The sequence below is a fragment of the Corallococcus macrosporus genome (genome assembly GCF_017302985.1).
In the GTDB taxonomy this organism is placed as follows: Bacteria; Myxococcota; Myxococcia; order Myxococcales; family Myxococcaceae; genus Corallococcus; species Corallococcus macrosporus_A.
In genome coordinates this window covers 1-115,343 of sequence record NZ_JAFIMU010000013.1, presented here as the reverse complement: position 1 = coordinate 115,343, position 115,343 = coordinate 1, and the positions used below count along the sequence as shown (strand labels likewise).

Here is a 115,343-nt window from a genome sequence, read left to right as displayed (position 1 = left end):
GCTCAACCGGATGCGACAGGCCCGGGAGGTCCCGGCTCTCGAAGGAGTCGAGGTCCCGGAGCCTGCGACGCGCGCCGAGCCGCGCGCGACGCGTGAGGCCGCGGGAACGCTGCTCTCGCAACTCTCACCGCAGGAGCGAGCCGCGGTCGTGCTCAAGGACGCCTTCGGGATGTCACTGGAGGAGACCGCGGAAGCGCTCTCCACCACGACCGGGGCCATCAAGGCCGCGCTGCACCGGGGGAGGGCGAAGCTGGTGACGCCGGAACCGGCTGAGCCGGCTCCGGTGGCGCCCGCCGTCCTCAACGCCTTCTGCGACGCCTTCAACGCGCGTGACCTGGATCGTCTCACGGCGCTCCTGCTCGATACGGCGACCCTGGAATACCCGGGCTTCAAGATCGAGTCCGGGGCCCAGGCGGTCCGCGACGGCTCGCTCCAGGGAACGCTCTTCGGCTGTCCCGAGGGGGGCTACGTGCTCGTGGATCCGCCGCGTTGCGAACTCCGCGCGCACCGCGGCGAATCGCTCTTCCTGTGGTGGTCCGGAGACGAAGTGCATGCCGTCGTGCGGGTCGAGCTGGACGGCGACCGCATCACGCGGCTGCGGAGCTACTACCACTCGCCCGAGGTCCTGACGGAGATCTGCCGCGAGCTCGACGTCCCCTTTCGCACGCACGGCTACCAGCCTGCTGCCCAGCACTGAAGGAACTGCCATGACAACCCAGACAGTCAGGTCCGCTGACGGAACGTCCATCGCGTTCGAGACCACCGGCAAGGGTTCACCGCTCATCCTGGTGGGTGGCTCGTTCTGTGACCGCACGGCGCCGACCTCGGGAACCCCGCTGGCGGCCCTGCTGGCCCATCGCTTCACCGTGTTCAGCTACGACCGGCGCGGCCGAGGAGACAGCGGGGACACACCGTCCCATGCGCTCGAGAGGGAGGTGGAGGACCTCGCGGCGCTCATCACCGCCGCTGGCGGATCCGCCGCCGTGTTTGGCAATTCGTCCGGCGGCCTCCTGGCCCTGGATGCGGCGGCGCGAGGACTCCTGATCTCGAAGCTGGTCGTCTATGAGCCGCCCGTCATCAGGGAGTGGCTGCGGAGCTGGTGGGCTGGGGCCACAGCGTCGGGGCGTCGACGCCCTGGACGCGCACCAGACTCTTCTGCGTCTGGCTGTCGAACACCTGGGCCGTGCGGCCCGCTTCGCTCAGGGACACGATGAGCACCATCGCGCCCCGCGCTTGAAGCATGAGGCGCTCTCCCTGCTGAGCCGCCAGTGGCTCCGGCGGCACCAGAGCACCGTCCCGTTCCCAGCGCAGGGGCAGGCTCGCGAAGTTCGAATCATCCTCAGGGTCCTTCGCGACTCGGTAATGCAGGACAGCTCCCGGTGTCGGCAAGGTCCGCCAGGCCTCCTCGTCGGTCGGGTCCTCGATCAGGGTGGTCTCCAACGTGTGGGCCATGGCCTTGTCCGAAGGCTTTCCTGGCAGCGCGTCGGCCGACGACACCGTTTGATCAAGCATCTTCTTCGCGGCATCGAGTTCGCTGACGTCGGGAGCATCCTGCGAGCCGAAGCTGCTCACCTTGGTCTCGATGCGCTTCCACGCTGCCCCCTCCATCCGGTAGGCGAACGCGAGCCCCGGAGCGTTCTCGGCATTGGAACTTCCATCCGCGACCGGGTAGCGCTGCCCTTCAAACGCAAGGAATTGCCTGCCGCCTTCTCCAGATTCCGGTGTGCGCTGAACGTAGACGTCCGCAACAAGTGCCTGGGGCCGGCCCTGTGTATCGAACCCCAGCTGCACCAGCGACGGCCCCTCCTTGCCCTCGACGGGGGCTCCCCCAGGCAGTGAGGAGAGCTCCAGCTTCTTGATGCTCTTGGTCGTGAAGTCCACGCGCCAGGCAAGGGGCGCGGTCCGCTCGCCCATGGCGGCGCTGAACGCAATTCCCTCGGTCGCCGCGGGGTTCCAGGACAACCCGGTCTCGTCGCATGCCGCGTCAAAGGCGAAGCGCTGGGGCTCCCCCGTGGGGAGTGGCTGTCGCACCCATTCACAGCGCTGGGGTCCCACGGATACAAGGTATGACAAGGCTGGACCCAGCTCCGCTTTGTTCGCGGGCGCGGGAGCGGAGGCCTTGGCAGGCGCGGGAGCGTTCGCGTCCGCCGTGGAGGGTGGGTTGGATTTGCATCCGGACACGGCAAATGTGAAGGCAACCAACATGTGAGACCAGCGATTCAAAGACATGGATTTCCTCCATCCAGAAAGCGCTTCCGCGTCTGGCCAGGGATTGCGAATTGATGTTATGCTAGCAAAAATTCAGCGAGGGCGTTGTATGACTCTACTCAATACGTCCATATCACTGTTCCTGCTGGCCGCCGCGCCCGCCATGGCGGACTCTTCGTCCCCAGGTCTACGGCTGCACGAGGGCCATCCCGCGGGCTTCAAGGTGGACGGCGCGCTCAGTGAGTGGAAGGCGTTGCCTCCTTCGCTGTCCCTCGGGGGGGAGCAGCGGGTGGCAGGAACCTCCCAGGTCACCTCGCCGCAGGATCTTTCCGCCCAGTTGTGGGTGGCGGTGGGGCCTGAAGGACTCGCCATGGCGGGCGAGGTACGCGATGACCGCGTGTTCCTGTCCGCCACGCCCGAGCAGATCCACCATGACCATCTGGAACTGTGGCTGGCGCTGCCCCAGCCCGAAATGCCGCCGCTTGCCTTCGTCAACCAGTTTGGTGAGCACCCGCTCGCGACCGCTGACGCCTGCGATGATGCGGAGGTCGTGACCTCGGGCGACCCCGCGGCGTGCCGCGCGTGGTGGAAGAAGCAGACGGAGCGCCGCAAGCAGTTGGTGCGCCCCTTCATCGCCCAGTATGGGCTGATGTCCGGAGGGGTGGTGCAATTCGGAAAGAAGGGGACGGTAGGCCCTATTCGCTACGAGTTGATGGACGGCGGCTACCGCTTCGAGGCGCTCATTCCCGCGAGCGCCTTTCCCCGCTCGGCCGAGGCCCCGCTGCGCAACCTCAAGGTCCTGGTGAGCCTGGTCGATAACGACGAGAACAAGAACAAGCTCGAAACATTCTTGTCGTCTGTCGCGGGCCAGCGCTTCGGCGATCCCAGCACGTTCCAGGCGGTGAAGCTTGCCCAGCCACTGCGTTTCGGGGCCTGGCCGGAGTTGTTCGAGCGGGCGTTGAAGGCCAACGAGCGCGGTTCCTATCAACCGGGACCGGACGTGCGAACGTTCGAGGTCTGGCTCAACCCCGCCAGGGGCTATCAATACTCGCCAGAGGCCCCGAGCCCCGAGGTGGTGAGCGTTGACCTCTCCAAGATGGAGCCCCAGGCCTCGCTCAATGACATCGAGGTCCTGACGGTGCCCGCGCAGGTGGAACCCACCGGGAGCCTGGGCCACTGGCTGGTGTCCCGCCGCGACAAGGCCTTGCTGGACACGCGATACAGTGGCACGCGAACCGTGCTCAACACGCGACGGCCGCCCGGACTGCACCTGCTGCTGGTGACCGAAGGGACTCAATCCCTGCTGGGGACCGGGACATGTGGTGCCTGCCCCATGGTGTCCTTCGAGGTCGTGCCCATGGACGAGCGCGGCAAGTTCGCGCAATCCATGTCGCTGGAGGGCGCCGCGAGCCAGGGGGACAAGGTGGAATGGGATGCGTCGGTGGACCTGTCGCGCATTGACGCCTTCATCGTGCCAGCGGAAGGCAAGTCCAGGCAGCTCGACGCTCGCTATACGTGGAACGCCAAGACGGGCCGCTACGACGAGAAGCGCTTCGCGCCGCCTGCCACGCCGTAGCGCGTCCGGAAGTTTGGAAGTTCCGACGGAAGTCATGCAGCAATACAAGGGAGGGGACTGCAGTGACCTATAGGATCGCGAACTCGCTCGACCAGCTGCGAAACGAATTGAACCGGTGTGCGCCCTCACGCGGAAAATCATGTGATGGCTGGATTGGCGATGCTGCCCATGCAGCTCGCGAGAGTGACCACAACCCCTGGGTGAAGGATGGTGCCACGGGGATCGTCACCGCGTGTGACTTCACACACGATCCCGCGGGCGGAGCGAACATGGACCACTTCGTGGCGCAACTGGTCGAGCGCCGCGATCCCCGCATCAAGTACATCATCTGGAACGAGAAGATCTGGCGCTCCTATGCCAGGCGTGGCGTGTCCGCATGGGCCCCGCAGCGCTACACAGGGGAGAACCGCCACACGAAGCACGCTCACGTCTCCGTGAGTGAGAAGAAGGCACTGTACGATTTGACCACGTCCTGGGGCATCACGCGGCTGTCGAAGATCGAGGGCACCCAGAGCGTTGCCCTCCCGCTTCAGCCACAGCCCTCGTCGACTGCGCGGCCGGCCACGGCGCATACATTCGAGGCGTATCGCGAGGGCATGACCCTGGGCGCGCGAACGCTGAAGGAGGGGCTCGCGGGCAACGATGTCAAATGGCTCCAGGCGAAGCTGGGGGTCCGCGCTGATGGTCTCTTCGGGCCCGTCACGGATGATTCCGTCCACGAGTGGCAACGCACACATGGCTTGGTGGCGGACGGGCTCGTGGGACCCCTGACCTGGAAGGCGCTCCTGAGCGGTCAGTCACGGTTCGCGAGCAGCCCCCCGAGTCAGGATCCCAAGACTCGCCCGCTGCAACAGATCACGCCGCCGGATGTCGCGGCTCCGGTGGGGCGCGCGGTCGCGGGCAGGGACTTCACCAAGAACGGCCGTCACTTTCCCAGCCGTGATGGATACCCGCTCTTTGCCCAGGGATACAACAGCGCCACGAGGAAGAACGAAACCTGGAGCGCCATCGTCATCGCGAGCAAGAGTGAGAAGAGTGTCGCCCAGATTGGCTGCGCCATGACCGCGGTCACCATGGCGGTCAGTGGCATCACCGGGCAAATGTATACACCGGACGACATGGCCCACTTCATGCTCAAGAACCATGGCTTCAACTCAGGTGGAAGCATCGTCGACTGGGACAAGTTGGGCCGGATCGCGAATCCAGAGGTGGACCTCAAGCGTCTGACGGGTTTCAAGGCCCCGGAGATAGACCGCGAACTGGCCGCGGGACGGCCCGTGGTGGTCCATGTGGACTATTACACTCGAAGCGGTGGAAAGAACCCTGGCAGGTACGATGGCGAAGGAGATCACTGGATCCTCATCACCAGCCGAACCTCGGCCAATTGCTACCAGGCCAGCGATCCCGCCGGTGGCAAGTTCCTCACGTTGCATGCGATGAAGGATGGCCGGCTGGAAGGCGACGGCCTCACCAAACACGGCACCCGCTACCGCACCGTCGGCAACGCCGTCACGTTCAGCCGGGGCCCGGCCCGAGGGAGGGTCGTCCCGGCGACGGTCGCGGCCGCCGTGGCAGTCGCGGCCGCCGTGGGGCGCGCGGCCGGGCAGTTCAAGCCCAAGGTCAAGGCTTCAGTCGCCCGGCAGCCCGCATCCCCCCTGGTCCGCCCTGCCACGTCCAAGGTCGCCCTGCCTTCGTTCCAGGGGGCGGACCGCGCGGGGACTGTCCGGGCCATCCGGGAGGAGTGCCTCCGCCAGGGAGTAAGGCTTCCGACCCAGATTGCCTATGTGCTCGCCACGGTGGAGCACGAGACGGGCGACACCTTCAAGCCCATCGAAGAGGCCAGCTACATGACCACGAAGGAGGCCGCCGCGTACCTTCGGGGCAAGAAATACCATCCCTATCACGGGCGCGGATACGTGCAGTTGACGTGGAAGCGCAACTACCAGAAGTACAGTGACCTCCTCGGCCTGGACCTGGTCCGTCACCCGGAACTGCTCCTGCAGCCCAATGTGTCGCTCTTTATCCTGGTGCATGGGATGAAGACGGGGGCTTTCACCTCGAAGAAGCTGTCGGACTACCTCACGGCGTCCCACGCCAACCTGCACGACGCCTTCCGCCGTGCACGCGCCATCATCAATGGCACGGACAGGGCGTCCGCCATCGCGGATCACGCCATGGTCTGGATGAAGTCCAATGAGCTCAAGAGAGTGGCGTAGGGCACCACGCCTGTTCACCGAGGCCTGGAGAGCACCTCGCGCATGTCCGTCGGCGCGCGACCGAGCAGCGTCCGCAGGGTGGAATTGGCCGTCGTGAAGTCACCCGTGCGGCTCGCTCGATAGCGCCCCGAAGGCATCTTCACCGCAGGCACGGAACCGACGAGGGGAAGGAGTTCGTGCGTGTCGTGGAGGTTCGCGAGTACGAGCGCCGCCGTGTGCTCGGGGCCGCGGAGGGGCAGGCGCCCGGAGGAGGTTGGGGAGAACGACAGCGCACCTGGGGTGCGTCGTCGTTCCTTGGATGGGAGCCTCGCCGGTGACAGCGATTCATGGCAGGAATCATGTCGAAGAGGTGGATTCGCCGGCCGGGCTCGCGTCCAGGGAGGACGCCCCCCGTCCTCGGCTGACGTCAGGGGCCCTCTTCCTGCGAGCGCTGTTTGCCCTGCAACGTCGCAGGGCGCGCGGCGGTGAGCGGCCGCGCGCCCGTGCTCGCGGGACGCGCTCAGGGCGTCCGGTGCTGCTTCGCCCACGCGGCGACTTCCGGCGTGCGCGTCTCCACCCACTGGCGGAACTCGTCCTCCGGGGACAGCTGCCCCTGGCTCGCGCCCGCGGAGGGCGGATGGCCGAAGAACCGGGTGTGGACCTCGGCCGCGAGCGTGCCGACCTCCACGCCGTGGGCCTTCGCCAGCCGCTCCAGGAATGCCGGGTAGTCCGCGCCCTTCATCCCCATGGCGTTGGCGCCCTGGCTCAGGCTGTCGAAGTGCAGGGGGGCCCGCGCGAGCTCCGGGTGGTCGGTGATGAACCGCTGCACCTGCTCCGGCGACATGCGTGCCTCCTGCCGCAGCCGCTTGTCGAGGAGGTCGGGGCCCAGGTCGATGAGGTTCTGCGCCAGCTTCGCGTCCATGCCGCTCTCGGTGAGCAGGCGCACCTGGGCGCCGCGCGTGGCGTACTGGTCCGGGTCCAGGTACTTCACCGTGAGCCCGCCCAGGAACAGCGCGGCGCCGATGAGCTGTCCGCCGGGGATCCACTCGGTCGCGGCGCCTCCTGCCATGAGGAGGGCGCCCAGCGCCTGGGCGCCGGATGCGCTCGCCTTCCAGTACTTGCCCTCCTGCACGGCCTGGAAGGTCTGGATGCCGTCGCCCACCGCGCCCAGCAGCGTGCCCACGCCGGACGCCTTGTCGAACACCTTGGAGAGGACCGGCGCCGCCTTGCCGAGCGCATCGAGGACGAACGTCGCGCCGTCCCCGCCGACGCTGAGCCCGTCGCCGACGATCTTCAGCTTCGCGGCGAAGTCCGCCTGGTTCCAGCCCGCGGCGTCCCCCACGGCCGCTGACGCGGTGACGAGGACGCCCAGCCCGCGCAGCGCCTGGCCCCGAGGGGAATCCGGGCTGCCCGGCAGTCCCGTCTCCTGCTCCTTCAGGAGGCCCCTGAGGGACTGGGTGATGCCCTGGACCTGCTCCTGCGTGGAGTCCGGCTTGATGCCGCGCAGCAGCTTGACGTACTGCTGCATGTCCTTCGGAGCCATCCCGAAGAGGTGGGCGTTCTTCGCGAGCCCGTTGAAGATGGCCTCGGCGCCTCCCTTCGACTTGAAGCCGGCCGCGAGGATGGCGCCTGAGCCCGCGCTCTTCACGAGCGCGACGGCGAGCTTCTCATCGAAGTCCTTGAGGTCCTTCAGCTTGCCGAGGGTGTCGAGGAACGTGGGGCGGTTCTCGCCCTGGGCGGTGAGCTGGGAGGCGAGGTACTCGGCGCCGGACTGCGTCGCCGCCATGCGCGGCAGCTCGCGGGCCAGCGCCACCACCTCCGGACCCTGCTTGCCCGAGGGCGGGCCATCCGGGGCCGCGCGGGCCAACAGCTTGCTGTATCGCTCGAACTCCGCGAGGTCATGCTTGCGCGCGGGGTCGTTCAGGTAGGTGGCGGTGAAGGCCTGCTGCTGCTCCGGGGTGAGGATCTTCGCCGGGCCGCTGAGCAGCTCCGTGAGCTGCTTCTGGTGCTCCTCCGCCTTGTCCGCGACCGCCGCGAACGGGGCTCGCAGCCCTTCGATGGCGCTCCACAGCGTCTGGTGGATGGCCTTGGCATCCAGGGCGCGGGTGGGCCCCTTGAAGCCGGGCGGGAGGGCCTCGCTCACGTTCAGCGCGCGCTCCATGTCGAACGCGAGGCGCGAGCCGATGCCCGTGTTGACGGCGGTCCGGATGGCGTGGCTCAGCGAGAGCTTGGCGAAGCCCGGAGGCGTGTCCCGCGTGAAGGCCCGGCCCACGAGGCCCGCGGTCGGCTCCCCCAGCCGCTCCGTGGCCCGCGCCAGGCTGAGGTACGTCTTCTGCTCGATGTCGGTCTCCGCCTTCGCCAGCTTGTCGAGCAGCGGCTGGTCACGCTGGAGGTCGGGGGCGCGCAGCGGCGGACGCGGGTGCAGCTGGCGGTCCGTCTCCGGTGACACGCCGGCGAAGAGCTGGCCCATCTTCGCGAGCGACGGCTCCGCGGCGCGGACGAACGCCTCCTGGTAGGCGGGATCCGGGTTGCTGGCGATGAGCTGCTCGAACTGCGCGGCCCCCTGTTCCAGGCTGTTCTGGAGCGTGCCCGCCAGGGCCTTCGCGTCCTGCTGCGCGCGCGTCTTGACGTCCGCGCCCGTCGCGCCCGCCCCGGTGACGTTGGCGACCCCCACGCCCATCGCGGGCAGCGTGAAGGGCTCCGGCTGGAACGGCGGGAAGCGCGCGGCGGCCTCGTCCAACAGGCGCGCGGTGGTGGTGCCCGCGCTGGCTCCCGCGCTGGCTCCGGCCTCCGCGGCCCCGGCGCCTCTCGAGGCCCCTTGAAGGGCGTTGAAGGACGGCTGGCCTCCGGTGGGGGAGAAGAAGACGCTGAGCTGCTGGCGCGTCATCGCCACCGGGCCCCCGGTGTGGAGCGGATCCGCGACGAGGTACTTCCCGTCCGGAGTCTTCGCGAGGATGGCGTTGAGGTGAGCGACGTCGCCCCGGCCCATGCGCTCGGGGAACTGCGAGCGCCAGGCCGCGTTGGTGGCGCCATTGGCGATGACGGGGTTGCCCGCCGCGAGCTGCTGATCCAGCGACTCCCAGCCCTGCCCGTAGCGAGACGTGAGGCCCGCACCCTTGATGCCGTCGGCCACCATGGTGCCGCCCGTGAACTCATGGTCCCGGTCCAGCAGCGGCACCCGCGTGCCGTCCGACGCGTTCACGAAGGTGAACTCCGACGTGCGGCGCGGGCACATCAGCGCGCGCGCATGGTCCACCTGCTGCTCCTTCGTGAGGCCCGGGGGCATGTGGCCCGTGTACGCCAGGGACATGGCGAGGCTGGCGGGGCCGCAGTTGGTGCTGCCGGACGGACCGTGCGGGTTGTACTCGGAGGTGAACTGGGTGATGAACGCGGCCTCGGCGGACATGGCGGGGCCTTGCGTCTTGCCGGCCGTCTGCGCGGAGCGCGCGAGCGACTTCGACAGCGCCTCGCGGGTGGCGGCCTCGTAGCGGCCATTCGCGGGGACGCCGTTGTCCTTCTGGAACTTCTGCAGCGCGGCCTCCGTCTGCGGACCGAACTGGCCCGGCCCGGTGGCGACCTGCTCGCGCGTGAGATAGCCCAGCTCCACCAGTGAGTCCTGGAGCTGCTTCACGTCCACGCCGGTGTCGCCGCGCTTGAGGTTCTTCTCCGGCACGGGCCGGGGCTCCGGCTCCGGCTCGGGAGGAAGCGGCGGCGGCGGGGGCGTCAGGCGCTCCCGGTGTGCCGGGGGCGCGTCCTCGAAGCGGGAGGCTGAATCCGGGCCTTGCGCACCGGGAGCGCCTTCCTCCCGGAGGACGTTGGCCTCGGAGCCCTCACGGGCCTCGGCCTTGCCATTTTCTGAGGAAGAGATTGTCTGGGTTGGATACGACGGACCATCGACTCGCATGACGTGCTGCCCCCCTCTGATACATCCGAGATTCTTCTCTTTGGATTGTCCGCGGGGGTGACGGGAAGTTGCCCCGCCGCACCTCTCGTGAAGACGACCCGGACCGGCGCTGGGGGTACGCAACCAGCGCGAATCGATTGCGGCGGGGCTCCTCGCGGGACGCCTCTCCCCTCAACAGGGCCCCCATGCCTCTTGTGCGTCTCGTCGGATTCTCCTGCGCATCAGAAGAGCGTGGGGCCCGGAGCGCGCTACGTCTTCACGGCGCTGCACCGGGACGAAGCGGACTTTGAGAAGGACAAGACGTCGAGTTGGCAGCAGGGGACCGAGATCGCCATCAATCAGTTCGTGGAGCACGTGCTGGCGATGAAAGAGTCCGGGACGACTTGCCTACGTCGCCGGGTACAGCACCTCTCGCCCCCGTACCACCGCGAAGGCCGTGAGCCGGTGCGGCTCCGTGCGGGTGGGGCTCGTGATGTGCGTCACCAGGACGCCCCTCGCCCAGAGCGCATCCGCCACCAGCGAGCGATGGCAGCGCCAGCGCAGCGCCTCCGCGCACATCACGGCCACCGGCCCCCGCAGTGCCACCCCGCGCAGCGACTCCAGCCCCTGCGCGAAGTCCTTCGTCAGCATGTAGTCCGCGTAGCCGCGAAAGCTCAGGTTGCGCCAGGCCGCGTTGGGCGAGTCCTTGCGCGGACGCCGCAGCCCGCCGAGCGCTGCCAGGTGCAGGTGCTCGACGCCCACCTGGGCCAGCGTCTTTCCCAGCACGTCCACGTTGAACTGCGGGTTCTTGCGGGAGCGCGGCACCGTGCGGATGTCCACCAGCGTCCGCACGCCGTTCGCCCACAGCATCTCCACCAGCTCCTCGATGGGGCGCGTGGAGTGGCCCAGCGCGAACACCTGGACGCCGCTCCACCCCCTCGCTCGCCTGGGCATCTCCATCATCGTTCTAACGAAGCGCCGCGAGGGCCGCGCTGACCTTCGCCGCCGTCACCGACACGGGCGTCGTCACCTCCGGAGCAAAGATGGCTACGCGGAGCTCCTCGAAGGTCCACCGCAGCTCCTGCGCCGCGTCCTGGTCACGCACGCTGGCTCGCCTGGCGAGGAAGGACTCCCACAGGGGCGTGAAGGGGGCGGCCTTCGCTGCGTCCTTGGCGGGGTTCGCCACCGCGCGCGCCAGCCGTGCCTGGGCCGCACGGAGGTAGCGCGAGTAGTTCAGCAGGCGCGTGAGGGGAATCCACTCGATGAGCTTCGCGGGGAACAGGTGCCCGAGCTGCGCGCGGATGTCCCTCACGGCCGCCGCGCCGCTCGGCCCCTTGGAGGCGGCCTTGAGCGCGGCGAGCGTCTCGGCGAGATCCCCGGAAGTGGCGACGACGACGTTCGCCCAGTCCCGGGCCGCCTGCTCGATGCGCGGGGAGCCCTCTCGGAGCAGCGTCTCGAAGGCTGCCTTCGTGCGGGGCAGCGGCGCACCCGGTGCGAGCTTGAACGCATCATCGACGCTGCGGGCGAGGACGAGCGCCTTGAAGGCGTCCGCCTGGCCGCGCGCGGGCGGCGCGCCGTCCAGGGAAGGGAAGGGCATCGGCATGCGCGCGGCGCTGACGGCCACGTGTCCGCGCGCGGCGAGCATCAGGAGCCGGCGGATTCCCGTGCGCGAGGCCGCTTCGGCGGCGGCGGCGGTCTCCAGCAGCACCAGGTCCACGGTCGCGCCCCGGTCGACGAGCGCGGGATAGCTGCGGACCTCGAGCCCGCCGACCCGCCGGGTGACCACGGCCGGCAGCTCGCCGAAGGTCCAGGCGGTCAGCCCCTTGCGCTCCCAGTCCGAGGTCGGTGCCACGCTGCGCAGCGCCGCCCGTGCATGTCCCCCGTGCTGCTCGAGCAGCGCGTCGGCGTCGCGGCTGCGCGCGATCTCCTTGCCCCGCTCGTCGAGCACCCGGAGCGTGGTGCGCAGGTACGGCGGCACGGCATCCGCGCGGAACGACTCCTCGGGCAGGTCCAGGCCGCACAGCCGGGACACCGCACGCGTGAGCGCTGGAATCATCGGCCCGCGGAAGGGCGTGAGTTCCTTCTCGAGACGGTCGACCAGCTCCGGCACCGGCCCCAGCTGCTTGCGCTGGGCGCGGGGGACCTGCTCGAGCAGGGCGGTGAGCTTCTCCCGCTGCCACCCGGGGATGGTCCAGTCGAGCTCACCCGGGACCAGCTGGGCGAGCAGCAGCAGCGGCACGCTCACGGTGATGCCGTCGTCCTCGGCCGAGGGGTCGAAGGTGTACGTCACCGGCACGGACGCGCCATGCAGCGAGATGGCATCCGGGTAGTGCGCCGGGGACAGGCCCGGGTCGTGCGAGAGGGCATCCTCCATGGAGAGGACGAGCACGTCGGGGTCGTCCGCCTCGGCCTTGCGGCGCCAGACCTCGAAGGCCGCTCCGTCCGTCACGTCCTCCGGGACGCGGTGGTCGAAGAACGTCAGCAGCGCCTCGCTGTCGAGCAGCTCGCTGCGCCGGGCCTTGTCCCGAAGGCGCGCCACGCGCTCGAGCACCTGGCGGTTCTTCTCCTGGAACGCCCCCCGGGTGCGGTACTCGCCGCGCACCAGGGCATGCTCGAGGAACATCAGCCGTGCCTCGGTGGGGTCCGTGTTGGCCAGCGGCACGGGGCGCTCCTTGAAGACCTGGAGCCCGAACAGGGTCGCGTTCTCCTTCACGATGGCGCGCGCGGACTTCTCCGACCAGTGCGGATCGGAGTAGCTGCGCTTGAGCAGGTGGGGGGCCGCCGACGCGAGCCACTCCGGGTCGAGCTTCGCCACGGTGCGCGCGAACAGTTGGGACGTCTCCACGAGCTCGAAGGCCATCACCCAGGCAGGCGGCTTCTTCGCGAGCGCCGACGAGGGGTGCACCATGAAGCGCGTCTGCTTCGCGCCCGTGAAGAAGCGCTGCTCCGGATTCCACTGGCCGATGCGGGACAGCAGCCCCGTGAGGAGCGCCTGGTGCAGCACGTCTCCACGTGCCGGCGCACCCCGGCCCTTGCGCGGCAGGCGCAGCTCGCGGACGGTCTCCTCGAGCTGGCGCTGGACGTCGCGCCACTCACGCACGCGCAGGAAGGACAGGAAGTTGTCCCGGCACACGCGCCGCAGATGGGACGTGCCCCGGCCCTCGGCCTCGCGCACGAAGGCCCACAGCTTGAGCAGCCCCGCGAAGTCCGAGTGCTCGTCACGGAAGCGCGCGTGCGACTCGTCCGCCTTCTGCGCGAGCTCCCGTGGCCGCTCGCGCGGGTCCTGAAGGTTGAGCGCCGCGGCGACGACGAGCACCTCCTCCAGGCACCCGTACTCGGCGCCGGCGAGGATCATCCGAGCGATGCGCGGGTCCACCGGGAAGCGCGCGAGCTGGTGCCCGAGCTGCGTCAAGGTGCGCTCCTTGCCCTCGATGGCCCCCAGCTCCTCGAGCACCCGCCAGCCCTCGGCGATGGCCTTCGGCTGGGGCGGGTCGAGGAAGGGGAAGTCCTCGACGTCACCGAGGCCGAGGGACTTCATGCGCAGGATGACCCCCGCGAGCCCGGTGCGCTTGATCTCCGGGTCGGTGAAGGCGGGCCGCGAGGTGAAGCCCTCCTCGTCGTAGAGGCGCACGCAGATGCCCTCGCGCACGCGGCCGCAGCGCCCCTTGCGCTGGTCGGCGCTGGCCTGCGAGACCGGCTCGATGTGCAGGCGCGTGGTGCCCGAGCGCGGGTCGTAGCGCGACAGGCGCGCCACCCCCGTGTCCACGACGTACACGATGCCGGGGATGGTGACCGACGTCTCCGCGACGTTGGTGGCGAGGATGACGCGGCGCTGGGGGATGGTGGCGAAGACGCGCGACTGCTCCGCGGCGGACAGGCGCGCATACAGCGGCTGCACCACCGTGCCGCGCAGCTCGCGCGCGTTCAGGGCGTTCTCGGCCTCGCGGATCTCCCGCTCTCCGGGGAGGAACACGAGGACGTCCCCGTCCGGGTCGAGCGAGATGACGTTCGCCACCGAATCGGCGACGGCGTCCGCGAGCTCGGCGTCCTCGGGGGGCGGCTCGTAGAGCACGTCCACCGGGAAGGTCCGGCCCTCCACCTGGATGACCGGAGCCCCGCCGAAGAACTGGGAGAAGCGCTCGGTCTCGATGGTGGCCGAGCTCACCACCACCTTGAGGTCGGGGCGCCTGGGGAGGATGCGCTTGAGCCACCCGAGCAGGAAGTCGATGGTGAGGCTGCGCTCGTGGGCCTCGTCGAGCACGATGGTGTCGTAGCGGCTCAGCAGCGGATCGCTGTGGATCTGCGCGAGCAGGACGCCGTCGGTCATGAACTTCACGGCCGTCCGCTTGGACGAGCGATCCTCGAAGCGGATCTGATAGCCGACGTCCGTGCCCAGCTCCGTGCCGAGCTCGCGAGCCACGCGCGCCGCCACGCTCGTCGCGGCGATCCGCCGGGGCTGGGTGACGCCAATCTGGCGCGGGCGGCCGCGCCCCATGGCGAGCAGGACCTTCGGAAGCTGCGTCGTCTTCCCAGAGCCGGTGGCCCCCGCGACGATGACCACCTGATGGGCGGAGATGGCGGCGGTGATGTCCTCCACCCGGCTCGAGATGGGGAGCTCGGGGGGGAAGCGCAGGGTGGGCACGCCGCCGGGGGTCGTAGGGGAGGGTGAGTCGCCGGACATGGTCCCATGGACTAGCACTGATGCGTGCGCTTCGCCCCTAGTGCGCGCCGGGGCGTCCACGCCCAGGAGTCAGAGAAAGCGTTGAAGTCTCGTTAAGTGAACGTTGCGGAGAGTGCGTGGTTGGCGCGAGCATGCGGTCCTCACCCTCAAGGAGTGTTCGCCCATGCGAAGCCCCCGGACTTCCAGCCGTAGGACGCTGCTCGGAACGCTGCTGTGTACCCTGTCCCTCGTGGCCTGTGGTCCGGCCCCGGAGGCCGAGCCCACCGACACCACTCCCCTGGGCACGGAAAAGCAGCCCGTCGTCTACGGGACCGACAACCGCACGGACGTGTACGCGCACGCGAACGCCACGCTGCGCGCCCGTGCTCAGCAGTCCACCGTCGCGCTGATGAACCCTTCGGACTTCAACGCGACCAACATCAACAACGTCACCTTCAACGCCTCCACGCTGCGCTCCGCGTACAACCTCTGCACCTCCGAGCGCTTCCTGGACGACCCGACTCCGGCCTTCTGCTCCGGCACGCTCATCGACGATGACCTGGTGCTCACGGCGGGCCACTGCATCACCAGCGCGTCGGCCTGCACCAGCACGCGCTTCGTCTTCAACTTCTACCGCACCGCCGCCGGCACCCTGCAGACGGTGACGACCGCGGACATCTTCTCCTGCAAGGAGATCGTCGCGCGCCAGCAGGGCACGGTGGGCGGCCGCAACCTGGACTTCGCCGTCGTCCGGCTGGACCGGCCGGCCACCCCGCGCTTCACGCCCGCCCCCATTCGCGCGGGCAATGCCGCGCTGCCCGTGGGCACCAACGTGACGGTCATCGGCTCGGGCAGCGGCATCCCCTTCAAGATCGATTCGGGCGGCTCGGTGCGTGACGCGCGCGCGGGCACGCTGGACTACTTCGTGGGCACCACGGACACGTTCGGCGGCAACTCGGGCTCGGGCGTGTATGAGAACAACGGCTACACGGTGGCCGGCATCCTGGTGCGCGGCGAAACCGACTACAAGGCCAGCGGGAGCTGCAACGTCGTCAACACCTGCACGGAGACGGGCTGCCGCGGCGAGGACATCACCTACGTCCGGCCGGCCATCGACGAGTACTGCGGCGTGGCGACCAGCACGCGCCTGTGCGCGGGCTACCCGCCGCCCCCGACGCCGGTGACGTTCACCTTCACTGCCACCAACACCAACAGCGCCAACCAGAACACCGTCAACCGGAACGTCACCCTGGCCGCCGGGCAGACCCTCAAGTTCGGCACCTGCTCGGTGGCGGGCGCCTCCGGCACGGGTGACACGTACCTGCGCCTGTACAACGGCTCCACCCAGGTGGCCTTCAACGACGACGCCTGCGGCACGCTGTCCTTCGCGAGCTTCAAGGCCACGACGGCGGGCACGTACCAGATCCGCGCCGGCTGCTACAACACCGGGAGCTGCAGCGGCACGGTGGCGTACACCGTCCAGTAGTCCCTGAAGGATCGAAGCGGGCGGTGGCGTCCGTCACCGCCCGCGCCGGGCTCCACAGGCGCCGCCGTCACTCACCTCCCGAGTTCGGTCGCGAGCAGATCGAACACCCGCCGGATGCGCTTGCTGGTGTTCAGCTCGCGGTGGGTCGTCAGCCAGATGGGAAGGAGCAACGGGGTGAGGCTGGGGAGGGCCCGCCGGACCCGCGGCTCGGTGTCGCCCACGCGCTCGGGAGCGACGCCCACGCCGATGCCCCGCTTGACCATCTCCCAGTGCACGAGGTGGTTCCCCGTCAGCACCGGGAAGTTCCGTTGCGTCAGGCTCAAGCCCAGCCCGTTCAGCCCGTGGAGCATGGCGTCCGTTCCGCCAAGCCCGATGAAGTCGGCGCGGCTCAGTGCCTTCGGCGTCCGTGGGTTGCCGATGCTCGCAAGGTAGCCGGTCGCGGCATACAGCCGCATCGGGTCGTCCCTGAGCCTCGTGGCGATGAGGTCGGGCTGGGTGGGGCGGAAGTTCCGGAGGGCGATGTCCGCCTCCCGCCTGCGCAGATCGACCGCGGTGTTGGTTGCGACAAGCTCGATTTCGACGCCCGGCGCTTCACGCCGGAGCTTCTCCACGATGGGTGGCAGCAGGAACGCCGAGTAGATCTCGTTGGCCGAGATGCGGACCAGCCCGGTGATGCTCTGCGACTGTCCGCCGGCCACGAGCGAGACGCGTCCCGCGGCGTCGCCCATGGCTCGAACGTGGTCGAGCAGCTCGCGCCCGCTCGGCGTCAGAGAGAGGCTCCGTCCCACACGCTCGAACAGGACCACGCCCAGCTCGTCCTCGAGCGCGCTCACCTGACGCCCGAGTGTCGGCTGCGCCATTCCGAGCGCACGCGCCGCCGCCGTGAGCGAGCCCTCCTCCGCGGTGACCAGAAAAGCCCGCGCTCGATTCCAGTCGAACTTGACCGACCGCCAATCCATGCATTTGTGCATATCAGTAGAAGGAACTCAGTCAATTACGACAGGGGCACAGAGGGCTATCTGTTCGCCCATGACCTCTACCCCCAAGGCCGAGCGGCTCGTGTCCGCTGCGCTGGTCGCGCTCTCGCTCGTACCCATCCTGGCCGGCGCCGGCCGTCTGACCGAGCTGGCGGGCGGCGCTGAGCTCACGCCGCACAATGCGCGGTTCTTCGCATCGCCCCTGCCGGTGGTGCTGCACGTCCTCTGCGCCAGCGTGTATTGCGTGCTGGGTGCCTTCCAGTTCGCCCCGGACTTCCGCCGTCGGCGGCCCGGCTGGCACCGCGTCGCCGGGCGGCTCCTGGTCGCGTGCGGCCTCGTGGCCGGGCTCTCGGGCTTGTGGATGACGCTGTTCTATCCGCGCGCCGAAGGTGACGGTGAGCTCCTCGACGGCCTGCGGCTCCTGTTCGGCTCGGCGATGGTCCTGTCCCTTGTCCTGGGGCTGACCGCGCTCCGGCGGCGGGACGTTGTGGGCCACCGGGCCTGGATGATTCGAGGCTACGCTGTCGGTGTGGGCGCGGGCACGCAGGTGCTGGTCACCGTGCCCTGGTTCCTCATCGCCGGAACGCCCGGCGAGCTCGCCAGGGCGCTGCTGCTGGGCGCCGGCTGGGTCATCAACCTCGCCGTCGCCGAGCGGGTCATTCGTCTCCAACCCCCAGGAGGGACAAGCCCATGGCCATCGAGACACTCTCCTCGAAGGAGGTCTACCGGAACCGCTGGATGACCGTGCGCGAGGACGTCATCCGCATCTGGAGTTCTCCAGGGAACCTGGGAGGACCCTGGTGAATCCCGCCGAATAGGCGATGGAGTCGACCTTGGACTTGTCGTTACCAGCTGCACACCGCGCGATGCCGTACTATCGGCGCATGACGACGCAGCGCACGCTCACGGACCTGATGGCGGAAGTGCATCGCCGCGCCCACGAATGGGCATCGCCGCAGGACCTCGGCGTCGAACGCCCTACGGTCACGGCCGCCTGGCTGACGAGCGACGATCCGGTCGCGATGCTGCTCCTGCTCGCGGCGGTTCATCCCCGACGCGAAGAGGCGATGTGCATCGAGCTGGCGACCCGGATGTCGTTCTTCGAGCCCATGCGGTACGAAGCACACCTGATGAGTCGCCGCCGCAGCGGCATGAACTTCAATGGTCGGTCTCCGTTCTACTTCATCGCGCTCTACCAGCGGATGCGCAGTGCCCTGCAGCCGTTCGACGACACCGAGCGGTCGCAGCTCGGGCCCAAGCTCGCCGAGGCGATCCGTGGCGTCGTCCCCGATCCGTTCACGCTCGCCAGCCCCGCCATCTAGGGCCCGGTAGCAGGCGGGCTCGTCCCGCTTGGGTTTTCCGCATGACTTTCCTGGTCCCCGGCTCCTGGACTGGAGGGGGAGGGTCATGGCCCCCTTTCAGGACCTAACGGGGGCGACATGCGGTGGATTGTCGGATGGATGGTGGTGCTGGCCCTGGGCTGTGCCGCGAGAATGCCTGCGGAAGGGGGGCAGCAAGAGGCACGGCTGAGCGAGGCTCGGAAGGCCTATGTCCGGATGCTGGAGCTCTACGGCGCGGGCAGGTACGCGGAGGCCCTGGCGCAGGGCGAACATGCACTCGTGCTGCAAGAGGCGGTGCTCGGGAGCATGCATCCCGAAGTCGCCGACTGTTTGAACCGGCTCGGCGTGTTCTACCAACTCCAGGGAGACTTCGGCCGGGCGGAGCCCCTGCTACGACGCGGGCTTGCCATTCGAGAAGCGACCCTTCTGGAAACCGCTGGCTCGCGCTACGCCCTCGGCCACTCCACGGCCCTGGAGTCATACAGCCGGGCCCCGCAGCTCCACGCGAATGAGTCCAGGTTCGAGGTCGCGGCCATTCACACTGGCGGGATGACCGAATCAATCCAGTTCGAGCAGTCCCTGATTGCTCCTTTCGGGAACCAACAACTGTCCAGCACTGTCGAATTCTACCAGGAGCCGGGGTTCGCTCCTCAGGACAAGGTCCTTGGCAGGAACCGGACTGCCGTCGCCGAGTCCCTCGACAATCTCGCCAATCTCTATCAAGAGCAGGGATTGTACAGTCGGGCGGAACCGCTCTACGTGCGCGCGCTCGGTCTCTGGGAGGAGACGTTCGGCAAGGACCACCCCGCCTTCGCGGATTCTCTCAACAATCTGGCGCTGCTCTACCGGCAGCAGGGATTGTACGGCCAGGCGGAGCCGCTGTATGTGCGCGCGCTGGCCCTCCGGGAAGCGGCCCTCGGTGGGAGCCACCCGCACGTCGCGGCATCGCTCAGCAACCTGGCCACCCTCTACCAGGACCAGGGCTTGTACGGTCAGGCGGAGCCACTGTACGTGCGCGCGCTTGCCATTCGGGAGACGACGCTTGGCAGGAACCATCCCAGCGTCGCGGCATCGCTCAGCAACCTGGCCACCCTCTACCAGGACCAGGGCTTGTACGGCCGGGCGGAGCCGCTGTTCGTGCGCGCGCTGGCCATACGGGAAGCGGCCCCTGGCAAGAGCCCTCTCGAACTCGCCGCACTGCTCAACAACCTCGCCAGCCTCTACCTCGCCCAGGGGAGGCATGGCCAGGCGGAGCCGCTGTACGTGCGCGCGCTGGCCATCTGCGAGGGGACACTCGGCAAGCGGCATCCCCATATCGCGGCCTTGCTGAACAACCTGGCCACCCTCCATCGGAACCAGGGACAGGACGACCCGGCGGAGCGGCTCTACCTGCGAGCCCTCTCGATTTGGGAGGACGCCTTCGGCCCCCATCATCCCGATGTCGCCGGTTCGCTGAACAACCTGGCCACCCTCTACCGGGACCAGGGGCGGTACAGCCGGGCCGAGCCGCTCTACCGACGCGCGCTTGCCATCCGGGAGTCGGTGCTCGGCAAGAACCATCCGGACCTCGCCGCTTCGCTCAACAGCCTGGCCGTCCTCCAGCTGGCTCAACACCGCCTGGACGCGGCCGTTCCGTTGTTCACGCGCGCCTTCGTCGTGTCCGAGCAGCGCCTTCGCAAGGAGGCGCTGGATTTCTCCGAAGCGCGGCTCGCCAGCTTCCTCCAGTTGCTGCGCACCGACGAGGAGCGCCTCTATGCACTGCTGCGCGCGCACCCGGAGTCCGCCGACGTCCGGCGCCTGGCCCTGAGCGCCGCGCTGCTCCTCAAGGGGCGCTCCGTCGAGGAGACCGCCGACATCTCCCGCGCGGTCTACCGGAGCCTGGGCGCGGAGGAGCGCGGCACCTTCAAGCAGTTGCGCGGACTGCGTACCCAACTGGCGAGCCTCTCACTGCACGGGCCCGGCACGCTCTCCCTGAGGGCGTATCAGCAGCAGCTTCAGGCCCTCGCGGAGCAGGGGGATGCTCTCGAAGCCACCCTCGCCCGGCGCTCGGCTCCGCTGCGCACGCTGGCCGCGCTGCCCGCTCCCGCCGACATCGTCGACCGCGTCGCCGCGGCCCTCCCTGGGGACGGCGCCCTGGTGGAGTTCCTCACCTACGAGGACCGCCCCCTCGTGCCAGGGGCCGGTGCTCCCGGTTCCCAGCTGCGGTGCCTGGCGCTGGTGCTCCTGCCCGACGCGAGCCTTCGCGCCGTCGACCTGGGCCCCGCCGGCCCCCTCGAAGCAGCCGCCTCACGGCTGCGGGACGCCCTGGCCAGCCGGGATGCCGCCTTCCAGTCCCACGCCCAGGCGCTCTACCGGCTCGCGTTCCAGCCGCTGCTTGCGTTGTTGGGGAAGGCCCACCGTCTCTTCCTTTCACCGGATGGGCAGCTGTCCCTGGTCCCCTTCGCCGCCCTGCACGACGGCGAGCGGTTCCTCGTGGACGCCTATGACTTCACCTATCTCACCTCCGGCAAGGATCTGCTGTCCCGGCTCCAGCAGCTCCAGCCGGCTTCTTCCGTGGTCGTCCTGGCGGACCCTGCATTCAACACGCCGCTCCCGGTGCCTGCCGCGGTCGCGGTGGGGATTCCGGAGCGAGCCGAGCGCTCCTTCTCGTCGCGGAGTCAGGAACTGGCGAGCCGGGACTGGAACCTCGTCCCCTTGCCAGGATCCCGGCAGGAGGCGGAGGCCATCCAGCGCCTGTTCCCGCAGGCCCAGCTCTTCCTGGGGCCGGAGGCGACCAAGGAGCGGCTGCTGCACCTGACCCGTCCCGGCATCCTCCACCTGGCCACTCACGGCTTCTTCCTGGATGACGACGTCGCTGCCGTCGGCTCCCGCGCCGTCGCCCACTTCGGCGCGCTGGGGGAGAACGCGCTCGCTTCCCGCGCGCCGGATCCCCTGCTGCGGGCGGGCCTGCTCTTCGCGGGCGCGAATGCGCGGACGCCCGCCATGGCAAGTACCTCGGGGGCTCCACCTGATAGCGCGCTGGTGACGGCGCTGGAGTTGGCGGGGCTGGACCTGTGGGGCACACAGTTGGTGGTCCTCTCCGCCTGCGACACCGGCCGGGGCGACGTCCGCCGGGGGCAGGGCGTGTATGGGCTGCGGCGGGCCTTCCTCGTGGCCGGCGCCGAGACCGTGGTCACCAGCCTGTGGAAGGTGGATGACCAGACGACGAGCGCATTGATGGAGGCCTACTACCGTAACCTGCTGGCGGGGCAGGGGAGGGCCGCCGCGCTGCGCGAGGCCATGCGCAAGCTCCGGGCCGCCCGGCCCCATCCGCACTACTGGGCCCCCTTCCTCGTGCTGGGCAGGGAGGCCCCTTTGCGTTGGCTCACATCCGAACTCCATTCAGTTCGATGAAATGAATACATGGCCCAAGAGGCCACATGGCCGTCTCGTTACCCCGCCGTCCCCGTGCTCCACAGCACCTGCCCCTGCGGCGAGGCGATGACATGGAGCCGGCATCGTAGGGCGTGACGGCGAGCCAGAATCCGCCGAAGTCGTCGGCGCACGTGCCGGTCCGGACGAACTCGTGAACGAAGCCGAGCGTATGCCCCAGCTCGTGCGCCAGGAGGCCTGACAGCAGGGGCCAGCCAGTGCCGCTGACGAACGCCATGTTCGAGATGTAGAGCGTGCGCCGATCGCGAGCACTGCGGGGTACGAAGGCCGACGCGAGGGTGGTCGTGCTGGTGAAGGGGGCGACGTTGAAGACGACGTTCCCATTCGTGTTGGTGCAGTTCGCGTCCTGATCCGGGCGATAGACGAACTGGATGGACGCCTGCGCGCCCCACGCGCCGCGTCTGGCGTGTCGCCGCAGCCTCCGCAGACCAAGGTCAGTGCAAGCGCGCCGCGTACCAGGGGCATGGAATTCTTCGTCAAGTGATTCCTCCGCTTCAGTTTGCCTGGGGAGAAGTCCACGACAGGGAAAACGATGCAGGGTTGCCTTCACTGGCCCTCCAGCAGCAGCTTCCCGGTCGCTGGGTCTGGGTTTTACCCGGGTGATATTGACGGGGCATTTATACCCGGATAGAAATGGCGTCATTCTGATTCCTGCCCGGGCAGGGGCACTCACAGGAGTGATGTCATGACCGCATTCGATTTGAGCCGTGGCGCGGGCGCTCCGGTTGCCGACGAGATCGACTTCGTCGAACTGCGTGTCACGGGGGACCTCCCGCGCGGACTCGACGGAACGCTGCTGCGCAACGGGCCGAACCCCCTGCGCGGCCGCTTCGAGGGCAACGACGTGCTGGCGTGGTGGCCGGAAGCGGCGATGCTGCACGCGATCTCATTCGAGGACGGCCGCGCGGCCCGCTACCGGAACCGCTGGGCGCGCACGCGCCGGTGGGCTGACGTGTACGCGCCCGAGCAGGCGCCGCATCTGACTGACACCAACCCGAACGTGAACGTGGTGCTGCACGCGGGCGAATTGCTGGCGTTGGCGGAGGGTGGGGCGCCGCTCGCGATTACCGCCGAGCTCGATTCGCTCGGCGTACCCCGACGGCACGCAGGGGGCGGTGGCGGGATGACCGCGCATCCGAAGGTCGATCCGCTGACGGGCGAGCTCATCTCGTTTCGCGCGGACTGGCGCGCACCGTGGCTGCGCTATGGCGTCGCGGACGCGCAGGGCGTGCAGCGCGTCGACGTCGTCGTCGACGTGCCGGCGCCGTCAATGATGCACGACCTCGCGATCACCGCGACCCGCAGCCTGCTGCTCGACCTGAACGTCGGGTACGACTTCTCGATGCTGAAGCAGGGCCACCGGATGCCGTTGCGCTGGTACGACGACCGGCCGGCGCGCATCGGCGTGATTCCGAGGCACGGCGGCGACGTGCGCTGGTTTGGCATCGAGCCTTGCTTCATCCTGCACGTCGTCAACGCGTATGACCGCGACGAAGCGTGTGTCGTGCTCGATGCGATCCGCTACCCGTGGTACCTGCGGCTCGACGCGAGCACGGGCAGGCTCGCCGACAATCCTGTCGCCATGCTGTGGCGCTACGTGATCGATACGGCGAACGGCCGGGTCGACGAAGGGCCGCTCACCGATGGCGGACTCGAACTGCCGCGCATCAACGAGAGCCGTACCGGGCGCCGGTACCGTTACCTGTATGCGACCGAGCAGCCGACCTCCGCTGAAATGCGCGGTGTGGTCCGCTTCGATGTCGAGCGGGGCGCGACGACGCGCTACGCGGTGCCGGCCGGTGACCAGAACAGCGAGCCCGTTTTCGTGCCGCGCCCGGGAGGCGTCGACGAGGACGACGGCTGGCTGATGGTGATGGTGTATCGCGCGGCGACGGACTCCAGCGACCTCGTCATCCTCGACGCGCGCGCGATCCACGAGGAGCCCGTCGCGACCGTTCACCTGCCGCGTCGGGTGCCAGCCGGCTTTCACGGCGCGTGGGTTCCGAGGGCACGCTGAGCGCTCTGTTCGACCCGTGGCCTGTCCGGAGCGTTCAGTGCTCCGAACTCGGCTGAAGGCCTCCGGCGTGGGTTCTCTTCAGGCCGGGTCTACGTGCAGGCGTCGCCCACCCCGTCCTGGTCTGTGTCGGTCTGGTCGGGATTGGGCACGGCGGGGCAGTTGTCGACGTCGTCCGCGACGCCATCACCATCCGAATCCACGACGGCGGGCAGGTCGGAGCCGTCGCAATCCTGGTCGATGCCGTCTCCCGGCGTCTCGGTGGCTCCCGGGTGGATGCTGGCGTCGTTGTCGTTGCAGTCGTCGCCGCCGTAGCTGGTCGACACATACCCATCCAGGTCGGAGTCACCGGTCAGGGGGGTGCACTGCTTCACGTTGCTGTAGGAGCCCGCGTCATAGCGATCGTAGAGGGCCACCCGGTACTGGTACGTGCTGCCGGGGGCACGGCCGGGGTCCGGGTTGTAGTTCGGTCGGTCGGGGAGGCAGTGACCACGCCGTGTAGAGCATGGTCGTCCGGTCCGGATGGTCCGGGTAGCAGTAGGTCAGCGTGGGCGCGGGCGGCGCCTGGTTGGCGATGGGCAGGGCATAGGCCGCGCCCGGGTTGTAGGACGTCACGCCCAGCGTGGAGACGAACCAGTTCCCCGTGCCCGTGAACTTGAGGCCCGAGATGACCGTGGTCGTGGTGGGGGTCGTGTCCGGGTACCGGACCTCGAAGCGGTAGATGCCCTGGAAACCGCTCCACACGTAGAGGCCGCTGAACTGGACCGTGAACGTCTGCCCCGGGCCTACGGTCGTCGTGGGCCCGTACAGGGTCTTGTCGTAGGAGTGGAAGTCCGCGTCCGCATAGACATACACCTGATCAGACGGGCCAAACTTCCCCACGCCGGTGTTCTTGAACAGCACGGTGACCGTGCCGGTGGTCGCGGCCTCGGCGGACGTCGCGCCTCCCGCCACGGCGAGGAGAAGCGAAAGGGAAGACAGGGCTTGCAAACGATTGCGGAACATCCTGGCGCTCCTGGACAGGGCATTGCCAAACGCGTTGGCTTGCCCTGACTGACATGGAGCTTCACCGTCTGTATTGCCCGCCCCGTCTATTCCCATCCAGAAAGAGTTTGGCGCCTCGCCCAAAGCTACTCGATGGTCGGGGCCTGGTTCATGTTGGCCGTGGGATCCGCGCTACCCTGGCCGAGCGCGCCGCCCAGCAGCGAGCTGCCCGCGGTGCCAACGGCGCCGACGACACCCGTCACGCCCTGGGCCACGCCCTGCACGCCCTGGCTGACGGCCTGCACGCCCTGGGTCGCGGCCTGCACCAGCTCGGTGAGGCTGCTGATGACCGAGACGACGCCCTCCAGCAGCTTGCCGAGGCTCTCGGTCTTGCTGCCACCGGCCGGCGAGAAGCCGTCCGTCTGGAGCGACTGCATCAGGGGCGAGGAGGCCGTGGAGCCAGGCAGCTGGGCGCCGCCAGGCAGCGAGGGCGAGAAGGGCATGGCGCCCGGCAGCTGGCCGGCGCCGGCCTGGAAGGACGAGGCAAGGTCCGACACCTGGCCGGCGCCGGCCAGGAAGGGCGAGGCGAGGTCCGGCAACGCGGTGGCGGCGTCGAGCAGCGAGGACTTGGAGAACCTGGAGTCAGGCTTCTGGGGCGCGTTCGGAGCGTTCGGCGTGGAGGGCTTGGTGGCGTCCGGCTTCTGGGTGGCGTTCGGCGCGTTGGGCGTGGACGGCTTGGTGGCGTCCGGCTTCTGGGAGGCGTTGGGGGTGCTCGGCTTGGAAGACGGGAGGTCCTGCGCGGGGGGACGGCGGATGGCGTTGGTGGAGGAGCCGCGGGAGGAGATCTTCATGGGGGAGCTCGTTTCGGAGGAAGAGGGTGGGAGCCGCGTTCTGCGTTGAGTCCACCCATAGCAGCGGGCGTGCCACCCCCACCGAAGCCCCATTGCATGCCCAACCCATTGATTTTCTTGGACTCGCTTGTGACCTGGCCTCCGTTCCCGGGGCTGGACCTGGTGACTGCCGTCACGGGCTGATGAGTCCGGTCATCAGGGGGGCGGGCCACGCGCCGCCACCCTCCCCGGATAGATTCGTGATTTCACCGCGAGGGGCACTGACAGATGAAATCGCAAAAGCATGCAGGCATCCGTGGATGGGTCGCAGGGTTGATGGTCGCCACGCTGCTCGGTTGTGGAGACGAGCGGGGCGTCCCTCGCGAAACCGAGCCCCAAACACAGGCGGAAACGAATTGCAGGAATGTCGATTTGACCGAACCCGAGGTCGCGCGAAGTCTTGAGGGCGCGAGATTGACGCCCTTGGGTCCGATCACGGTGCGGAATGTGGACGGGAAGCGGATTTCGTCCCGGCGATTCCAGGTGGAGGCCACAGCCGCGGCGCAAGTGATTGTTGAATGTACGGGAAGCTGTACGGGTGACTCCACTTGTGAACCGCCGCAGGGCTGCGAACTCTTCGGCAACGGTTGCACCCAGCTCAGGTGCCGGGGGAATGACTGCAAAGGGACCTGCACGAAGAAGTCGGTGCGCGAGCCTGACGCGGGGACGCCGGACGCGGGCACCGCGGATGCCGGTGTCGCGGATGCGGGCGCCGACGACGCGGGCGCTGCCGCCTTCTGAGTCCGGAAGCTTCCTGGAAAACCACCGAGAGGCGAGCCCCCGCGTGGGGGAGCTCGCCGCTCGCGCGGGTGACGGCTCAGTCCTTCAGTTCGTAGACGCGGACATGGTCGAAGTTGGCGACGAAGCCAGCTCCCGCCTGGGACACCAGGCCGATGCGCGCCCCTGTTCCCAGCTTGTGCGCCCACGTCCCCGCGCGGCTCCAGTGGCTGCCGTCCCGGCTGGAGTACGCGGTGAAGGACTCCTCCTGCCCCACGATGCGCCGGGCCACCCGCAGCCACAGCGTCTCATCGGCCGGGCCTCCCGCGGTCTCGCCGTAGCGCGGGTAGCGCGCGGGCACGCCCGGGCCCACTTCCTTCGCGAAGGCGACCTGGCGCGTATCCCAGTACGAGAACTGAACGAGCTTCACGTAGTTGTCCTCGTCGCTGTGGAGGACGAGGCCCGCCTGGACGTAGTTGTGGCAGCAGCCCTCCGGAGGCAGGTTCATCTTGAGCTTCGTCTCGACCAGGTAGTTTCCGGCGGGGGCCTGCTCCCAGAGGATGGAGGCGTTGTCGACATCCTCGAAGAGGTCGGCCGCCTGGGTGTTGAAGCGGAAGGTGCCATCCTCCAGCGCGAAGTCGGACGGAGGAGGCGGGCGCACCCAGGTCCACTGCCCGCCGAGCACCGTGCCGGTGAACTCATCCGAGGCCGCGGGGATGAGCGCGCCGGGCTCGTCCTGCTTCGCCGGCACCATCGTGTAGCGGCTCTTCGTGTTCTCCGCCTCGCCCGCTGGCGCGGGCTGCTCGGTGTCCGAGGGCCCCTGGCCGCCGCGCGCCACGGGCCATTCGTCCACCCAGTCCAGCGCATCCATCAACACCGGGCGCCTGGGGAGCAGATCGCCATTCTCTGTCGGAGCCATGTAGGGATTCGCGGTGTCAATGGCGTGATAGAGAATCCAGTCCTGGCCGCCCAGGTCCGTGAGGAACGTGTTGTGGCCCGGGCCCACCCAGCGGTTGCCATTGAGGCTGAGCACCGGGGTGCCACCCACGCGGCCCGCGGTCAGCGGGACACCCTCGCGATCCACGAAGGGACCCAGCGGACTCAGGGAGCGCCCGGCGAACACGCTGTAGCCGCTGAGCGGCCCGTTGCAGCAGTTCGTCGAGGAGCCAAGCAGATAATAGTAGTCCCCGTGCTTGATGACGTTGGCGGCCTCGTAACGGTTGGGGATGGTGACCTCCACCTGCGAGGCGGCAACCGAAGTCAGGCCATCCTCCGAGAGCTGGCGCACGGAGATGCCGCCGAAATAGCTCCCGTAATAGATATACCTGGCACCGTCGGCGGCGATGATCACCTCGGGATCGAACACCCACCGGCGCTCGCCCTTGCAGCAGGGCGCGTCATGGGGCTCCACGGTGGCCTGGTCGGCATGGGTCCAGGGCCCCATCGGGCTGGCGCTCGTGGCCACGCCAATGGCGCTGCCGCCGGCCCGCGTGTCCACCACCGTGTAATACAGATAGTATTTACCGCCGAAGAAGGTGATTTCAGGCGCCCAGAGCGCCGTCTCCGGCTTTGCCCAGGCCGGAGGCGCGGAGAACGCGTCTCCGACGTAGGTCCAGCTCACCAGGTCATAGGATTGGAGGGTGGGGATCAGGTGCCTTCTGTAGCGGCCCGCCGAGTCCTTGTCCTGATCGTTGAGGGGGTCGGTCGTACAGTACATGTACCAGCCCGCGTCGCCCTGCTGCTGACCGCGGATGATCGTGGGGTCCGCGCACGTCTCGACACGCCCACCCTCGGGGGCCGCGATCCGCAAGGGATTGGTGAAGCTCTTCGTGACGGGCCCGGGCGGCGGGGGCGGTGGGGGAGGGGGCGGCGGAGGAGGGGGCGGCGGCGGTTCTTCCACCACCGGCTCGCCTGGCGGCTTCACCGGGTCGTTCTTGCACGCCGTGGCACTCAGCACTGCGAGCATCAGGAGCATTGCGCTCCTCTGGCTCCAACTTCGGAATGAAGACGGCCTGCCACGCATGTTTTCTACCCTTCTGGGTGGGTGTCGCTGGTTGTGATTCTGTCTTTGCTTCAACGCCTTGGCAGCTCGATGTCGTCATCCGTCGGGCCGAGCACCCGCGGACCTTCCGGCGTCCACACGATGGGGTCGATGCACATCCGCCGTGCCGTCTGGCCCACGTCCCACGCGTGGTAGACCATCACGTCCTGGCCGTCTGGCCCGACGACGACGCTGTTGTGCCCGGGCCCGATGACGCGACCGGGGACCGTGCGCAGCAGCGGCGGTACGCCCTTGGGCTCCGTCCACGGGCCGAGCGGGTGGTCGGCGACGGCATACGCGACGCCATACGACGGAGTGAGCCAGGAGCCTCCCGAGTAGAAGCACCAGTACCGCCCGTGCCGTTTCACGACGGACGGCCCCTCCAGCGTGTGCCAGTCGTAGACCTGGCCGTACATCGGGCGCTGACGCTGGTAGATCTGCCAGTCATCCGACGGCGTGAGCATCGTGCGCGGTCCCCCGCGCAGGGCCGTCATCCCGTCGAGCACGTCGACCGCGAGCATCGTTCCGACGCGTGCTCCCTCCAGCACGTCCCGGGCGTGGAAGAGGTACCAGGTCCCGTCGTCATCCCGGAACGGCGAGGCGTCGATGGCGAACCGCTCGTTCGGGGTCAGGTTGACGCCCTGGTCCCGGAAAGGGCCCGTGGGCGTGTCCGCGACCGCGACGCGCAGGTGATGGCCCCGGTCCTCGAACCCCACCGAGTAATACATCCACCAGCGCCCCTCGTGCTCCGCGACCTCCGGCGCCCAGTAGTCCGTGCCCTGCTCGGGCGGCAGCGGCTCGAGTGCGCCGCCCACCGAGGTCCAGTGCACGAGGTCAGGGGAGGTGAGCACCTCGAAGGGGCGTCCATCGACGACCTTCCCGGTGCCATAGGCGACGTATCCACTCCCCGTGCGCAACACGAACGGGTCCGCGAAATAGGTGGGATGAACAGGATTGCGATAACGGATCGACATGGGACGGTTGGATATCACGGCGTGACTCCACGACCGTGGTGACGACTGCTACCCTTCCAGCGGATGACTTTCAGTCCGCGCCCACCCCGGGCGAGGGCGTCAGGAGACCTTCCTTGTCCGGCATCGGTAGCGCATCGTTTCGCGGCCTTCTCACCGCGGCCCTGGTCCTGAATGGCTGTGCCACGAAGAGCGAGACGCCCCCACGGGCCGACGTCCCCTTCGCGCCCGTGTTCCGGGCCAACTTCCCGGACCCGTTCATCCTCGAGCACGACGGGCGCTATCTGGCCTATGCGACGAATGACGGCGCCAACGTGCAGATGGCGGCCTCCACCGACCTGATGAACTGGCGGCTGCTCACGGAGGAGGGCGCGTCCGGGCGCAAGCACGACGCCATGCCGGTCCTGCCCCCCTGGGCGAAGGAAGGCTTCACCTGGGCCCCCGAGGTGCTGAAGACCGACGCCGGCTTCGTGCTCTATTTCACCGCGCGCCACGCGGCCAGCGGCCTGCAGTGCATTGGCGCCGCGACCAGCCAGGATCCGCTCGGGCCCTTCACGTCGGAGGCGACAGAGCCCCTCGTCTGTCAGCAGGCGCTCGGTGGCACCATCGACGCGAGCCCCTTCCGGGCCCCGGACGGGCAGCTCTACCTGTACTTCAAGAATGACGGGAACCACTCCGCCTTCAACAAGCCGACGGAGCTCTTCGCCCAGCGGCTGTCCCCTGACGGACTCAGCCTCGTAGGCGAGCCCGTGTCGCTCGTGCGCAATGACAAACCCTGGGAGCGGCACGTGGTGGAGGCGCCCACCATGGTGGAGCGGGGCGGCGCCTACGTGCTGTTCTTCTCCGCCGGTGACTATGGCTGGCAGGACTCCGAGCGCGTGTCGAGCTATGCCATCGGCTACGCCACCTGCGAGGGACCGCTGGGCCCCTGCGTGGATGCGCCCACCAATCCGTTCCTCGCCAGCACGTCCCAGCCCTGCCTCAGCGGGCCCGGTCATCAGACCGTGTTCCAGGCCGGCGGCCAGGACCTGATCGCCTTCCACTCCTGGTCGGCGACCCCGTCGTGCGCTCCCGCGAAGCAGGGCCGCTTCATGCACATCGCCCAGCTGACGTGGCAGGACAGCGTGCCCCGCATCACCCCGCTCGCGCCGCGCTGAGGCTCCAGAGGCCCCAGCGCGGCCCCGCCTGCGCTAGATGCGGAAGCGCAGGCCCAGCGCGAAGATGCTCTCCTCGTAGCGCACGTCGCGAGGGTAGGTGTCACCCTCGGGCGTGAACTGCCGGAAGCTCCGGTAGGGATTGCCGAGGATGTTGGACGCGTCGAACGTGAAGGAGAGGCCGTCCAGCGGCTTCGACGTCCAGGGCGCGTAGCTCGCCGAGAAGTCGAGCCGCGCGACGCCGTCCACGTACTCGCCGGTGAAGCCGTCGCCGTCGGGGTTCTGGACGTAGCTGGTGATCCACCGCGAGCGGCGGTTGTACGCCAGCCGCGCGGAGAGCCCGTCGCGCTCGTACATGGCGACGAGGTTGTAGGACCACTTGGACACGCCGGGGATGCGGCCCGTCTCGCCCAGCGCCAGGTTGAAGCCCGTGGGGAAGGCCTGCTCGTCGTCCAGGTACGTGAGGTTGGCGTAGGCGCCGAAGCCCTTCAGCCAGCCCTCCGGGAGGAAGTCGAAGAAGGTGCCGAGCGACGCCTCGAAGCCCTGGAGGCTGCCCTCGCCGCCGTTCACCGGGATGTTCACGCGCACCCGGCCCTCGCCGTAGGTGGGGTCGTCCCGCGTCACGTCCAGGTTCGTGATGAAGCCCTTGATGTCACGGTGGAACAGGGCGAGTGACGCCATGCCGGTCTGCAGGAAGTAGTACTCCAGCGACGCGTCGAAGTTGTTCGAGCGCACGGGCTTGAGGTCCGGGTTGCCGCCGCTGCCGGTGATCTGACAGCCCGGCGGCGGGTTCGGCTCGGACAGACAGGGCGGGGGCGAGCCGAGCGTCTCGGGGCGCAGTTGGTCGAAGCCCGGCCGCGTGCGGGTCTGGTTGGCGGACAGACGCAGGTGCAGGTCCGGGATGAAGCGGACGCGCGCGGTGGCGTTGGGGAGCAGGTCGGTGTAGCTGCCGCTGCCCTTCTGGAGGGCACCGCCCACCGGCGTGATGCTGACCTCGGTCTGCGTGTTCACGATGCGGGCGCCGACGACGCCGTCCACCCGCACGCTGCCGACCTTGAAGTCGTAGCGGCCCTGTCCGTACCCCGCGTAGGTCTGCTCGCTCGCATCGAAGATGCGCAGCCGCTCGGGGTCGCCCGGGTTGAAGCCCTGGATGGCGCGCAGCTGCTCCACGTTGTTGCGGAGGCTGTCATAGGTGGGCACCACCCAGGTGCGCTGGCCCTGGATGTCGCCGCCGCCGCGGAAGCCGGGGCGGAACACATGCAGGTCCACCGGCATCTCGGACAGCGGCGTCCCGGCCGCCAGGCCGCAGGGCGCGCCGGGGTTGCCGCCGTCATCGTCGGCGCAGTAGCGCTGCCCGTTCTCCTGGTAGGCGTCGCGCGTCGTGGCCCGGAGGCCGAACTCCAGCTTGGGGATGACGGAGAGGCCCGTCTTCAGGTCGGCGTCCGCACGGGCCTGCCAGTCGTCACCCGCCGCGACGTAGGAGCGGTCGAAGAAGCCGACGTAGCGGTAGTTGGCGGGATCCGTCAGGTCGAAGTCCCGCACCGCGAACTCCATGCCCCCGGGCCCGCGCGGCACGTCGAAGTTGACGTCGAAGGTGGGGGAGGTGGCGAACTCCTGGTCGAAGCTGTAGAGCGACAGGTCGAACCGGCTGTTCGTCCGCGCGACGTCGGCGGAGACGCGCAGCGGCCCCGCTTCGTAGATGCCACCGACGGCGAGCTGGATGGTGTCCGTCTCGCGGGTGGTGGCGCCCTGGAACATGAACGGCCGGGCGGCGTTCTCCACCGTCATGCTCTGCGCCTGATCCGTCGTGCCCGGACGCAGCGTCACGTTGGTGTAGCGGTGGCCATCACCCCACAGCCGCATCTCCAGCTGGCGGTCCGACACCCGGTCGCGGTACCCCTGCCAGAGTCCGTCGACATAGAACTCGAGCTTGTCGTTCGGCTTCCACTGCACCGAGCCGTTGATGGACGGCCGCTCGCGCTGGCCTCCGCCGTAGAAGATGCCGACGACGTCCGGAGAGACGAACTGCTGGCCCGTGACCGCGTCCACGCCGGGATTGATGAAGCCCGTGTTCCAGCGCGCGGAGTCCAGGTAGTTGAGGCGGGTGTAGGAGAAGTTGACCAGCGCGCCGAACTCGCCCGCACCGGTCTTGAAGCGGTCGGTGATGAGCAGGTTGGCGTTCGGATCATACCGGCCGGACTGGTTGGCGTAGCTGCCCCGCACGGAGCCGGAGACCTCGAAGCCGTCGAAGTCGAACGGCCGGCGCGAGCGCACGTCGATGAGGCCGGCGAGGCCCCCCTCGACCTGCTCGGCGGTCGTGGTCTTGTAGACCTCCAGCGCCGCGATGCCTCCCGACGGGAAGTCCGCGAGCGCGACGCTGCGCGTCTCGGCGGTGAAGATCTCACGGCCGTTGTAGGTCGTCGTGAGGTCGGGCAGGCCGCGCACCAGCACCTGGCCGTTCGCCTCGCCGCGGGCGCGGTCCACCTGGACGCCAGGGATGCGCGCCGCCGTCTCGGAGACCGTCACGTCCGGCAGCTTGCCGATGTCCTGCGCCACCACCGTGTCGACAATCTGGTCGGACTCGCGCTTGATGGTCTGCGCCTGCTGCATGCTGCGCTGCAGGCCGACGACGACGACCTCCTCGTAGAACTCGTCAGCGCCAACGTCGTAGGGCTCGGTGGCTTCGGCGTACGTGCCCGCGTCCGCCTGCTGCGGAGGGGCCTGCACCACCGTCCCGGCGTCCGGTGCCGTCCCCGCGTCAGGAGCGGGCGGCGTGTCCTCCGCGGTCCGCAGGGGCGCATCCGCCTGGGCGGCCAGGGCTCCAGACGGGGCGGTGGAGAGCATCAGTAGCGCGAGGGAGGTCGGACAAAGAAGAAGCTTCTTCAAGCGCATCCAGTGCTCTCCTAAAATTTCATGCATTCCAGCTTTGTTCGGTTGGCATCTGCCTTATGGGACTGGAGGGTGTCAAGACGAGTTATCAGTGTTTCGCCGCGCACAGTTCCCGAGGGGCGCGTAAGACTTCCTGCGTCAAATGGGCGCGGTTGTACCCAGGTCCACTTGTTTGTGATTCAAGGCGCGGAGGCTCGCGCACTGACATAGGCTCGCGCGCCCATCTTCATTGCAGGAGGCCGCGTGGAGCGGAGTTCCTTCGGTACGGCCCCGGGCGGGCAGCCCGTTGATGTCTACACCCTCACCAACCGGCAGGGGATGGAGGCCCGCGTCACCAACTACGGCGGCATCATCCTCAGCCTGCGTGTGCCGGACCGGGATGGCCGCTTCGACGACGTGGTGCTGGGCTACGACGCGCTGGCGGACTACGTGGCGGAGTCCCCGTACTTCGGCGCGCTCGTGGGCCGCTATGGCAACCGCATCGCGCGGGGCCGCTTCACGCTCGATGGCCGGCAGTACACGCTGGCGACGAACAACGGGGTGAACCACCTGCACGGCGGGCTCAAGGGCTTCGACAAGGTGGTGTGGACGGCGGCGCCCTTCGAGAACGACCAGGGCATGGGACTGGTCCTCACCTACGTCAGCCCTGACGGCGAGGAGGGCTATCCGGGGACGCTGACGGCGCGGGTGACCTACACGCTGACCGCCGACAACGCGCTCGTCTTCGACTACCACGGCACCACGGACAAGCCCACGCCGGTCAACCTCACGCAGCACAGCTACTTCAACCTCGCGGGCGACGGGCGGCGCGACGTCCTGGGCCATGTCGTCACGTTCAACGCGGACCGCTTCGTCCCGATTGACGCGACGTCCATCCCGCTGGGCATGCTGCGCGACGTTGCGGGCACGCCGTTCGACTTCCGGCGGCCCACGGCCATTGGCGCGCGCATCCAGCAGGACGACGAGCAGCTGCGCAACGGCATTGGCTATGACCACAGCCTCGTGCTCGACAAGGGGGGCCAGCCCGGCGCGCTGACGCTGGCCGCGCACGTGCTGGAGCCTGGCACCGGCCGGGTGATGGAGGTCCACACCACCGAGCCGGGCATGCAGTTCTATTCCGGCAACTTCCTCGACGGCACGCTGAAGGGGAAGCGGGGCGCCGTCTACCACCACCGCTTCGGCCTCGCGCTGGAGACCCAGCACCTGCCGGATTCGCCGAACCAGCCGGCCTTCCCCTCCACCATCCTGCGCCCTGGCGAAGAGTACCGCTCGCGCACCGTCTACCGCTTCTCCGTCTCCGGAGCGTGAGCTCCGCCGCGCCCCCACCCTGGTAAACACATCGATGACGCTTCGCGAACAGGTCGAGCAGGACTTCCACCGGCGCTTCGGCGCGGCCCCCACCGCCGTCGTGCGGGCCCCGGGCCGCGTCAACCTCATCGGTGAGCACACCGACTACAACGACGGCTTCGTGCTCCCCATCGCCATCGACCGCGAGGTGTGGATCGCCTTGCGTCCGCGCGAGGACGGCCGCGTCGTCGTCCACTCGCTCGACTACAGCGCGTCCCTGTCCTTTGAGATCGGGCCGCTGTCGCGCGTCGGCACGGAGTGGGGGGAATACCTCAAGGGTGTCGCCTGGGTGCTGCGGGAGGCCGGCCACACGCTGAAGGGCTGGGAAGGGGTGATGGGCGGGAACGTGCCGCGCGGTGCGGGGCTCTCCTCGTCCGCCGCCGTGGAGCTGGCCACCGAGCGCGCCTTCGCCACGGTGAGCGGCTTGGCGTGGCAGCCCGCCACCATGGCGCTGCTCGGCCAGCGCGTGGAGAACCAGTGGATGGGCCTCCACACCGGCATCATGGACCAGATGATCGTCGCGGGCGGACGCGAGGGCCACGCGCTGCTCATCGACTGCCGCGACCTGTCGCTCCAGCCCGTGCCCCTTCCCGCGGGCGCCGTGGTCGTCGTGCTCGACACGGGGACGCGCCGGGGGCTGGTGGACTCCGCCTACAACGAGCGCCGGAGCCAGTGCGAGGCCGCCGCGCGCTTCTTCGGCGTCAAGGCGCTGCGGGACGTGGACGTGCAGACCTTCACGAAGCGGGAGCAGGAGCTGGACCCGCTGGTGCGCCGCCGCGCGCGGCACGTCATCACGGAGAACGACCGCACCCTGCGGGCCGCCGACGCAATGCGCGCCGGAGACCTCCAGCAACTGGGCCGGTTGATGGACGCAAGCCATGACAGCCTGCGCGACGACTTCGAGGTCACCAACGAAGCGCTCAACACCATCGTCCTGCTGGCGCGGGCGGAGCCGGGCTGCTTCGGAGCCCGGATGACGGGCGCGGGCTTCGGCGGCTGCGCGGTGGCGCTCGTCGCCCCCGGCCAGGCGGAAGCGTTCGTCCAGAGCGTCCACGCGAAGTACACGCAGGCCACGGGGAACACCCCGCAGTGCTACGTGTGCCAGGCCGCGGAGGGGACGAGCGTCGTGTGACGCGTCCCCGCGTGGTGTCCTGAATCCTTCTTGTCAGTCCAGCCGTGAAGGGGCGTTTGCCGCCCCCAGGAATGTGAACGATGGCGGATGTGCTGCTTCGGGATGTGCGGAAGCAATATGGCTCGCAGGCGGTGATTCATGGTGTCTCGCTCGAGCTGCGACACCGCGAGTTCATCGTCTTCGTCGGCCCCTCGGGGTGCGGCAAGTCCACGCTGCTGCGGATGATCGCCGGCCTGGAGCAGGTGAGCGGCGGAGAGATTTCCATTGGCGGGCGCCGGGTCAACGACACGCCGGCGGGGGACCGCGGCATCGCCATGGTCTTCCAGAACTACGCCCTCTATCCGCACATGACGGCGGCCGACAACATGGCCTTCGGCCTGCGCAACGTCGGCACGCCGCGCGCTGAAATCGACGCGCGCGTGGCGGCCGCCGCGAAGACGCTGCAGATCGAACACCTGCTCAACCGCCGTCCGTCGCAGATGTCCGGCGGCCAGCGCCAGAGAATCGCCATCGGCCGCGCCATCGTCCGCCGGCCCGACGTCTTCCTCTTCGACGAGCCGCTCTCCAACCTGGACGCGGCGCTGCGGGTGCAGATGCGCGTGGAGTTGGTGCAGCTCCACCAGCGGCTGGAGGCCACCTCCATCTACGTCACCCACGACCAGGTCGAGGCGATGACGATGGCGGACCGCATCGTCGTCTTCCGCGACGGGCGCATCGAACAGGTGGGCACGCCGCTGGAGATCTACCGCTCGCCCGCGAACACCTTCGTCGCCGGCTTCATGGGCGCCCCCAAGATGAACCTCCTCGATGCGCGGGTGGCGGCCGTCAGCCCTGGCCAGGTGGAGGTCGCCCTGCCGGGCGGCCAGGCCCGGATCGCGGCGGATGGCCGCGCGCTGACGGCGGGCGCGTCCGTCACCTTCGGCGTCCGCCCCGAGCACGTCCGGCCGACGTCGGGGGAGGGCGTCTTCCGGGGACAGGCGCGGGCCATTGAACGGCTGGGGCGCGAAACGCTGCTGCACGTGGTGGGGGCGGATGGGGCCACGCTCATCGCCACCGACGCGGGCGACAGCGCCGTGCGCCTCGGCGACACGGTGACGCTGGCGATCGAACCCGGCCATGGCCGGCTTTTTGGCGCGGATGGAATGGCCCTGCCGTCCACCGCCGCGAGCGCCGCATGAGTGCCCAGGCTCCGAGCGCCAACCGCCGCAACGCCGTCGCCGGCTACGCCTTCCTGGCGCCCTTCCTCCTCTTCTACGGCGTCTTCCTGCTCTATCCCTTCGCGCTGGGCCTGTGGATGAGCCTGCACGACTGGGAGATCGTCGGGGACTATCGCGAGTACATCGGCTTCTTGAACTACGCGGAGCTGTGGGACGACCCGTACTTCTGGGAGGCCCTCAAGCGCACCCTGCAGTTCGCCGCCATGACGGCCCCGGCCGCGACGTTGCTGGGCCTGGTGCTGGCCCTGGCGCTCCAGAAGCCGCTGCGCATCTACGCCGCGCTGCGGGCCGTCTTCTTCGCGTCCAACATCTTCTCCGTCACCGTCGTCACCCTGGTGTGGGCCATGGTGCTCAACCCCGACCGGGGCCTCATCGCCAACGGCCTGCGCGCGGTGGGCCTCCAGCCCATCGCCTTCCTGGCCGACAAGGACTGGGCCATGCCGGCGCTGATGGTGACCTCCCTGTGGTGGACCGCTGGCCTCCCGATGGCGCTCTTCCTCGCCGGTCTCCAGCAGATTCCTCCGGAGGTCTACGAGGCGGCCCGGCTGGACAAGGCCTCGCGGTGGGCGGTGCTGCGGCACATCACGCTCCCGGCGCTCGCGCGCACCACGCTGCTCGTGGTGGTGCTCCAGACGGTGATGCACCTCCAGGTGTTCGGCCAGCCGCTGCTGATGACGCGCGGCGGGCCCGCCAACTCCACCCGGCCGCTGGTGCAGCTCATCTACGAGACGAGCTTCCGCGACTGGCGCTCCGGCTACGCCTCCGCCGTCTCCACGGTGTTGTTCGTCCTGATGTTCGGTGTGGCGCTGCTGCAGTTCCGCTTGTCGCGGCAGGAAGGGGAGTGACGCGATGAACCGGACCCTGACGGACCGCTTCATCCTCGCCCTGGTGGTGGCCGCCGCCTTCGTGTGGATGATGCCGATGCTGTGGGTGCTGACCCTGTCGCTCAAGCCCAACGAGGAGCTGGTGCGCTCCACGAATGGCATCATCCCCTGGCCGCGAACCCTGGAGCACTTCGCCACGCTGCTGCGGGTGTCGCTGACGCCGCGCTGGCTGCTCAACAGCGTGGTGGTCGCCGTGGGCATGACGGTGTCCACGCTGCTGCTGTCGTCGCTCGCCGGCTACGCGTTCGCCCGCATCGACTTTCCCGGGCGGCGCGCCGTCTTCCTGCTGGTGATGGCCGGGCTCATGGTGCCCGAGCAGGCCATCCTCGTGCCCCTGCACGCCATGTTCGCGGACTGGGAGCTGCACAACACGTACTTCTCCCTCATCGCTCCGCGCCTGGCGGGGCCCATGGGCGTGTTCCTGATGACACAGTTCTTCAAGGCGGTTCCCCGCGAGCTGGAGGAGGCCGCGGAGCTCGACAACGCGGGCCGCTTCAAGATCTTCTGGTCGGTGATGTTGCCGCTGTCGCGCCCCGCGCTGACGACGTTGGGCATCTTTACCTTCCTGTTCGCGTGGAACGACTTCCTCTGGCCCGTCGTCACCGCGACACAGCCGGAGATGTACACGCTCAGCGTCGGACTGGGCTCGCTGCAGGGCAACTTCGCGATGTCGGAGGGGCTGGGCTTCCTGATGGCGTCCGCCGTGTTCGCCAGCGCCCCCATGCTCCTCCTCTACGTCGTGTTCCAACGCTACATCGTGCAAGGCATTGCCATCACCGGCGGCAAGTAGCCCCCTGGAGCCGCTCCCATGAAGATGAAGACGCTACTGCCGGCACTGCTGCTGGCCGCGATGTTCGGCGCCACTGCCGCGCGGGCCGGGACGGAGATCACCCTGTTCCGCTTCTTTGGCGGGTGCAGCGACGCGTACGCCAACGTCACGGACGTGGCGAAGGCGGTGGGCGAGTGCGGCATCGTCCAGGTGCTGACCAACAAGTTCAACGCGGAGAACACGGACGGCATCACGGTCAAGACGCAGTCGGTGGAGTGGGGCGTCTACTACGACCGGCTGAGCGCCAACGTCGCGGGCCGCACCCCGCCGGACATCGCCGTCATGCACCGCAGCGTCCTGCCGAACTACCAGGTGCGCAACCTCCTGCTGCCGCTGGGCAAGGACTTCGCGGCGGTGGGCATCGACGTCGCGGACTTCGTGCCGGCGGCGCGCGAGGGCGTCACCGCGAACGGTGAAGTCTGGGCCCTGCCGTTCGACCTCCATGCCCTGCTGTGGCACGTCAACGCCGACCTGTTCATCAAGGCGGGGCTCGTGGACGACAAGGGCCAGCCGAAGATGCCCCGCAGCCCCGCCGAGCTGATGCAACACGCCGCGACGATGAAGGCGAAGACGGGCAAGGCCTACTTCGCCATCCCCTCCGGCGCGGATCCGATGCCCTCCTGGCAGTACCTCACCTGGGTCTGGCAGCAGGGCGGCAACATCGTGGACGCACAGAAGAAGGAGGCGCTGCTGGAGTCGAAGGAGAGCCGCGAGGCGCTGCGCCTGCTCGACGCGCTCTACGCGTCAGGCGCCGCCAATCCGCAACACGACTACGCGGCCGCGCAGCAGGCCTTCCTCGCCGGAGAGGCAGCGGTGCTGGTGAACGGCACCTGGGGCGTGGACACGTACGCGGCCCAGGCCGCGACAGGGAAGTCCGGCCTCAAGAACTACGTCGTGCGGGACATGCCCACCCTCTATGGCAAGGACGCCGTCTGGTCCGACAGCCACACGTGGGTCATGCCGAAGCAGTCGAGGCCGGACCCCGCGAAGCAGAAGGCGGCGCTCACCTTCCTGAAGTTCCTCAACGACAACAGCCTCCAGTGGGCCCGCACGGGGCATCTGCCGGTGCGCGCCTCGGTGCTCCAGAGCGCGCGGATGCAGGCCCTGCCGCACCGGGCGGAGTACACGCGCACCGCTACCATCGCCACGGCGCTGCCGCCCATCCAGTACCAGCGCGCCCTGGGCGACCTGCTGGTCAACGAGCTGAACTCCACCTGGCTGGTCCAGAAGGATCCGGACAAGGCCCTGGCGGATTCCCAACGGGCGGCAGCGAGCATCCTGCGCCGCTCCCGACGCCGATAGCCGCCCTCCATGCTCCCTTGCCTCTACTCGCATCACGCGCCCCTATGACTTCTTCCGTTCTTCCGCCGGACGCGACGCTCACGCTCGGCGACATCGTCGCGAACCTGCCGCGGGTTCCCGAGCCGCTCCTCGACGAGACGATGGCGGACCCCTTCGTGCTGCGCTTGACGGCGGCGAGCCCCGGAGGCGCGCGCACCGCGGGCCTCTGGATGGTGGCCACCACCAATGACCAGCCGTTCGCCTTCCGGCTGTATCGCTTCGACGGCGGCCGCTGGGTGCCGCACCTGAGAGATGGCAGGCATTGCGCCATCTTCCCCGAAGGGCGGCTCCCCGCGTGGTGGAACGCCGGCGAGCTGGATCCGCTCTCGCCGGGCCTGCCCCGGGACCTCGTCGTGGCCCGCTGGGCCCCTGAAATCGACGTGCGCCACGGGATGCTCACGCTGCACTACACCGCGCGCGACCGCGCCGGCATCCTGCGCTCCGCCTACGCCACGGCTACCGCCATCGACGGTGAGTGGACGGACCATGGCTTCCTGGACATCAACGTCCGCGTGAAGGACCTGGCGCCCGGCTATCCGGGCGGGCCCGCCGGCGGGAACCCGGTGGTCGGGATGATTGACGGCCACGTGGCCACGGCTGTCGACGCGCAGGGGAGGGAGCGGACGTTCCTGCTCACCAAGGTGGACGGCAACGGGCTGCAGTGGACGGACCCGGTGACGGGGCAGCGCCACAAGGCGCCCACGCCCATCCTGTCGCACGAGTTCCATCAGGGGGCCGACGGCCGTATCACGCTCCTGGGCCCGGCGAAGGTCCTGCTCACCAATGGCCCGCATCACGACGGCCTGGTTGAAGGCCAGTTCGTGGTGCACGAGGACGGTCAGTCCTACCTCGTCTACAGCGCGGGCTTCTTCGGCAACGCCGAGTACCGCACGTACATCGCGAAGCTGGACCTGCTGGCGCACAAGGTCTGGGACGAGCGGCTCCTCATCGACAGCCAGAGCCCGGCGCTCGGCGGGCAATGGAATGGCCCGGGGCACCCCTCGTTCGTCCGGGTGGGCGAGGGCCTCTACGCGATGTACCTGCACGTGTGGCGCAACGGCACCGACTACTCCAAGGACGGAGACCAGCGCAGGGCCATCCAGTGCCATGTCGCCTTCCGGGACCTGGAGGGCCGCCCGTGTGCGCCGTTCGTCGTGGAAGCGCGTTACTCCACCCCGGCCTGACGGAGCATCGGATGCCACTGCTGCCGCTGCTGATCCTCGGCGCCGGACTGACGGCCGCGACCTACACCAACCCCGTCTTCGACGAGGACTTCCCGGACCCCACCGTCCTCGACGCGGGCGGTGGGTGGTACTACGCCTACGCGACGCAGGGCACCGTCGCCGGCAAGGTGCAGAACGTCCAGGTGGCTCGCACGCGCGACCTCGTGAAGTGGGAGCGCATGGGCGACGCGATGCCCGTGAAGCCCACGTGGGCCTCGACGACGCAGATGTTCTGGGCGCCGGACGTCCACCGTCGCGAGCGCGGCTTCTTCCTGTACTTCTCCGCCACCCTGGACGCCGAGCGTGCGGCGAGCTTCAAGAAGGAACGGGGCGCGGTGGACAGCCCGGAAGAGGTCTTCTGCCTGGGCGTCGCCACGTCGTCCAAGCCCGAGGGCCCGTTCCGCGACAGCGGGCGTCCGCTCGTGTGCGGGCTGTCCTTCGTGAACATCGACCCGATGGCCTTCGATGACGCGCGCACGGGGCGCAAGTACCTCTACTGGGGGTCGGGCTTCCAACCCATCCGCGTGCAGGAGCTGGCGGCGGACGGGCTCTCCTTCAAGAAGGGGAGCGCTCCCACGGAGCTGGTGCGCGCGGACAAGGGCGTCCCGTTCCAGGCCCTGGTCGAAGGCGCGTGGGTCGTCCAGCGCGGCGGCTACTACTACCTCTTCTATTCGGGGGAGAACTGCTGCCACGGCCCGCTGCAGGACGTGAAGTACGCCGCCCTGGTGGCGCGCTCGCGCACGCCCACCGGGCCCTTCGAGACGCTGGCACAGGCGACGGGCGCACCCGACAGCGCCGTGCTGCGCCGGAGCGAGGCGTGGATCGCACCGGGCCACAACTCCGTCTTCACCGACCGCAAGGGACAGGACTGGATTGCCTATCACGCCATCGACGTGCGGCGTCCCTACGTCGAGGAGGTCATCGGCAAGGACCGCTCGGTGCGCCGCCCGATGCTGATGGACCGGCTCACGTGGAAGGACGGATGGCCGCGCGTCGAGGGCGGGACACCCTCGGCGGGCCCTGTGGCCGCGCCGGCGCTGACTGGCAAGTGAGCGAGGAAAGATGACCACCGTGCACGCACTACAGGAAACCCACGAACCGGCCGACCTGCTGCGCGGCCTCTACGGCGACGGCATCATCGGGCTCAAGGGCGCCTTCCCACGCGACTGGGTGGTGCGGATGCGCGAGGACATCGAGACGCTCTTCGCCGAGGCCCAGCAGGTCCCTGGCGGGGCGCTGCCTCGCGGGCCGCAGCGCTGGTACGTGGAGGTGCACCCGGAGCGCATCCGGGGCTTTGTCGACATCGCCACCCACCCGTGGTTCGTCGCCGTCTGCGAGGCGGTGCTCGGGCCCGACTACCGCATCGTCGAGGTGGGCTTCGACGTTCCCTTCCCGGGCGCGGCTGACCAGCCCTGGCACCGCGACTTCGCCGCGCCGGAGGCCACGACGAAGGGCCGTCGCCTCAACTCGTTGGCCTTCAACCTGACCGCCGTGGACACCCTCCCGGAGATGGGGCCATTCGAGGTCGCGCCCGGGACCCAGTGGGACGTGTTCGAAGGCTGCGCCAGGGGCATGTTCCCGCCTCGCGAGCTCTGGCCGCGCTACATCTCCCGCGCGGTCCCAAAGCTGCCGCGCATGGGCGACATCTCCGCCCGCTCCGCCCTGACCATCCACCGGGGCACGGCCAACCGCTCGGATCAGTCGCGTCCGGTGCTGGTGGTGGGCGTGGATGCGCCGGACGCGACGAACGCCAACCACCATGACCTGCAGGTGACGCGGCGCTACCTGGAGTCCCTGCCACCCCGCGTCAGGGACCACCTCACCTGCCGGGTGGTGGATGCGCTCACGACGGTGGTCCAGCATCACACCATCGAAGGGCTGCTGAAGCCCGCGTACTGACCCTGGCTGTCTGGCCCATGCGTTTCGGTGAAGGGCGCTCTATCCTCCCGTGCGTGAAAACCCAGACCGCGGATGTGGATGGAGAACTGAATGACCCCCGGCTCGCGCGTGACGGCTTCGACGCGGCCAACTTCCGGGCGCTGCTCGGCCGCTACCAGCGCGGGGAGCTGACGGAGTCCCAGGCCCTGGCGGGCCCGCTCGAACCGCCACGGCCGGGGGATGTGCAGCCGCTGCCTGCCGAGGGCACCCCTACCCACGAAGCCTGCCGTGCGGCGGGGGAGCAGGCCTTCCGCGAGGGCGCCGTGGCCGCCCTGGTGGTGGCCGGTGGGGCGGGGACGCGCTTTGGCGGGGGCGTGAAGGGGCTGGTCCCCGTCCTGGGGGAGCACACCTTCCTGGACCTCAAGCTCGCCGAGGCACGCCGTTTGGGCGAGCGGCTGGGCCGCCCGGTGCCGGTGGCGGTGATGACCTCCTTCCTCACGCACGATCTCATCGCCGCGCACCTGGAAGCCCGGGGGCTGGGGCGGGACGTGGTCCTCTTCCGGCAGCAGATGCTTCCCCGGCTCACGCCGGAGGGCGCCTTGTTCCGGGAGGCGGACGGGCAGCTGTCCTTCGCCCCTTCGGGCCATGGGGACGTGTTCCGCGCCCTGCGCGAGAGCGGGGTGGGGGAGACGCTGCGCCAGCGCGGGGTGCGCTGCATGTACTTCTCCAACGTGGACAACCTGGCGGCGACGCTCGACCCGGTCGTCATCGGGATGCACCTGCAACGGGGCTGCGACATGACGGTGGAGGTGACGCCGCGAGCCAACCCCAGTGGCGCGCTGGACGCGGGCGCGGCGCCGGTGCGCGTGAACGGCCAGCTCCAGCTCGTGGAGAAGGTGGACGCAAAACAGCACGCCTTCATCTCCACCAACAACATCACCTTCCGGCTGGAGGCCATGCTGAGCGAAGCGCTGCCCATTCCCTACCGGGTGGTCCCCAAGAAGGTGGACGGCGCGCCCGTGCTCCAGTTCGAGCAGGTGACCGCGGAGGCCAGCAGCCTCACCCGGCCAGATGGCCAGCCGCTCCTGTCGGTCGCCTTCATTGAAGTGGGGCGCACGGACCCCGCGACGAGCCGCTTCGAACCGGTGAAGGCCCCGGATGACCTTCCCCGCGTGGCGGAGCGCCTGCGGACGCGGCTGGAAGCCTTGCGTTAGGGGCTTTCGCGAAGCGATAGGGGCCTGCAGTCGGCAGGTCCCCGCTTCCTCCTGCCCGGCTCAGGCACTCACCCCCTGGAAGCAGGTCGAGTCGCAACCCATGGGGCGGGTAGGGCTGCGGAGGCTTGGGCGTCCGCTACAGCAGGGGCCGAGCGGGTTGTCGGGGGGAGGGGGGACGACCTATCCACTGCCGCTGGCGAGGACACAATTGACCTGTAACCGGGGCCGCCAGTAAACCGCCCGAGGCGCAGCCGGTCACAAGGTCACGGAGGAAGTCCTGTGCAGGCGTCTCTTTCGGCATCACCGCCTGTGTCGCCGCCGTCGTCGCTGGCATCCTTGGATGGCGGAAGACGCTCCCGCGAGGGAGGAGAAGACGCGCTGCCGGTGGTGTGGCTGGTGGAGGACAGCGCGCTTGAACGGGAGCGTGCCCGGAGGGTGTTGGAGGGGCATTGCGTGCTGGAGGCCTTCGCCGAAGGCCCGACGATGCTGGAGAAGCTGGCGCTCGGGGCACGTCCCGCGCTGGTGCTGCTCGACCTGAACCTGCCGGGGATTTCGGGCATCGAGCTGCTGCGCTTCCTTCGCGCCCAGTTGGACGCGGCGGAGCTGCCGGTGTTGATGCTCACGGTGGCGGGGAGCAAGGCGGACGTGGTGGAGAGCCTCCTGGCCGGGGCGAACGACTACGTGACGAAGCCGTATGACCCTTCGGAGCTGATCGCCCGCGTCACGTCGCAGCTGCGCACCCAGCAGCTCCACCAGCGGCTTCAACACGCGGAGGAGGGGTTTCGCCGGCTGGCGGCGCACCTGCCGGACGTCGTGGCCCGGTTCGACCGGCAGCACCGTCACACCTTCGTCAGCCCCAGCATCCAGCGATTCACGACTGAGCCGGTGGAGCACTTCCTGGGGAAGACCAACGCCGAGCTGGGGATGCCCGCGGAGCGGGTCCATCAGTGGGACGCCGCCATCGACGAAGCCTTCACCGGCCGCGAGGTGTCAATTGAGTTCGAGCTTCCCGGTCTGGAGGGGCGGCGGGTGATGGAGTCCCGACTGCTTCCGGAGCGTGATGCGCGGGGCAACGTGCTGTCGGTGTTGTCCATTGCCCGGGACGTCACCGATGAGCGGATGCGGGCCGAGTACGAGCGGCACCTGATTGGCATTGTCAGCCATGACCTGAAGAACCCGCTGGCGGCCATCCTGATGCAGGCGTCGGTGGGGCTGCGTCGAGCCCGAGAGGACGCGGGCACCCGCGACATCCTGGAGCGCATCCGCCGGACGGCAACCCGGGCCACGGGGCTGGTGAGCGACCTGCTGGACTTCACGCGGACGCGCCTGGGCGGAGGGTTGCCGCTCGTGATGAGTCATCAGGACCTGCGCGACGTGGTGTCGCAGGTGCTGGAGGAGTCGCGCAACGCGCGCCCCGACCGCCGGTTGCGCTGGGAGGTGGAGGGGGAGACGGGGCTCGTGGCGGACGGTGAGCGGCTGGCCCAGCTCGCGACGAACCTGCTCGCCAATGCCTTGCAATACAGCCCGCCGGAATCGGAGGTGCGGGTGCGGCTGGAGGGGTTGCCCGAGGCGGTGGTGCTCACGGTGCACAACGAGGGCGCGCCCATCCCGGCGGAGGTGCTCGCGAGGCTCTTCGAGCCCTTCCAGCGGGCCAGCGCGGAGCAGGACCGCAGCGGGCGCAACGTGGGGTTGGGGCTCTACATCGTCCACCAGATCGCGCGCGCCCACGGCGGCCAGGTCATGGTGCGCTCCTCGCACGAAGAGGGCACGACCTTCGTGGTGAAGCTGCCGCGCGTCCGGGAGCCCGCCTCCCGGTAGACGCGCGTGCGCGGACTTCCGCGGACGGACTCCAGGTGCTCCGGCGCTAGCGAAGCCGGATCCGGAGCTTGACGTCCGCGACCCTGAGCTCGTCGCCATCGGTCAGCCGCTGGCGGTGGGTGAGGGGACGCTCGTTGTGGAAGGTCCCCATCGCGGAGCCCATGTCCTCCACGAACCAACCCTCCGGTTCGTGGAGCAGCAGGGTGTGCCGGCGCGAGACCTGCACGGAGTCAGGCCGGTAATGACAGTCGAACTGCCGGCCAATGGTGAAGGAGGTCCCCGTGACGGGAATCTCCTGTCCCACCGCCGTGACCAGGGTCAATGCGACGGACTTCGGAGCAGGGGTCTGGGGCATGGTGGGCAGGATACTGGCGAGGCCCACCGGCACAACGGACCGGTCGCTCAGGCCTTGGTCGGAACGGCTTCCTAGCGGTAGGCCTGGAAGCAGAAGAAGTTGCCGTTCGTGAAGTAGAAGCCGCCTGAGAGGGCGGTGCCTGTCGTCGGAAGGCAGACACCCACGACGAGCTCCGCGCGCTCCCGGTTCTCGCCTGACACGGTGTAGCTGTTCCCCGGGAGCAGATGCGAGAGGCCATCCCGGGTCGAACCATCCACCAGCACCCGGAAGAAGCCGCTCAGCTGCGACTTGAGCGCCGGGAAGGGGGTGCTGGAGTACGCGGAGAGGGCGATATCCCAGCGATTGGGGCTCGCGCTCCCGCAGATCGCCGTGTCGGTCGTGACGCTCAACAGGCGGAAGCCGTAGAGGATGGGACCGGTGGTGCCCAACCAGTCCTTGTTCGGGAAGTTCGTGTAGTTGGGGCAGGTGGGCTCCCAGAGGGCCGTGCACACGTTCGAGCTGCAGTAGTGCGTGCCGTAATCGCAGTTCGACTGCCCCTCTTCCGTGCAGGGGGCTCCGGTGTCACCCCGCGCCTTGCAATGCCCCGACGCGGTATCGCAGCGCTGCCACTCACCGCACTGCGCATCCTCCGTGCACCTGGGCGTGCAGACCGAATCCTGGATCGAGCACACCCGGTTGGAGCTGCCATCCTCCACGTTGCACAGCGCGTCCGTGGCGCACTTGCAGATCCGCCGTGAATCGGTGGAGCTCAGCGCGTCGCATTGCTTCGCCGTGTCCGGACAGTCCGCGCCGGTCGTGCAGGTCTGGACACACACCTTCGCCGTGGGATGGCAGAACTCCAAAGCCAGACAGTCCGTGTCCTGCGTGCACCGGCCCGTATCGAGGCCCCCGTCGAAGCCGCCGTCCGCGCCCGCGTCCAGCCCCCCATCCGTGCCCGCATCGAAGCCCGCATCGAAGCCTCCGTCGGGGCCTGCATCGAGGCCCCCGTCGAGGCCCCCGTCCGTGCCCGCATCGACCACGACGCTCACGCCACCGTCCGCGTCATCATCATCGTCGCGAGTGGAACAGCCCACCATCACCATGCTGATCACGACGAACATCCACCGCTTCATGCCGATTGCCCCCTGGCGCATTCGCACGACGATACCACCGGCCCCACGCGAGGGCCGGTGCACTTCATCGCGCGGGCAGGAGGACCTACTGCTGCGGCGGGTTGAGCGTCAGCTGCAGCAGGGTGCCGTACTGGTTGTAGGGATTGTAGCTGCCCACGGCGCCCACCCAGCCGCAGTTGCCGCCGCCCGACAGGCTGAAGACCTGGTTGGACGCGCTGGGGTTGACGGAGCCGGCGGCGAGGTAGCCGCCCACGCCGAAGCGGGAGGGCTGCACGGAGAAGCGCGTGCCGCGCAGGTCCACGTTGGCCTGGGTCTGGGTGCCGTTGCAGGACATGGCGGCGCCGTAGGTCATGGCCTTCACCGTGTGCGGCGAGTGGGTCAACTGCCCGGTGGACGTGGAGAAGGTCTGATCCCCGGTGTCCAGTTGGAGCGTGTCCGGGAGCACGCGCACGCGGGTGTAGCGAGTGCGCACCGTGGTGCCGGGCGAGGATCCACCCGCGAGGTACTGCGAGAAGTTGGCGCCGTCCTCCGTGTGCTGGAGCGTGAGGTACTCCCGGGGCGACGCTCCATCCATGCCGTGGCACCAGGCGGACCAGCACTTGTTGGGGTCGCTCCCGACGCACAGCGTGTACTCGCCGTCGTGGTGGAGGGAGTAGTCGGTCTGGAGGGCCTTGCAGGTGGCCGGCAGGAGGAGCGGGGGCCGGTACTTCAGCTGCAGCAGCGAACCGGTCTGGTTGTAGGGGTTGTAGCTGCCCAGGGGGCCGGTCCAGCCGCAGAAGCCTCCGCCAGAGAGGTTGACGACCTGTCCATCGCCGCTGGCGACGGCGGTGCCGGAGGCGTCGAAGCCCCCCACGCCGAACAGGGCCGGATCCACCTCGAAGTTCGTGCCGATGAGGTTGATGTTGGCCTGGGCCTGCTCGCCATCGCAGGACATGGCGACGCCGAAGGGCATGGCACGCACGGTGTCCGGCGAGTGCGTCAGCTCACCCATGGACGTCGCGAAGGTCTGGTCGCCGGTATCCACCTGGAACGTGTCCGGGTGCAGGCGCACGCGGGTGTAGCGCGTGACGACGCTGGTGCCGGGTGAGGCGCCGCCCGCGAGGTAGCGCGAGACATTGGTGTCTTCCTGCTGCAAGGGGAGGGTGAGGTACTCCCGGGGCGTGCCGGCCATGTCGTGGCAGTACGCGCCCCAGGAGGCGTTGGGGTCACCGCCCACGTACAGGGCGTAGGTGCCATCCGGAGCATCCGGGTGGAGGGCATGCACGTCCGCGCACGTCGCGGGCAGTGTGCCGAGCGCCTGGGACGCGGAGGTCGTCCCTGCCTGGGACGCGGCGTCGTTCGCGCCGCAGCCCACGGCGAGCACGGTGAGGCTCCAGGCCAGGGCGCGGGTCGCGCGGCGCTTCGAGGTGGGGGCGGCGAAGGACTTCGGGGTGGGCTTCATGGGTGGGGCTCCTTGGCGTTGGCTGCGGAGCCCTTCCATGGCAAGGGCGGGGCCAGCGGCGATACGCGCGGGCTCCAGCCGGGATTTCGCGGTGTTGCGCGGGTGGACGCGCTCCACGCGGATGCGCCTCCCGCGCGAACGTGCCAGGGCTGGCACTCGCGAGGGGGCGCCCCAGGGGACGCGGATGTCAGGGCCCCTGGACCTCACGCGCCTTGCGCCGGTACTCGCCGGGCGGCACTCCCATCTCCCGCCGGAAGGCCCGATTGAAGGCGAACTCGGACTCGTAGCCCACGCGGGCCGCGATGGCCGCGAGCCCGTCCTGTCCCTCACGCAGCGCGTGCGCGGCCTCCTGCATCCGAAGCCGCGTGAGGTACTCATGCGGCGCCGCGCCCACCTCGCTCGCGAAGCGCCGCGCGAGCGTCGCCCGCGATGTCCCCGAGCGCTGCGCCAGCTCGCTCACGGTCCAGCTCCGGCCCGGCTCCGCGTGCATCCAGCCCAGGGCGCTGGCGAGCGTCCGGTCGCCGAGCGCGCCCAACCAGCCCGCGCCACCCGGCGGCTGCGCGTCCGCCCAGGCACGAAGCACCTGTACCAGGAGGATGTCGAGCAGCCGGGAGACGATGACCGAGGAGCCCCGCTCCCCCCGCGCGTACTCCTGTTCGAGCAGCGACACCGTGGGCAGCAGGGCACGCGCGTCCTCGGAAGCCCCCCGCAGGTGGACCCGCTCGGGAAGCAGCCGCAACACGGGATGCGCTCCCGGCTCGTCGAACGCGAAGAAGCCGCAGAGCATCCGCGACTCCACGCCGGTCCCGCCCAGCACATACCCAGAGGCCCCTTCGCCGCGTGTCGCCAGCCAATCCTCCACCCGCTGCTTGGGGCTGCGGGGCGAGTCCGCCACGGCATGCCCGTCTCCGCGCGGTAGCAGCACGACATCCCCTGGCCCGAGCGCGACGGCGTCCCGGCCCTGCGTGAGATGACAGGAGCCCGCGATGACCAGATGCAGGGTCGCCGTGGTCGTGGGAGCGAAGCGCAACCCCCAGGGGGCCCGCGCCACGGTGCGGCAGTAGAGCTGCCCCCGTAAGCGGGTTCGCTCGAGGATCTGCCCCAGCAGGTCGGAAGCATGCGAGAGGTCCATGCCTTCGAGGCTAGCAGCGGACTGCCCGCGGCGCTCACGGCCTGAGCGTTTCAGACAAAAAGTTGAGCCGTGCGCGAATGGCGGCTTCGAGGCCCGCACGTCACATTTCCAGCCATGAACGACACCCCCGCTTCAGTTGGAGGCCTCATGAACCCGAACGCCGCTCCGTTGTCCTGGAAGCTCACCTCGCCCACGGCCCTGTTCACGTTGCTTCTGGGGGCCTTCATGCTGTTCCTCAGCCTCCGCGCCGTGGCGGACCCGATCAGCGCGGCGCGGGGCTTCGGTCTGCCCGACTCCGGGGGCGAGGTCATCCCCTGGCTGCACGTCAAGGCAGGCAGGGACCTGGGCCTGGCGCTGGCGATGTTCGCCCTGGTGGCCATCCGGCAGCGACAGGCCGCGGGCGTCTTCGTCCTCGCCTGCGTCGTGATGCCCACCGTGGACGCATTGACCGTGATGCACGGCGGTGCCTCGCTCGCCTTCGCGCTCGCGGTCCATGGAAGCTTGGTGGTCTACGGAGTCGTGCTGGCCGCCGCGCTGCTGCGCCCCGGGAGGCCGCGGCAAGCAGCTTGAGTGGCAATCCCGGGCGATCCGGCGCGCGTTGGCCTACTGTCGGGGTTCGTGAGCCTGCCCTTCGTTGGAGGAGAGTCCGCGCCAGACCCCAGGCGCGAGTGGTGGTCCCTGCGGCTGCGTCGTGATTCGGATGGGGGCTGCCTGCTCGAGCTCGTCAACTCCGGTGGCGTGCACCCGATCCACGCGATCCACGAACGTCTTCGCGGGATCCTGGAGCGGCTGCCTGACGGTGTCGAGCTCGCCTATCTTTGCCGGGTCGCCCCGGGACGGCACTACAACGTCTCGCACCTGATCGCGGTCGAGCTCTGCGAGCGCCAGCGGGGACTCGCGAACGTCACCGCGCTGTTGCCGGAGGACTTCATCGCGGCGCGGGCATGGCTTCTTCTCGCCCGTGCCCGGTCGCGATTGAAGGCGGGCGAGATGGCGGGCAGCGTCGAGGATGCGCGTCATGCCTTTCAGCGTGGAGTCGAAGCGGAGGATGCGCCTGCCGTCGCGGAGTTCTTCGCCTGGCTGCCGCCGGAAGGCCGTGAGGCCCTTCGTCCGGAGTACCTGGCGTGGTTCGAGCGGCAGCCCGCGGAACAGCTCGTGCGCTGGCAAATCGAGCTCTCCTGGTGGCCTGAGCGCCAGCTCCTGAAGCACGTGACCGGTCTGGCGCCGTACCAGTACTGGAAGGATCGCGAGGAGGCGTCGCGCATCCTCGCCGAGCTGCGCCGTCGCGCCTCCGAGGCGGCCGCAGGGCTCGAAGCGCAACTCGGCGCCACCGACGCGCCGCAGGGCATGGCCCCTGGCGACGTGCCTGCGCAGCGCACCGACAAGCCGCTCCGCATCGGGATCATCGGCGGGGGGCGCATTGGCTCGCGGCTCGGCGCGCTGTGGGCGAGGGCAGGGCACACCGTCCGCATCGGGGTCCGGCGGCCGTGGCAGGTGTCCGTGGAGCCACCGGTCGCGGTGGGCGATGTTTCACGGGCGCTGTCTCACGGGGAGGTCATCGTGCTGGCGACGCCCGTCTCGGCCCTCAAGGACGTCGCCAAAGCCGCGCGACAGGCGCTGTCCGGGGGGGTCGTGATCGACGTGACGAACCCCGAGGATCCCTACTACGCAGCCAGGTTGGGCAATTCCCAGTGCGGCTCTGGATCGTTGACCGGGTCGTTGTTCCCGGGCGCGCGAATGGTGAAGGCCTTCAACACGCTCGACGAGCGAGCCTTGTTCGGCCCGACGGTCGCGCTCGTGCCCCCCGCGGTTCCAATCGCCTCGGATGACCCGGAGGCCGCGGCCACGGCGGCGCGGCTCGCGCGTGATGCGGGCTTCGACCCCGTCGTCGTCGGGCCGCTCTCCGCCTCGGCGCGCTTCGACCGCGGGACAGCGCTCTGGGGCACGCTCGCCAGCCACGCACAGGTATGCGCCACGCTTGGCGTCGAGGCCCCCGCGCGGCCATCGCACGAACAGCTCCAGACCCGCACGCTGGTCGAAGCCGTGCTCGCCCTGGCCATGCCGAAGGAGGCGCTCGAGGACGACTTCGAGGAGGAGGAGGACTTCCATCCATTCGGGGATGCCTGGCGCCGGCAGTTCGCCGAGTGGAGGCTTCCGTGTCCGGAGGGACTCGCCGAGCTCGCGGACGGCGCGGGGGAGGTGCTGATTGATATTGGCGGCTGGGGGATGTTCGAGCCCCAGGACGATATGGACCTCCGAGAGGGGCTTCGGCAGGACGTCTCGAGGGCGCACCTTGCCGACATGGCCCCTTTGTTCGGCCGCGATGGCGACCTCTTGCTGCTGGACCAGGAGGGGCGCGTCCATCTCTGGCTTCATGAAGAAGGAGATGAGACGCGGGTGGTCGCCAGGGACTTCCGCGCGCTCCTCGCGATCTTCGCGGCAGGCATCGACCCGGGCCTCCTCTGACCCGTAGGCCGGCGTGTTAGCGTTCCACGCAATGAGTGGGCAAAAAGGGACGATCGTCGAGCTCAACCCGATGGATGCCCTTGGGTGGATCGAGCTCGACGATGGCGGGCGGGTGCGCTTCGGCGGCACCTCGCTCAAGAGCTTCGCCGTGAACCCCTCGGTCGGCACCCGGGTCGAGGTGCACGGCATCGCGCCGGGTTACCAGGGCGTGCCCAAGGCGGTGATGGTGACGCCGCTCGTCGGCGCGTCCGAGGCCACCGAGCAGCCCAAGGCCGAGCCGCGCCGCGCGCGGAAGAAGACCCCATGGGCGACCTTCGTGCGCGAGCACCCGCGCTGGAGCGACGTCGCAGAGACGTGCGTGCCCTGCGCGCGCAAGGCGCCTCGCCCCACGCTCCCCGAGCACCCGCTGTTCGCGCCCTGGCGCCGCGAGCTTTGCGAGACCGCGCCCACCAGCGTCGACCTGAAGGTGCCGCATTACCTGAAGCCCGAGAGCTTCGATCCCGGCCCCGGCGATTGCTTCGCGCACGGCTCCGTCGCCTGGCTCGACGAGCCGCGCTGGCCGAGCTGCGGCGTCTGCGCCCGCCCGCTGGAGATGTGCGTCCAGATCTCGCCGGCGGTGCTCGCGGACTTCCTTCCCGGTGGCCGCGGCCTCGCCGCGCTCTTCTGCTTTCACTGCGGCGTCTCGATGAACAGCGATCCGCGCGTCGCGCACGTGCGCCTGGTGGATCCGAGGCACCGCGTGACCGGCCCCAAGGAGTGGAAATCGGCGTCGAGTGGCTGGCGGCGTGAGAGTCAGCGGGTGACGCCGGGCTCCCCGGCAACCGAGCTGGCGCCGGCGAGCTGGTACCGCTTTCGCTCGGAGATCACGCCGGACACCGCGTCGAGCGGGCTCTTCGGCTTCGATGCGCCCGAGCTCGGCGGACCGTTCCCCAAGGACTTCGATCCGGATCTGCTCGACGTGGAGTACGACGACTGGCTCGCGAAGCAGCGCGGCGGCGCGCGCTGGGGTGGAGCTCGCCTCGGCGGCGTGGCGGGCTGGGACCAGGCCGACGCGACGCCGAGCTGCGCGCACGGCGAGATGCCGCACCTGCTCGACTACGAGGGCGGGCAGTTCCTCGACGGGGCGCTGCACGTGTTCTCGTGTCGCGAGCGGGTCTGTGAGCTGGCGTTCGTCGCGGAGTTCTGAGGCGACCCCAGAAGCGAAAGACAGTCACTGCGTGTAGCGCAGGAGCCCTTTGTCCGAGCCGATCCACACCTCGCCGGGGGCTCGGCTCTCCACCGTGGTGATGCCAAGGGGCAGGGGAGGGGAGTGCTGGGACCAGCTCACACCGTCCCAGTGGAGGACGCCGCTGTTGGGGACGGTTGCCCAGACATCGTTACGGCCGCTGCCAGCGACATGGCCCAGGTCGCTGTCGGCCCCCGTGCGGATGTCCGTCCAGGCCGTGCCGTCCCAGTGGGTCATCCGGCCCTGCCAGTGCGTCGTCCAGACATCGTCCACCGCTCCCACCCAGACCCCATGAGGACTGCCAGGCAAGCCGCTGGGGCGCTGGGTCCACGCGATGCCATCCCAGTGCCACACCTGGCCGTAACCCGAGAACAACCATACGTCCTGAGGCGACGTGCCATGGATACGGGCGAAGGTCGTGGTTTCCGGAAAGGCATACTCCGACCACTGCGCCCCGTCGTAGTGCAGCAGGTTGCCGGGGGTCACGGCCCAGACGTCGTCCGTGGCCGCGCCCCAGACGTCCACCAGGACCGTGTTGAGAGGTCTGGCTGCGGGGAACCGAGCCCAGGAAGCGCCGTCCCAGTGAAGGAGCGAACCGAGGGACCCTGTAGCCCAGGCCTCCCTGGAGCTGAGTACCGACAGGCCCCCCAGCCTCTCGTCGGTCGACGTGGCGGGGGTCTGCACCTGCGTCCACCGTCCGCCGTCGAAGTGCAGGGCAAAGCCAAAATCGCCGACAGCCCATACGTCATCGGGGGTCCGCTGCACGATGCGCTGGATGCGCCACTGTTGTTCTGGCGGGGGGGAGCCGTCGAGCGTGACCCACGCTCCGTCACTCCAGCGCATCATCGCGTGCATCTCGAGGCCGTAGTAGCCATCGGGCGTCGCGAGCTTCGCGTCCGCGTTCCGCGGACCGAGTTTGTGCCAGGTGTTGCCATCCCAGTGGAACAGATCGTTGCCATCGCCGCCCCAGCCATTGTCAGGCGTCAGGCCCTCGATTCCCACGATTCCGTCCACGGAGGTCATGCCCGTCCAGGTGCTTCCGTCCCAATGGAAGTACCTGAACCGGACCGGCGGCTCGTAGTCGAACTGGAAGTCCCCATGCGCCCAGATGTTCGTTGAGCTGGTGCCCCAGATCTTCACCAGGTGATAGCCGCGGGCGATGCTCGAGAGCTCCGAGAAACGGGTCCACGCCTGTCCGTTCCAGTGGGCGAGCCCGCCGAAGCGGCCCGAAACCCAGACATCGTCCCGCGCCACGGCGAACACGGCCATCGGATCAACGGTGTCAGCCAGCTCCACGGTGGACCAGACCTTGCCGTTGAAGTGCAGGAGGTCTTCACCGTCGCCTCCCGCGGCCCAGACATCGTCGGGTGCGGTCCCGGAGATCGTTGTCAGCGCCCCCTGCGTCGGGCTGCAGACCCGTGCCCACGTCTTCCCGTCCCAGTGGATGAGCGTGCCGCGCTCGCCGGCTCCCCAGATGTCGTTGGCGGACAAGCCCCAGAGCTTGAAGATGCGGCCCTCGGCGGGGGACGTCCTGGCGCTGTAGGTGACGCCATCCCAGTGCAGCAGGAGTCGCCCCTCGCCCGCCGCCCACAGATCGTCGCCGGAGACGCCCGCGAGGCCAGAGAGCTGGAAGCCTTGAGGAGAGGGCTGGGAGAAGCACCAGCCGCCCTTCAAGCAGAGGGGCGCGGGGCCCTCCTCCCAGACGTCCGGCGCCGAGGGCAGGGTGCAGAGGCTCTCATTGGGCACCGGAGGCGGAGGCTCACTCGGTGGGGGCGGCTGGGGGTCCGTACATCCCAGCGCGAAGAGGAGCGCTACCGTGAAGTGCGAGAACTTCTGCATGGGAGATGCTCCAGGGTCCGAGAGGGCATGTCAGACCGGTGAGATGCAATCGCCCTCTGAGCGGCACCGTCACGACATGAAACCCTGGAGGCTTGGGTCTTGGAAACCCCTGGACGAGGATTCGGAACCGCCGTGGTCATCGGCGGCAGCATGGCAGGGCTCTTGAGCGCGCGGGTGCTCGCGGACCACTTCGACAAGGTGACACTGGTGGAGCGGGATGTCCGGGGGGAGGGACCCGCCGCGCGCAAGGGTGTTCCGCAAGGGCCGCACATCCACGTGCTGTTGGACACGGGCCGGCGCATCCTCGACACGTACTTCCCGGACCTGTTCGAGCAGCTCCAGGTCCAGGGCGCCGAGCTCATCGACTCGAGTGGAGACCTCGCCTGGCACCACTTCGGGGTGTGGAAGCTGCGTCGCACCAGCGGCATCCCCGGGCTGCTGTGCACGCGGCCCCTGCTCGAGTGGAACGTCCTGCGCCGGGTGAAGGCGCGGCCCAACGTCGCGGTGCGCGAGGGCTGCTCCATCGAAGGGCTCATCCGCGACGCGAAGGGCACGGGGCGCATCACGGGCGTCCGGGTCAAGACACCCCAGGGCGAGGAGTCGTGGGAGGCGGACCTCGTCGTGGATGCCAGTGGCCGGGGCTCGCGGATGCCTCAGTGGTTGGAAGCCATCGGCTACGCGCGGCCGGAGGAGGAGCAGGTCCTCGTGGACCTTTCCTACACGACGTGCCTGCACGAGCCGCCGCCCCACTTCCAGAAGGAATGGAAGGCGCTCTTCCTCTATCCAAGTCCTCCCAAGGCCTGGCGCGCGGGGTTCATCTCCCACGTGGAGGGAGGCCGGTGGCTCGTCACCCTCAATGGCTACTTCGGGGAGCACGCGCCCACCGAGTACGCGGGGTTCCTCGAGTACGCGCGCTCACTGACGCGTCCGGACCTGTACAACTACTTGAAAGAAGCCACGCCGGTAGGGCCCATCTCCCAGCACAAGGTGAAGGACTGCCGGTGGCGGCACTACGAGAAGCTGCCCCGCTTTCCCGAGGGGCTGGTCATCCTGGGAGACGCCGCGTGTGCCTTCAACCCCCTCTACGGGCAAGGCATGTCGGTGGCGGGGCTTGGCGCGGAGCTGCTGGACACCTGCCTGCGCGAGCAGTCCGGACGAGGCGAGCTCTCGGGCCTGGCGCAGCGCTTCCGCGAGCGGCTGCCTGAAGTCATCCGGCTCCCGTGGCTGTTGGGCACGGGCATGGACCTGCTGTATCCGCAGGCCGTCGGGAAGCGGCCCTTCGGGCTGGGCTTGCTGCACTGGTACCTGCTGCGGCTGATGGAGCGCACGTCGACCGACGCACACGTCCATCGCCAGTTCTACCGGCTCCTGCACCTGCACGCGGGGCTGGAGGCGGTTCTCCAGCCCTCCGTGGCCTTGCCCGTGTTGGGCCATGGCGTCATGTCGCTCCTCCGTCCTCTCGAGCGGCTGGCGAATACCGGGACACGGCCTCCAAGCCCGGTCTGAGCCCGGAGCGCGCTTCCGTGTCATGGCGTCATGCTCCCGGTGTATTGTTCGTGCATATGCACTGGCACTTGCACCTGAAGCGCGCGGCCCTGCTGGCGGTGCTCTTCGCGGCGTCCGGGCTCACTGGAGTCGACGCGCACGCACAACAATGTGGCCCCGAAGCGCCTCCCCCCGCCGTCCCGCTCAACGACCAGATGAGCGGCACGCGGGTCTTGCGCCGCCTCGTCCTCGGTCTCTCGGGGACGACGCCCACCGTCGAACAGTACGAGGCGATGGCCGCCGCGACCACGCCCGAGGCGCGGGAATCCCTCCTGCGCGCCACGCTCGAGGCCGCGCTCGCCTCGCCGAAGTTCTACGAGCGGATGGTGAACTTCGGCCACGAGTGGCTCGCGGTGGGCGCATACACCACCGGCGCGGCGGGTGACGCCTACCAGGGCGACATGTCCGGCCACCTCTTCAAGTGCGACGCCAACACCGCGCACGCGGGCGCGTACTACGCCGTGCACGAGTTCGGCGATTCGAAGGACCCGGCGAAGCAGTGCCAGGACCAGGACGCCGACGGCAACCCCGCCGTGCCCGAGGTGCACCAGGTGGAGCCCTGGTGGGCGCCGGGCACCACCGTCACGGTGCTCGGCAAGGCCGGCTCCGACGTCACCCAGGTCACCGACAGCAAGGGCCAGCCGGTCGACTGCGGCCTCGCGAACGGCGGCTACTACGACCCCATGCTGCCCGCCGCGTGCGGCTGCGGCCCGAACCTGGTGTGGTGCAGCCCGCTCTACGGCCTCCATAGCAACAGCAACCACGACTTCGGCCTGCAGCGCCGGCACCCCTACGAGGAGCCCGCGCGCCTCTTCGCGCACCTCGCGTGGCACGACCGGCCGCTCTCGGACCTCATCCTCGGGAACTACTCGGTCGGCACCAACTGGCTGCGCGCGCTGTACGTGCGCTTCGGCCGGCAGATGGGCAACAGCGCGCTGGACAAGAACACCACGTGGTGGCGTCCCGACGCGGACAACGCGCCGCGCGACCCGCTGCACCCCACGCCGAATGATCCGCAGGCGTGGCGCGAGTTCGTGGTCGAGGACCTGGAGCCCTTCCACCTCGCGCTCACCCCGGACCGGGCGCGCTCCGGCAGCATCGACCGCACCTACCGCTTCGACCCGCGCACCACGACCGACGCGCCCCAGGGCCTCCCCACCGCGGGCGTGCTCACCATGATCGGCTCGCTGTCGTCCTTCCCGCGCGAGCGCGTCCGGGCCGCGCGCTTCCTCGAGATGTTCGCCTGCCAGAACTTCTCGCCACCGCCCGCGGACGTGCACTTCCCGCCCCTGGAGGTGGACCCCGGCACCGGCGGCACGTGCCTGCACTGCCACCGGACGCTCGACCCCGCGGCCATCTCCTTCAAGCGCTGGGACTTCGGCACGGCCCAGAGCTCCTACGTCCCGTGGCCTTTCATGCCGGGCGTGGGCCGCCACCGCATCACCAAGGAGTGGCTGTCCGGGCAGTACCCGTACATCGGCACCTCGCCGGGCTACCGCTGGAAGAACGCGTTCGTCCCCAACACCCTCCTCACGCCCGTCACCCCCGAGCAGGTGAAGGCCAACCCCGAGGCGGTGCTGCTCGACACGATGCCCGACACGTACACGCTGCTCGGCGAGCACGGCGACGGCACCATGGGCCCGCTCGGCTTCGGGAAGCTCGTCGTGCGCTCCGGCGAGTTCGACCGCTGCGTCGCGCGCAAGATGTATTCGATGTTCATCGGCCGCGACCTGAACCCGGCCACGGAGAAGGGCTTCATCGACAAGCTCGCGCGGGAGTTCGTCGCGGGCGACCGGAAGCTGAAACCCTTCATCCGATACCTCTTCGAACAACCCGAGCTGCGGAGGGGCCTGTGATGAACACGTTGCGTTCGACCCTGAGTGGCGCCGCGCTGGCCTCGGTCGTGCTCCTCGCCGTGAGCTGCGTCGGGAAGATCGGGGACTCTCCCGAGGACCCGGGCGGTGAGAGCTGCGAGGCCGTGAGCAAGAACGACGAGATCCGTCTCGCGCTCGCGCCCGCGTGCCAGGGCTGCCACCTCACCGGCAACAAGCCCTTCTTCGCCTCGCTCACCGCCTTCGAGAACGGGCTCGTCTACAACGAGAAGTACGTGAAGCGCGGCGACCCCGCGAACAGCATGCTCATCCAGCTGCTGGACGGCGTGGCCCCCGGCAGCTATCCCCAGATGCCGCCCGGGCAGCCGTACAACGAGCTCGTCAGCAGCGGCCGCGTCACGCTGACCATCGCGCAGGTGGAGGACTGGATCCGGAACCTGCCGGCCGCGCCCGCGCAACTGGAGGCCCCCGTGGCGGAGGAGTTCAGCGTCCGCCGGCTCACCGCCGAGGAGATGATCCTCAGCCTGATGGATCAGCTCGGGCTCACCCTCGAGGACTTCGTCAGCACCACCGACACCAACTGGCGCAACAAGCCGTACGTGGCGAACGGCGGCAAGTTCTTCATCTGGCCCGGGGACTGGGCCCCCGGCATCTCGGGCGAGTACGTCTCCGACTCGCGCAGTGTCGAGCGCTTCGAGGCGCTCGGTGGCGGCAATTCGCTCCTGTACCGCAAGCGGGATGTGGGCTTCGGTCCGTCCACCGCGCAGACGCTGGTGCAGATGTCCCAGGCGTGGTGCGCGCGCGCCGTGGACAAGAAGAACAACCCGGCGGTGCTGCGCTACGTGACGCTCGCCGACACCTCCAAGAGCAACCCGGACGCGGTGCAGAAGAACCTGCGCTCGCTCTACCTGCGCATGCTCGGCCAGCCGCCCTCGGACGCGGAGGCCCGGGCGCTGTACGAGCAGGTCTACCTGCCGCTGGAGGCGCAGAACACGCGCCTCGCCTGGATTGGCGTCTGCGCGGCGCTCATCCGTCACCCGATGTGGATCACCTACTGAGCGAGGACACCATGCCGAACACCTCTCGTCGCACCCTGCTCAAGTGGGCCCTCGGCGCGGGACAGCTCGCGCTCCTCGATCGCGCGGGGCTCCTCGGTTCGAGCACCGCGCACGCCGCGGACGTCGACGTCCCCTCGCGCCTCGTGGTGCTCTACATCCCCGGCGGCTACCGGCCGGCGTACTACTTCACCCCGATGGAGGACGCGGACATCCCGCTCTGCGTCCCCACGCCCTCCAACCACAGCGGCGAGCCCGTCTTCTTCCAGGCGAACCAGGTGGTGAACCTCGCGCCTCCGAACGGCTCCTACAAGCCGCTGCGGACGTGGCAGTCGTGGAACCCCGCCGACCCGGCCGCGCGCGGCAACTACAGCCCGCTCATGTACGGCTACACGCACTTCGCGCTGGCGGATCAGCTCAGCGTGCTGCACGGCATCGACCAGGGCACCAACGACCACTCGAGCGCGTTCATCTCCTCGATGTGCGGTGTCGCCGGCGCGGACTACCGGGCGCCCGCCGTGCACTCGGTCATCGCGAACCACCTGTATGAGAAGTACCGCGAGAGCCGGCCGCTGCCCTTCGTCGTCGTCACCGGAGAGCGCGGCATGCCGGTGGGCATGGGGCTGCCCTCCCACGCCTCGCCCCTGCGCGTGCCGTCCATCGAGGCGCTCAAGCCGATGCTCTCGGCGAAGCCCTCGGACAACGCGTGGTGGACGGGGCTGGACGCGCGCACCGAGGCGCCCGAGCTGGACGCGCGCGGGAAGCCCACCGGGGGCAGCCTGAAGACGACGGCCATCGAGCGCTTCTCGCTGACGCGCGCCCAGCAGCTCCTGGGCCGCTCGACGGCGAAGGTGGACACCTACCTGGAGGGGCTGCACGGCTCGCTGTCATCGGTGTCGCGCGTGCTCGCGACGGACGTCGTGTCCGTGCTGGAGAAGACCAAGGGCATCGAGACGCTGACCTCGAACCGCCCCGCGTACATGTCGAGCTACCTGCCCAACCAGTCGTTCACGTACACCTTCGGCCTCGCGAACTTCCACCTCACGGGGCTCGACGCGCGCATGGACATGGCGCTTCGCCTGCTCAAGGCGGACCTCTGCACCTCGGTGCACGTCTCGCTGCAGCAGGACTTCGACACGCACAACGGCCTGGGCCACGGCTACAGCTGCGCGCACGGCCGCGGGATGATGGACAACGTCGCGCGCTTCCTCGGCGAACTCAAGGCCGCGCCCGCGCCCGGCAAGCCCGGCAAGACGCTGCTCGACGACACGCTCGTGCTGGTGATGAGCGAGTTCGGCCGGAGCTGGGCCTCGCGGAGCAGCGACGGCAGCTACTACCTGCCGGACGATCACCACCCCTACACGTCCATCTGCTTCGCGGGCGGGAACGTGGCGGGGAACCGGCAGGTGGGCTCGTACACCCCGCGCGGGCTCGGCGTCCCGGTGGACATCATCGAGGAGAACGGCCAGGCCTCGAAGCGCGTGCCCCGCTCCGCGGACGCGGTGACGACCGCGCTGCGCATCCTGGGCATGGACACACACGAGTTCTTCATCCCCGGCGGCTACGGCGAGGTCGTGGGGCTCCGGAAGGCGTAGTCCCGACCGGGCGGGTGGATGGCCCAGGGGGTAAGGAGAGCACCCTGGGCGTTATTTTTCCGGTGAATCCTGTTGCCCTGGTGGAGTGGCGTCTATTCATTCATGCCCTTGAGCAGTGCGCGAACCTCCTCCGCCGAGTTCCCCGTCGGCTCGAGGAGCAGATACTTTTTATAGGCCTCGGCCGCTCGGGTTTGATCGCCGGAGAACTGAAGTGAGCTGCCCAGCCAGAACCAGGCCTTCGCGTTCTTGGGCTCCGCCTTGACCACGTCCTGGAGCAGCTTCGCCGCCTCGCGGTAGCCGGCATCCGAAGTCGAAGAGCTGTTTGCGAGGGCAATGGCAAGGCCGGTCTTGGCCTGCATTGAAGCAGGATTGAGCTTGAGTGCAGCGCGATAGCTGGGCCCCGCACTCCTGAAGTCCCTCCTCGCCAAGGCCTGAGTACCGGCGGCAAGAGCCTCTTCATATTTCCGCCCACCTGACGGGATGACAGCGGGTGAGGTCGGCTGCGTCGTGACGGTCTGGGCCGGCTTGGGGGGCTCTTGGGCGGGCCTTGTCGAAATCGAGGAGGACTCTTTCGGGGCCGCCGTTCCGGTCATGCCTTGGGGAGCCAGGATCGGTGTCGCCATCGGAGGTCCGACGGCTTCCTCCGCTGGAACGGCTTTCATTGCCAACCAGATCCCCCCTGCCAGACTGAACAGGCCGGCTCCCAGTGCGGCTGGAAGCCGCCAGCGCGGGGACGCCGCAGGTGTCACGGGACCTGTATGCCGTCGTGTGTCGGCGACGTTCTCTGGATCAGGCGCTTCGTACCGTGCCTGCCAGGCGCGTCGCTCGTCCTGGAACGAGCCGGGCACCGGCAGGTCGCGGCCCGCCTTGGCCAGGTCCTCTCGGAACAGGGTTCGCAACAGATGCGCCACGCTCATCGATGAGAAGCGTGGAAAGCTTGCGTAGAGGAACTCCGCCAATGCGTCCCCGAACGCGTGACTGGATTCGAAGCGCTCCTTCAGATCCGGAGCCAGCGCCTTCATCACCAGGTCGCTCAAGGCCGTGGGCAGGTCCGGACGCAGCTCGCGCAGCGGAGGAATCTTTCCGTGCGCCAGTTTCATCAGCACGACGGATTCGAGCCCCGTCAACGGCAGTTGTCCGGACAGCAGCTCGTACAGCACCACGCCTGTGGCCCAGACATCCGTTCGCGCGTCCACCTCTTCTCCACGCGCCTGCTCCGGGGAGAAGAAGAGATACTTGCCCTTCAGCACTCCGGGGGCCGTCTTGAATCCTCGCAGGGACTGCGCCTTGGCAATGCCAAAGTCGACGATCTTGACCTGGCCCTCGTAGCCGACAAGCACGTTGTCAGGGGAGATGTCCCGGTGGACGATCCCCAAGGGCTTGCCACCGCTGTCCGCGCGCGTGTGCGCGTAGTGCAGCCCCCTGCACATCTCCATGGCGATGTAGACCGCCACGGGCACAGGGAGGGCCGGCATGCCACTCTTTCTGGCGCGCTTGAGGAACCGGTCGAGCGGCTGGCCGTCCACGAACTCCATGGCGAGGAAGTACTCGCCATCGACGCGGCCGAAGTCGAAGACCTGGGCGACGTTTCCATGAGACAGCGTGGCACTGATGCGTGCCTCGCTGATGAACATGGAGATGAACGCGTCGTCGTTTGCGTACTCGGGCAGCACCTTCTTGATGAGGACGGGCTTCGTCACGCCCGCGTCTCCCACCAGTTGGGCCCGCCAGGTTTCAGCCATCCCGCCGCGGCTCAGCCATGAAACCAGCTCATACCGCCCGAAGATGTCTCCCTCTTGCGTGCCCATGGGATGGGGCTACTCCTCCACGGCCTCCTGCGGCTCCTGGAAGTCCACGTCGAAGTTGACGCGCTGGCCGGGCTCGATGGTGAAGGTCTTCTGCCAGTGCGACGGGCCCACGGTGACGTTGAGGCGGTGGTAGCCCTCGTAGACGTCCAGTTCCTCCACCGGCACGGTGCCCGCGGGCTTGCCGTCGATGGTGACATTGGCGCCGGCGGGGCCTCGCACGTTGATGAAGGCCTTGTTGAGGAAGAACTGGTAGCCGGAGCGGCCCGTGGGGGCCACCGTCACGGTGCGCGACACGGAGATGCCCAGCGCGCCATTGGTGAAGGTGAGCAGGTGCTTGCCCGGCGGCAGCGACGCGGACAGCGGCGTGCGGCCCAGGAGCGCGTTGTTGAGCGTGACCTCCACGCGCGGCTCCACGGTGAGGTCCAGGATGCCCATCGTCGGGCCCGCGTCCACACCGGCGTCCACGCCCGCGTCCTCGATGCCCGCGTCGAAGGGCTCGGCCACGACGACAGCCGGCATGCCTGCGTCGAAGGTCTCGACGGTCATCGTGCCCTGAAGCTGGCGCTGGATGATCACCGCGCCCGCACCGAGCGTCAGCACGAGACCGCCGACCACGAACGGTATCCAGGAACGTGAAGGCTTCTGCGCCACCGCGGCTGGAACCGTTGGGCTCGCCGCTCCGCCGAAGATGGGACCCGTGGGCCGCGTCTCCGTCGAAGGCTTCGGAGCAGGGGAGGGCGTTGCGGTCTGAGCCGTGGCGCCGTGAGCGCCCTGACTCGTGACCGGGTTCGCGGTGCTCGGAACTGGGTTCTGCGCTGGAGCCGCAACAGGAGCGCTCTGGGGGACCTGCGCGGGCGTCGATGCCTGCGCGGTCTGCACGGGCGCGGACACAGGCGCCTGCGGCGCGGTGGCCACGGGCTGCGCGGGTACGGGCGTGCTGCTCCCCGCCGCGGAGAACTCCGGCACCTTGCTCTTCACGGGCTCCGCGAGCCCCACGCCCTGCGCGATGAGCTCCGCGATCTGCGGCGCGGGCATGCCTGCCTTCGACAGCGCCTCCGCGATGCCCTTCTCGATCGTCGCCCTTCGCGCCGCGCGCGCCTCGCTCTCAGGCGGGAACAGCTTCGCCAGGTGCGCCGCGAACTCCTCGTGCTCCGGCAGCTTCCCGACGGCCTCCACCAACGCCTCGCGGAACGCGAGCGCCGACGGGTAGCGCTCCAGCGCGCGCTTCGTCGTCGCGCGGCGCACCACCGCATCCAGCTTCAGCGGCACGTCCGACGGCATCGGGGGCAGGGCGCGGTTGAGCACCGCCTTGTCCGGATCCGCCGACTCCTTGAACGGCATCTTGCCCGTGAGGCACTCGTGCAGCGTGAGCCCCAGCAGGAACACGTCCGACTGCACGTTGACCGCTTCGCGCCCGCCCAAGAGCTGCTCCGGGGACGTGTACGCGCGGCGGTTCTTCACGCGCTTGCCACCGCGCTCGCGCGGCGCCACGGAGAGCGCTCCGTAGCCCGTCACCTTCGTGAAGCCGCTGAAGGACACCATCAGCGTCTCGGGCCGGATGTCTCCGTGCACCAGCGGTGAGCCGTCGTCGTTGCCGGCGACGTGCGCGTAGTGCAGCCCCATCGCCGCGTCCGCCACCACCAGCGACGCGAACGCGGGCGACATGCGCGGGTTCGCTTCCAGCACGCGCCGCAGCGGCTCGCCGTCCGCGAACTCGGTGACTCGCGCCAGGCCGCCGTCCAGCTTCTCCAGGCCGTGCACGCGCAGGATGTTTGGATGGTCGAAGACGATGGCGCGGTTCGTCTCGCGCTCCAGGCGCGCCACCAGCTCCGGGTTCTGGGCAATCTCAGGCGGTGCCCAGATGAGCACCACGGGGCGGGGCGTGACACCTTCCTCCAGCGACAGGCCGAGGAAGGCACGCGAGCCCTCTCCAGCAAGGAGGGGGCCGAGTGACTGATAGCGAGGCGAACTCATGGGAACGGCATGCTAGTGCCCTTCCCATCGATCCTGGAATCCCCGGGATGTACCTAGAGCCGTTGCCCTTCGAAAGGCAGCGTCAGGTGGTAGCCATAACGCCCGCGCCGCACGAGCAACAGCACGCTACGTCCCCGTCGCGCCGTCAGCAGGGCTTCACGGAAAGTGTCACCCGTCGACACCGGCTGGTTGTTCATCCGCAACAGCACGTCCCCCGGCTCCAGCCCAATCTCCGAGGCGGCGGAGCCCGGACGCACGGAAGTAATCGCCATCCCGCCCTTGCTCTCCTTCACGCGGAGTCCCAGCTTCTCCCACGCCAGGGTTTCAAGCAGGCGAGCAGGAAATTCAACCGGCGTCACCTGCACCGTGCGGCTCGCGCCTGCTCGGAAGAGCACCAAGGGGAAGACCGAGCGGGCCGGATAACCGCGCACGCGCGAGTCGAAATCCTCCGCGTCCTGGATGCGTGAGCCACCCAGTTCGGTGACCACGTCGCCACGCTGCACACCGGCCTGCGCGGCGGGGCTGTCCGGATCCACGTTCGTCACGATGACGCCGTACGTGCGGTCCCACCCGAGCCGCGCGGCCACCTGCTCGCGCAGGTCCGCCGTGTCCATGCCCACCCACGCCGGACGCACCTTCCCGAAGCGCGTGAGCTCCTCCACGATGCGCCGCACCTTGTCCGCGGGAATCGCGAAGCCGATGCCCTGGCCGTTCGCGTAGATGGCGGTGTTGATGCCGATGATCTCCCCGTCCACGTTGAGCAGCGGCCCGCCGGAGTTGCCCGGGTTGATGGCCGCGTCCGTCTGGAGGAAGTCGTTGTAGACGCGGTCGTCCGCGCGGAAGGTGCGGCCCGTCGCGGACACCACGCCCGCCGTCACCGTCTTGCTCAGGCCGAACGGGCTGCCGATGGCCACCACCGTCTCGCCAATCATCAGGTCACTGCTGGTGCCCAGCTTCGCGGTGGGCAGGGGCTCCTTCGCGTTGACCTTGAGGACCGCCAGGTCGTTGTTCGCGTCGCTGCCCACCACCTCCGCGTCGAAGGTGCGCCCGTCCGCCAGCACCACGTGGATGGCGGAGGCTCCGCGGATGACGTGGTCGTTGGTGACGATGATGCCGGACGCGTCGATGATGGCGCCGCTGCCCAGGCCGGTGATGCGCTGGCGCGTCTCCGGCTGCGCCATGCCCTGGCCGAAGAACTCCTCCAGCGGCGAGCGCGGCCGGCCCCGGAAGCGCGACTCCACCTCCTGCTCGGTGCCGATGTAGACGACCGCCGGGGAGACCTTCTGCACCACCTCCACCACGTCGCTGCGCCGGCGCGACAGGTCCGCGTGCGCCGGTAGCGCCAGCACGAGCCCCGTCAGCAAGAGCCCCCACCGGATGTGTGCTGCCCTCATGCCCTTCCTCCATACGCCGCCGGAAATTGTCTCCCGGAAGACAGTCTGAATGTCGGGAAGGCCTCAGCCATTCCCTGGGTGTCTGGAAGCGGCGTCCGGCTCTTCATAGACCAGATGGCGCGGCCGTGATCGAACGCACTTCAGGCAGAACGTCCCTGCCCCGGCCCGATTGCGGCCCGGGAGCGCAGGGTGGGGCCTGGGCATCCCGGCGCGGCGAACTGCTTGATGCCCGCGGGGGCCGAGGGAGTGGTTGCACATGAGTCTCGTCCTGGTCGCGGATGATGAGCCCGCGGTGCTGGAGGTCTTGAGCCAGGTGATCGAGGACCTGGGGCACGACGTGGTGCGCGCCCGGGATGGCGAGGAGGCCCTGGCGCTCGCCCGTGCCCACCGGCCCCGGCTGGTGGTGACGGACCACATGATGCCGCGCATGAGCGGCATGGAGTTGTGCAGCCGGCTGAAGCAGGAGCCCGGCCTGCGCGACGTGCCCATCATCCTCTTGAGTGCCGTGCTCCAGCAGGGCTCGCCGGATGCGGCCGCGTTCCTCAACAAGCCCTTTGAAATCACCGACTTCGAGACGCTGATCCACGACGTGCTGGAGAAGGCCCCCGCCGCGTCCCCGGAGCCCACGACGCCGGTGGAGGCGCTGAGCCGCTGGGTGGCGCAGTCGCTTCAGGGCCCGCTGGAGGCCGCGCGCGAACAACTGCGCACGCTCCGCGACCTGCCGCCCCCCAGCAAGGGCGCGGTGGAGGCGCTGGGCGCGCAGCTCCAGTCGCTGGAGCGGATGGGGCACTACCTCCAGGACGCGGCCCGCCTGAGCGCGGGCAGCGTGACGTTGCGGCCGGTGGAGGGCGACCTGCGCCGGCACCTGGAGGCGTCCGTCGCCCGGTGCCGCACGGCGGGGCCCGGGGTGCCGGTGGAGGTGACGGTGCCCTCGGAGGCGGTGGGCCTGAAGTTCGACCCCGAACGCCTGGAGCAGGTGTTCGACGTGCTCCTGTCGAACGCGGCCCGGCAGGGCGGGGTGCGCGTGGAGCTGGAGGCGTCCCCGGAGCAGGTGCTGGTGCGCGTGAGCGACCGGGGACCGGGCATCCCGGAGGCGGAGCTGCCCCGGCTGTTCCAGCCCTTCCCGCAGGGCCCCGCGCGGGGCGAGGCGCTGGGGCTCTACGTGGCCTCGGAGCTGGCGAAGCTGCACGGCGGCGCGCTGTCCGCCGAGTCGCGCCCCGGGCAGGGCGCGACGTTCAGCGTGTCGCTGCCGCGCGTGGCCTGAGGGCTCAGGCCTTCTGCGACTTCAGCATCCAGCCGATCATCTTGTAAAGCAGGCGGGCGCCCACGTTGGCGTCCCACTCGCTGCCCTCCGGGTCGGGGGCCACTTCGGTGAGGTCGAAGCCGACGATGGTGCGGCCCGAGCGCACGACGCCCGCGACGAGCGCGGTGGCCTCCGGGAAGGACAGGCCGCCGGGCACGGGCGTGCCGGTGTTCGGGCACAGCACGGGGTCCAGCCCGTCGATGTCGAAGGACAGGTAGACCTGCTGCGGCAGCTTGTCGACGATCTGCTTCACCTGCTGGTTCCAGGGCAGGCCGTCGAAGCGGTTCTGCTGGAGGACGGCGTCGAAGAAGGCGTGGATGCGGCCGCCGGAGTTCTCGATGTAGCGGTGCTCGTTCTCGCTCATGTCGCGCAGGCCCACCTGGACCAGCGTCTTCATGCCCGGGATGCGCTCGGCGACGTTGTAGAAGATGGACGCGTGCGACCAGGTGAATCCCTCGTACGCGACGCGCAGGTCCGCGTGCGCGTCCAGGTGGAGCACGCCCATGCCGGGGTACTTCTCCGCGTGGGCCTGGATGATGCCGTAGGAGATGGCGTGATCGCCGCCCACGGCGGCCACGAGCTTGCCCTGCTCCAGCCAGTGCTTCGCGGTGCGGTAGACGTGGTCGTTGAGCTTCTCGCTGAAGCCGTTCACGTCCTTCGCGGCGGAGAGCAGCTCGGCGTCACCGGACTCGATGCCGCCCGCTTCGATGACGAGCAGGGCGCGCTCCTTGGCGCGCTCGTTCCACGCGTGCAGCTCCGCGGGGGCCTCCAGCATGGCGATGCCGCGCTCGTAGGGGCGGCCGGTCTCCACGTCGAACAGGTCCACCTGCTTGCTGGCCTCCAGCAGGGCGGCGGGGCCGTTGGACGTGCCGCCGCCGTAGCTGGTGGTGGCCTCGAAGGGCACGGGGATGACGACGACGTGGGCCTCGTCAGGAGAGTGGGGGAGGCCGAAGATGCCGGAGCCCGGCTGCGCGGCGGCGGCGGGGTCGAAGTGGGTAGCCATGGCCGCGCAGGATACGGTTCCGCTCCCCGGGCGCAATGGCTTCGGTGGTGCCTGGCGGGCAGGGCAGGGAGGAAACGGATGGCGACGCGGAAGAAGACGGTGGCGAAGCGCAAGGGGCGGCTCACGGTGGACGACGTGCGCGAAATGGCGCTGGCCCTGCCTTCGACGGAGGAGCGCCCCTCCTACGGCACGCCCGGTTTCCGGGTGAGCAACAAGCTCTTCGCGCGGGTGCTGGATGACGACTCCATCGTCATCAAGGTGGACTTCGAGCACCGCGAGGCCCTGCTGGACTCCAAGCCCGACATGTTCGAAGTGACGCCGCACTACCAGGACTGGCCCATGGTCATCGTGCGGCTGAAGACCGTGAACCGGCGCCTGCTGGAAGCCCTGCTCAAGGAGGCCTGGCGCCGGTGCGCTTCCGCCAGGCTGCTCAAGGAAACCGTGTAGCGGCTTTCAGTCCCAGCGAACCACGACCTTGCCCACGGTGCCGTTGCCCGCCATCCGCTCCAGCCCGGAGCGGAGCTCCGTCATGGGCAACACGGCATCCACCACGGCCCGCAGCGCGCCGGAGTCGAACAGGGGCAACAGCTGCCGCTCCGCCACCTGCGTGAGCAGCATCTTCTCCTCCGCGGGCCGGCTGCGCAGCACCGTGCCCTTGATCGTGAGCCGCTTGCGCATCACCGGCCCCAGGTCCAGCTCCGCGCGCACGCCCGCCACCGAGCCGACCTGCATCAGCCGCCCCAGCGGCGCCATGGCCTTCACGGACTCCGGCAGGTAGGCGCCGCCCACCAGGTCCAGACACACGTCCGCGCCCCGGCCGCCCGTCGCCGCGAGCACCGCGTCCGCGAACACCGGCGGGTTGCTTTCACACTGCACCGTGTGGCCCACGCCCCACTCGGAGGCCCGCGCCAGCTTGTCCTTGCTGCGGCCCGTGCCCACCACCCGCACGCCCATCGCCTTGCAGAGCAGCGCCGCCGCGGAACCCACGCCGCTGGCCACCGCGTGCACCAGCACCGTCTCCCCGGGCCGCAGGTCCGCCTGGAGCACCAGCGCGTCGTACGCCGTGAGGTACGCCTCCGGCAGCGCCGCCGCGTCCGCGAAGTCCAGGCCCCCGGGCATGTGCAGCACCTCGCGCTCGTGCGTGGTGAGCACCTCGCTCCATGCGCCCCCACCCACCAGCCCCATCACCCGGTCGCCGGGCTGGAACTTCCGCGCACGCGGGCCCACCGCCACCACCTCGCCCGCGTACTCCAGGCCCGGCACGTCCTGGGGGGCATCCGGGGGCGGCGGATAGGCGCCGCGCACCTGGAGCAGGTCCGCCCGGTTGAGCGCGCTGGCCCGCACCCGCACCTGCACGTCGTACGGCCCCGGGACCGGCTCCGGCCGCTCGTCGAGCGCGAGGACCTCCGGACCGCCCGGCTTCGTGATGCGCACGACCTTCATGACCCTGCCTCCCGCGCTTTGGAAACCCATCGCCGTTACAACAGCAACCGCGTCACCAATCCGAAGTACGTCAGCAGCGTGATGTTGTCGGACACCGCCAGCACCAGCGGCGCCGACGCCAGGTGCGGATCCACCTTCAGCCGCTTGAAGAGGAAGGGCAGCACCCCGCCCAGGCACGACGCCAGCGTGGCGGACACGGCGACCGCCACGAACAGCGCCAGGGGGAAGCCGAACCCCGGCGAATAGACGCGCCCCAGGAGCGCCACCACCGCCGCCGCCATCAGCCCGGCCAGGCTCGCGGCCAGCGCCTCGCGCGCCACCACCTTCTTGTCCACCTCGCCGTGGGCGACCATCGACGCCGCCACCGCCGTCGTCTGCACGCCCAGGCTCTCCGACAGCACCAGCACCATGGGGATGAAGGCGCTCACCACCACCAGCTCGGCGACCGTGCGCTCGAACAGCCGCGTCGTGGTGGCGGCGAGGAACCCGCCGGCGATGTTCACGAGCAGCCACGGAAAGCGCTTGAGCGCCATGCGCACCGGCCGCGTCTCCCGCTCCTCGCCCTCCGGGAGGCCCACGAAGCGGTAGACCTCGTCGCGCACGCGGCCCTCCACCTCGTCGAAGAGCGTGTCGGAGAACGCGTCCACGAACTGGTTCATCTCCACCACGCCCACGATGCGCCCGTCCGCATCCACCACCGGGAACGCCAGGAAGCGGTAGGTGACGAAGAAGTCCTCCACCACCGCGTCGGACGCGTCCACCGGCAGCTTCACCACGCGTGTGAACATCAGCGACGCGATGCGCTCGTCGGGGCCCGCGCGGATCAGCTTGCGGATGGGCACCACGCCCACCAGGCGGCCGTCCGGGTCACACGCGTAGCAGTAGAAGATCTCCCCCGTGCCGGGGTGGGCGCGCAGCTTCTCCAGCGCCTGGGAGACCGTGTCCTCCACGCCCACGGCGGTGAAGTCCCGGGACAGCCGGTCGCCTTGCAGCAGCGTGTGAGCGGTCTCCGAGGGGGTCTGCACGTGGCGCGGCACGAAACGTCCTGGCCCGCCGGAGCGTCAAGGCTTATCTAGGAGTCCATCCACCATGCCACTCGCGCCGTGTCCCATCTGTCAGAAGCCCGTGCCTCCGCGCCCGGAGAACACCTCTCAACCGTTCTGCTCCCGCCGCTGCCGCGCCGTGGACCTGGGCCGCTGGCTGGGCGAGGAGTACCGCGTGCCCGACCGTCAGGCCGAACAGCAGGAGGACGAGCTGCCCTCCGATGGTGAGACGCGCCGCCACGACGCCTGAACGGCCCGCGCCCGTGCGCCCTGGAGGGCAGGGGCCAGGCGTGCCGCTGGAGTCGCGGGGAGAGTGACGGTATACCCGCCTGCCGTGAAACGCGCCGTCAACCTCATCGCCAGCCTGCTCGTCACAGTCGCCTTCATGTGGTGGGCCTTCCGGGACACGGACGTGTCCACGCAGATGGCCAGCCTCAAGGCGGCCAACTACGCGTGGCTCCTGCCGTACTTCCTGTGCCTCGCCGCCATCCACGTCTTCCGCGCGCTGCGCTGGGGGGCGTTGCTGTCGGGCCTGGAGCACGTCCCGTTCCGCAAGCTCAACGAGGCGTCTGGCATCGGCTTCATGATGCTGCTGGTGCTGCCGTTCCGCCTGGGGGAGTTCGCCCGGCCCTTCCTCATCGCCCAGCGCAGCTCCATCCGGCGCAGCGCGGCGATGACGTCCGTGGTGCTGGAGCGCATCGTGGACGGCCTCTTCGTCGCGGCGCTGTTCCGCGTGCTGCTCTTCTTCGTCCCGACGGAGACCCCCGAGGTCCGGTACGTGAAGCTGGGCTCGTGGCTGATGTTCGCCGTGTTCGGCGGCGGCCTGATGTTCCTGCTCTTGGGCCTGTGGCAGCAGGAGCGCACGGTGCGGCTGGTGCGCGCCACCGTGGGCCGCTTCTCGCCGGGCGTCGCGGACAAGGTGGCGGACATCGTGGACACCTTCGTGGGGGCCATGCGCCAGCTCCCGGACCGCAAGCACGTCGCGCTCTTCTTCGTCTACACGTTCGCCTACTGGGGCGTGAACGGCCTGGGCATGGCGCTGCTCGCGCGCGCCTTCGACTGCTCCGGCGCGGCGCCGGGCGTCGTCTGCGAGCCCATGAACCTGTCGCTGTTCCAGTCCTACATCGTGATGTGCGTGCTGGTGGTGGGCGTGATGATCCCCGCCGCGCCCGGGATGATGGGCACCTTCCAGGCCGCGACCAAGGTGGGCCTGGGGCTGTTCCTGCCCGCCGCGATGGTGAACGCGCACGGGCTGGCGTACGCGAACGTGCTGTGGCTGTGCCAGACGGTGCAGCAGATCGTCTTCGGCCTCATCCTGCTGTCCACCAGCCACATGTCCTTCCGCGAGCTGGCGGGGAACATGAAGAAGGACGACGACACCACGGTGTCGCGCTCGGTGGCCTGAGGCCCTCTGCCGCTAGGGGGTGGGCTGCTGGCTGTTTTCGGAGGGCGGCGGGACCTGCTGGTTGCGGACGCTGTTGCGGACCTGGTCGGTGACGGCGGCCGGGTCCACGGTGCCCTTGAAGGTGCCGAAGGGCGTCTCGAGCGTCTGCTCGTGCCGGCCGTCGGTGCCCGGTGGGCCGCACCACGCCTTGGCCTCGTCCTCGAGCTTGCCCATGGGCGTGCGCACCGCGGTGCGCGTCTCGGTGGTGGATTTGGCCACGAGCACCTGGCCGCGCATGAGCACGCAGTGGTCCTCGTCGAAGTACCAGGCCGACGAGCCGTCCGCGAACTCCTGCGCCCGCGCGGGTCCCTTGCCCATGGTGTCGGCCACCTGGGCGGCGGTCATGCCGGGGTAGAGCTTCTCGAAGCCGCGGGCGGCGCAGCCGGTGGTGGCCAGCGCGAGGACGGCGGTCAGCAGGGCGGGACGCATCAGGGGCGCGGCTCCAGAAGGAAGGGAGGCCTGCGACCCTAGCGTGTTCCCCCGCGGCGGCTCCAGGGAGGCCCTGGAGGCAGCGGGGAAGGGATTACAGCTCCTGCTCCAGCCAGCGCCGCAGCCGTTCACGCAGCGACAGCGCACGGCGGCGGGGCAGGAGGCGGCTCACGACTCGCCCTCCGTCTTGGCGGGCATGCGGCCGTACTTCGACAGCAGGTCCTCCACGGCCTCGCGCAGGTACTCGCTCTGGTGGATGCGGGTGCGCCGCGCCAGTTCGCGCAGCTTGTGCACCTGCTCCTCGGGGACGAGGACGTGGGTGGAGACGATGTCGGCCTCGGGGCTTCGGACCTCACCGGGTTCCACCGCGGACGGGGACGACGGAGCGTCGGGGCTCAGCGGGCTGGCGCTTCCATCCTGCATCGGGGCTTCCTCCAGAATGCTGCTACAGGCCGCTACCGACCTGGCGTGGGCATTAGGGGGCCGGCCTCTCGCGCCGTCAAAAAAAGGAACACCCGACGTCGCCGGTTGACCTGGCACCGGGGGCGCTGCTACTGGCACACCCACGTAAGGGGAGTAGTTCCCGCCCGGCAGCGATGGGCGGAGGGGCGCTCGACACACTGGCTGGTGACAGCCCGGGCCCCCATCTCGCGAAGCGCGGGACGAACGAGACCTTCGGACAGGGATTCATGCTCCCTGGCCGAGGTCCGTCGTGCGCGCTCCTCCCTGACGCGCTCCACCACGACGCCCTCCGCGCCAGGGACTGGGATGGAGTGCCATCGTGTCGTTGGAAGCCATTGTCGGTTCATTCGTCCTCGTCGCCGCCAGCGAGATGGGCGACAAGACGCAGCTGCTGGCGTTCTCGCTGGCGTCGCGGTTCCGCAAGCCGTGGGTGGTGCTGGCCGGCATCTTCGTGGCCACGGTGGCCAACCACGCGCTGGCGTCGTCGGTGGGCACGTGGGTGTCCGTGCACGTCCCGGCGCGGGTGATGGCGCTCATCCTGGCGGTGATGTTCCTGGGCTTCGGCCTGTGGACGCTCAAGCCCGACACGCTGGACGAGGACGGCGCGAAGCCCCCGCGCTTCGGCGCCTTCCTCACCACGGTGGGGCTCTTCTTCCTCGCGGAGATGGGGGACAAGACGCAGCTGGCCACCATGGCGGTGGCGGCGCGCTACCAGGCCCCGGTGCTGGTGACGCTGGGCACCACCGCGGGGATGCTGCTGTCGGACGGGCTCGCGGTGTTCCTGGGCGACCGGCTGTCCGGGCGGGTGAACATGAAGTACGTGCGCTGGGTCACGGCCGCGCTCTTCTTCCTCTTCGGCTTCGTGTCGCTCTGGACGGCCTGGCGCGGCTGACGAAGGCGGGGAGGAAGGCCCCGGCGTACAGGGTCGCCGGGGCTTTTTCCGCGCGGGACGGCTACTTCGCCTTCAGGCTCGCCGTGTCGATGACGAAGCGGTAGCGCACGTCGTTCTTCAGCATGCGCTCGTAGGCCTCGTTGATCTTCTGGACGGGGATGACCTCCACGTCGGAGGCGACCTGGTGCTTCGCGCAGAAGTCGAGCATCTCCTGCGTCTCGCGGATGCCGCCAATCATCGAGCCGCCCAGCTTGAGCCGGCGCGGGATGAGCGAGAAGGCCGCCAGGGGCGTCGGCATCTCCGGGGCGCCGACGAGGATCATCGTGCCGTCCGTCTTCAGCAGGTTGAGGTAGGCGTTGTAGTCGTGCTGCGCGGAGACGGTGTCGAGCACGAAGTCGAAGCTCCGGCGCAGCTTCTTGAACGTCGCCTTGTCGGAGGTGGCCTCGAAGTGCGCGGCGCCCAGGGCGAGCGCGTCATCGCGCTTGGACGGCGAGGTGCTGAGCACCGTCACCTCCGCGCCCATGGCCTTGCCCAGCTTCACGGCCATGTGGCCCAGGCCGCCCAGGCCCACGACGGCCAGCTTGTCCCCGGGCTTCACGCCGTAGTAGCGCAGCGGCGAGTACGTGGTGATGCCCGCGCACAGGAGCGGCGCGGCGCGGTCCAGCGGGATGCCCTCCGGGATGCGCACGACGTACTTCGCGTCCACGGTGATGTGCGTGGAGTAGCCGCCGTAGGTGGGCTGCCCGTCGTAGTCGCGGCCGTTGTAGGTGTTCACCGAGCCGCGGTCGCAGTACTGCTCCTCGCCCTTGAGGCACTGAGGGCACTCACGGCAGGAGTCCACGAAACAGCCGACGCCCACGGTGTCGCCGACCTTGTACGTGGTGACGGCGCTGCCCACCTTCGACACCTTCCCGACGATCTCGTGGCCCGGCACCATCGGGAAGACGGCGCCGCCCCACTCGTCGCGGGCCTGGTGGATGTCGGAGTGACACACGCCGCAGTACTGGATGTCGATGAGCACGTCCTGGGGGCGCGGCTCACGGCGCTCGAGGGTGAAGGGGCCGAGCGCGGCCTTCGCGCTGGGGGCGGCATAGGCAGGGGTGGTGGGCAAGCGAGGCTCCTGAATGGGAAACGAAGCAGGGGCGCCAATGTAATGACGCAGGCGCTTTCATGCCTGGGGGAAAGCACGGAGGTGTGGACCGGCCAGGGGGCCATCCGGGAGACTGCCCGCCCATGAGCCAGGAACGCCTGCAACAATCCCTCTCCAACGGTCCCCATCATCTGCTCTCCAGGCTGCTCGGCGCGTGGGAGGGCGTGGCGCGCACGTGGTTCGAGCCCGACAAGGTGGCTGATGAATCCCCCAGCTCCGGCAGCTTCCGGAGCGTGCTCGACGGCCGCTTCGTGGTGCACGAGTACACGTCCGCGATGGGCGGCAAGCCGCTGTCCGGCATCGCGACGCTGGGCTACCACCTGGACGGGCAGCGGTTCACCATGTCCTGGGTGGACAGCTTCCACATGGGCACGGACATCATGACGCTGCAGGGAGAGGCTGGCGGGAGCGACCGCTTCTCCGTCACCGGCAGCTACTTCACGGGCGAGCAGTCCCCCCGCTGGGGCTGGCGCGTGGACATCCAGGTGACCGGTCCGGATGCACTGACCATCACCCACTTCAACATCGAGCCCGGAGCGGAGCCGCAGAAGGCGATTGAGATTCAATACAAGCGGCGCGCTTGAGATGCACACGCCCCGCCCATGAATCCAGGCGGGGCGTCGCATCCGCGCAGGGAACCGCGTCAATGACTATCGGCTAGTAGTAGGTACCCCAGCAGGCGTCATTGTGGCCGCTGTAGCCAATGCTCCTGCAGTAGTTGTACGCCGCCGAGGCGCAGTTGCCGAACGCGATCACCGAGGCGTGCCCGACAGGGTAATAGAAGTTGATGCCGTCGTTGCATTCCGCGAGGCAGTAGGTGTTGGGGTCGTAGCCGATACACGTGCCGGAGGCGTTGACCTTCCGGTCTTCGGACGACTCGCCAGGAGCCGCCTGCTCCTGAGAGGGCTGCGTGATGGGCTCCGTCGTGCCGCCCTCCTCCGGGGGCATGCCGCCACATGCCGTAACGATCGCTGCGGACACCATCAGTGGGAACAGCCTTGCGAAACGCATGGTGGATCCTGTCTGGCTTCGAGAGCCTGGTGGAATGGTCGTTCATTCCACGAGGGCGTTTGGGGAAATGCGCCCTGTTTCACGGATGCAAAGCAGCAAAAGTGGCATTCAGTCAATGGCAGGGCTGGCGGGTCATGGCGGCGCCTGGCGCTTCCGGGCCAGGAGCCGTGCTTCGTGACGCCCGGCGTCAGTCCAGTCCTCGGTGAACGAGAGGAATTGGAGTCCCTGGAGCAGGGTGGGCAGCTCGCCGTCCTCCAGGAGGAAGCGCGCGGACGGGTGCGGATGGCGTTGCAGGTTGCTCCGGGTGGGCTGCGCGAAGACGAACAGCCCACCGGGTGCGAGCAGTCGCGGCACGGCGGCGAAGAGCGGCCGCCAGAGGTAGTTCAAGCACACGACGAGGTCGAACGGACCGGGCGGCAGTGCTTCCGTCTCCAGGTCCAGACGCAGGCGCGTGAGGGAGACGCCCGCGTCGCGCGCCAGGACTTCCGCTTGCGCCAGCGCCACGTCGGAGATGTCCACCAGGGTCACGGCCAGTCCTCGCTGCGCGAGCCAGCACGCGTCGTGTCCCGGACCGCCAGCCAGGTCGAGCACCCGGCCTGTTCGCGGCAGCCGGTCCTCGAGCGAGCGGAGGAAGCTGGAGGGCTCCCTCGGCGCGGAGGCCTGCTGGTATTTGGTGTTCCAGCGCTGGCGATCCTCCTGGGACATGGCTCGGCCTACTTCCGGGTCATCAGCCCGTTGAGGGACGGATAGCTGGCGGCGGCTTCGAACAGGCTCGGGGAGTGTCCCTCGCGAAGGAAGGTGGAGGCGAGCGCGCTGGCCCGGCCCCAGATGGCTTCCGAGATGGCGGAGCCGGCGCTGAGCCGCCGCACGCCCAGCCGCTGCAGCTCCGCCGGAGCGGGGAGGTCCTGCCTCGCGAGCACGTTCACCGGCAGCGAGGTGCCCCGGGTGATGGCCTGGATCCCGGCCGCGTCCGTGATGCCCGCGACGAACAGGCCATCCGCGCCGGCCTGCTGGTAGCGGGCGGCCCGGGACAGCGTCTCCTCCACGCGACGCTCGGGCGGCACGAGCTTGCGCAGGTAGACGTCCGTGCGCGCATTGACGAAGACGTCCACGCCCAGCCGCGCGCCGGCCTGCTTGACGCGTTCAATCTTCGCGGCGAGCAGCTCCGGCGGCCCGTTGCCGTCCTCCAGGTTGCAGCCCACGGCGCCCTCGGACAAGAGGCGCGCCACGTTCTCACCGGCGGTGGCCGGGTCGTCGGAGTAGCCCGCTTCGGCGTCGACGGTGAGCGGGACGCGGATGACGCTGGCGATGGCTCGCACCGTGGCGACGAGCGCGTCGATGGGCAGCGCGTTGCCGTCCGGGTGGCCCAGGGCCCAGGCGACTCCGGCGCTGGTGGTGGCGATGGCCTTGGCGCCCAGGCTCTCGAAGAGGCGGGCGCTGCCGGCATCCCAGGCATTCGGAAGCAGGAGCAGGTCCGGCCCCTGGTGCAGCGCGCGGAAGGTGCTGGCGGTGTCAGGACGGGAGGTCATGCGAGGAGGCTCCGGTGAGGGGTTGAGAGGGATTCAGGCGTGGGTCTGCTCATGATTGAGCAACCAGCGTTTGCGTTCCAGGCCTCCAGCATAGCCGGTGAGTGAGGCATTGGAGCCGACAACGCGGTGACACGGGACGACGATGCTCACGGGATTGGCGCCATTGGCCATACCCACGGCGCGAATGGCCTTGGGGCGCCCGATGCGCTCCGCGAGCTTGCCGTACGTGGTCGTCGTGCCCGCGGGGATCTCCCGGAGGGCGCGCCAGACCTCGCGCTGGAAAGGTGTGCCCGCGGTCTCCACGGGAAGCGAGGCGATGGCGGACAGGTCCCCGCGCAGATAGGCCTGGAGCGCGGAGGTGCGGCCGGACGGGTCGCGCGCGGGCTCCAGGACACAGCCGTTCTCGCCGTAGTGCAGCCGCAGCAGCCGGTGCATGCGGGCCTCGTAGCCCTCCCAGTCCAGTGCGCGCAGCCGTCCTTCCTCATCACAGACGAGGAGCGCGACGCCGGCGGGAGTGGGCGTGGAGTCGATGAAGAAGCGCTGACGGTCAGGCATGGGCGGCTCGGCGGGAAGGGATGGGTTTGGGACGCGCATCCTGCTTGGGCTCCTGGCCCTGGAGGGCCACCGAGGTCCAGAGGTGCTGAGCGGCGTACGCGCGCCACGGGCTCCAGGCTTCGGCGCGCCGTAGCAGCGCTTCCGGCGTGGGCCGTGGGCCTCCTGCTTCTGTCGCGGCGCGAAGCAGGGCGACGTCGGAGGCGGGAAAGGCATCCGTCTCACGGATGGCGCGGAGGGCGATGTACTGGGCGGTCCATTCGCCGATGCCGGGCAGGCGCGTGAAGCGGGCGACGGTGTCCGCGAGCGATGGACCTGGCTGGAACAGCGTGGGATCCGCCACCGTCGCCGCGGCGAGCCCGGAGAGCGCTCGGGCCCGGGCGGCCGGCATGCCCATGCCGGTGAGGTCCGCCGTGGCGAGGGCTTCGGGACGGGGGAAGGCGCGCAGGAGCCGGGCATCGCCGGTGAGCGCGGCGTCCAGGCGCTCGCCGTGCCTGTCCAGGAGCCGCTGCCCCAACTGACGCGCGGCGGTGGTCGTCACCTGCTGGCCCAGGATGGCGCGGACGGCCAGCTCGAAGCCGTCCCAGCCGCCCGGGGCGCGAAGGCCGGGGCGCGCGGCGAACAGCGGCGCGAGCAGGGCGTCCGTCGACAGGTGCGCGCGGATGGCCTCCACGTCCGCGCCCACGTCGAAGACGCGCCGGACCTGGGCGACGACGGAGGGCAGCATCCGCACGTCACTGACGCGCAGGGTGGCCCGCAGCGCGTCGAGCCCCGGGGCGGGTGACACCTCCACGGCCCCCTGGCCCCAGGCATTCGTGAAGGTCCGCAGGTAGCGGCCCGGCTCCACGTGCTCCATGCCTGTGAGTGCGCGGGCCGTCAGCCAGGCCATCAGCGCGTCCCAGTCATAGGGCGGACGGTACGGGATGAGCAGCGTCACCGTGGGGACGGCGGACGTCGCGGGCGCTGCCCGGGTGCGGCGCATGACGCCCGGGGGACGGCCGTAGAGCGACCGGACGACGGCATTGAAGCGCCGGACGCTGCCGAAGCCGGACGCGAGGGCGACCTCGGCCATGGACAGGGAGGTCTCGTGGATGAGCTGGCGGGCGAAGAGCACGCGGCGCGTCTGGGCCACGGCGACGGGGGAGGCGCCCAGATGCTGCTGGAACAACCGCCGCAGCTGCCGGTCCCCGACGCCCAGCCGGCCCGCCAGGACGTCCACGCTGGCGTCCTCGGCGTCGAGCAGGCCCTCCGCGATGAGGGCCAGTGCGCGCGAGACAGTGACGGAGGTGCCCCGCCAGGGCGCCAGGGAAGGGGACGTCTCAGGACGGCAGCGGAGGCACGGCCGGAAGCCGGCCTCCTGGGCGGCCGCGGCGGAGGGGTAGAAGGTGCAGTTCTCGAAGCGGGGCGCTCGGGCCGGGCAGATGGGGCGGCAGTAGATGCGCGTCGTCTTCACGGCGGTGAAGAACCGCCCGTCGAAGCGGGAGTCCCGCGTCGTCAGCGCGCGGTAGCAGGCGGCGGGGTCCAGGCCGTTCATGGGGCAAAGGTCACACGGCCGGCCCGGGATGTCTGGCCGTTTTCGGACGTGGACGTGGGGCCGCCGCTGCGCCCTCCAGGGGGCGGGGCCAAAGAAAAAGCCCCGGAATCACTTGGGAAAGTGACTCCGGGGCTGCTTGATGGCCAGGGTCAGACTTGAACTGACTACCTGCGGATTATGAGACCGCCGCTCTAACCAGGTGAGCTACCTGGCCGTGAAGCCCCGCCCGTATACCGGGCCAGGACCGTGACCGCAAGAACTTCGGACGGGGGTGGGGGGCGGCCCTGACAGGCTCCTGGCGGCGCGGCGGGGGGCGGGGCTGGCGTCCCTTCCCAGGCCCCGGCTCCGTTCACCTCAGTGCCCGCCGGTCTGGGTGTTCCAGAGGGCCCCGCCACGCGAAGTGCGGATGACCACGTTCCCATCATTCTGGACGGTGAGATACGCGCCGCTGTAGCCGTAGGTGTGGCTGTGCCAGAGGGCCCTTGGCTCCGCCGTGTAGATCACGAAGTTCCCGTCGCCCTGCATGACCGCCCCCACGGCCGCGGTCCCGTTCGTCCGGGAGTGCCAGAGGGCCGTCGCGCCCTGGCGGAGCACCAGGTTGCCGTCGCTCTGCATGACCAGCCAGAAGCGACCGTCACACGAATAGAGGCGCTGCCCGAAGCCCAGTCCCTGGTTCGCGTCCATGCGACCGCAACCCGATGGGGCCGGGGGCGGGCTCCACGTCCTGCTCCCATCCTCCAGTTCCTGCGGGGTCCGGGACCGCGAGTCGTCGGAAGCTGTGTTCGAGCCCTCCTCCGGCGATGGACCGCACGCACTCAGGCCGAATGTCAGCAGTCCCAGGACCACCACCTTGGACAAACGCCACGCCAGCATCTCATTGCGATGCATTCCGGATTCCTTCTGTGTCGAGGCGGAGGGCCCGCGCGAACCCATGCGCCTCACGGCGGCTCGCCCGTACGTCCGGAATGGCCAGACGCGTTGCCGTAATTGCTCACGGCACCGCGTAGTCGGAATTGCCTGCAAGAATGGCTTGGTCGTCAGGGCGGAGACGCCTTGGAGTTCCGGGAGCCCCCCGTGCCGCCTTGTCCACGATGCAGGGTGGCGGCACGGTGAGCCATGCATCCGCCGACAGGCGTCGCTCAGGGGCAGACGCAGGTGCCCGTGCAGCGGTAGTCCAGCGTGCAGGCCGTGCCACAGGCGGCCACGCAGTTGGTCTCGGTGCCGTACCACCTGACGTAATTGCAGGTCCACAGCTGCGAGCAGATGGCCTGCTGCGTGACGTCCCTCTCGGGGAGCTGTTCCTCGACGGCGCCGGGCTCGGACGCGGGGGCCTGCTCGGGCTCGTACGCGCCGCCGCAACCCGAAACGGAGACGGCAACACCGACGAAGACAGCGACGAGCGACAGGGGGATTCGCATGGGGACACTCCGGGGGTTCTGCGAGGTGAAGTCGAGCGGAGGGTCCCCGATGGTCATGCCCGGCGGGGACCCTGGGAACGGATGTCAGCGGGCGGGCACCGTCAGCACGCCCTGCGAGGTGCTGCGGTACGTGCCGGTGGTCGAGGGCGTGAACGTCACCTGGCTCAGCGCGGTGTTGATGATGGGCGTGATGCTCAGGGCGTAGGACTGGTTCGGGGACAGGCCCGTGATGATCATCCGCTGCCGGCCAGCGCCCTCGACCCGGAAACCGTGCGTGCTCTGCTGGATGCCGCGCTGGGGGAAGACGGCGATGAGCGAGTCTCCCACCAGGACCGCCTCGGTGCCGGCGTCCGCCGTGAGGCGGCGCGCCGCGGGCGGAGCCGTGACGCCTTCATCCGCCACGCTGATGACATGGAGGAACTGCGCCGTTTCCTGGCCCTGGGTGTCGGTGACTTCGATGCGCCAGGCGCCCACGTCGGGGTCCTGCGCCATCGTGGCCTCGGCCGTCGTGGGCGCGAAGTTCGTGTACGAGGCCGTGCCGCAGACCTGCGGGTTGCTGGACACGGCGAAGCGGAAGTCCGGCCCGTTCGCGGTCACACCGCCCACCTTGCAGAGGCTCGGTGCCGCGGGCAGCAGCGTCTGGAGGAAGGCCATGCCACCGCCGTTGCGCACCCGGGTGACGGGGGCGGCGCCCTTCGCCACGAGCACAGGCCAGACGCCGGGTCCCTGCGCGAGCTGGTTGTTGACCAGGGGCTCGTTGACGCTGTGCCAGAGCACGCTCTTGCGCAGCCCCTGCTTGCCGGTCGCCACCTGCACGCTGTCGTAGACGAGCGTCACCGGCTTCGACCAGAAGCCCGGCTGACGCAGGAACAGCACATGGCGGAGGTAGCCGTTCGTGGCGGCGATCTTCGCCTTCGAATACGCGCGGCTCGCGTCGCCCACCGAGAAGGTGAAGTCGGCGCCGGGCTCGTAGCGCACGACGCCCGCCAGCGCGTTGACGCCTCCCGGGCGGATCTGCTCGGGCGTGGGGTAGGTCGCCTTCCCGTCGAAGAACCACTGGCCGCCATCGTTCGACCATTGGGTGCTGCCCAGGAAGAAGACCTCGGCGGGGTCGAACACCGTCAGCGTGTTATGGGCGACGCTGCGGATGTAATAGTTGTGCCAGTGGCTGGTCCCGTACTCGTCGTAGTAGCCACTGTCGACGAGCAGCGGCGCCCGGTAGAACAACGACAGGCTGTTCTGGTCCTGGTGCTGGTGATTGCTGCTGGCGAACGCCGCGGAGTGGAACTCCAGCAGGCTGGTGGTGGGGGAGAACTGCCAGTTCTCGCGCATCAGCACCTGTCCGCTCGGTCCGAAGTGGCGCGACAGCGGCAGCGCGTTCGGCGCCTGTCTGGCCATGCCGGGACGCCACAGCAGCAGATCCCACAGGCCGCCACCCGAGCGGCGCGGCAGGATGTGTTCGTCATAGAGCCACTGGCCCACGGGCGCGGTGGCCGTCGGGCCGTAATGCGAGCCGTACAGCGCCAGGACGGCCATCGCGTCATCCCAGCCGCCCGCGAAGGTGTCACCGAGCTTCGGGAAGGAGACCGTCGGCGTGCCGCGCAGGCCGTAGAGCCAGAACAGGAACTGGCTCCGGGCGAAGGTGGGGGCGGGCGGAGGCGTCGGCCAATGGAAGGCCGTGCGGAACACCTCGGTGGCCTCCAGATTGGTGGAGCCGTAATACCAGCCCATCTGGTGGCCACCCGCGGAGCCCACGAAATCGCGCACCGGATTGAAGCCCAGCTCGAAGTGCTCGTAGGCCGTCTGCAGCATGGGCCGGACGCGCGGGTACTCATAGGCAATGGCGGAGAGCGCCAGGGCAATGGCCGCCACGTCCCCCCGGTGGTGTCCGGACAGGTAGAAGGGCGCGATGGTCGGCCTGGAGGCATGCACCACCGGGTCCCAGCCCACCATGAGGGGCGTCTCGCGGCACTTGAGCGCGACGGTGTCACTGTCGATGGGCTGCCTGCCGCAGAACATCTCCCCCAGGGGATGGCGGCCACTGGCGTCCTTCGCCGTGATGGTGTTGATGATGGCGTCGGCGAGGCGCTGGCTGTAGCGCCCACTTACCCCGGTCACGCCCCGCACGTCGGTGGTCGACATGACCGGGTACAGCCAGTCGTACAGCAGGCCCATCGCGGCGATGCGGCCACGCATGGGGTACTCGCCGCCTTCCAGGGCCGGCACCTGCAGCAGCTTGCTCGCGTAGGTGAGGGCCGCCTCCCGGAAGCGGACGTCGCCGGTCCGCACGTGGGCCAGGGCCAGGACTTCGGCCACGTCCTGCACGTGAGAGGGATGCGAGGGCGTCGCGCCGGTGAGCACCACCGGGCTGGGGCAGGTGGTGGGATCCGCCTTGACGGTGCACTGATCATACAGCCGCGTGGCGTAACTGTCGGCCGAGCCGCGCAGGTTCTTCCAGGCGCGGTGCAGGTTCAGGTCGATGGCGGGGTAGCTGACCGTGGTGCTCAGCGCCTTGTCGGTGATCTGCACCTGGGTGACCAGCTCTCCTTCCCGGCCGCGGAACTCGAAGCGCTGGCCATCCGGGGACCACTCGACGGGCACGCCGCTGCTCAGCCGGTACCAGTTCATGACCGTGGGAGACTGGCTTCCAAGCTGGACGCTGGCGGTGTGCGCGGTGGCGTCCCAGTCAATGCGGATGGCCGTGCCCACATCCGCGGGGACGTCAATCCTCGCCGCGGCGACGTAGCTCCCCGCGGCCGCGAGCTCCGCGTACCGGGGCTGCCGCCGGTCCACCTGCATTCCAATCTGGAGTCCCACGGTGGGCGGCGACGCACCCGGCGCATCCCAGGTGGCGATGTGCCGCACGAAGATGCTGTTGCGGTCCGTCGCGTAGCCGTCCAGGAGGTTCAGGGGAATGGAGTTGCCCGAAGCATCCATCTCCGGAACCCCCAGGGCGGCGCGGAAGCGCGGCGTCAGGGTGAACTGGAGCGCGCCGCGCGCCGGGAACGTCGGAGTCGGGAAGCTGGCGCTGAGCGTCGACAGCCGCTCGCTGCTCAGGAACACGTGCGGGTGGGTGGCACGGACCGGCGGCAGGATCCCCGCGTCCGGAGTGCCCGCATCGGCGAGCGCGGCGGCGCTCTCCGCCCAAGCGACCTCGTCGGAGGATGGCGCGGCGTCACCGTCCCGGAAGTCCGGCTCGCAGCCGGCGAGCACGAGGGCGGACAACAGGAAGAGGCTGACCGGGAGACGGCGCATGAAGACCTTTCTTCGTGTTGCAAACACACGGATGCGGCTGTCTTTGTCTACCTCGTGAAATCGGTGAACGCAATCAAGTCATGAAATAGCTGTAAATCATCCGTGAGGGTGGACGTGATAAATCCCGCGAGGATGAAGAGCCTGGAGCGGTGGAGGCAGAAGGTCCGGCAGCTCAAGACGGAGGTGGCGGCGCTCTTCATCGCGGCCCGGCATCCTGGCGTCCCCTGGTACGCGAAGCTCCTTGCGATCGCGGTGGTCGCCTACGCGCTGAGCCCCGTGGACCTCATTCCAGACTTCATCCCGGTCCTCGGCCTGCTCGATGACCTGATCCTCGTCCCGCTCGGCATCCTGCTCGTCCGCCGGCTCATTCCTCCCGCGGTGCTCGCCGAATGCCGGGAGAGGGCCCGCCAGGAGCCCTACCAGCGCAAGACGAGCTGGGTCGCGGGGGCGGTCATCATCGCCCTCTGGGTGCTGCTCGCGCTGTTTCTCGTGCGGCACGTCCGCCTTCGAGCGGGGTGAGGCGGACGCTAGCCGACGGCGATGGGATTGAAGGGCCTTCGAGGACTCATGGGAAGGCCCTGGGTGTCACGCGCTACGGGGCATGGGAGCCGAACGAGGAGGGCCCCACGGCCCAATCACTGGCCAGGTCGTTGTCCGTCGCGGCCACGCGGCGGACTGAAGTGGCCTTGGTGAAGGGAAGGTCCGCCCAGCCCGCGGACACCTCCGAGGCAGCAGGCGTGGAGGTGCCATTGCAGGGCGCGCCCCCACAGCTCGACGGCAGCCACTGCCCCTCGGCCTGGAGGGCCTGAAGCTGGGGGTAGTAGTCGTTGGTGACGCTCCCGCCTGGCGGAGGCGGGCGGTAGAAGGGCACACCGTCCTGTGTCACACCGGTGGCGTCGCGCACGCGCAGCACGCGCTGGGAATAGCCAATCTCATTGGTGCTCCCGATGAAGTCCCAGGCGATGTTGGAGTTGGCGCTGTAGGTGCTCTCGGGGAACTCACCCTTGTTGGCGGTCTCGGAGGCGGGCGCGTCGACGGGCGCCGTGGTGGGCCTGAGGTGGACGACGATGACGTCACCCGTGGCCACCACGACGTTGGGGAAGGTGGCCAGCAGGAGGTTCGCGCCCTGGGTCAGGGTGAATCTGTCCACGCTGCCTCCCTCGACCGCGACCAATTCCACCAGGTCCTTGCCGTTGGAGATGCCAGGAGCCACCTCGGTGAGCACCAGCCTGGCGGGAGAGACGGCCACTCCGGTGAAGGTGGCGCTGTTGGCCGTCGTCTCGAGGCCGCTCTGCCGGGTGTCTTTCACGCTGGAGGCCACCGTCACCGTGTAGCCCGTGCCCGCCGCCTGCGCGGAGGTGGTGAGCAGGACCTGGCGGCCCGACACGGCGGCGGCCTGGACACCCAGGCCGGAGTCGACGGTGAACTGGCTGCCGTCGGCGAGCACGCTGGCCGGGTCGAGCTTCCGGTCGAAGTTCACCGTCACGCTCGTGTTGCCGCCCGCCACGGCCCCCGTCACCTTGGGCCCGGGGCAGGACAGCAGGTTGATGTCGTCAAGCGACCAGGCCGAGGGCTGGGCCTGCGTGTTGAATCGCCACAAGGGCGCCGTCGTGGTGAGGGCGCAGTCCTGCGTCACGTCGTGCGTGTCCGACACCGTGTTGGTCAGGCGCAGCTTGAGGTTGGGGTGGATGGCGGGGTTGCCCATCGTCACGAAGCTCGCCGAGACGTTGCCGCCGCCGGAGGGGCCCAGGGGGCTGGCCACGGTGCCGGTGACGGAGATGAGCTTGCTCTCGTAGGCGTCCAGGTTCGTCACGAGGTCGGTGTTGCTCACCTCGCTGACGAGGCCATCCACCGGGTCCCTCGTGAAATAGACGACCCACGCGTCGAGCCGGGTGATGTGCACCATCCCATTCACCGTCGTCTTCTCGGTGGCGCGGAAGGCCATGCGGTCACCCGCGCGGGTTCCCGAGGGGAAATCGAACACGAGGAAGACCGCGGGACCGTCCTTCTCTGCTTGAAGGAAGACACCCGCCGGATCGGCCCCTGTCAACGGCTTCGTGTGGGTGATGAACGCTCCAGCCAGGGACTCGCTGATGGGCCCGTCCGGTCTGGAGCGGATGGTGGCGATCTGCGACGAGGTGTTGGCCAGGGTGGAGATGCTGTACATCTCGTACCCAGGGGTCTCCATGTTGTTGGCGTTGTCCACGGAGAAGAACCTCAGCCTGACATGGCCGCGCACGGTGATGGGTGCGCCGGTGTAGCGCGTCGAGCTCGTGGTCGGAACGCTGCCGTCGAGGGTGTAGTACGTCTCCGCGCAGCCGCTGCCGCCGTTGTCGTCGCACGACAGGGAGACGTCGAGCTGCTCGGCGGACTCCACGATGCCCGGCGGGAAGGCGGAGGTGCGCGGCGCCGTCGTGTCGACGTAATCGAAGACAAACTCCTCGGTCCGCACGGGCTCCTCATTTCCGGCCGTGTCCACGGAGAAGAACCGCAGGGTGGCATTGGCGGAGAGGCGTATCGGGGCCGCGTAGCGCGACGAAGCCCGGGTGGGCGTGGTGCCGTCGAGCGTGTAGTAGGTGCCCGCGCAGCCATGGGGGTCCGCGCAGGTCAGGGTGACATCCAGCGCGGAGCCGTACACGCCACCGCTGGGAGAGGCCGAGGTGCGCGGCGCGTCCGTGTCGAAGGCATACACCTCCGTCTGGACGGCGCTCACGTTGCCGGCATTGTCCACCGCCAGGAACTTGAGCGAGGTGTCCGCGGAGAGCTCGAGCGGCGCGGCGTACGTGGCCGAGCCCGTGTCCGGTGTACCGCCATGGGTGGTGTAGTGGATGGAGGCGCACCCGCTGCCCGAGTCGTCGTCGGTGCAGGCGAGGGTGACGGTGCGCGCGCTGTTGTAGACGCCGCCCCGGATGGATGCGGCGACCGTGGGCTTCAGCGTGTCGATGACATAGGACTCGCTCCGCACGGGCTCTTCATTGCCGACCGTGTCCACGGAGAAGAACTTCAGCGTGGCATTGGCGGAGAGGCTCACCGGGACCGAGTAGCGCGGTGAGGTCCGGGTGGGCGTCGTGCCATCGAGCGTGTAGTAGGTTCCCGCGCAGTCCCGTGCGTCCGCGCAGGCCAGCGTGACCGTCTGCGGGGAGCCGTACGTGCCCCCCTTGGGAGACGCCGAGGTGGCCGGTGCGATGGCATCGAAGGCGTACACCTCCGCCTGGACGGCGCCCACGTTTCCTGCCTTGTCCACGGAGAAGAACTTCAGCGTGGCATTGGCGGAGAGCTGCAACGGGGCCGTGTAGCGAGGGGAGTCCTGGGTGGGCACGGTGCCGTCAAGGGTGTAGCGCGTGGCATCGCAGCCACTGCCCGTGCCGTCCTCACAGGACAGCGTGACGGAGACGTCCGCCTTGAAGGTTCCTCCCCGTGGCGTCGCCTGGACCGACGGGGGCGTCGTATCCGTGGCTGCCGGTGGAGGTGAGGAATTGGAACCACAGGCAATCGCGAACAGTGCAAAACCAAACAAACCCAGTCGAGCGCCGGCGAAGAACAATCCACACCCCCCAATGTGCCTGTGTAACGAAGGCGGGAGGAGTCTTTCATTCACTGGCATCTGGTGCAAGTCATTGCTTCGCGGAGGAGTGCCGCCGCGGATGGTGTTAGGGTTCCAGTTGCCCCAGGATTGGGGTGCAACCTCCATCCCCGTAGGAGACCCGATGCACATGCCGAGGAAGTTCCTTCAGGCTGTCACCGCTGCCCTTGCCGTGCTCCCCGCCGCGGCCTTCGCCTATCCGCCGCAGTGTGACGAGGTCTGCTATTACCCCGGCGCCCCTTGCGAGACCGTCTGTTTCCTCGGGGCCACCTACTACACCACGTGTGGTGAGTCCGGTTACTGCATCCAGCCCGCTCCCGCGCCGGCTGAGCCCATGGCCTCCGTGATGGAGGCCGGGTCGCTCCAGTCCGACTCCGATGCGCTGGTCTGTCAGGACGCGCAGCCCGCCGGTTCGCTGAACTCGACCCGCGAGGGCTGAGCCTCCGGAAGTCCGGGCGGGGCCGGCACCATGTCCGGACCTCGCCCGCTTCAGCACCGCGTCCCGCGTCAGCTCCTTGGGCTCATGGCGCGCGTGCGCTTGAGGGCGCGGGAGGCGGCGTCGAGGAACTCGTTGCTTGCCTCGGAGAGGTCCACCGCGCGGGCGTCCACCCAGCCCTGCAAGGAGTTGTAGCCCATGACCGCGGGGATGGCGACGAGCAGGCCGAAGGCCGTGGTGACGAGCGCCTCGGAGATGCCCGTCGAGATGGTCCCGATGCCGCCCGAGTTCGCGGCGCCCATCTCCTGGAACGCGGTGACGATGCCGATGGTGGTGCCGAGCAATCCCACGAAGGGGGCGGTGGAGCCCACGGTGGCGAGGTGGCCCAGGCCGCGCTTGAGGCTCTGGACCTCGCGCTGCGCCTGCCGCTCCAGGCCGCGCGCCACGGTCTCCATGACCTCCTCACGGCTGTCGGTGGCGGAGACGCGGTAGGCCGTCAGCCCCGCGCGGATGGTCCTTCCCAGGTAGCCCACGTCCTTGTCCGTCTTCACCTCGGCGGCGGCGTCGAAGTCGCCATTGGCGAGCAGGGCGTCCAGCTGCGCGGCGTACCTGCGCGATTGGCGGCGGGCCGCGCGGAAGACGAACGCGCGCTCGGCGAGGATGAGGAGGGACACCATCGACATCACGCCCATGGCGATGACGATGAGCTGTGCGACCGGACCCATGTGGGTCCACAGACCCGCGAGTGTGAAGTTCATGGCGGGAACGAGACGCGCCTCCGTGCGCGTGGGCCACGGTGTGGCCCCATGAGGGAACGGCGGTGACGGGAACGGTGTCCAAGGTACGCAAGCGCATGGACGCGAGGGTGGGCCCGCGTCCATGCGTTGGTCATCGTTCTGTCATTGCCTCAGCCTTCGACGGGCCGGGTGAGGCCCAGCGCGTCCGCGTAGCTGTGCAGCCCGCGGATGTGATTGCCTCCGTCCACGGCGAGGGTGTCTCCGGTCATCCAGGACGCGAGGTCGCTGCAGAGGAACGACACCACTTTCGCCACGTCATCCGGCTCGCCCCACGCCTTCCCGAGCGGCGTGTGGGCGAGGAATCCCTGCGCCATGGCGCCACTCCCCAGGCCGGCCATCTCCGCCAGAGGGGTGCGGATGGCGCCCGGGGCCACGACATTCACCCGGATGCCGTAACGCCCCAGCTCCGAAGCCGCGGCCTTCGAGAAGTTCGCGAGCCCCGCTTTGGAGGCGCAGTAGTGGGCAAGCCCGTCCGTCACCGCCGTCTGGTTCAGTGAGGAGATGTTGACGATGGAGCCCGGCTGCTTCGCGGCGATGAGCGCCTTCGCGAGCGCCTGGGTGAACAGGAAAGGCCCCTTGAGGTTGATGGCCAGGACCTGGTCGAACTCCGCCTCGGGTAGTTCGAGCACCATTCGAAGGGTGGCCGTTCCGGCGTTGTTCACCAGGATGCCCGGGAGGCCGAACTCACGCGTGGCGACTTCGAGCGCTCGCGCCACGTCCTCCGCGCGAACCACGTCTCCCGCGAAGGGCACTGCCCGGGTGCGCCCCTCCGCCGTCCGGTTGAGCTCCGCGGCGGCCGCCTCCAACTTCTCCGGTGTCCGCCCGAACAGCAGGACGTTGGCGCCGTCCCGCATGAGGCGCGCGGCGATTCCCAGACCGATGCCCTGTCCTGCTCCCGTCACGATGGCACTGTTCGACATCAGCTTCATGGTGTGGCTCCCAGCTCAGGTTCCAGTGGAAGCCACGACTTTACGCTGAGTGCGCGTCACCGCGGGTCGCGGTGGTTTTCGGAACGGCCATCCGCCCGAAGGGCTCAGCGTGAGCGTTCCGTGGGCTCGCGGTCTCGCTGGCGGAGCAGCGCCGCGGCCCGGGTCCGGACGCTGGCCATGGGGTGCTCGCGGGCGGCCTCCTCCAGCGAGGGCACCGCGGCCTCACCCAGGTCCTTGCGGAGGAAGTCCTCGCAGGTGCCGTGGAACCGGTCGCTGACGAGACAGCGGATGGCGTCCTGGATGACAACCGGCGCGTTGCGGTACGCGGGTTCAAGCCGCAGCGCCGCCCGGTAGGCCGCCACGCCATCCACCCAGCGGAGGTTGTCGAAGTCGACGTTCCCCTCCAGGTAGCGGACGTAGGCGCTCGCCGGGTACTTCGCCGCCAGCTTCTTCAACGCCGCCAGGGCCGCGTCCCGACGTTGGGCCTTGATCAACCGATGGACCTCATCGATGCCCGGCAGCGGCTCCACGACGGGTTGCCAGGCCGTGGCGCGCGCCGGAGCCTCCGGCCGTGCTTCTTCACCCGTCGGGGTCGTGGGCGACGGGCCCGCGGAGGACACAGGCGCTGGGCCCGAGGATCTTGACGCTAGCGCCCATCCGCCAATGCCTACCGCTGCCAGGGAGAGCACCGCCACGCCTGCCACCACGCGGCGCGAGCGGTTGCGGACGGGGAGGGGCGTACTGGGCCCGGACCGGATCGTGGCCTCGGAGTCGTCCCTGGCGCGGGCTTCGGCCTGAAGGCCCACCGGCGTCGCGCGGGGCTGCGCGCGGACGTTCCGCGTCGCGAGCGCGTCCTCCCTGGGACGTGACGGCGTGGGGGTGGAGGCGCGCGGCCCCCCGGGTGCATCGCTGGCCACGGACGCCACGGGCAACGCCGCCGGGCCCGCCCCGGCCCCTTCGAGCGCGGCCAGGAACTCCGTGGCGGACTGGAAGCGATCCCCCGGGGCCTTCTCCATCGCCTTCGCCAGCGTCGCCTCGAGCTCCGCGGAGAAGCCCGCGTCAGGGGCGGCGTCGCGCAGCCGGGGAGGTGTCACCTCGCGCTGCATGCGCAGCAGCTCCGCGTTGCTGGTGGCGTTGAAGGGCTTCTTGCCGGTGAGGAGCTCGTAGAGCAGCACTCCGGTGGCGTACAGGTCCGTGGGCGGACCCACCGGCTCGCCGTGGATCTGCTCCGGGGCCATGTAGGACGGCGTCCCGAGCATCAGCCCCGAGGTGAGGCCCGTCACCTCGTCGCGCAGCTTGGCGAGCCCGAAGTCGAGGATGCGCACCTGCTCCCCGAGCCCCTCCGCGTGGGTGACGATGATGTTCTCGGGCTTGATGTCGCGGTGGATGATGCCCTGCGCGTGGGCATGGGCGAGGCCGGCGAGCACCTGCCGCACGGTGCCCAGGGCCCGGGCCGGAAGCAGGGGACCGTCGCGCAAGAGGCCGCGCAGGGTCTCTCCGGTGACGAAGTCCATCACCATGAACGGCGAGTCCTGGTCCACGCCGAAGTCGATGACCGACACGCAGCAGGGATGCGTGAGGCGGCTCGTGGCGCGCGCCTCCACCTGGAAGCGCCTGCGGAACTCCTCGTCCCCGGCGGCCCAGGCGTGGAGGAACTTGATGGCGACGGGCTTGCCCACCTCCAGCCGCTCACCCCGGTACACCATGCCCATGCCACCGGCGGCGAGCCGCTCGAGGATGCGGTAGCGCTCCTGCAACACCGAGCCGATGCGGGGATCGGTCACGGCCGTGGGCTCATTCATGGGCGCGCACCATACCAAGTGATGACCTGGGCACCACGGACAGCGCATCATCGCGGCCCGCCGCTGCGCGTGTGGTTTCGCGGACCTCGGCTGGCCCGGGTCTCATCGCGAAACATCTGGAGATGAAATGACGTTCGTCCCGCTTCTCGTCGCCGTCCTCGCATCCACAGCAAACGCGGGTGACGTGCCGCGCTCGGGTTATTTCGGTGCGGGTATCAACCTGGAGCCCCTCGCGCTGGGGCCCATGCAGGCGTTCTCGGGCGGCCGGGTGGCGGTCGGCGTCACCCTCCAGGCCGCGCTCCAGGTGGACCTGGGTTCCCGGTGGGCGCTCCGCGTGCCGCTGGAGGTGGGGACCGGCGGCTCTGGGGACTCCACCTTCTCCGAGGTGGCTGTCACCCCGGGGCTGCTCTACCGCTGGCGCAGCGATGCAGGCCAGCGATGGGTGCCGTACCTCGGTGGCGGGCTGAAGCTCGGCGCCGCGGGAGCGGGCAGGGAGTTCCTGGGGCTCCCGCTCGTCACCACCGTGCAATCGCTCGACCTCGACTTCGATGACGGCGACGGCGAATCGGATCCCAACTTCGAGTCGCGCCTGGGTGTCTTCCCGGAGATCTGGGCCGGGGTGGAGTGGCATCCCAACCGATGGTTCGCGCTCAACCTGGGCGCTGCCTATACGTACGTGCGGCTGCTCGGCACGAACGTCCATCTGCTGCATGAACGGGTGGGCGTGAGGTTCTCCTTCTAGCCGTCAGGAGCGTGAGATGCGCTTGCTGCTCGCTGCCCCGGGCTCTCGCGGGGACTTCCAACCCATGCTCGCCCTGGCCCTGGGGCTGCGCGCGGCGGGGCACGAGGCCGTGCTCGCCGCGCGGCCGCTCTACGCCCCGGACGCCGCCGCTTTCTCCGTGCCCTTCGAGCCGCTGGGCCAGGACATCGAGGCATTCATTCGGAGCCAGCCCGCAGGAGCACCCGGACGCAGCTCACCCTCCGGGTTCCAGGCGTTTCTCGAGCAGGAGTTCCTGACCCACCTCGAGCGTGTGCCCACGCTGGCGCGGGGAGCGGACCTCGTCCTGGGCGCGGGGATGTCCTTCGCCATCCGCTCGGCGGCCGAGTCCGTGGGCGTGCCCTATCTCGCCGTCGCCTATGCACCCGGGGTCTTCCTGACAGGAGGGCGCCGCTCCATCGCCATGCCCGAGGTGCTGCTCCAGCTCCTGCGAGAGTTTCACGCCCGGCATGGACTGCCAGCCGTGGAGGAGCTGCTCGCCTACGCCTTCGCTTCCGAGCGCGTGTTGCTCGCCGCCGATGCCGAGCTCGTGGGGCCTCTCGACGGGGTGAAGCTCTGGACGCCGCCGACAGGCGCGCTGCTGCTGGAGGACCCACGTCCGCTCAGCGCCGAGGTGGAGGCGTTTCTCGCGGCCGGTGAGCCTCCCATCTACGTTGGCTTTGGCAGCCTCTCCGGGAGCCAGCCCGCCCTGGATGAGAGGCTCTTCCACGAGGTCGCCACGGCCGTCGGGTGCCGAGTCCTGTTCTTCACGGGCAAGGCCGTGCCCCCGCGACGGGAGCCTTTCGGACGGGTACTTTCGATTGGCCACACCGCGCATGGTCCGCTCTTCGCGCGTGTCAGGGCGGTGGTGCATCACGGTGGAGCGGGCACCCTGGCGGCCGCCGCGCGCGCCGGAGTTCCCCAGGTGTTGGTCCCTCATGCGTTTGATCAGCCCTTCTGGGCGGAGCGGGCGCACCAGTTGGGCATCGCACCCGCGCCAGTGCCCGCGCGCGGTGTGACCGCGCACCAACTGGCCTCCGCGGTGAAACAGGCGCTCACCGATGACCGGCTGCGCGAGCAGGCCCGGGGACTCGCGGCCACCCTGAACTCCCGCAGGGGCGTGGACACCGCCGTGGCCTCCCTCACGACAGGAGTGCGTTGAGGTTGACACCCTGAGTGAAGCCTGGATACCGTGAGTACCCTACAAAATCTGGCTCATTGGAGAACTCCATGGAAAACACCGCCCTCTTGCAGGACACGCAGACGCAGGTCCAGGTCGAGACCGAGGAGTTCAAGCTGGAGATGCTCGACTGTGGCCCCGCCTATGCCTTCCAGGACACCGGCAGCGTGTGCTTCAGCTGCGTGTGTGGCTCCTGCCTGTGCGGCACCCCGTCCAACGCCTGAGTCGACAGTCCTTGTCCAGGCTGGATGACGTGCCCGTGCTCGGGGTGGGGATTGGCTACCGCCCCGAGCTGCGTGATCAGCAGTTGCAGTTCATGGATCGCATCGATTGGTTCGAGCTGATCGCCGACCGGTACGTGCGCTCCGTGCCCGAGAGCTTCGAGCGCGCGTTGCCGATGCTGGACACCCATCCGCTGGTGCCGCATGCGCTGGAGATGTCCATTGGCACAGCGGGGCCGTTGGACGTCGGGTACTGCGAGGAGGTGGGCGAGCTCACCCGGCTGGTCCGTGCGCCCTTCACCAGTGATCACCTGTGCCTGACGCAGGCGGGGGGCATGGAGCTGGGGCAGCTGACGCCGCTGCCTTTCACCGAAGCCGGTGTCCGGCGGTGTGCCGCCAAGACGCGGCAGGTGCAGGAGATCATCGGCCTCCCGTTCCTGCTGGAGAACATCACCTATCCGTTCGCCTTCCGGAGCCCCATGGGAGAGGCGGAGTTCATCACCCGGGTGGTGACGGACGCCGACTGCGGGCTGCTGCTGGATCTGGCCAACCTGTTCATCAACTCCCAGAACCACCGCTACGACCCCTATGCCTTCCTGGATGCGCTGCCGCTCGAGCGCGTCATCCAGGTGCATCTGGCGGGTGGCGAGCGGCGTGCCGGACAGTGGATCGACAGCCATAGCCAGCGGGTGGACGCGCATCCCGAGGTCTGGAGCCTGCTGGAGTACCTGGTGCAACGCACGCAGGTGCGGGCCATCCTCATCGAGCGGGATCAGAACTTCCCCGAAGAGTTCCAGGAGATGCTCCAGGACATCCAGCGGGCCCAGGAGATCCTCCACCGCGCCCACCGTGCTCCCGTCCGGAGACCGGCGATGACCGCGGCCCCGGCATGGCCCGAGCGCCCCACGGAGGACTTGCCCGTGGACGCGCCGGAGTTCCAGTCCGCGCTGGCCCGGGTGCTGGTGGAGGCGGGGCTCGGGCGGCGTTTGGCGAAGAACCCCCAGGCCGTGGGCGAGGAGCTGGGCCTCCAGCCGGAGCAGACGGAGGCGCTCGTCGCGGTGGGGGCGGAGGCGCTCACCACGTTCGCCCATGACCTGGCGAGCAAGCGGCTCATGCTCGTGAGCAAGATGGCGCCAGCGAGCTGCCGGTGGCTGCAGGACAGGAAGCTCTGGCATGAGCTCTCGCACCGGTTCGTGGACGAGTACACCCCGCGCCACACGCCGGAGTTCGTGAACCGCACGGTGCGCGATGCCTTCTGGTTCCTCCAGCTCCTCGAGCGGGTGGTGGAGCAGCGTCCCGAGCTGCGAGCACCCCTGGCTGACATCGCTCGCTTCGAGCGCGTCCAGCTCGAGCTGTCATCGGTGGCCGTCCCCGTCCAGAGCGCGCGGGACTTCCGTCGGGCCTACGAGAGCCGTCCCGCTCCGGGCCTCGAGGAGATGCTGGCCGCGCGGCCTGTCACCGGGCCCCACATCCGGGTGGAGCGCTTCGGGTGTGACGTCACGCAGCTCGTGCGACGCATCAACGAGGGCAGGAACGTGGGAGACGAGTCCCCGGGCAAGCCCACGGTGGTGCTCTTCACCAAGGCGCCGGGCTTCCGCAACGTGCGCCATCTGGCCATCAACGAGCGGACACAGCGCCTGATCGAGCTGTGCGACGGGACGCGCACCACGGCGGAGCTCGCCGCGCTGCTGTCGCCCGCCACGGGGATGCTGCCCTTCGTCGAGGCCCTCCGCCGCCTCTACGAGCTGAATGCCCTCACCTTCGCCGCGGCGGCGAGCTGATCCGCTTCCGCCGAGTCACCTGGAGAGCGTCGTGCGCATCTGTGCCATCGTGAAGTATCCCCCCATCCAAGGGGGTGTGAGCGCCCAGTCGTACTGGATGTGCCGCGCGCTGGCCGAGGCAGGCCACGAAGTCCATGTGGTGACCAACGCGGACGAAGTCGAGGACGACTACCGGCTCATGCTCACGGCCGACGATCGCTCCTGGTTGGAGCCGACCTTCGGCCAGGGACGGGTGCGCGTCCACCGGACCGAGGCCCACTCTCCGGCCTTCCTGCACGTGCCGCAGAGTAATCCGTTTCTCGGCAAGCTCGCCGGGCTGGCCACGGAGGTCATCCGCCGGCACGGCTGCGAGGTCATCTTCAGCTACTACCTGGAGCCCTATGGCGTCGCGGCGCACCTGGCCTCGGCCTGGACGGGCGTGCCGTACCTGGTGCGCAACGCCGGCAGCGACCTGGGCCGGCTGATGAACCGGCCGGGCCTTGGCACCACGTACCATGAGGTCCTGAAGCACGCGCAGGGCGTCTGTGTCGGCAATCCCTTGATGTTCATGGGCATGGGAGTGCACCCCGACAACATCTACCGTGGCGTGCCCCCGGATCTCATCCGCAAGTGCTTCAGCCCCGACGTGGAGCCGCTGGACCTCAATGGCTACCTCAGCGAGCTGCTCCGCGATCATCCGCACCTGGTGAACAACCCGCGCCCGATCGACCCGTCGCTGCCAGTGATTGGCATCTACGGCAAGGTGGGCGTCGTCAAGGGGACGTATGATCTGCTGAGCGCGCTCGGCCTGCTTCGCAAGGAGGGGTTGCGCTTCAACCTGGTGGTCCTCACTCGCGGCCGCAGGATGTTGCCCCTGCTCAAGGCCATCGAGGAGCAGGGCCTGTCGGAGCAGTCCTGGGTGTTGCCCTTCGTCGCGCACTGGAAGGTGGCGCGCTTCATCCGCGCCTGCCGCGCGGTGTGCTTCCTGGAGCGCGATTTTCCCATCACCTTCCATGCGCCCACGGTGCCCAAGGAGGTGCTCGCCTGTGGCACCTGCCTCGTGCTCTCCGGGGAGGTCGCCGCCAAGCAGCCGTTCCGCGAGCGCCTGGTCTCCGGCCAGAACGTGCTCCTGGTGCCCGACCCGAAGGTGCACGGCGAGCTGGCGGCGGCGCTGCGCCGGGCCATCGAGGATCCGGCCGGTGCGCGAGCCATCGGCCTGCGCGGCATGGAGCTGCTGGACGGACTGCCCCAGCGGGACCTCGCCGCCGAGTACACGCGCCTCTTCGAGGACGTCCTCGCCCGGCACCGGGGCCAGCCCCGGACCATGACCGCGGCCGATCGCGGCGTGCCCGCGGACCGCACCGAGGCGCTGCGACGCACCGTTCCCGTGCTGCTCGAGGCCCTGGGGGAGCGGGCCGACGCGAGGGTCCAGGCCTTCCTGGACGCCCACCCGGAGGCGCACGCCAACCCCTTCGTCGACGCGGTCGCGTTCTGCCGGTGGGTCGGCTCGGCGGAGCCGTCCCTGGCGGAGGCTGCCCGCTGGGCGGGGCTTATCGCGTGGATGGGCCACTTCAGCGCCGAGGACGGGGGACAGCCGCCATTCGACTTCCCGGACCTCTGGGAGTCGATGAAGGGAGAGGTCCCCGCCGAGCGGCTGCGAGCCCTGGTTCCGCTGCGCAGCAGGTGGGTGCGGATGGAGCGCTTCAGCGCCCTGCCGCCCGGGGTGCTCGGCGGCGGGCAGGGTTCAGGAGGAGAGGCGACCGTGCTCTTCCACAAGCGGCCCAACCTCTACGGGCACCACTTCCGGGTCAACCCCTTCACCGCGGAGCTGGTCTCGCAGTGCGACGGTGCGCGCACGGTGGGGGAGCTGGTCGAAGGCTATCGGCGCCGGCACGAGCGCTCCGCGGATCAGGTGGAGCGCGCCGTGCTGGAGGCACTCGAACGGTTCCACCGCGAGGGCCTGGTGATCTTCACCGAGAAGAGACCGGCCGCGCCCGTGGAGGCGTGAAGAGGAGCCTCCTGTGTGTGGGATTGCTGGCATCTTCGGTAGGCCGGAGCGTGCGCTGCTCGAGCGCATGACCTCGCGGATCAAGCACCGGGGTCCGGACGGGCAGGGCACCTGCCTGGTCGGGCACGCGGGCCTGGGCAGCACGCGGCTGAGCCTGCTCGACTTCGCGGGTGGCGCGCAGCCCATGTCCGGCGAGGGCGGGCTGACGCTCGTCTTCAACGGCGAGCTCTACAATCACGAGGAGGTGCGCCGAGGCCTCGAGCGCGAGGGACAGCCGTTCCGGACACGCGGCGACACCGAGGTGCTGCTCCGCGCCCTGGAGCGGCGGGGGCTGGCCTGCCTGGAGGACCTCGAGGGCATGTATGCCTTCGCGGTGTCGGACGGCGAGCGACTCACCCTCGCGCGTGACGCCTTTGGCATCAAGCCGCTGTATTACGCGCTCGTGGACGGGGGCCGCCGGCTGCTGTTCGCCTCGGAGCTCAAGGCCCTGCTGGTGGACCCGGCGCTGCCGCGGGAGCTGGACCGTGCCGCGCTCTTCGAGTGGGCCACCTTCCGCTTCCTCCTCGGCGAGCGCACCCTCTTCAAGAGCGTGAGGCAGGTCCCGCCCGGAGGCACGCTCGAGGTCTCACTCCGGCCGGATGGCACGCTCGAGCTGCGCCCTGGACAGCACAGTGTTCCGCGTCCGCTCACGCTGCCCGCGAGCGAAGAGGAGCGGGTGGCGCTGTTGATCGAGCGGCTCGCGGGCTCGGTGCGGCAGCAGCATGTGGCGGATCACCCGGTGGGCCTCTTCCTCTCCGGTGGAGTGGACAGCTCCCTGCTGTCCGCGCTGCTGGCGCGAGCGGGTGTTCAACACCTGCACACCTTCAGCCTGGCGGATGATGCCGAGCACCTGGACCTCGACGTGAGCCGAAGGCTCGCGGAGCGCCTGGGCACCCAGCATCATGAGTATGTCTTCAGCGCGGCCGAGTTGCTCGAGACCTTGCCTCGCGCTGTCTGCGCGCTGGAGGGGCCGGCCGAGCCCACCATCGTCGAGTCCGCCGCACCGCGCATCCGTCACCACGTCAAGGCGGTGCTGTGTGGCGATGGGGCCGATGAGCTCTTCGCGGGCTACATGACCCACGCCACGCCGGGCCCCTGGGTGAAGGCCTGCGCGGAGAACTACAACCGGATGATCCGAGCGGGTGACGTGCCCTCGGACGAGTGTGCCTCCACCAAGGCGACGCTGCGGAAGCTGGTCACGCCCCAGTCCGACGCCGCGCGCGAGGCCTTCCACCGCTTCTTCCTGGAAGGGCAGCTCACGGATGGGCACCTGCGCGTGTGGGATCTCGGCTCCATGGCGAGTGGCCTGGAGGTCCGGGTGCCCTACCTGGACAGGGGGATCCGCGACCTGGCGCTCTCGCTGCCATGGGAGCAGCGCATCCGGGGACGTACCTACAAGGCGCTCCTGCGCGCAGCGGCCCGCAGGGTGCTGCCTGATTCCATGGCTGCCGAGATCGTCGACAGACCCAAGCTCGCGGCTCCCTCCGCGGTCCGTCGCACGGCGGAGGAGCTCAGCCGCGTGGCTGGGGAGATGTTGGCGGCGGATGGCCTGACGCACCACCCGCTGCACAGGTACTGCGCCGCGCCAGCCCAGCGACTCCTGCTGGACCTGTTCGTGTATCTCTTCGTCGGCCATGGGGGAGAGGTGCCTGACGGCTTCCGCTGGAAGGCGCTCTACACCGAGCACCGGCGCGAGCTGGAATTGGCGCTCGACAAGGCCGTGGGCAGCGCCAGCGCGTTCTAGCCGGCTCCTGGCCGCTCACGCGGCCCGGAGGAAGCGGGCCTTGTTGCGCTCCAGCCACTGGGCCAGCGACTGCGCCCGGGGGTTCAGCTCCCGCGTGAGCCGCGGATCCCTGGCGGCGCAGTACTCCGTGGCGAAGTCCCGCATGAAGTGGAACATGTTCGCCAGCTCCGCGGCGCCGGGGAAGTTGAACGTCCGGTACACCTCCGGCGACATCGAGTGGTAGACGACCTCCTGCCCCAGCACCTGCTTCAGCGTGCGCGCGATCTCCGCGCCCGTCAGGTGCTCGCTGGCCAGGCCCACCGTCCTGCCCACGCCTTCCGGCCCGCGCTGGAAGATGCCGTGGAGGCAGCCGCCCAGGTCCTCCGTGGCCAGCCCCGGCAGCTTCTGGTCCTCCGTGGGCAACACGAAGTCGAGCGTGCCGTCCGCGTTGCGCTTCGCCCCCATGCCGAACATCAACAACGTCTCCCAGGGCAGGGATGCGCGCACGAACGTCACCGGCACGCCCGCGTCGGTGAAGGCGGCGTCGCTCTCTCCCTTCACGTCGAACTGCGGGACCTTGTACTTCCCCTTGAGCGTGGGCATGCGCGCGTCCCCGGGCGGCATGAAGCGCCGGGTGTCCTCCTGGGTGGACCAGATGACGTGCGCCACGCCCGCTTCCTTCGTGGCGTGCGCCATCGCGCGCGCCTGCGTGAGCTCCCGCTCCGGCGCGGTGTGCTCCCAGGCGCTCGTGACACAGAAGGCGCCATGCGCTCCCGTGAAGGCGGCGCGCAGGCTCCTGGCGTCGTTCACGTCCGCCGCGACGACCTCCGCGCCCAGCTTCGCCAGCTTGCGCGCCAGCTCCGAGCCCGGCTTGCGCGTGAGCGCGCGCACCGCGAACCCACCCTTCGGGTCCGCGAGCAGGGCCCGCGCGAGCGCGCCGCCTTCCTCTCCCGTTGCTCCCACCACCGCGATGATCTTCTTGCTCATGGTCATGTCCTCTCGTCCCGGGCGCCGCCGGTGGCCTGGATGGTGCGCGCGAGGCCCGCGTATGCGTGGAGCAGCCGCTTCTCCCCGCGCCGCAACAGCACGCAGTTGCGCTCGTTGCGCGACAGGTCCGCTTCGCGCAGCAGCCGCTCGTCCTCCTCCAGCGTCGTGTCGAAGCCCGCGAGCCGCGCCTCGCACAGGTCGCCCAGGTGCTGGAGCACCCGCGCCTCCGTGCGTGCGCTCAGCGGGGACACCGGGCCCAGGCCCTGCTCCTCACGGGCCTCGGCCGTGAGGCGGGCCAGCTCCTCCGTGTTCGCGAACGCCACGCGCAGGAAGGAGAACATCGCCACCGTCGACGAGTGGCCGTAGTGCAGCGGCACCTCGAAGCGGCGGCGTGACGCCGGGGTTGGGAGCGAGAGCAGCTCGCGCTTCCGCGCCGCGTGGTGCGCGTCCTCGGGGACGCCCAGGTAGAGCACCAGCGTGTCGTCCGGGTTGTCCTCGGGCACGAAGCCGTAGCTCAGCAGGAAGCGGTAGCCGGGCTTGATGCCATAGCTGATGTGCAGCTCCTCACCCGCGGAGACGGGCTCCCGCGCCCTCAGCACGAAGGACCCGTCCTCCGTGTTCCCCCACACGACCTGCGGCGAAGCGCGGTGGTTGAGCATGTCCGCCACCGGGACGAAGCACCGGATGAGGCGGCCCTCCACCGTCAGGCCGAAGGTGCGGCTGATCAACACGTGCTGCGCCCACAGGAACGCGTCGGGCGTGAAGCGCGTGAAGCCTGGCACGCTCGCGGCCAGCTCCGCGTACCGGGTCAGCATCAGCTCCTTCCACCGGGCCACCTCGCGCAGCGTGGACGAGCCCTTCAGCAGCGACAGTTCGCGCGCGTCGAAGAACAGCGGCAGGTGCGGGAAGGCGCGCGGCAGCACGTCGAGATAAGGCTTCCAGATGGAGTCCTCGCGCTCGCGTTCCTGGAGGAGGAAAGCCGCGAGATAGGACTCCTCGCTCGTGTCGGGCGCGTGGGCTTCGATGAGGCGCCCCACGTCGGAGGCGAGGGCCACGTCGAGCGTCACCAGACACGCTCGCGGCACCTGGAGCACCACCTCTCCGGGCGCGATGTCTGCGTTCGCGAAGACGCCGCGCTCATCTCCCTCCAGATGGCCCACCCACAGCTTCGGGAAGCTCGCGCCCGCCTGCCTGCTCCAGATGAGCGCGAGGTGCTCCTTCAGCGGGTGTTCCTCCTCGAGGGTGTCCGGCTCTTCGTCGTGCGCGCTCATGGGCTCCGCCATGCATTGGGAGTGGTCTCCATGAAGACGTCCGACCGCGCGCGTTGTGATTCGCCTCGATTTCCGTGTCGGCAGTTATTGAGCGGGTAAGAGGTTTTTCACAAAGACCGCGCTGCACCGTTTCCAGGGGCACTTTTTTGGGCACTGGATACTGTGAGAACAACATCGACTCCCTCTCCCTTCTGGCGGGTCTGGCAGCAGCACAAGGAACATCTGTTCCAGCAGGCGCTTCGACTGATGGGAGGGAACGTCTCGGATGCTGAGGATGCGGTAGACACCGCGATGCTCCGTGCGCTCCAGAAGTACGCGTCGCCGGGAAAGATTCTCAACGAGCGCGCGTGGCTGAGCCGCATCCTCCACAACATCTGCATGGACATTCATCGCGAGCGGCAACGCCGGGGTGAAGCCGAGGGGCGGATGGAGGACCTGGAGCCCGTGGATCCGGAGTCGCAGGACGCGCTGCCCGACGCGGGGTTGCTCCAGCGCGAGGACGCCGAGGCGATCCGCAAGTGCATCCAGGAACTGCCACCCAATCTGAAGGGTCCCCTGGTGATGCGCTACCTTCAGGATATGTCCTATGCCGACATCGCCGCGCAGTTGCGATTGACTCACTGCAACGTGCGCAAACGCATCCAACTTGCGTACGGCATCCTCCGCACGACCGTGCCCCAGGCCCTCCACTCCCGCTGAGTGGAGGGCACACCTTGAAGACTCACTCCGGCAGAAGACGCGGCCGGACGTAGCGGCCCGGTGCCGGTTCCAGACAGCGCAGCGCTCCTTCGCCGGGGATGCGTGCTGGGACGCGGTCCGCCGAGCGCTCGGACAGCCACGCCTCCCAGTCCGTCCACCACGAGCCGGGGCGCTCCTCAGCGCCTTCGAGCCACGCGTCCGCGTCCGGCGCCAGTGGCCCGGGCCCGGGCACCCAGTGGCGATACTTGTTCGCCGCTGGCGGGTTGATGACGCCCGCGACGTGGCCCGAGCCCGCGAGCACGAAGCGCACGGGGCCGGCGTAACTCCGCGCGCCCCGGTACACTGAACGGAACGGCGCGATGTGGTCCTCCCGGCAGGCCTGGACGTAGAGGGGGATTCGCACCCGGCCCAGGTCCAGCGGGACTCCTCCGAAGGACACGGCTCCTGGCTGGACCAGGCGGTTGTGCAGGTACAGCTCGCGCAGGTACGTGGCGTGAGCGCGCGCGGGCAGCCGCGTCGGATCCGAGCTCCACGCGAGGAAGTCGCTGGGGGCGGGCTCCCGGCCGAGCAGGTAGTTGTTCACCACGAAGGACCAGAGCAGGTCCTTGGCGCGGAGCAGGTTGAAGGTCGTCATCATCTCCAGCCCGTCCAGGTAGCCGCGCTGGCGCATGTGGGCCTCCAGCCGCTGGAGTTGGGGCGCGTCGATGAAGGCGCCCAGGTCCCCGGGCTCGCTGAAGTCCACCTGCGTGGTGAGGAGCGTCGCGCTGGACACGCGCGTGTCTCCTCGCGCCGAAAGCCATGCGAGCCCCGCGGCCAGCAGCGTGCCGCCAATGCAGTAGCCCAGCGCGGAGACCTCCTGCTCGCCGGTGGCGCGGATGACGGCGTCCAGCGCGGGGAGCAGCCCGTGCAGCAGGTAGTCCTCCAGCTCCACGTCGGCGTGGCTTTCATCCGGGTTCACCCACGAGACGAGGAACACCGTGTGGCCGCGCTCCACGGCCCAGCGGACGAACGAGTTCTCCGGGCGCAGATCCAGGATGTAGAACTTGTTGATCCACGGCGGCACCACGAGCAGCGGGCGCCGGTGGACGGTGGACGTGGTGGGCCGGTACTGGAGGAGCTGGAACAGGCGCTCCTCGTGGATGACGTCGCCCGGGGTGGTGGCCAGGCTCTCTCCCAGCCGGAAGGTCCGTGGGTCCGTCATGCGGGGGGCGAGCCGGCCCTGGCCTCGCGCCAGGTCCGTGAGCAGTGCCTCCATGCCCGACAACAGGCTCCTGCCGCCCGACTGCCTCGCGGCGCGGAGCACCTCCGGGTTGAGCGCGGGGAAGTTGGAGGGCGCGAGCGCCTCCGTGAGCTGACGCGTGTAGAAGCGCGCCTGGTGCGCGGTGTGGGGATCCACGCCCGGGACATCCGCCACCAGGTCGTTCAGCCACTCCGCGCCGCTCAGGTACGCGCGGCGCATGAAGTCGAAGACGGGTTGCTCCCGCCAGGCGGGATCGCGGAAGCGGCGATCCTCCTCCGGACGGGAGGGGCTCCGTGGGACGCCCAGGTTCGCTGAGCGTTCCCACAGGCCGGCTCCCGCCGCGAGCATCCGCTGGGGGTCCATCGCCAGCCGGAGGAGGACTTCCAGGAAGGCGCGCCGCATGGGCTCCAGGGATGCGTCCATCGCGCGCTCCTCAGTACATGTGCTGCCCACCATTGATGGTGAGCGTGGAGCCGGTGATGAAGCCGGCCCGGTCGGAGGCGAGGAACGTCACGGCGCGGGCCACCTCCTCGACGCGGCCCAGGCGCCCCACGGGGATGCGGGCGCGGATCTTCACCTGCTCCTCGGCGGGCATGGCGTGCACCAGGTCCGTGTCGATGTAGCCCGGCGCGATGAGGTTGGCGGTGACGCCGCGCGCCGCGCCCTCGCGCGCCAGGGCCAGCGTGAAGCCGTGCATGCCCGCCTTGGCCGCCGCGTAGGCCGTCTGGCCCAGTTGGCCCGTCTGCCCGTTGATGGAGCCGATGTTGATGATGCGGCCAAAGCCCCGCTCGCGCATGGGGCCCACCACCGCGACGCACAGGTTGAAGCAGGAGCTGAGGTTCGTCTGGATGACCTCGTTCCACTGGTCATGCGTCATCTTGTGCAGCATGGCGTCCCGCGTGATGCCGGCGTTGTTCACCAGCACCTCGATGGGGCCCACCGAGTCGACGATCTTCTGCACCCCCGCGGCGCACTGCTCGGGGCTGGCCGCGTTGAAGCGGAACGCCGGGATGCCCGTGCGGCTGGTGAAGGCCTGCGCCGCCTGCTCGTTCGAGTTGTAGGTGACCGCCACGCGGTACCCCTGCTGCCTCAGCGCGTCGGCGCTCGCGGCGCCAATGCCGCGCGTTCCTCCTGTGACCACTGCCACGCGTCCACTCATGTCTCTTCCCTCGGGGGTTGGGGGTTGCGCCTGAAGGACGCGGCCGCGTCGCGGGTGTGAATGCCCCGGGGTGGGGGACACGCGGATTCACAGCCGCGCGGGCCGGAACGTCTCTTCAGGGCTGTCCCGTGGAGGGGGGCGCTGGGAAGGGTGGATTGGGAAACGTCGGCCTCCCTCTCCGCGGGACGGCACCACACGCGCAGCACCCGCGAGAGGACATCCATGACACAGCCACACGCACCGCAGGATCGCCCGCAGGTCATCGTCGTCTTCCAGGGCGGCGGTGCCCTGGGGGCCTACCACGTGGGGGCCTACCAGGCCCTGGAGGAGGCCGGGCTCCACCCGGACTGGGTCTCCGGCATTTCGATTGGCGCCTTCACCGCGGCGCTGGTCGCGGGCAACCGCCCGGAGAAGCGGCTCGAGCGGCTGGAGGCGTTCTGGCGGGAGGTGTCCTGGCCCGGCACCGAGTGGGGCTCGCTGCTGAAGGGGCGGCTGCGCCAGCTCTTCAACCTGGGCAGCCACATGACGAGCCTGCTGTTCGGCCAGCCCGGCTTCTACTCGCCGCGGGTGGTGCCGCCGATGCTCGCGTTCCCCGGCTCGCCGGAGGCGCTGAGCTTCTACAGCACGCGGCCCATGCGCTCGACGCTGCGGCGGCTGGTGGACTTCGACTACATCAACTCGCGCGCGACGCGGCTGAGTTTGGGCGCGACGCGCGTGAGCGACGGGCACCTGGTGTTCTTCGACAACACGCGCGGCATCGTGGGCCCGGACCACGTGCTCGCCAGCGGCGCGCTGCCGCCCGCGTTCCCGCCCAGCCTCATCGACGGCGAGCTGTACTGGGATGGCGGCTGCGTCACCAACACGCCGCTCAACGCCATCCTGGACGACCCGCCCAAGCGCCACGCCGTCGTCTTCATGATCGACCTGTTCGACGCCCGGGCGCCGCTGCCCACGGCGATGGACGAGGCGAGCTGGCGCATGAAGTCCATCCAGTACGCGGGCCGGACGACGAACCACGTGGAGCAGTTCGCCACCGTGTGGAACCTGCGCCAGACCGTGACGCGGGTGGTGAAGCACGCGTCGGCGTCCTCGCCCATGGCCTTCAACGACGAGGGGGAGGCGCGGCCCACGCCGAGGCTGGACATCATCCACCTCACGTACCAGCGCGGAGAGCATCAGCTCTCCAGCAGCGACGCCGAGTTCTCCCGCGCCTCCATCGCGGAGCGCCGCGCGGACGGCTACCGCGACATGCAGCGGGCCCTGGCGACGTGCCCCTGGACGCAGCCCGTTCCGGGGGGAGGCCCGCAGGCGTTCAGCGACGACGGCGCGGCTCCGGCCGGCGGGACCGCCGTCGTCCACCGCGTCGAAGGCGATGAAGTCCACACGCAGGTGCCGCTGTCGTAACCCGAGAAGGAGCCACACCATGACCGAAGCGAAGAAGACCGAAGCGCACGCTCACCTGATGGACCTGGGGCGGGGGCTGCTGGAGCAGGCCGTCGCCGTGCAGCGCTCCGCGCTCGAATCCTCCAGGCAGTTCGTGGAAGGGGAGGGCGTCGCGCGCTCCCTGCGCGAGCAGCACGAGGAGTGGATGCGCAAGTCGCTGGAGGCCCTGGCGCCGCTCTACGCGCTGGAGCAGTCCGCGCGCGAGCAACTGCTGAAGGCGCAGACCCGCCTGTTCGAGCTGGCCGATGACACCCTGCGGGGCCTCACGCTGCCCGGGATGATGCGTGGCGGGTCCGGCTCGCGCTGAAGCCTCTCGGCATTTCAATCCCAAGCCCCGGACGGCGCATTGACCGTCCGGGGCTTCGTGCGTCAGGCGTCGAGCGCGGTGCTCACTGCGCGCGCGGCTTCAGCGGCAAGCGCACCGCTGGATCTCCCAGCAGCACGTAGCCTCCCAGGTCCTGGCGCAGCATCCACAGGTGCGCGCGCCGCGCGGCGTCCACCTGCGCGGGCCGGCCGGCACCGCGCGCCTGCTCCTCCTGGTCGTACAGCGTGGTCAGCTCCAGGTTGGCCTGGTGGCCTCCGCGCAAAAGCCAGCTCAGGCCCAGACCGGCGCGGCGGCCTCGCGCCAGTTGCTGCAGCGGTTCCAGGAAGCGGGACACCTTGCCGGCGCGGCTGTCGCGGTCCTGGAAGCCATACGTCCACGCCAGATCCACATGGCCGAAGACCGCCAGCGGCCCCTGCGGATTGGCCAGCACGGCCTGGGGCAGCGCGGCGACGAAGGGGCGCTCTCCGGGCTGGGGCAGCGCCGCGGTGAGGGAGTCCAGCCTCCCGCTGAACTGGCCTGCCGCCTGCAATTGCCTGAGCCAGTGGTGGAACGCGCTCCGCGAAGGCGTGCCCGCGCCGAAGCAGGCGAAGAGGAACCAGATGCCGCCGGGCAGGAAGGGGCGCTCGGCCACGGCGGCGCCGTCCAGGTGCTGGCCTTCGCCCAGGTTGAGCGCGCCCTGGAGCGCGAGCTTCGCGTCGGTGCTGCGCCAGCCCGCGCGCGGACTGCCCAGTCCATGGCTCATGGAAAAGAGGATGGAGGGCTGCGGCCGCGCAGCGTGCTCCAGCAGCTCGTTCACGGCGACCTCGCCCGGCACGCCCAGCTCCAGCACGTCGCGCGCGGGGAAGCGGCCCAGCTCCCGGGCCTGCCGCGCGGAGGCGATGGCGGGGGCCACCAGCGACTGGTAGCCCGTCCGCGTGGCCGCGGTGCCGTCATGGACGCTGAAGAAGAGCGAGCGGGCCTGGGCCTCGGGGGAGGGCGCGCGCTCCCAGCGCAGCACCTTGTCGGCATAGGCTGCGTAGTCCTGCTCGCGCCGGAAGGCCAGCCGCCCCACGAAGGCGCTGGTGGCCGCGGCCTGCTGCAGCTCGAAGGGCACCTGGTGGAAGTCCCCGAGGAAGAGCAGGTAGCGGGGCCGGTCCGCTACGGGCACCGCCTCGTCATCCAGCACGACGCGCACCCAGCGCGCGAAGTCCTCCAGGCTCCGCGACGCGTGCGCCTGCTCCGGCTTCACGCGGTAGACATGGACGGGGTGACCGTCCTGCTGCTCCTGCCGGTGGCGGATCAGCGGGTCGATGAGCGCGATGAGCCGGTCACCCTCGGGGCCCTCCGGCGCGACCAGGCCCCAGCGCTGCGCGGGCAGCGAGTTGGGGTCCTCGCCGTCGTCCCACAGGTGGCTCTCCTCGTGCGGCCGGACGTCCTCACCGCGCGGGATGCTCGCCGTGGCCTCCGCGGGCAGGCCGTCTGGCGTCACCGGCTGGTGGGAGTCCGCATGTGACAACAACAACTCGATGTTCTCCGTGCTCATCGTGAGCGGGCCTTTCGCGCGGCGCCCGTGAATGGGCGCTTGACGCAAGAGACGCGGCGGCACGTGGCGGTGTGAGTTGGCATTCACACACAAGGGCCGTGCGCCGTCCTGGAGACGCAGTGCCCGGCGAACGTCGCCGGCAACCCAATCCCAGGAGCACCCCCATGCAGTCCGCCGCACAGCTTTCCACGTACATCATTGCCTTCGCCGGTGCCGCGCGCACGGCGCAGCGTCTCATGTCGTCCGGCATGGATCCGATGACGATCGCCGAGTACTACTTCGAGGTGAACCTCACGAGCGACTTCGAGATCAAGAGCGAGACGGACGTCGCGCTCAACGTCTGGCGCATGAGCATCAAGGAGAAGCTCACGCTCGACTACAAGGAGCACATGGGGCTCACGGTGAAGTGCACCATCAAGCCCGCGGCCGTGCTCGCCGCCCAGGGCGCCAGTGGTGGCGGGGCCGCCTGAGCCGGTCCGCCTAGCTGAGCCGCGATGAAACAGACCCGTCGCCGCTGGTGCTCCGCGACGGAGCACTGGCGGCGACGGCATGCCCGCCACCCTTCGCCCTGCAATCCCTTCCCCATGGCCAAGCCCAATCCCACGCCCGACCACGCCCAAGTCCTCATCCACGACCTCATCCTGGCCGTCCAGTCCTCGCTCGACATCGCGGAGGAGACGGCCCGCAAGCACTATTCCTTTTCCGTGGTGGAGCTGGAGGTGTCCGCCAGCTTCGAGTTCGAGATGACCGAGCAGGACAGCGACATCCCCGAGGACAAGCCGCAACCCAAGCGCTGGTTCTCGCTCTTTGGCGGCGGCGGCAGGAAGGATCCGCTCAACCACGCGCGCCTGCACGACCTCAACGACAAGGACTCCAGCAAGCTCACGGTCCGCATGCTGTTCCGGCCCGGCGGCAAGCACCTGGCGGGCACCGAGCCGGCGACGGACGGCAGCACGCCCCCGGCGGAGGGAGCGTCGAGCACGCCCGCCCCGGCCGCGAAGTAGCGCTGACGCGAACGCGCCCGCGGTCCCGTGAAAGGACCGCGGGCGCTTCGTGTTTCAGGGGGACGCTGTCGCGCGGGGAAGCATCACTTCGCCAGCAGCCGCAGCGCCCGCTGGTAGTAGGAGTCGCGCGACGCCTTGCCGTTGTAGCCGCCGTTGATGCGCCGGGTGATGGCGTCGAACTCGCCCTTGTCGGCGTGCTTGTTCAGGTTGCGGCTGTTCCAGAACCAGACGGCGGTGCGGAAGCCCACGTCCGGGTCGGCCGCGCGGGTGGGGTTGTTCTCCAGGTCGAGGTCCAGCGCCTCGCCCGCCGCGCGGTAGTTGCTGCGGCCGGTGATCTGAATGGGGCCCCGGCCCTTGTAGCGCGCGCCGTCGCCTGGGTGGATGTTGCCCAGGTCCTTGCGGCGCTCGTAGGCGTGGCCCGAGGCCAGCTCCTCGAAGTAGCGGAACTCGGCGCTCTCGTGGGCGATCTGCGCCAGGAACGCGGCCTGGCGGCGCGGCGTGTTGATGGCGCCCTCGGCCATGGCGTCGTTCAGGTGCGGCAGCAGTTCCTTCAGACGGGACCCGGACAGCCGGGGCATGAGCGTGCGCAGGTGCTCCACCGTCACCGCCTGGAACGTTTCCTTGGCAGGCGCTTCGGGGGCGGCTTCGGGCTGCGGGGACTTGGACTTGGAACCAAAACCAAAGAAAGACATCCGGGGGACTCCGTGGTCGTGGGATGCCTGGAAGACGCCCGGTGGCCTGGCGTTGTGAGCGCTTCAGGACGCGTCATGGCGCTTCTGGGAGCGGCGTCCGTCCATGCCGCTGCTCGCACTCCACCGTGGCCTCCCAGGCCCGTGAGGGCAGGTCTCCCAGGTGGCCGCGCCGCTCTCCGGGCGTCAGGCACGCGGAGCTGGCCGCCTGGAGCTTCTCCTGGAGCCGGTCGACGGGGAGCGGCTCTCGCGGACGCCACACGCGGGCGCTCCCATCCGTGGAGCCGGTGACGAGCCGGGGCTCCTCCGCGCGGGGACTGAACGCGGCGGACGTCACCTCGCCTTCGTGCGCGGAGAGGACGAGGTATGGCTCACGGACGTCACTTGTGAGCCACACGCGGGCACGTCCATCCGCGCACGCGGTGACGAGCCGGCCGCCATCCGGGCTCCACGCGGCCCAGGGCACCGGAGCCTCGTGCCGGAGGATGGCGTGTGCGCCGCGGACGCGGCCGTTCTCCACGGTCCACACGCGCGCCGTGCCGTCCTGGGAGGAGGTGAGGACCTGATCCGCGGCCTTGGGGTGGAAGGCCGCGGAGAGGACCCAGTCGTCATGGCCGTAGAGCGTGGCGATCAACCGGCCCTCCGCGCTCCAGATGCGCGCGGTGCCGTCCTGCGACGCGGTGATGAGGCGGCGGCCGTCCGCGCTGAAGGCCACGGAGCGGACCTGGTCGCCGTGGCCCTCCAGCGGCACGGGCGCCCGCGTGCCGTCCACGCGGATGATGCGCGTGGCGCGGGGGCTGGACGCGAGCGCCACGTGCAGGCCGTCGGGGCTGAAGGCGGCACCGAAGAGCGGCTCGCGCTGGGCCACCAGCACGCGCCGGCCCTCCACGCTCCCATCGGAGGGCCACAGGCGCGCCGTCCCGTCCAGCGACGCCGTCAGGAGCCACCGGCCATCCGGGCTGAAGACCCCGGAGCGGACATCCTGCGCGTGGCCCCGGAGCACGCGCATGAGCCGGCCGTCCTCCGACCAGAGGCGCACCGCCCCGTCCTGCGACGCCGTGGCCACCTGCGTTCCATCCGGGCCCACGGCCACGGACCAGATGAAGCCGCCCGGCTCCTGCAGCGGGAGTGAGTCCCGAGGCGCGTCCAGCCGCCACACCCGCGCGGTGGCGTCGATGGAGGCGGTGACGGCCTGCTTGCCGTCCGGACCGAAGCCGCCCCAGAGGACGGTGGAGCGGTGGCCGGGCAGCAGCCTCGGCGGCGAGTCCTCCCGCGTGGACCACAGCCGCGCCGTCGTGTCCGAGGACACGGTGAGGATCCACTCGCCCAGCGGCCCGCCGAAGGTGGCCATGCGCACGGCGCCCTGGTGGCCACGCAGGACGCGAGGCTCGCCCCTGCCGTCCGCCCTCCAGACGCGCGCGGTGTTGTCCAGGGAGGCCGTCACCACCCACTGCCCGTCTGGACTGAAGCGCGCGGTGGTGAGCTCGCCCTGGTGCCCCTTCAGCAGCACGGGGCCCTGCGCGCCGATGACGGACCAGACGCGGGCGATGCCGTCGCGCGCCACCGTCAGCACGTGCGTGCCCTCCGGGTCGAACGACGCGGAGGTGACGGGGGCGGGGTGGGGCAGCTCGCGCGGCGGCTCCGACGTGCGCACGGACACGATGCGCGCGGTGCCGTCTTGCGAAGCGGTCACCAGCCACTTCCCATCCGGGCTGAAGGCCACGGTCTGCACGGGGCCCCGGTGCCGCACCTCGCGCGGCTTGTCCGCTGTCTCCAGCGGCCAGAGCCGCGCCAGCCCGTCCCGCGACGCGGTGGCCACCCACCGGCCATCCGGGCTGATGGCGCCCCATTGCACCACGCCTCGGTGGCGGAGCGTGCGCAGCAGCGTGCCGTCGGGCGTGTTCCACAACCGCGCCGTGCCGTCATGCGAAGAGGTGAGGAGGGTCAGTCCACCGGAGGGGCTGAAGGTGGCGTGGTAGACGGGCCCCTCGTGGCCCGTGAGCACCCGGGGCTCTCCCTCGCCGTCGGTCCGCCACAGCCGCGCCGTGCCGTCCCTTGAGGCCGTCAGCACGCGCTGTCCGTCCGGGCTGACCTCCACGTGCACCACGGCCTGCGTGTGGCCTCGCAGCACCGCCCGGCTCAGCGGCTCCTGGAGGACCTCCGACACGTCCTGGGCCCAGCCCTGGAGCTGCCCGGGCTGTCGCACCTCGCGCAACATGAGCAGGGCGAGCGTGGGGTTGTCGCGCCGCAGCTTCCGCGCGACGTCCAGCAGGACCAGGTCCCTCGCGCGCTGTGCATAGCGTTGCGCCTCCTGCCGCTCGCGCTGCGCCCGGGCCTCCAGTTGCCTCGCGTTCCACGCGAGCCCCGCCATCACCCCCGCCACCACGAGCGCGGCCGCGAGCAGCCGCATCAGGCGCCGGCGGGCGGAGGCGTCCTGGGCCTCGGCCGTGGCCACGCTGGCGTCGAGGAGCTGGAGCACGTCCTCGCCGGGCTCCTCGCTGTAGCGGCGCAGGATGTCCTGCGCGTATCCCAGCCGGCTGCCGGACAGCAGGTACGGCGCACCGCCATCCGGTTCCCCCCGGTGCGCCAGCCACGCGTGCGCCCAGGATTGAAGCTCGCGGAAGTGCTGGAGCCGTTCCTGATCCGCGCGGGCCCACTCCGCGAGCTCCGGCCAGATGCGCGGCAGCGACGCGTGGGACAGCTGCAACCACTCCACGCCCGCTGCGTCCTCGTCGCGTGTCAGCAGCCTCGCGGTGAGCAGCGTGGTCAGGACGCGGTCGAAGTCGGCGCGAAGCTCCGGGAGGGTGGGGCGCAGGTGGCGCTGTCTCACCCGGCCTCGCATGCCCGGCGCGGGGCCCTGCTGGAAGTCCACCAGCTCCACCAGGAGCCGCCGCGCCTGACGTTGCTCGCCGGGAGACAGCGACGCGTAGAGCCGGTTCGCCACGCGCTTGAGCGCGCCCGCCACGCCGCCCAGGGCCGCGTAGGCACGGTGCGTGAGCAGGGGGCCCTCGCGTTCTTCCCAGAGTTGATCCAACGCGTACTGGAGCAGCGGCAGCGACCCGGCCTCCTGCCCCACGTCCTGGATCAGCCGGTCCACCAGACCGGGCTCGAAGCCCAGCCCCACCTTGCGCGCGGGGCCCTCGATGGCCGCGCGCAGTGACTCGCCCTGCAGCTCGCTGACGAAGAGTCGGTGCGCGTCCGAGTACACCACCGCGTCCAGGCGCGTGCCCCCGGCGTCCACCACCAGGTCTCCGCACCGCCCCAGGAAGTCCACCTGGAGCGTCGCGAGCACCACCACGCGTCGCGCCGCGTCTCGCGACAGGCTCCAAAGGTCGGTGGCGAGTTCCCGGCGTGCCTCGGGCGTCAGCGCGGTGAAGAGCTCCTCGAACGGATCCACGAGCAGCAACTGCCAGCGCTCGGCGGGGACCTGGCGCACCTGCTGGAGTGTTTCGGCGTGGCCCTGCCCGGGCCGCAACAGACTCACCTCCCAACCGGCGGCGCGCAGGTCCCGGGGCAAGCCGGCGAGGGCGAGCGAGGACTTGCCGCTGCCCGAGACGCCAGCCAGCACCTGGAAGCGGGGACGCTGACCCTCCACCGCTTCGTAGACGCGCTGGATCAGCTCCTGCTGGAGCGCCTCCCGTCCGAAGAAGAAGCGGCGGTCCTCCTGCCGGAACGGCAGCAGGCCCCGGTAGGGACGCAGGGCCACCGGGCGCGTGTCGCTCCCGTGCTCCGCTCGGGCGTAGAGCTGGAGTGAGACGTGGTCCAGCGCGGTGGTGTCGAGCGCGAGCTGGCGCCGGGCGTGCCCCACCGCCTCCTCCAGCGACGCGGGTGCCACCAGCAGTGACTGGTAGAGGGCGCGGGTGAGCACCACGGAGCCCGGCACGGAGAGCAGCAGCCGGGAGGCCACCACCGCCGGAAGGCCCGCGCGGTGGAGCGCCTGGGCCACGCTGCCCAGGTGGTTGTCCGTCGTGCCCGCGCCGCTCTGACACGCGCAGAGCACCACCAGCCGCAGCGTCTGTGCGTAGGGCATCAACAACTGGCGCAGCGTCGCGCCGTCCACCAGCTCCGGCTCGCCACCCTCCCACGACGGGTTCCACAGCAGGCCATACGTCTGCCCCCGGCGGCCGCCGTGGCACAGCAGGTGGAGGACGGAGACGGGCTCGCCGGGCCGGGCGAGCGCGTCCTTCAGCGACTCCAGCGAGACGTGCGGCAGGACGTCCCGCGATGG

The 115,343-nt window shown here is 69.6% G+C and carries 90 protein-coding genes, 1 tRNA gene and 1 pseudogene (1 of these 92 running past the window's edge); 47 read left to right on the top strand and 45 right to left on the bottom strand.

What is annotated here, in order from left to right:
- Both JYK02_RS34730 and JYK02_RS40840 read left to right on the top strand, forming a co-directional pair.
- Positions 1-697: the 3' portion of a sigma-70 family RNA polymerase sigma factor gene (locus JYK02_RS34730; protein ID WP_207057221.1), read on the top strand. It extends 245 nt beyond the left edge of the window; 697 of the gene's 942 nt are visible here — the last part of the coding sequence; its start codon lies beyond the left edge, outside the window; its stop codon occupies positions 695-697.
- 10 nt (positions 698-707) lie between these two features.
- Positions 708-1,070 (top strand): annotated as a pseudogene (locus tag JYK02_RS40840) (alpha/beta fold hydrolase); the annotation flags it as partial.
- Between the two features lie 7 nt (positions 1,071-1,077).
- On the opposite strand, the gene JYK02_RS40170 reads toward JYK02_RS40840, so the two are convergent.
- Complete coding sequence (locus tag JYK02_RS40170) at positions 1,078-1,962, bottom strand: hypothetical protein (RefSeq protein WP_242589550.1); 885 nt, start codon at positions 1,960-1,962, stop codon at positions 1,078-1,080.
- 355 nt (positions 1,963-2,317) lie between these two features.
- On the opposite strand from JYK02_RS40170, the gene JYK02_RS34720 reads away from it, so the two are divergent.
- Positions 2,318-3,784, top strand: coding sequence for a hypothetical protein (locus JYK02_RS34720; RefSeq protein ID WP_207057219.1), 1,467 nt, complete (start codon positions 2,318-2,320; stop codon positions 3,782-3,784).
- Between the two features lie 269 nt (positions 3,785-4,053).
- Complete coding sequence (locus JYK02_RS34715) at positions 4,054-6,000, top strand: peptidoglycan-binding protein (RefSeq protein WP_207057218.1); 1,947 nt, start codon at positions 4,054-4,056, stop codon at positions 5,998-6,000.
- 499 nt (positions 6,001-6,499) lie between these two features.
- Here JYK02_RS34715 and JYK02_RS34710 read toward each other — a convergent pair whose 3' ends face one another.
- From JYK02_RS34710 to hrpA, 3 genes are all read right to left on the bottom strand, one after another.
- A complete protein-coding gene (locus JYK02_RS34710) occupies positions 6,500-9,652 on the bottom strand; it encodes a peptidoglycan-binding protein (RefSeq protein ID WP_347402652.1) in 3,153 nt (1,050 codons plus the stop codon).
- Positions 9,653-10,270: 618 nt separating this feature from the next.
- Positions 10,271-10,816, bottom strand: a complete 546-nt coding sequence (locus JYK02_RS34705) for a DUF488 domain-containing protein (RefSeq protein ID WP_242589549.1) — start codon at positions 10,814-10,816, stop codon at positions 10,271-10,273.
- Between the two features lie 13 nt (positions 10,817-10,829).
- A complete protein-coding gene (gene hrpA, locus JYK02_RS34700; RefSeq protein ID WP_207057216.1) occupies positions 10,830-14,543 on the bottom strand; it encodes an ATP-dependent RNA helicase HrpA in 3,714 nt (1,237 codons plus the stop codon).
- Between the two features lie 163 nt (positions 14,544-14,706).
- On the opposite strand from hrpA, the gene JYK02_RS34695 reads away from it, so the two are divergent.
- Positions 14,707-16,008, top strand: coding sequence for a trypsin-like serine peptidase (locus JYK02_RS34695; protein WP_207057215.1), 1,302 nt, complete (start codon positions 14,707-14,709; stop codon positions 16,006-16,008).
- A 71-nt stretch (positions 16,009-16,079) separates the two neighbouring features.
- On the opposite strand, the gene JYK02_RS34690 is transcribed toward JYK02_RS34695, so the two are convergent.
- Positions 16,080-16,967 carry a LysR family transcriptional regulator gene (locus tag JYK02_RS34690; protein ID WP_207057214.1) on the bottom strand — a complete coding sequence of 296 codons (888 nt, stop codon included), beginning with the start codon at positions 16,965-16,967 and terminating at the stop codon, positions 16,080-16,082.
- A gap of 70 nt (positions 16,968-17,037) precedes the next feature.
- Here JYK02_RS34690 and JYK02_RS34685 point away from each other — a divergent pair, with 70 nt between their 5' ends.
- From JYK02_RS34685 to JYK02_RS34670, 4 genes are all read left to right on the top strand, one after another.
- The gene (locus JYK02_RS34685) at positions 17,038-17,727 is read left to right on the top strand and encodes a DUF2306 domain-containing protein (protein ID WP_207057213.1); all 690 of its coding nucleotides are present in this window, start codon (positions 17,038-17,040) and stop codon (positions 17,725-17,727) included.
- Positions 17,728-17,869: 142 nt separating this feature from the next.
- Complete coding sequence (locus JYK02_RS34680; RefSeq protein ID WP_207057212.1) at positions 17,870-18,307, top strand: hypothetical protein; 438 nt, start codon at positions 17,870-17,872, stop codon at positions 18,305-18,307.
- Between the two features lie 138 nt (positions 18,308-18,445).
- A complete protein-coding gene (locus JYK02_RS34675; protein ID WP_242589548.1) occupies positions 18,446-21,718 on the top strand; it encodes a CHAT domain-containing tetratricopeptide repeat protein in 3,273 nt (1,090 codons plus the stop codon).
- A 724-nt stretch (positions 21,719-22,442) separates the two neighbouring features.
- Entirely contained in the window at positions 22,443-23,774 is a 1,332-nt protein-coding gene (locus tag JYK02_RS34670; RefSeq protein ID WP_207057210.1) for a carotenoid oxygenase family protein, read from the top strand.
- 89 nt (positions 23,775-23,863) lie between these two features.
- Here the strand turns inward: JYK02_RS34670 and JYK02_RS40165 are convergent, their stop codons facing one another.
- From JYK02_RS40165 to JYK02_RS34650, 5 genes are all read right to left on the bottom strand, one after another.
- Complete coding sequence (locus tag JYK02_RS40165; protein ID WP_347402651.1) at positions 23,864-24,187, bottom strand: putative metal-binding motif-containing protein; 324 nt, start codon at positions 24,185-24,187, stop codon at positions 23,864-23,866.
- Positions 24,165-24,776, bottom strand: a complete 612-nt coding sequence (locus JYK02_RS40160; protein WP_242589547.1) for a hypothetical protein — start codon at positions 24,774-24,776, stop codon at positions 24,165-24,167. Before JYK02_RS40160 ends, JYK02_RS40165 begins: the two co-directional genes overlap by 23 nt.
- Before the next feature lie 125 nt (positions 24,777-24,901).
- Complete coding sequence (locus JYK02_RS34660; RefSeq protein WP_207057209.1) at positions 24,902-25,606, bottom strand: hypothetical protein; 705 nt, start codon at positions 25,604-25,606, stop codon at positions 24,902-24,904.
- An 856-nt stretch (positions 25,607-26,462) separates the two neighbouring features.
- Positions 26,463-28,328 (bottom strand): family 43 glycosylhydrolase, encoded by a 1,866-nt coding sequence (locus JYK02_RS34655; protein WP_242589546.1) that lies wholly within the window; start codon positions 28,326-28,328, stop codon positions 26,463-26,465.
- 107 nt (positions 28,329-28,435) lie between these two features.
- Positions 28,436-29,377 carry a glycoside hydrolase family 43 protein gene (locus tag JYK02_RS34650; protein ID WP_207057207.1) on the bottom strand — a complete coding sequence of 314 codons (942 nt, stop codon included), beginning with the start codon at positions 29,375-29,377 and terminating at the stop codon, positions 28,436-28,438.
- Between the two features lie 113 nt (positions 29,378-29,490).
- On the opposite strand from JYK02_RS34650, the gene JYK02_RS34645 reads away from it, so the two are divergent.
- Positions 29,491-30,531: a glycoside hydrolase family 43 protein gene (locus JYK02_RS34645; protein ID WP_207057206.1), complete on the top strand. Its 1,041-nt coding sequence runs from the start codon at positions 29,491-29,493 to the stop codon at positions 30,529-30,531.
- Positions 30,532-30,564: 33 nt separating this feature from the next.
- Here JYK02_RS34645 and JYK02_RS34640 read toward each other — a convergent pair whose 3' ends face one another.
- Positions 30,565-33,372 (bottom strand): TonB-dependent receptor, encoded by a 2,808-nt coding sequence (locus JYK02_RS34640; protein WP_207057205.1) that lies wholly within the window; start codon positions 33,370-33,372, stop codon positions 30,565-30,567.
- Positions 33,373-33,660: 288 nt separating this feature from the next.
- Here JYK02_RS34640 and JYK02_RS34635 point away from each other — a divergent pair, with 288 nt between their 5' ends.
- The 11 genes from JYK02_RS34635 to JYK02_RS34585 all read left to right on the top strand — a co-directional run bounded on the left by JYK02_RS34635 (position 33,661) and on the right by JYK02_RS34585 (position 46,300).
- Positions 33,661-34,725: a galactose-1-epimerase gene (locus JYK02_RS34635; RefSeq protein ID WP_207057204.1), complete on the top strand. Its 1,065-nt coding sequence runs from the start codon at positions 33,661-33,663 to the stop codon at positions 34,723-34,725.
- A 34-nt stretch (positions 34,726-34,759) separates the two neighbouring features.
- On the top strand, positions 34,760-35,896 hold the full coding sequence (gene galK / locus JYK02_RS34630; RefSeq protein WP_207057203.1) for a galactokinase: 1,137 nt from the start codon (positions 34,760-34,762) through the stop codon (positions 35,894-35,896).
- Between the two features lie 80 nt (positions 35,897-35,976).
- Complete coding sequence (locus JYK02_RS34625; RefSeq protein WP_207057202.1) at positions 35,977-37,074, top strand: ABC transporter ATP-binding protein; 1,098 nt, start codon at positions 35,977-35,979, stop codon at positions 37,072-37,074.
- On the top strand, positions 37,071-37,958 hold the full coding sequence (locus JYK02_RS34620) for a carbohydrate ABC transporter permease (RefSeq protein WP_242589545.1): 888 nt from the start codon (positions 37,071-37,073) through the stop codon (positions 37,956-37,958). Before JYK02_RS34625 ends, JYK02_RS34620 begins: the two co-directional genes overlap by 4 nt.
- Positions 37,959-37,962: 4 nt before the next feature.
- Positions 37,963-38,787 (top strand): carbohydrate ABC transporter permease, encoded by an 825-nt coding sequence (locus JYK02_RS34615; RefSeq protein WP_207057201.1) that lies wholly within the window; start codon positions 37,963-37,965, stop codon positions 38,785-38,787.
- An 18-nt stretch (positions 38,788-38,805) separates the two neighbouring features.
- A complete protein-coding gene (locus tag JYK02_RS34610; protein ID WP_207057200.1) occupies positions 38,806-40,128 on the top strand; it encodes an extracellular solute-binding protein in 1,323 nt (440 codons plus the stop codon).
- A gap of 44 nt (positions 40,129-40,172) precedes the next feature.
- Positions 40,173-41,351 (top strand): xylosidase, encoded by a 1,179-nt coding sequence (locus JYK02_RS34605; RefSeq protein WP_207057199.1) that lies wholly within the window; start codon positions 40,173-40,175, stop codon positions 41,349-41,351.
- An 11-nt stretch (positions 41,352-41,362) separates the two neighbouring features.
- Positions 41,363-42,442 (top strand): glycoside hydrolase family 43 protein, encoded by a 1,080-nt coding sequence (locus tag JYK02_RS34600; protein ID WP_207057198.1) that lies wholly within the window; start codon positions 41,363-41,365, stop codon positions 42,440-42,442.
- A gap of 10 nt (positions 42,443-42,452) precedes the next feature.
- Positions 42,453-43,289 (top strand): phytanoyl-CoA dioxygenase family protein, encoded by an 837-nt coding sequence (locus tag JYK02_RS34595; RefSeq protein WP_207057197.1) that lies wholly within the window; start codon positions 42,453-42,455, stop codon positions 43,287-43,289.
- Positions 43,290-43,363: 74 nt separating this feature from the next.
- On the top strand, positions 43,364-44,482 hold the full coding sequence (locus JYK02_RS34590) for a UTP--glucose-1-phosphate uridylyltransferase (protein WP_347402650.1): 1,119 nt from the start codon (positions 43,364-43,366) through the stop codon (positions 44,480-44,482).
- Between the two features lie 279 nt (positions 44,483-44,761).
- Complete coding sequence (locus tag JYK02_RS34585) at positions 44,762-46,300, top strand: sensor histidine kinase (protein WP_347402649.1); 1,539 nt, start codon at positions 44,762-44,764, stop codon at positions 46,298-46,300.
- Between the two features lie 46 nt (positions 46,301-46,346).
- Here JYK02_RS34585 and JYK02_RS34580 read toward each other — a convergent pair whose 3' ends face one another.
- From JYK02_RS34580 to JYK02_RS34565, 4 genes are all read right to left on the bottom strand, one after another.
- Positions 46,347-46,655 (bottom strand): FHA domain-containing protein, encoded by a 309-nt coding sequence (locus JYK02_RS34580; protein ID WP_207057194.1) that lies wholly within the window; start codon positions 46,653-46,655, stop codon positions 46,347-46,349.
- Between the two features lie 71 nt (positions 46,656-46,726).
- Complete coding sequence (locus JYK02_RS34575; RefSeq protein WP_207057193.1) at positions 46,727-47,755, bottom strand: hypothetical protein; 1,029 nt, start codon at positions 47,753-47,755, stop codon at positions 46,727-46,729.
- A gap of 97 nt (positions 47,756-47,852) precedes the next feature.
- Positions 47,853-49,208 (bottom strand): GON domain-containing protein, encoded by a 1,356-nt coding sequence (locus tag JYK02_RS34570; RefSeq protein ID WP_207057192.1) that lies wholly within the window; start codon positions 49,206-49,208, stop codon positions 47,853-47,855.
- 187 nt (positions 49,209-49,395) lie between these two features.
- A complete protein-coding gene (locus JYK02_RS34565; RefSeq protein ID WP_207057191.1) occupies positions 49,396-50,340 on the bottom strand; it encodes an AraC family transcriptional regulator in 945 nt (314 codons plus the stop codon).
- A 147-nt stretch (positions 50,341-50,487) separates the two neighbouring features.
- Here JYK02_RS34565 and JYK02_RS34560 point away from each other — a divergent pair, with 147 nt between their 5' ends.
- Genes JYK02_RS34560 through JYK02_RS34550 form a run of 3 tightly spaced genes read left to right on the top strand, consistent with a single transcriptional unit; the run spans position 50,488 to position 53,992 of the window.
- Entirely contained in the window at positions 50,488-50,910 is a 423-nt protein-coding gene (locus JYK02_RS34560; RefSeq protein WP_207057190.1) for a DUF4267 domain-containing protein, read from the top strand.
- Between the two features lie 48 nt (positions 50,911-50,958).
- Positions 50,959-52,806, top strand: a complete 1,848-nt coding sequence (locus JYK02_RS34555; protein ID WP_207057189.1) for an NAD(P)-binding domain-containing protein — start codon at positions 50,959-50,961, stop codon at positions 52,804-52,806.
- Positions 52,807-52,837: 31 nt separating this feature from the next.
- The gene (locus JYK02_RS34550; protein WP_207057188.1) at positions 52,838-53,992 is read left to right on the top strand and encodes a hypothetical protein; all 1,155 of its coding nucleotides are present in this window, start codon (positions 52,838-52,840) and stop codon (positions 53,990-53,992) included.
- Positions 53,993-54,016: 24 nt separating this feature from the next.
- On the opposite strand, the gene JYK02_RS34545 is transcribed toward JYK02_RS34550, so the two are convergent.
- On the bottom strand, positions 54,017-55,870 hold the full coding sequence (locus JYK02_RS34545; protein WP_207057187.1) for a WD40/YVTN/BNR-like repeat-containing protein: 1,854 nt from the start codon (positions 55,868-55,870) through the stop codon (positions 54,017-54,019).
- A gap of 132 nt (positions 55,871-56,002) precedes the next feature.
- On the opposite strand from JYK02_RS34545, the gene JYK02_RS34540 reads away from it, so the two are divergent.
- Genes JYK02_RS34540 through JYK02_RS34525 form a run of 4 tightly spaced genes read left to right on the top strand, consistent with a single transcriptional unit; the run spans position 56,003 to position 61,897 of the window.
- Positions 56,003-57,376, top strand: a complete 1,374-nt coding sequence (locus JYK02_RS34540; protein ID WP_207057186.1) for an FAD-dependent oxidoreductase — start codon at positions 56,003-56,005, stop codon at positions 57,374-57,376.
- A gap of 56 nt (positions 57,377-57,432) precedes the next feature.
- Positions 57,433-59,271: a hypothetical protein gene (locus tag JYK02_RS34535; protein WP_207057185.1), complete on the top strand. Its 1,839-nt coding sequence runs from the start codon at positions 57,433-57,435 to the stop codon at positions 59,269-59,271.
- A complete protein-coding gene (locus JYK02_RS34530; RefSeq protein WP_207057184.1) occupies positions 59,271-60,305 on the top strand; it encodes a hypothetical protein in 1,035 nt (344 codons plus the stop codon). The genes JYK02_RS34535 and JYK02_RS34530 overlap by 1 nt, the downstream gene beginning before the upstream one ends.
- Before the next feature lie 11 nt (positions 60,306-60,316).
- The gene (locus tag JYK02_RS34525; protein ID WP_207057183.1) at positions 60,317-61,897 is read left to right on the top strand and encodes a DUF1501 domain-containing protein; all 1,581 of its coding nucleotides are present in this window, start codon (positions 60,317-60,319) and stop codon (positions 61,895-61,897) included.
- Between the two features lie 92 nt (positions 61,898-61,989).
- On the opposite strand, the gene JYK02_RS34520 is transcribed toward JYK02_RS34525, so the two are convergent.
- From JYK02_RS34520 to JYK02_RS34510, 3 genes are read right to left on the bottom strand one after another with little or no spacing between them, the layout of a single operon-like run.
- On the bottom strand, positions 61,990-63,705 hold the full coding sequence (locus tag JYK02_RS34520; protein WP_207057182.1) for a serine/threonine-protein kinase: 1,716 nt from the start codon (positions 63,703-63,705) through the stop codon (positions 61,990-61,992).
- Between the two features lie 9 nt (positions 63,706-63,714).
- Positions 63,715-65,679, bottom strand: coding sequence for a serine/threonine-protein kinase (locus tag JYK02_RS34515; protein ID WP_207057181.1), 1,965 nt, complete (start codon positions 65,677-65,679; stop codon positions 63,715-63,717).
- A gap of 53 nt (positions 65,680-65,732) precedes the next feature.
- Complete coding sequence (locus tag JYK02_RS34510; protein ID WP_207057180.1) at positions 65,733-67,073, bottom strand: trypsin-like peptidase domain-containing protein; 1,341 nt, start codon at positions 67,071-67,073, stop codon at positions 65,733-65,735.
- A 256-nt stretch (positions 67,074-67,329) separates the two neighbouring features.
- Here JYK02_RS34510 and JYK02_RS34505 point away from each other — a divergent pair, with 256 nt between their 5' ends.
- Entirely contained in the window at positions 67,330-68,337 is a 1,008-nt protein-coding gene (locus JYK02_RS34505; protein ID WP_207057179.1) for an ATP-binding response regulator, read from the top strand.
- A gap of 4 nt (positions 68,338-68,341) precedes the next feature.
- On the opposite strand, the gene JYK02_RS34500 is transcribed toward JYK02_RS34505, so the two are convergent.
- Entirely contained in the window at positions 68,342-69,379 is a 1,038-nt protein-coding gene (locus JYK02_RS34500) for an agmatinase family protein (RefSeq protein ID WP_207057178.1), read from the bottom strand.
- A 78-nt stretch (positions 69,380-69,457) separates the two neighbouring features.
- Between JYK02_RS34500 and JYK02_RS34495 the strand changes: the two genes are divergently transcribed.
- Positions 69,458-69,826 carry an MmcQ/YjbR family DNA-binding protein gene (locus JYK02_RS34495; RefSeq protein ID WP_207057177.1) on the top strand — a complete coding sequence of 123 codons (369 nt, stop codon included), beginning with the start codon at positions 69,458-69,460 and terminating at the stop codon, positions 69,824-69,826.
- A gap of 6 nt (positions 69,827-69,832) precedes the next feature.
- On the opposite strand, the gene JYK02_RS34490 is transcribed toward JYK02_RS34495, so the two are convergent.
- Entirely contained in the window at positions 69,833-70,822 is a 990-nt protein-coding gene (locus JYK02_RS34490) for an NAD(P)H-quinone oxidoreductase (RefSeq protein ID WP_207057176.1), read from the bottom strand.
- Between the two features lie 35 nt (positions 70,823-70,857).
- A complete protein-coding gene (locus tag JYK02_RS34485) occupies positions 70,858-71,859 on the bottom strand; it encodes a magnesium transporter (RefSeq protein ID WP_207057175.1) in 1,002 nt (333 codons plus the stop codon).
- A 52-nt stretch (positions 71,860-71,911) separates the two neighbouring features.
- On the opposite strand from JYK02_RS34485, the gene JYK02_RS34480 reads away from it, so the two are divergent.
- Together JYK02_RS34480 and JYK02_RS34475 are read left to right on the top strand one after the other, a co-directional pair.
- Positions 71,912-72,115, top strand: coding sequence for a DNA gyrase inhibitor YacG (locus tag JYK02_RS34480; RefSeq protein ID WP_120526005.1), 204 nt, complete (start codon positions 71,912-71,914; stop codon positions 72,113-72,115).
- Positions 72,116-72,199: 84 nt separating this feature from the next.
- Positions 72,200-73,270: a lysylphosphatidylglycerol synthase domain-containing protein gene (locus tag JYK02_RS34475; protein WP_207057174.1), complete on the top strand. Its 1,071-nt coding sequence runs from the start codon at positions 72,200-72,202 to the stop codon at positions 73,268-73,270.
- A 12-nt stretch (positions 73,271-73,282) separates the two neighbouring features.
- On the opposite strand, the gene JYK02_RS34470 is transcribed toward JYK02_RS34475, so the two are convergent.
- Together JYK02_RS34470 and JYK02_RS34465 are read right to left on the bottom strand one after the other, a co-directional pair.
- Positions 73,283-73,738, bottom strand: a complete 456-nt coding sequence (locus JYK02_RS34470) for a hypothetical protein (protein WP_207057173.1) — start codon at positions 73,736-73,738, stop codon at positions 73,283-73,285.
- Between the two features lie 168 nt (positions 73,739-73,906).
- Complete coding sequence (locus JYK02_RS34465; RefSeq protein ID WP_014396286.1) at positions 73,907-74,161, bottom strand: ribbon-helix-helix domain-containing protein; 255 nt, start codon at positions 74,159-74,161, stop codon at positions 73,907-73,909.
- 364 nt (positions 74,162-74,525) lie between these two features.
- Here JYK02_RS34465 and JYK02_RS34460 point away from each other — a divergent pair, with 364 nt between their 5' ends.
- A complete protein-coding gene (locus JYK02_RS34460; protein ID WP_207057419.1) occupies positions 74,526-75,092 on the top strand; it encodes a TMEM165/GDT1 family protein in 567 nt (188 codons plus the stop codon).
- Between the two features lie 61 nt (positions 75,093-75,153).
- Here JYK02_RS34460 and JYK02_RS34455 read toward each other — a convergent pair whose 3' ends face one another.
- Positions 75,154-76,203, bottom strand: coding sequence for an NAD(P)-dependent alcohol dehydrogenase (locus JYK02_RS34455; protein ID WP_207057172.1), 1,050 nt, complete (start codon positions 76,201-76,203; stop codon positions 75,154-75,156).
- 122 nt (positions 76,204-76,325) lie between these two features.
- On the opposite strand from JYK02_RS34455, the gene JYK02_RS34450 reads away from it, so the two are divergent.
- Complete coding sequence (locus tag JYK02_RS34450; RefSeq protein WP_207057171.1) at positions 76,326-76,826, top strand: DUF1579 domain-containing protein; 501 nt, start codon at positions 76,326-76,328, stop codon at positions 76,824-76,826.
- Positions 76,827-76,899: 73 nt separating this feature from the next.
- On the opposite strand, the gene JYK02_RS34445 is transcribed toward JYK02_RS34450, so the two are convergent.
- The 9 genes from JYK02_RS34445 to JYK02_RS34405 form a co-directional block, all read right to left on the bottom strand.
- Positions 76,900-77,190, bottom strand: a complete 291-nt coding sequence (locus JYK02_RS34445) for a hypothetical protein (RefSeq protein ID WP_207057170.1) — start codon at positions 77,188-77,190, stop codon at positions 76,900-76,902.
- Positions 77,191-77,385: 195 nt separating this feature from the next.
- The gene (locus JYK02_RS34440; protein WP_207057169.1) at positions 77,386-77,958 is read right to left on the bottom strand and encodes a class I SAM-dependent methyltransferase; all 573 of its coding nucleotides are present in this window, start codon (positions 77,956-77,958) and stop codon (positions 77,386-77,388) included.
- Between the two features lie 8 nt (positions 77,959-77,966).
- Positions 77,967-78,782 carry an isocitrate lyase/PEP mutase family protein gene (locus tag JYK02_RS34435; protein WP_207057168.1) on the bottom strand — a complete coding sequence of 272 codons (816 nt, stop codon included), beginning with the start codon at positions 78,780-78,782 and terminating at the stop codon, positions 77,967-77,969.
- Positions 78,783-78,815: 33 nt separating this feature from the next.
- Positions 78,816-79,337, bottom strand: a complete 522-nt coding sequence (gene ogt / locus JYK02_RS34430; RefSeq protein WP_207057167.1) for a methylated-DNA--[protein]-cysteine S-methyltransferase — start codon at positions 79,335-79,337, stop codon at positions 78,816-78,818.
- A complete protein-coding gene (locus JYK02_RS34425) occupies positions 79,330-80,868 on the bottom strand; it encodes an AlkA N-terminal domain-containing protein (protein ID WP_207057166.1) in 1,539 nt (512 codons plus the stop codon). The genes ogt and JYK02_RS34425 overlap by 8 nt, the downstream gene beginning before the upstream one ends.
- 140 nt (positions 80,869-81,008) lie before the next feature.
- Positions 81,009-81,082, bottom strand: a tRNA-Ile gene (locus JYK02_RS34420).
- 140 nt (positions 81,083-81,222) lie between these two features.
- Positions 81,223-81,552, bottom strand: a complete 330-nt coding sequence (locus tag JYK02_RS34415) for a lectin (protein WP_207057165.1) — start codon at positions 81,550-81,552, stop codon at positions 81,223-81,225.
- A gap of 455 nt (positions 81,553-82,007) precedes the next feature.
- The gene (locus JYK02_RS34410; RefSeq protein ID WP_207057164.1) at positions 82,008-82,286 is read right to left on the bottom strand and encodes a hypothetical protein; all 279 of its coding nucleotides are present in this window, start codon (positions 82,284-82,286) and stop codon (positions 82,008-82,010) included.
- An 84-nt stretch (positions 82,287-82,370) separates the two neighbouring features.
- A complete protein-coding gene (locus JYK02_RS34405) occupies positions 82,371-85,541 on the bottom strand; it encodes a heparinase II/III domain-containing protein (RefSeq protein ID WP_207057163.1) in 3,171 nt (1,056 codons plus the stop codon).
- Between the two features lie 132 nt (positions 85,542-85,673).
- Between JYK02_RS34405 and JYK02_RS34400 the strand changes: the two genes are divergently transcribed.
- Positions 85,674-86,060 (top strand): YkvA family protein, encoded by a 387-nt coding sequence (locus tag JYK02_RS34400; RefSeq protein WP_207057162.1) that lies wholly within the window; start codon positions 85,674-85,676, stop codon positions 86,058-86,060.
- A 73-nt stretch (positions 86,061-86,133) separates the two neighbouring features.
- Here JYK02_RS34400 and JYK02_RS34395 read toward each other — a convergent pair whose 3' ends face one another.
- On the bottom strand, positions 86,134-89,145 hold the full coding sequence (locus tag JYK02_RS34395) for a chitobiase/beta-hexosaminidase C-terminal domain-containing protein (protein WP_242589543.1): 3,012 nt from the start codon (positions 89,143-89,145) through the stop codon (positions 86,134-86,136).
- A 109-nt stretch (positions 89,146-89,254) separates the two neighbouring features.
- Between JYK02_RS34395 and JYK02_RS34390 the strand changes: the two genes are divergently transcribed.
- Positions 89,255-89,563, top strand: a complete 309-nt coding sequence (locus JYK02_RS34390; RefSeq protein WP_242589542.1) for a hypothetical protein — start codon at positions 89,255-89,257, stop codon at positions 89,561-89,563.
- Between the two features lie 68 nt (positions 89,564-89,631).
- Here the strand turns inward: JYK02_RS34390 and JYK02_RS34385 are convergent, their stop codons facing one another.
- From JYK02_RS34385 to JYK02_RS34375, 3 genes are all read right to left on the bottom strand, one after another.
- Positions 89,632-90,318, bottom strand: coding sequence for a MotA/TolQ/ExbB proton channel family protein (locus JYK02_RS34385; protein WP_207057159.1), 687 nt, complete (start codon positions 90,316-90,318; stop codon positions 89,632-89,634).
- Between the two features lie 149 nt (positions 90,319-90,467).
- A complete protein-coding gene (locus JYK02_RS34380; protein ID WP_207057158.1) occupies positions 90,468-91,286 on the bottom strand; it encodes an SDR family NAD(P)-dependent oxidoreductase in 819 nt (272 codons plus the stop codon).
- 104 nt (positions 91,287-91,390) lie between these two features.
- Positions 91,391-93,070, bottom strand: a complete 1,680-nt coding sequence (locus tag JYK02_RS34375; protein ID WP_207057157.1) for a protein kinase domain-containing protein — start codon at positions 93,068-93,070, stop codon at positions 91,391-91,393.
- A gap of 145 nt (positions 93,071-93,215) precedes the next feature.
- Between JYK02_RS34375 and JYK02_RS34370 the strand changes: the two genes are divergently transcribed.
- From JYK02_RS34370 to asnB, 6 genes are all read left to right on the top strand, one after another.
- A complete protein-coding gene (locus tag JYK02_RS34370; RefSeq protein WP_207057156.1) occupies positions 93,216-93,830 on the top strand; it encodes a hypothetical protein in 615 nt (204 codons plus the stop codon).
- A 16-nt stretch (positions 93,831-93,846) separates the two neighbouring features.
- The gene (locus tag JYK02_RS34365) at positions 93,847-95,007 is read left to right on the top strand and encodes a glycosyltransferase (protein WP_207057155.1); all 1,161 of its coding nucleotides are present in this window, start codon (positions 93,847-93,849) and stop codon (positions 95,005-95,007) included.
- 68 nt (positions 95,008-95,075) lie between these two features.
- A complete protein-coding gene (locus tag JYK02_RS34360) occupies positions 95,076-95,249 on the top strand; it encodes a hypothetical protein (protein WP_207057154.1) in 174 nt (57 codons plus the stop codon).
- 11 nt (positions 95,250-95,260) lie between these two features.
- The gene (locus tag JYK02_RS34355; protein WP_242589541.1) at positions 95,261-97,027 is read left to right on the top strand and encodes a DUF692 domain-containing protein; all 1,767 of its coding nucleotides are present in this window, start codon (positions 95,261-95,263) and stop codon (positions 97,025-97,027) included.
- A gap of 31 nt (positions 97,028-97,058) precedes the next feature.
- Complete coding sequence (locus JYK02_RS34350; protein ID WP_207057153.1) at positions 97,059-99,014, top strand: PqqD family peptide modification chaperone; 1,956 nt, start codon at positions 97,059-97,061, stop codon at positions 99,012-99,014.
- Positions 99,015-99,027: 13 nt separating this feature from the next.
- Positions 99,028-100,797 (top strand): asparagine synthase (glutamine-hydrolyzing), encoded by a 1,770-nt coding sequence (asnB, locus tag JYK02_RS34345; protein WP_207057152.1) that lies wholly within the window; start codon positions 99,028-99,030, stop codon positions 100,795-100,797.
- Positions 100,798-100,812: 15 nt separating this feature from the next.
- Here the strand turns inward: asnB and JYK02_RS34340 are convergent, their stop codons facing one another.
- Together JYK02_RS34340 and JYK02_RS34335 are read right to left on the bottom strand one after the other, a co-directional pair.
- A complete protein-coding gene (locus JYK02_RS34340; RefSeq protein ID WP_207057151.1) occupies positions 100,813-101,763 on the bottom strand; it encodes an NmrA/HSCARG family protein in 951 nt (316 codons plus the stop codon).
- A gap of 2 nt (positions 101,764-101,765) precedes the next feature.
- Complete coding sequence (locus JYK02_RS34335) at positions 101,766-103,034, bottom strand: SET domain-containing histone-lysine N-methyltransferase (RefSeq protein WP_207057150.1); 1,269 nt, start codon at positions 103,032-103,034, stop codon at positions 101,766-101,768.
- Positions 103,035-103,196: 162 nt separating this feature from the next.
- Here JYK02_RS34335 and JYK02_RS34330 point away from each other — a divergent pair, with 162 nt between their 5' ends.
- Positions 103,197-103,733, top strand: a complete 537-nt coding sequence (locus JYK02_RS34330) for a sigma-70 family RNA polymerase sigma factor (RefSeq protein ID WP_207057149.1) — start codon at positions 103,197-103,199, stop codon at positions 103,731-103,733.
- A 22-nt stretch (positions 103,734-103,755) separates the two neighbouring features.
- On the opposite strand, the gene JYK02_RS34325 is transcribed toward JYK02_RS34330, so the two are convergent.
- Both JYK02_RS34325 and phbB read right to left on the bottom strand, forming a co-directional pair.
- Positions 103,756-105,396: a PHA/PHB synthase family protein gene (locus JYK02_RS34325; protein ID WP_207057148.1), complete on the bottom strand. Its 1,641-nt coding sequence runs from the start codon at positions 105,394-105,396 to the stop codon at positions 103,756-103,758.
- A 10-nt stretch (positions 105,397-105,406) separates the two neighbouring features.
- Positions 105,407-106,120 (bottom strand): acetoacetyl-CoA reductase, encoded by a 714-nt coding sequence (phbB, locus tag JYK02_RS34320; RefSeq protein ID WP_207057147.1) that lies wholly within the window; start codon positions 106,118-106,120, stop codon positions 105,407-105,409.
- 234 nt (positions 106,121-106,354) lie between these two features.
- On the opposite strand from phbB, the gene JYK02_RS34315 reads away from it, so the two are divergent.
- Together JYK02_RS34315 and JYK02_RS34310 are read left to right on the top strand one after the other, a co-directional pair.
- Positions 106,355-107,536 (top strand): patatin-like phospholipase family protein, encoded by a 1,182-nt coding sequence (locus JYK02_RS34315; RefSeq protein ID WP_207057146.1) that lies wholly within the window; start codon positions 106,355-106,357, stop codon positions 107,534-107,536.
- Between the two features lie 19 nt (positions 107,537-107,555).
- Positions 107,556-107,882 (top strand): hypothetical protein, encoded by a 327-nt coding sequence (locus JYK02_RS34310; RefSeq protein ID WP_207057145.1) that lies wholly within the window; start codon positions 107,556-107,558, stop codon positions 107,880-107,882.
- 82 nt (positions 107,883-107,964) lie between these two features.
- Here the strand turns inward: JYK02_RS34310 and JYK02_RS34305 are convergent, their stop codons facing one another.
- Entirely contained in the window at positions 107,965-109,422 is a 1,458-nt protein-coding gene (locus JYK02_RS34305) for a hypothetical protein (RefSeq protein WP_207057144.1), read from the bottom strand.
- 164 nt (positions 109,423-109,586) lie between these two features.
- Between JYK02_RS34305 and JYK02_RS34300 the strand changes: the two genes are divergently transcribed.
- Both JYK02_RS34300 and JYK02_RS34295 read left to right on the top strand, forming a co-directional pair.
- A complete protein-coding gene (locus JYK02_RS34300; protein ID WP_207057143.1) occupies positions 109,587-109,892 on the top strand; it encodes a hypothetical protein in 306 nt (101 codons plus the stop codon).
- A gap of 114 nt (positions 109,893-110,006) precedes the next feature.
- Positions 110,007-110,426, top strand: a complete 420-nt coding sequence (locus JYK02_RS34295) for a hypothetical protein (RefSeq protein WP_207057142.1) — start codon at positions 110,007-110,009, stop codon at positions 110,424-110,426.
- Positions 110,427-110,509: 83 nt separating this feature from the next.
- Here JYK02_RS34295 and JYK02_RS34290 read toward each other — a convergent pair whose 3' ends face one another.
- Positions 110,510-111,118, bottom strand: a complete 609-nt coding sequence (locus JYK02_RS34290; protein ID WP_207057141.1) for a glycoside hydrolase family 19 protein — start codon at positions 111,116-111,118, stop codon at positions 110,510-110,512.
- 73 nt (positions 111,119-111,191) lie between these two features.
- The coding region (locus JYK02_RS34285) for a CHAT domain-containing protein (RefSeq protein ID WP_207057140.1) at positions 111,192-115,343 on the bottom strand (4,152 nt) is incomplete at its 5' end.

Bases quoted from the DNA above. Each gene is read 5' to 3' on its own strand.
- JYK02_RS34720 (WP_207057219.1), top strand. From the start codon at position 2,318: ATGACTCTACTCAATACGTCCATATCACTGTTCCTGCTGGCCGCCGCG.
- JYK02_RS34715 (WP_207057218.1), top strand. From the start codon at position 4,054: ATGGACCACTTCGTGGCGCAACTGGTCGAGCGCCGCGATCCCCGCATC.
- JYK02_RS34705 (WP_242589549.1), bottom strand. From the start codon at position 10,816: ATGCCCAGGCGAGCGAGGGGGTGGAGCGGCGTCCAGGTGTTCGCGCTG.
- hrpA (WP_207057216.1), bottom strand. From the start codon at position 14,543: ATGTCCGGCGACTCACCCTCCCCTACGACCCCCGGCGGCGTGCCCACC.
- JYK02_RS34695 (WP_207057215.1), top strand. From the start codon at position 14,707: ATGCGAAGCCCCCGGACTTCCAGCCGTAGGACGCTGCTCGGAACGCTG.
- JYK02_RS34690 (WP_207057214.1), bottom strand. From the start codon at position 16,967: ATGGATTGGCGGTCGGTCAAGTTCGACTGGAATCGAGCGCGGGCTTTT.
- JYK02_RS34685 (WP_207057213.1), top strand. From the start codon at position 17,038: ATGACCTCTACCCCCAAGGCCGAGCGGCTCGTGTCCGCTGCGCTGGTC.
- JYK02_RS34680 (WP_207057212.1), top strand. From the start codon at position 17,870: ATGACGACGCAGCGCACGCTCACGGACCTGATGGCGGAAGTGCATCGC.
- JYK02_RS34675 (WP_242589548.1), top strand. From the start codon at position 18,446: ATGGTGGTGCTGGCCCTGGGCTGTGCCGCGAGAATGCCTGCGGAAGGG.
- JYK02_RS34670 (WP_207057210.1), top strand. From the start codon at position 22,443: ATGACCGCATTCGATTTGAGCCGTGGCGCGGGCGCTCCGGTTGCCGAC.
- JYK02_RS40160 (WP_242589547.1), bottom strand. From the start codon at position 24,776: ATGTTCCGCAATCGTTTGCAAGCCCTGTCTTCCCTTTCGCTTCTCCTC.
- JYK02_RS34660 (WP_207057209.1), bottom strand. From the start codon at position 25,606: ATGAAGATCTCCTCCCGCGGCTCCTCCACCAACGCCATCCGCCGTCCC.
- JYK02_RS34655 (WP_242589546.1), bottom strand. From the start codon at position 28,328: ATGCTCGCAGTGCTGAGTGCCACGGCGTGCAAGAACGACCCGGTGAAG.
- JYK02_RS34650 (WP_207057207.1), bottom strand. From the start codon at position 29,377: ATGTCGATCCGTTATCGCAATCCTGTTCATCCCACCTATTTCGCGGAC.
- JYK02_RS34640 (WP_207057205.1), bottom strand. From the start codon at position 33,372: ATGCTCTCCACCGCCCCGTCTGGAGCCCTGGCCGCCCAGGCGGATGCG.
- galK (WP_207057203.1), top strand. From the start codon at position 34,760: ATGACGCTTCGCGAACAGGTCGAGCAGGACTTCCACCGGCGCTTCGGC.
- JYK02_RS34625 (WP_207057202.1), top strand. From the start codon at position 35,977: ATGGCGGATGTGCTGCTTCGGGATGTGCGGAAGCAATATGGCTCGCAG.
- JYK02_RS34620 (WP_242589545.1), top strand. From the start codon at position 37,071: ATGAGTGCCCAGGCTCCGAGCGCCAACCGCCGCAACGCCGTCGCCGGC.
- JYK02_RS34615 (WP_207057201.1), top strand. From the start codon at position 37,963: ATGAACCGGACCCTGACGGACCGCTTCATCCTCGCCCTGGTGGTGGCC.
- JYK02_RS34610 (WP_207057200.1), top strand. From the start codon at position 38,806: ATGAAGATGAAGACGCTACTGCCGGCACTGCTGCTGGCCGCGATGTTC.
- JYK02_RS34605 (WP_207057199.1), top strand. From the start codon at position 40,173: ATGACTTCTTCCGTTCTTCCGCCGGACGCGACGCTCACGCTCGGCGAC.
- JYK02_RS34600 (WP_207057198.1), top strand. From the start codon at position 41,363: ATGCCACTGCTGCCGCTGCTGATCCTCGGCGCCGGACTGACGGCCGCG.
- JYK02_RS34595 (WP_207057197.1), top strand. From the start codon at position 42,453: ATGACCACCGTGCACGCACTACAGGAAACCCACGAACCGGCCGACCTG.
- JYK02_RS34580 (WP_207057194.1), bottom strand. From the start codon at position 46,655: ATGCCCCAGACCCCTGCTCCGAAGTCCGTCGCATTGACCCTGGTCACG.
- JYK02_RS34575 (WP_207057193.1), bottom strand. From the start codon at position 47,755: ATGTTCGTCGTGATCAGCATGGTGATGGTGGGCTGTTCCACTCGCGAC.
- JYK02_RS34570 (WP_207057192.1), bottom strand. From the start codon at position 49,208: ATGAAGCCCACCCCGAAGTCCTTCGCCGCCCCCACCTCGAAGCGCCGC.
- JYK02_RS34565 (WP_207057191.1), bottom strand. From the start codon at position 50,340: ATGGACCTCTCGCATGCTTCCGACCTGCTGGGGCAGATCCTCGAGCGA.
- JYK02_RS34560 (WP_207057190.1), top strand. From the start codon at position 50,488: ATGAACCCGAACGCCGCTCCGTTGTCCTGGAAGCTCACCTCGCCCACG.
- JYK02_RS34550 (WP_207057188.1), top strand. From the start codon at position 52,838: ATGAGTGGGCAAAAAGGGACGATCGTCGAGCTCAACCCGATGGATGCC.
- JYK02_RS34545 (WP_207057187.1), bottom strand. From the start codon at position 55,870: ATGCAGAAGTTCTCGCACTTCACGGTAGCGCTCCTCTTCGCGCTGGGA.
- JYK02_RS34535 (WP_207057185.1), top strand. From the start codon at position 57,433: ATGCACTGGCACTTGCACCTGAAGCGCGCGGCCCTGCTGGCGGTGCTC.
- JYK02_RS34530 (WP_207057184.1), top strand. From the start codon at position 59,271: ATGAACACGTTGCGTTCGACCCTGAGTGGCGCCGCGCTGGCCTCGGTC.
- JYK02_RS34525 (WP_207057183.1), top strand. From the start codon at position 60,317: ATGCCGAACACCTCTCGTCGCACCCTGCTCAAGTGGGCCCTCGGCGCG.
- JYK02_RS34520 (WP_207057182.1), bottom strand. From the start codon at position 63,705: ATGGGCACGCAAGAGGGAGACATCTTCGGGCGGTATGAGCTGGTTTCA.
- JYK02_RS34515 (WP_207057181.1), bottom strand. From the start codon at position 65,679: ATGAGTTCGCCTCGCTATCAGTCACTCGGCCCCCTCCTTGCTGGAGAG.
- JYK02_RS34510 (WP_207057180.1), bottom strand. From the start codon at position 67,073: ATGAGGGCAGCACACATCCGGTGGGGGCTCTTGCTGACGGGGCTCGTG.
- JYK02_RS34505 (WP_207057179.1), top strand. From the start codon at position 67,330: ATGAGTCTCGTCCTGGTCGCGGATGATGAGCCCGCGGTGCTGGAGGTC.
- JYK02_RS34500 (WP_207057178.1), bottom strand. From the start codon at position 69,379: ATGGCTACCCACTTCGACCCCGCCGCCGCCGCGCAGCCGGGCTCCGGC.
- JYK02_RS34495 (WP_207057177.1), top strand. From the start codon at position 69,458: ATGGCGACGCGGAAGAAGACGGTGGCGAAGCGCAAGGGGCGGCTCACG.
- JYK02_RS34490 (WP_207057176.1), bottom strand. From the start codon at position 70,822: ATGAAGGTCGTGCGCATCACGAAGCCGGGCGGTCCGGAGGTCCTCGCG.
- JYK02_RS34480 (WP_120526005.1), top strand. From the start codon at position 71,912: ATGCCACTCGCGCCGTGTCCCATCTGTCAGAAGCCCGTGCCTCCGCGC.
- JYK02_RS34470 (WP_207057173.1), bottom strand. From the start codon at position 73,738: ATGCGTCCCGCCCTGCTGACCGCCGTCCTCGCGCTGGCCACCACCGGC.
- JYK02_RS34465 (WP_014396286.1), bottom strand. From the start codon at position 74,161: ATGCAGGATGGAAGCGCCAGCCCGCTGAGCCCCGACGCTCCGTCGTCC.
- JYK02_RS34450 (WP_207057171.1), top strand. From the start codon at position 76,326: ATGAGCCAGGAACGCCTGCAACAATCCCTCTCCAACGGTCCCCATCAT.
- JYK02_RS34445 (WP_207057170.1), bottom strand. From the start codon at position 77,190: ATGCCCCCGGAGGAGGGCGGCACGACGGAGCCCATCACGCAGCCCTCT.
- JYK02_RS34440 (WP_207057169.1), bottom strand. From the start codon at position 77,958: ATGTCCCAGGAGGATCGCCAGCGCTGGAACACCAAATACCAGCAGGCC.
- JYK02_RS34435 (WP_207057168.1), bottom strand. From the start codon at position 78,782: ATGACCTCCCGTCCTGACACCGCCAGCACCTTCCGCGCGCTGCACCAG.
- ogt (WP_207057167.1), bottom strand. From the start codon at position 79,337: ATGCCTGACCGTCAGCGCTTCTTCATCGACTCCACGCCCACTCCCGCC.
- JYK02_RS34425 (WP_207057166.1), bottom strand. From the start codon at position 80,868: ATGAACGGCCTGGACCCCGCCGCCTGCTACCGCGCGCTGACGACGCGG.
- JYK02_RS34415 (WP_207057165.1), bottom strand. From the start codon at position 81,552: ATGGACGCGAACCAGGGACTGGGCTTCGGGCAGCGCCTCTATTCGTGT.
- JYK02_RS34410 (WP_207057164.1), bottom strand. From the start codon at position 82,286: ATGCGAATCCCCCTGTCGCTCGTCGCTGTCTTCGTCGGTGTTGCCGTC.
- JYK02_RS34405 (WP_207057163.1), bottom strand. From the start codon at position 85,541: ATGCGCCGTCTCCCGGTCAGCCTCTTCCTGTTGTCCGCCCTCGTGCTC.
- JYK02_RS34400 (WP_207057162.1), top strand. From the start codon at position 85,674: ATGAAGAGCCTGGAGCGGTGGAGGCAGAAGGTCCGGCAGCTCAAGACG.
- JYK02_RS34395 (WP_242589543.1), bottom strand. From the start codon at position 89,145: ATGCCAGTGAATGAAAGACTCCTCCCGCCTTCGTTACACAGGCACATT.
- JYK02_RS34390 (WP_242589542.1), top strand. From the start codon at position 89,255: ATGCCGAGGAAGTTCCTTCAGGCTGTCACCGCTGCCCTTGCCGTGCTC.
- JYK02_RS34385 (WP_207057159.1), bottom strand. From the start codon at position 90,318: ATGAACTTCACACTCGCGGGTCTGTGGACCCACATGGGTCCGGTCGCA.
- JYK02_RS34380 (WP_207057158.1), bottom strand. From the start codon at position 91,286: ATGAAGCTGATGTCGAACAGTGCCATCGTGACGGGAGCAGGACAGGGC.
- JYK02_RS34370 (WP_207057156.1), top strand. From the start codon at position 93,216: ATGACGTTCGTCCCGCTTCTCGTCGCCGTCCTCGCATCCACAGCAAAC.
- JYK02_RS34365 (WP_207057155.1), top strand. From the start codon at position 93,847: ATGCGCTTGCTGCTCGCTGCCCCGGGCTCTCGCGGGGACTTCCAACCC.
- JYK02_RS34360 (WP_207057154.1), top strand. From the start codon at position 95,076: ATGGAAAACACCGCCCTCTTGCAGGACACGCAGACGCAGGTCCAGGTC.
- JYK02_RS34340 (WP_207057151.1), bottom strand. From the start codon at position 101,763: ATGAGCAAGAAGATCATCGCGGTGGTGGGAGCAACGGGAGAGGAAGGC.
- JYK02_RS34335 (WP_207057150.1), bottom strand. From the start codon at position 103,034: ATGAGCGCGCACGACGAAGAGCCGGACACCCTCGAGGAGGAACACCCG.
- JYK02_RS34325 (WP_207057148.1), bottom strand. From the start codon at position 105,396: ATGGACGCATCCCTGGAGCCCATGCGGCGCGCCTTCCTGGAAGTCCTC.
- JYK02_RS34315 (WP_207057146.1), top strand. From the start codon at position 106,355: ATGACACAGCCACACGCACCGCAGGATCGCCCGCAGGTCATCGTCGTC.
- JYK02_RS34310 (WP_207057145.1), top strand. From the start codon at position 107,556: ATGACCGAAGCGAAGAAGACCGAAGCGCACGCTCACCTGATGGACCTG.
- JYK02_RS34305 (WP_207057144.1), bottom strand. From the start codon at position 109,422: ATGAGCACGGAGAACATCGAGTTGTTGTTGTCACATGCGGACTCCCAC.
- JYK02_RS34300 (WP_207057143.1), top strand. From the start codon at position 109,587: ATGCAGTCCGCCGCACAGCTTTCCACGTACATCATTGCCTTCGCCGGT.
- JYK02_RS34295 (WP_207057142.1), top strand. From the start codon at position 110,007: ATGGCCAAGCCCAATCCCACGCCCGACCACGCCCAAGTCCTCATCCAC.
- JYK02_RS34290 (WP_207057141.1), bottom strand. From the start codon at position 111,118: ATGTCTTTCTTTGGTTTTGGTTCCAAGTCCAAGTCCCCGCAGCCCGAA.